Annotated in this window: 105 protein-coding genes and 3 pseudogenes (1 of these 108 running past the window's edge); 60 read left to right on the forward strand and 48 right to left on the reverse strand. The window is 55.3% G+C overall.

Annotated features, from left to right (window positions below):
• The first annotated feature begins 62 nt into the window (after positions 1-62).
• Together EV102420_RS07980 and EV102420_RS20875 are read left to right on the forward strand one after the other, a co-directional pair.
• Positions 63-1031 carry a hypothetical protein gene (locus EV102420_RS07980; protein ID WP_042390740.1) on the forward strand — a complete coding sequence of 323 codons (969 nt, stop codon included), beginning with the start codon at positions 63-65 and terminating at the stop codon, positions 1029-1031.
• 69 nt (positions 1032-1100) lie between these two features.
• Positions 1101-2357: a tail fiber domain-containing protein gene (locus tag EV102420_RS20875; RefSeq protein ID WP_052512336.1), complete on the forward strand. Its 1257-nt coding sequence runs from the start codon at positions 1101-1103 to the stop codon at positions 2355-2357.
• Positions 2358-2547: 190 nt separating this feature from the next.
• Here the strand turns inward: EV102420_RS20875 and wcaA are convergent, their stop codons facing one another.
• Both wcaA and EV102420_RS22710 read right to left on the reverse strand, forming a co-directional pair.
• A complete protein-coding gene (wcaA, locus tag EV102420_RS07990; RefSeq protein ID WP_255211672.1) occupies positions 2548-3438 on the reverse strand; it encodes a colanic acid biosynthesis glycosyltransferase WcaA in 891 nt (296 codons plus the stop codon).
• Positions 3439-3450: 12 nt separating this feature from the next.
• Positions 3451-3753, reverse strand: a pseudogene (locus EV102420_RS22710) (pentapeptide repeat-containing protein); the annotation flags it as partial.
• 193 nt (positions 3754-3946) lie between these two features.
• Between EV102420_RS22710 and EV102420_RS22875 the strand changes: the two are divergent.
• The 3 genes from EV102420_RS22875 (at position 3947) to EV102420_RS08000 (ending at position 6717) form a co-directional block, all read left to right on the forward strand.
• Positions 3947-4018: a DUF4113 domain-containing protein gene (locus EV102420_RS22875; protein ID WP_072015223.1), complete on the forward strand. Its 72-nt coding sequence runs from the start codon at positions 3947-3949 to the stop codon at positions 4016-4018.
• 491 nt (positions 4019-4509) lie between these two features.
• Complete coding sequence (locus EV102420_RS07995) at positions 4510-5703, forward strand: sugar efflux transporter (RefSeq protein ID WP_042390743.1); 1194 nt, start codon at positions 4510-4512, stop codon at positions 5701-5703.
• 639 nt (positions 5704-6342) lie between these two features.
• Complete coding sequence (locus tag EV102420_RS08000) at positions 6343-6717, forward strand: hypothetical protein (protein WP_042390746.1); 375 nt, start codon at positions 6343-6345, stop codon at positions 6715-6717.
• 131 nt (positions 6718-6848) lie between these two features.
• On the opposite strand, the gene EV102420_RS08005 is transcribed toward EV102420_RS08000, so the two are convergent.
• Complete coding sequence (locus EV102420_RS08005; RefSeq protein WP_042390747.1) at positions 6849-7466, reverse strand: LysE family translocator; 618 nt, start codon at positions 7464-7466, stop codon at positions 6849-6851.
• 230 nt (positions 7467-7696) lie between these two features.
• Here EV102420_RS08005 and EV102420_RS08010 point away from each other — a divergent pair.
• A pseudogene (locus tag EV102420_RS08010) lies at positions 7697-8545 on the forward strand (alpha/beta hydrolase family protein); the annotation flags it as partial.
• Here the strand turns inward: EV102420_RS08010 and EV102420_RS22810 are convergent.
• Positions 8546-8824, reverse strand: coding sequence for a hypothetical protein (locus tag EV102420_RS22810; RefSeq protein ID WP_072015209.1), 279 nt, complete (start codon positions 8822-8824; stop codon positions 8546-8548).
• 48 nt (positions 8825-8872) lie between these two features.
• Between EV102420_RS22810 and EV102420_RS08015 the strand changes: the two genes are divergently transcribed.
• Positions 8873-9322 (forward strand): putative T6SS immunity periplasmic lipoprotein, encoded by a 450-nt coding sequence (locus EV102420_RS08015; protein WP_052512337.1) that lies wholly within the window; start codon positions 8873-8875, stop codon positions 9320-9322.
• On the opposite strand, the gene EV102420_RS08020 is transcribed toward EV102420_RS08015, so the two are convergent.
• The gene (locus tag EV102420_RS08020) at positions 9319-10110 is read right to left on the reverse strand and encodes a PhzF family phenazine biosynthesis protein (protein WP_042390749.1); all 792 of its coding nucleotides are present in this window, start codon (positions 10108-10110) and stop codon (positions 9319-9321) included. The genes EV102420_RS08015 and EV102420_RS08020 overlap by 4 nt on opposite strands.
• A gap of 165 nt (positions 10111-10275) precedes the next feature.
• Here EV102420_RS08020 and EV102420_RS08025 point away from each other — a divergent pair, with 165 nt between their 5' ends.
• A complete protein-coding gene (locus EV102420_RS08025) occupies positions 10276-10614 on the forward strand; it encodes a TehB family protein (protein ID WP_042390751.1) in 339 nt (112 codons plus the stop codon).
• A gap of 38 nt (positions 10615-10652) precedes the next feature.
• On the opposite strand, the gene EV102420_RS08030 is transcribed toward EV102420_RS08025, so the two are convergent.
• The 6 genes from EV102420_RS08030 to EV102420_RS08055 form a co-directional block, all read right to left on the reverse strand.
• Positions 10653-11129, reverse strand: coding sequence for a tol-pal system YbgF family protein (locus EV102420_RS08030; RefSeq protein WP_042390753.1), 477 nt, complete (start codon positions 11127-11129; stop codon positions 10653-10655).
• A 131-nt stretch (positions 11130-11260) separates the two neighbouring features.
• Positions 11261-11464 (reverse strand): hypothetical protein, encoded by a 204-nt coding sequence (locus tag EV102420_RS08035; protein ID WP_042390755.1) that lies wholly within the window; start codon positions 11462-11464, stop codon positions 11261-11263.
• Between the two features lie 169 nt (positions 11465-11633).
• Positions 11634-12455, reverse strand: coding sequence for an alpha/beta fold hydrolase (locus tag EV102420_RS08040; RefSeq protein ID WP_042390757.1), 822 nt, complete (start codon positions 12453-12455; stop codon positions 11634-11636).
• 35 nt (positions 12456-12490) lie between these two features.
• A complete protein-coding gene (locus EV102420_RS08045; protein WP_042390759.1) occupies positions 12491-14125 on the reverse strand; it encodes an MFS transporter in 1635 nt (544 codons plus the stop codon).
• The gene (locus EV102420_RS08050) at positions 14109-14534 is read right to left on the reverse strand and encodes a DoxX family protein (protein WP_042391146.1); all 426 of its coding nucleotides are present in this window, start codon (positions 14532-14534) and stop codon (positions 14109-14111) included. The genes EV102420_RS08045 and EV102420_RS08050 overlap by 17 nt, the downstream gene beginning before the upstream one ends.
• Positions 14535-14539: 5 nt before the next feature.
• A complete protein-coding gene (locus EV102420_RS08055) occupies positions 14540-16414 on the reverse strand; it encodes an amidohydrolase (protein ID WP_042390761.1) in 1875 nt (624 codons plus the stop codon).
• 211 nt (positions 16415-16625) lie between these two features.
• Between EV102420_RS08055 and EV102420_RS08060 the strand changes: the two genes are divergently transcribed.
• The 5 genes and pseudogenes from EV102420_RS08060 to EV102420_RS08075 all read left to right on the forward strand — a co-directional run bounded on the left by EV102420_RS08060 (position 16626) and on the right by EV102420_RS08075 (position 23815).
• Entirely contained in the window at positions 16626-17315 is a 690-nt protein-coding gene (locus tag EV102420_RS08060; RefSeq protein WP_042390763.1) for a hydrolase, read from the forward strand.
• A 73-nt stretch (positions 17316-17388) separates the two neighbouring features.
• Positions 17389-17523, forward strand: a pseudogene (locus tag EV102420_RS21230) (DUF1427 family protein); the annotation flags it as partial.
• Between the two features lie 29 nt (positions 17524-17552).
• On the forward strand, positions 17553-17807 hold the full coding sequence (locus EV102420_RS08065) for a XapX domain-containing protein (protein ID WP_077776505.1): 255 nt from the start codon (positions 17553-17555) through the stop codon (positions 17805-17807).
• 45 nt (positions 17808-17852) lie between these two features.
• Positions 17853-18236: a response regulator transcription factor gene (locus tag EV102420_RS08070; RefSeq protein ID WP_042390765.1), complete on the forward strand. Its 384-nt coding sequence runs from the start codon at positions 17853-17855 to the stop codon at positions 18234-18236.
• Positions 18236-23815, forward strand: a complete 5580-nt coding sequence (locus EV102420_RS08075; protein ID WP_042390767.1) for a trifunctional serine/threonine-protein kinase/ATP-binding protein/sensor histidine kinase — start codon at positions 18236-18238, stop codon at positions 23813-23815. Before EV102420_RS08070 ends, EV102420_RS08075 begins: the two co-directional genes overlap by 1 nt.
• A gap of 3 nt (positions 23816-23818) precedes the next feature.
• Here the strand turns inward: EV102420_RS08075 and EV102420_RS08080 are convergent, their stop codons facing one another.
• A complete protein-coding gene (locus EV102420_RS08080) occupies positions 23819-24223 on the reverse strand; it encodes a hypothetical protein (RefSeq protein WP_042390769.1) in 405 nt (134 codons plus the stop codon).
• 49 nt (positions 24224-24272) lie between these two features.
• Positions 24273-24893 (reverse strand): response regulator transcription factor, encoded by a 621-nt coding sequence (locus EV102420_RS08085; protein WP_042390771.1) that lies wholly within the window; start codon positions 24891-24893, stop codon positions 24273-24275.
• Between the two features lie 317 nt (positions 24894-25210).
• Here EV102420_RS08085 and EV102420_RS08090 point away from each other — a divergent pair, with 317 nt between their 5' ends.
• A complete protein-coding gene (locus EV102420_RS08090; protein ID WP_042390773.1) occupies positions 25211-26074 on the forward strand; it encodes a MurR/RpiR family transcriptional regulator in 864 nt (287 codons plus the stop codon).
• Between the two features lie 19 nt (positions 26075-26093).
• Here the strand turns inward: EV102420_RS08090 and EV102420_RS08095 are convergent, their stop codons facing one another.
• The 3 genes from EV102420_RS08095 to EV102420_RS08105 all read right to left on the reverse strand — a co-directional run bounded on the left by EV102420_RS08095 (position 26094) and on the right by EV102420_RS08105 (position 29608).
• Positions 26094-27581 carry a sodium:solute symporter family protein gene (locus EV102420_RS08095; protein WP_042390774.1) on the reverse strand — a complete coding sequence of 496 codons (1488 nt, stop codon included), beginning with the start codon at positions 27579-27581 and terminating at the stop codon, positions 26094-26096.
• Positions 27582-27760: 179 nt separating this feature from the next.
• Positions 27761-28156 carry a RidA family protein gene (locus tag EV102420_RS08100; RefSeq protein WP_042390775.1) on the reverse strand — a complete coding sequence of 132 codons (396 nt, stop codon included), beginning with the start codon at positions 28154-28156 and terminating at the stop codon, positions 27761-27763.
• Between the two features lie 9 nt (positions 28157-28165).
• Complete coding sequence (locus tag EV102420_RS08105) at positions 28166-29608, reverse strand: N-acyl-D-amino-acid deacylase family protein (RefSeq protein ID WP_042390777.1); 1443 nt, start codon at positions 29606-29608, stop codon at positions 28166-28168.
• 201 nt (positions 29609-29809) lie between these two features.
• Between EV102420_RS08105 and EV102420_RS08110 the strand changes: the two genes are divergently transcribed.
• The 5 genes from EV102420_RS08110 (at position 29810) to treR (ending at position 35675) form a co-directional block, all read left to right on the forward strand.
• Complete coding sequence (locus EV102420_RS08110) at positions 29810-31030, forward strand: amino acid deaminase (RefSeq protein WP_042390779.1); 1221 nt, start codon at positions 29810-29812, stop codon at positions 31028-31030.
• A gap of 413 nt (positions 31031-31443) precedes the next feature.
• Positions 31444-32577 carry a glutathione-independent formaldehyde dehydrogenase gene (locus EV102420_RS08115; protein ID WP_042390780.1) on the forward strand — a complete coding sequence of 378 codons (1134 nt, stop codon included), beginning with the start codon at positions 31444-31446 and terminating at the stop codon, positions 32575-32577.
• 384 nt (positions 32578-32961) lie between these two features.
• Entirely contained in the window at positions 32962-33387 is a 426-nt protein-coding gene (locus EV102420_RS08120; RefSeq protein WP_077776506.1) for a translesion error-prone DNA polymerase V autoproteolytic subunit, read from the forward strand.
• Positions 33388-33390: 3 nt separating this feature from the next.
• Positions 33391-34656 (forward strand): translesion error-prone DNA polymerase V subunit UmuC, encoded by a 1266-nt coding sequence (gene umuC / locus EV102420_RS08125; protein WP_042390785.1) that lies wholly within the window; start codon positions 33391-33393, stop codon positions 34654-34656.
• Positions 34657-34724: 68 nt separating this feature from the next.
• The gene (gene treR, locus EV102420_RS08130) at positions 34725-35675 is read left to right on the forward strand and encodes a trehalose operon repressor TreR (RefSeq protein WP_042390788.1); all 951 of its coding nucleotides are present in this window, start codon (positions 34725-34727) and stop codon (positions 35673-35675) included.
• A 65-nt stretch (positions 35676-35740) separates the two neighbouring features.
• Here the strand turns inward: treR and treC are convergent, their stop codons facing one another.
• From treC to EV102420_RS08150, 4 genes are all read right to left on the reverse strand, one after another.
• The gene (gene treC, locus EV102420_RS08135; RefSeq protein WP_042390790.1) at positions 35741-37393 is read right to left on the reverse strand and encodes an alpha,alpha-phosphotrehalase; all 1653 of its coding nucleotides are present in this window, start codon (positions 37391-37393) and stop codon (positions 35741-35743) included.
• Positions 37394-37409: 16 nt separating this feature from the next.
• On the reverse strand, positions 37410-38831 hold the full coding sequence (gene treB, locus EV102420_RS08140; protein ID WP_042390793.1) for a PTS trehalose transporter subunit IIBC: 1422 nt from the start codon (positions 38829-38831) through the stop codon (positions 37410-37412).
• 168 nt (positions 38832-38999) lie between these two features.
• Positions 39000-40679 carry an alpha,alpha-trehalase TreF gene (gene treF / locus EV102420_RS08145; protein WP_255211662.1) on the reverse strand — a complete coding sequence of 560 codons (1680 nt, stop codon included), beginning with the start codon at positions 40677-40679 and terminating at the stop codon, positions 39000-39002.
• Between the two features lie 268 nt (positions 40680-40947).
• Positions 40948-41529 carry a YrbL family protein gene (locus tag EV102420_RS08150; RefSeq protein ID WP_042390795.1) on the reverse strand — a complete coding sequence of 194 codons (582 nt, stop codon included), beginning with the start codon at positions 41527-41529 and terminating at the stop codon, positions 40948-40950.
• A 219-nt stretch (positions 41530-41748) separates the two neighbouring features.
• Between EV102420_RS08150 and EV102420_RS08155 the strand changes: the two genes are divergently transcribed.
• From EV102420_RS08155 to EV102420_RS08165, 3 genes are all read left to right on the forward strand, one after another.
• Positions 41749-42198, forward strand: a complete 450-nt coding sequence (locus EV102420_RS08155) for an NUDIX hydrolase (protein WP_042390797.1) — start codon at positions 41749-41751, stop codon at positions 42196-42198.
• Between the two features lie 213 nt (positions 42199-42411).
• Positions 42412-42762 (forward strand): cupin domain-containing protein, encoded by a 351-nt coding sequence (locus EV102420_RS08160; protein ID WP_042390799.1) that lies wholly within the window; start codon positions 42412-42414, stop codon positions 42760-42762.
• 12 nt (positions 42763-42774) lie between these two features.
• Entirely contained in the window at positions 42775-43194 is a 420-nt protein-coding gene (locus EV102420_RS08165; RefSeq protein ID WP_042390801.1) for an ASCH domain-containing protein, read from the forward strand.
• A gap of 121 nt (positions 43195-43315) precedes the next feature.
• Here EV102420_RS08165 and EV102420_RS08170 read toward each other — a convergent pair whose 3' ends face one another.
• The gene (locus EV102420_RS08170) at positions 43316-44209 is read right to left on the reverse strand and encodes a hypothetical protein (protein ID WP_042390803.1); all 894 of its coding nucleotides are present in this window, start codon (positions 44207-44209) and stop codon (positions 43316-43318) included.
• A gap of 331 nt (positions 44210-44540) precedes the next feature.
• Between EV102420_RS08170 and EV102420_RS08175 the strand changes: the two genes are divergently transcribed.
• On the forward strand, positions 44541-44855 hold the full coding sequence (locus EV102420_RS08175; protein ID WP_042390807.1) for a hypothetical protein: 315 nt from the start codon (positions 44541-44543) through the stop codon (positions 44853-44855).
• A 29-nt stretch (positions 44856-44884) separates the two neighbouring features.
• On the opposite strand, the gene EV102420_RS08180 is transcribed toward EV102420_RS08175, so the two are convergent.
• Complete coding sequence (locus EV102420_RS08180) at positions 44885-45100, reverse strand: KTSC domain-containing protein (RefSeq protein WP_042390808.1); 216 nt, start codon at positions 45098-45100, stop codon at positions 44885-44887.
• Positions 45101-45177: 77 nt separating this feature from the next.
• A complete protein-coding gene (nifJ, locus tag EV102420_RS08185) occupies positions 45178-48702 on the reverse strand; it encodes a pyruvate:ferredoxin (flavodoxin) oxidoreductase (protein WP_042390809.1) in 3525 nt (1174 codons plus the stop codon).
• 452 nt (positions 48703-49154) lie between these two features.
• Here nifJ and ymcF point away from each other — a divergent pair, with 452 nt between their 5' ends.
• Both ymcF and EV102420_RS08190 read left to right on the forward strand, forming a co-directional pair.
• Complete coding sequence (ymcF, locus tag EV102420_RS21235; RefSeq protein ID WP_072015211.1) at positions 49155-49343, forward strand: cold shock small protein YmcF; 189 nt, start codon at positions 49155-49157, stop codon at positions 49341-49343.
• Between the two features lie 142 nt (positions 49344-49485).
• The gene (locus EV102420_RS08190; RefSeq protein ID WP_042390811.1) at positions 49486-49752 is read left to right on the forward strand and encodes a putative hemolysin; all 267 of its coding nucleotides are present in this window, start codon (positions 49486-49488) and stop codon (positions 49750-49752) included.
• Here the strand turns inward: EV102420_RS08190 and hslJ are convergent, their stop codons facing one another.
• Entirely contained in the window at positions 49753-50175 is a 423-nt protein-coding gene (gene hslJ / locus EV102420_RS08195) for a heat shock protein HslJ (protein WP_042390813.1), read from the reverse strand.
• Between the two features lie 118 nt (positions 50176-50293).
• Positions 50294-51283: a 2-hydroxyacid dehydrogenase gene (locus EV102420_RS08200; protein WP_042390815.1), complete on the reverse strand. Its 990-nt coding sequence runs from the start codon at positions 51281-51283 to the stop codon at positions 50294-50296.
• A 123-nt stretch (positions 51284-51406) separates the two neighbouring features.
• On the opposite strand from EV102420_RS08200, the gene zinT reads away from it, so the two are divergent.
• The 3 genes from zinT to EV102420_RS08215 all read left to right on the forward strand — a co-directional run bounded on the left by zinT (position 51407) and on the right by EV102420_RS08215 (position 54962).
• Positions 51407-52057, forward strand: coding sequence for a metal-binding protein ZinT (zinT, locus tag EV102420_RS08205; RefSeq protein ID WP_042390817.1), 651 nt, complete (start codon positions 51407-51409; stop codon positions 52055-52057).
• Positions 52058-52146: 89 nt separating this feature from the next.
• Positions 52147-54780: a YdbH family protein gene (locus EV102420_RS08210; protein ID WP_042390819.1), complete on the forward strand. Its 2634-nt coding sequence runs from the start codon at positions 52147-52149 to the stop codon at positions 54778-54780.
• Entirely contained in the window at positions 54780-54962 is a 183-nt protein-coding gene (locus tag EV102420_RS08215) for a YnbE family lipoprotein (protein WP_042390821.1), read from the forward strand. The genes EV102420_RS08210 and EV102420_RS08215 overlap by 1 nt, the downstream gene beginning before the upstream one ends.
• Positions 54963-54977: 15 nt before the next feature.
• Here EV102420_RS08215 and EV102420_RS08220 read toward each other — a convergent pair whose 3' ends face one another.
• A complete protein-coding gene (locus EV102420_RS08220) occupies positions 54978-55859 on the reverse strand; it encodes a LysR family transcriptional regulator (RefSeq protein ID WP_077776507.1) in 882 nt (293 codons plus the stop codon).
• 116 nt (positions 55860-55975) lie between these two features.
• On the opposite strand from EV102420_RS08220, the gene EV102420_RS08225 reads away from it, so the two are divergent.
• A complete protein-coding gene (locus EV102420_RS08225; RefSeq protein WP_306302599.1) occupies positions 55976-57244 on the forward strand; it encodes an MFS transporter in 1269 nt (422 codons plus the stop codon).
• Here EV102420_RS08225 and EV102420_RS21240 read toward each other — a convergent pair.
• Positions 57210-57362, reverse strand: coding sequence for a Hok/Gef family protein (locus EV102420_RS21240; RefSeq protein ID WP_072015212.1), 153 nt, complete (start codon positions 57360-57362; stop codon positions 57210-57212). The genes EV102420_RS08225 and EV102420_RS21240 overlap by 35 nt on opposite strands.
• 267 nt (positions 57363-57629) lie before the next feature.
• Entirely contained in the window at positions 57630-58235 is a 606-nt protein-coding gene (azoR, locus tag EV102420_RS08230) for an FMN-dependent NADH-azoreductase (RefSeq protein WP_042390825.1), read from the reverse strand.
• Between the two features lie 202 nt (positions 58236-58437).
• On the opposite strand from azoR, the gene hrpA reads away from it, so the two are divergent.
• Positions 58438-62340 carry an ATP-dependent RNA helicase HrpA gene (hrpA, locus tag EV102420_RS08235; RefSeq protein ID WP_042390827.1) on the forward strand — a complete coding sequence of 1301 codons (3903 nt, stop codon included), beginning with the start codon at positions 58438-58440 and terminating at the stop codon, positions 62338-62340.
• Positions 62341-62379: 39 nt separating this feature from the next.
• On the opposite strand, the gene EV102420_RS08240 is transcribed toward hrpA, so the two are convergent.
• Genes EV102420_RS08240 through EV102420_RS08250 form a run of 3 tightly spaced genes read right to left on the reverse strand, consistent with a single transcriptional unit; the run spans position 62380 to position 66548 of the window.
• Positions 62380-63762 (reverse strand): efflux transporter outer membrane subunit, encoded by a 1383-nt coding sequence (locus EV102420_RS08240; protein WP_042390829.1) that lies wholly within the window; start codon positions 63760-63762, stop codon positions 62380-62382.
• On the reverse strand, positions 63759-64838 hold the full coding sequence (locus EV102420_RS08245) for an HlyD family secretion protein (protein ID WP_042390832.1): 1080 nt from the start codon (positions 64836-64838) through the stop codon (positions 63759-63761). Before EV102420_RS08245 ends, EV102420_RS08240 begins: the two co-directional genes overlap by 4 nt.
• A gap of 45 nt (positions 64839-64883) precedes the next feature.
• Positions 64884-66548, reverse strand: a complete 1665-nt coding sequence (locus EV102420_RS08250) for an MFS transporter (protein ID WP_042390834.1) — start codon at positions 66546-66548, stop codon at positions 64884-64886.
• 163 nt (positions 66549-66711) lie between these two features.
• On the opposite strand from EV102420_RS08250, the gene EV102420_RS08255 reads away from it, so the two are divergent.
• The 3 genes from EV102420_RS08255 to cybB all read left to right on the forward strand — a co-directional run bounded on the left by EV102420_RS08255 (position 66712) and on the right by cybB (position 69707).
• A complete protein-coding gene (locus EV102420_RS08255) occupies positions 66712-67515 on the forward strand; it encodes a YdcF family protein (RefSeq protein ID WP_042390836.1) in 804 nt (267 codons plus the stop codon).
• A gap of 136 nt (positions 67516-67651) precedes the next feature.
• Positions 67652-69091 (forward strand): aldehyde dehydrogenase, encoded by a 1440-nt coding sequence (gene aldA / locus EV102420_RS08260; RefSeq protein WP_042390838.1) that lies wholly within the window; start codon positions 67652-67654, stop codon positions 69089-69091.
• Positions 69092-69176: 85 nt separating this feature from the next.
• Complete coding sequence (gene cybB, locus EV102420_RS08265) at positions 69177-69707, forward strand: cytochrome b561 (RefSeq protein WP_042390839.1); 531 nt, start codon at positions 69177-69179, stop codon at positions 69705-69707.
• Positions 69708-69728: 21 nt separating this feature from the next.
• On the opposite strand, the gene EV102420_RS08270 is transcribed toward cybB, so the two are convergent.
• Positions 69729-70400 carry an SOS response-associated peptidase gene (locus EV102420_RS08270; RefSeq protein ID WP_042390840.1) on the reverse strand — a complete coding sequence of 224 codons (672 nt, stop codon included), beginning with the start codon at positions 70398-70400 and terminating at the stop codon, positions 69729-69731.
• A gap of 135 nt (positions 70401-70535) precedes the next feature.
• Between EV102420_RS08270 and EV102420_RS08275 the strand changes: the two genes are divergently transcribed.
• Positions 70536-70772: a DUF1272 domain-containing protein gene (locus EV102420_RS08275; RefSeq protein ID WP_042390843.1), complete on the forward strand. Its 237-nt coding sequence runs from the start codon at positions 70536-70538 to the stop codon at positions 70770-70772.
• A gap of 53 nt (positions 70773-70825) precedes the next feature.
• Here the strand turns inward: EV102420_RS08275 and EV102420_RS08280 are convergent, their stop codons facing one another.
• Positions 70826-71035, reverse strand: coding sequence for a hypothetical protein (locus EV102420_RS08280; RefSeq protein WP_042390845.1), 210 nt, complete (start codon positions 71033-71035; stop codon positions 70826-70828).
• A gap of 530 nt (positions 71036-71565) precedes the next feature.
• Between EV102420_RS08280 and EV102420_RS08285 the strand changes: the two genes are divergently transcribed.
• Complete coding sequence (locus tag EV102420_RS08285) at positions 71566-71979, forward strand: hypothetical protein (protein WP_042390847.1); 414 nt, start codon at positions 71566-71568, stop codon at positions 71977-71979.
• Positions 71980-72054: 75 nt separating this feature from the next.
• Here EV102420_RS08285 and EV102420_RS21245 read toward each other — a convergent pair whose 3' ends face one another.
• Positions 72055-72411, reverse strand: coding sequence for a hypothetical protein (locus EV102420_RS21245; RefSeq protein ID WP_072015213.1), 357 nt, complete (start codon positions 72409-72411; stop codon positions 72055-72057).
• A 457-nt stretch (positions 72412-72868) separates the two neighbouring features.
• Positions 72869-73750: a LysR family transcriptional regulator gene (locus tag EV102420_RS08295; protein ID WP_042390851.1), complete on the reverse strand. Its 882-nt coding sequence runs from the start codon at positions 73748-73750 to the stop codon at positions 72869-72871.
• 160 nt (positions 73751-73910) lie between these two features.
• On the opposite strand from EV102420_RS08295, the gene EV102420_RS08300 reads away from it, so the two are divergent.
• Positions 73911-75008: an oxidoreductase gene (locus tag EV102420_RS08300; protein ID WP_042390853.1), complete on the forward strand. Its 1098-nt coding sequence runs from the start codon at positions 73911-73913 to the stop codon at positions 75006-75008.
• Between the two features lie 325 nt (positions 75009-75333).
• Positions 75334-76542: an aldose 1-epimerase family protein gene (locus EV102420_RS08305; RefSeq protein WP_042390855.1), complete on the forward strand. Its 1209-nt coding sequence runs from the start codon at positions 75334-75336 to the stop codon at positions 76540-76542.
• Between the two features lie 43 nt (positions 76543-76585).
• Here the strand turns inward: EV102420_RS08305 and EV102420_RS08310 are convergent, their stop codons facing one another.
• A complete protein-coding gene (locus EV102420_RS08310) occupies positions 76586-77581 on the reverse strand; it encodes a LacI family DNA-binding transcriptional regulator (RefSeq protein ID WP_042390857.1) in 996 nt (331 codons plus the stop codon).
• 244 nt (positions 77582-77825) lie between these two features.
• Between EV102420_RS08310 and EV102420_RS08315 the strand changes: the two genes are divergently transcribed.
• The 7 genes from EV102420_RS08315 to EV102420_RS08345 all read left to right on the forward strand — a co-directional run bounded on the left by EV102420_RS08315 (position 77826) and on the right by EV102420_RS08345 (position 84310).
• Positions 77826-79067, forward strand: coding sequence for an MFS transporter (locus EV102420_RS08315; RefSeq protein ID WP_042390859.1), 1242 nt, complete (start codon positions 77826-77828; stop codon positions 79065-79067).
• Between the two features lie 18 nt (positions 79068-79085).
• A complete protein-coding gene (locus EV102420_RS08320; protein WP_042390861.1) occupies positions 79086-80519 on the forward strand; it encodes a glycoside hydrolase family 32 protein in 1434 nt (477 codons plus the stop codon).
• A gap of 122 nt (positions 80520-80641) precedes the next feature.
• Positions 80642-81985 carry a carbohydrate porin gene (locus EV102420_RS08325; protein ID WP_042390864.1) on the forward strand — a complete coding sequence of 448 codons (1344 nt, stop codon included), beginning with the start codon at positions 80642-80644 and terminating at the stop codon, positions 81983-81985.
• 24 nt (positions 81986-82009) lie between these two features.
• A complete protein-coding gene (locus EV102420_RS08330) occupies positions 82010-82963 on the forward strand; it encodes a PfkB family carbohydrate kinase (protein WP_042390865.1) in 954 nt (317 codons plus the stop codon).
• Between the two features lie 49 nt (positions 82964-83012).
• Positions 83013-83330, forward strand: coding sequence for a hypothetical protein (locus EV102420_RS08335; RefSeq protein ID WP_042390868.1), 318 nt, complete (start codon positions 83013-83015; stop codon positions 83328-83330).
• 26 nt (positions 83331-83356) lie between these two features.
• Positions 83357-83659, forward strand: coding sequence for a hypothetical protein (locus tag EV102420_RS08340; protein WP_042390869.1), 303 nt, complete (start codon positions 83357-83359; stop codon positions 83657-83659).
• Positions 83660-83866: 207 nt separating this feature from the next.
• Positions 83867-84310 carry an acetyltransferase gene (locus EV102420_RS08345; protein ID WP_042390871.1) on the forward strand — a complete coding sequence of 148 codons (444 nt, stop codon included), beginning with the start codon at positions 83867-83869 and terminating at the stop codon, positions 84308-84310.
• Between the two features lie 19 nt (positions 84311-84329).
• On the opposite strand, the gene EV102420_RS08350 is transcribed toward EV102420_RS08345, so the two are convergent.
• The gene (locus EV102420_RS08350) at positions 84330-84914 is read right to left on the reverse strand and encodes a helix-turn-helix domain-containing protein (protein WP_042390872.1); all 585 of its coding nucleotides are present in this window, start codon (positions 84912-84914) and stop codon (positions 84330-84332) included.
• A 304-nt stretch (positions 84915-85218) separates the two neighbouring features.
• Here EV102420_RS08350 and tehA point away from each other — a divergent pair, with 304 nt between their 5' ends.
• Entirely contained in the window at positions 85219-86190 is a 972-nt protein-coding gene (gene tehA, locus EV102420_RS08355; RefSeq protein ID WP_042390873.1) for a dicarboxylate transporter/tellurite-resistance protein TehA, read from the forward strand.
• A gap of 40 nt (positions 86191-86230) precedes the next feature.
• On the opposite strand, the gene EV102420_RS08360 is transcribed toward tehA, so the two are convergent.
• The 4 genes from EV102420_RS08360 to EV102420_RS08375 all read right to left on the reverse strand — a co-directional run bounded on the left by EV102420_RS08360 (position 86231) and on the right by EV102420_RS08375 (position 88744).
• Positions 86231-86614 (reverse strand): hypothetical protein, encoded by a 384-nt coding sequence (locus EV102420_RS08360; RefSeq protein ID WP_042390874.1) that lies wholly within the window; start codon positions 86612-86614, stop codon positions 86231-86233.
• A gap of 49 nt (positions 86615-86663) precedes the next feature.
• Positions 86664-87179, reverse strand: a complete 516-nt coding sequence (locus tag EV102420_RS08365; RefSeq protein ID WP_042390878.1) for a GNAT family N-acetyltransferase — start codon at positions 87177-87179, stop codon at positions 86664-86666.
• A gap of 59 nt (positions 87180-87238) precedes the next feature.
• Entirely contained in the window at positions 87239-87811 is a 573-nt protein-coding gene (locus EV102420_RS08370; protein ID WP_255211663.1) for an isochorismatase family protein, read from the reverse strand.
• 450 nt (positions 87812-88261) lie between these two features.
• Entirely contained in the window at positions 88262-88744 is a 483-nt protein-coding gene (locus EV102420_RS08375; protein WP_042390882.1) for a glutathione peroxidase, read from the reverse strand.
• A 98-nt stretch (positions 88745-88842) separates the two neighbouring features.
• Between EV102420_RS08375 and EV102420_RS21255 the strand changes: the two genes are divergently transcribed.
• From EV102420_RS21255 to EV102420_RS08400, 6 genes are all read left to right on the forward strand, one after another.
• Positions 88843-89406, forward strand: a complete 564-nt coding sequence (locus tag EV102420_RS21255) for a helix-turn-helix domain-containing protein (RefSeq protein ID WP_072015215.1) — start codon at positions 88843-88845, stop codon at positions 89404-89406.
• Positions 89403-89936, forward strand: a complete 534-nt coding sequence (locus EV102420_RS08380; RefSeq protein WP_042390884.1) for a GNAT family N-acetyltransferase — start codon at positions 89403-89405, stop codon at positions 89934-89936. Before EV102420_RS21255 ends, EV102420_RS08380 begins: the two co-directional genes overlap by 4 nt.
• A 230-nt stretch (positions 89937-90166) precedes the next feature.
• A complete protein-coding gene (locus tag EV102420_RS08385; protein WP_042390887.1) occupies positions 90167-90640 on the forward strand; it encodes a hypothetical protein in 474 nt (157 codons plus the stop codon).
• A gap of 135 nt (positions 90641-90775) precedes the next feature.
• Positions 90776-91051, forward strand: a complete 276-nt coding sequence (locus EV102420_RS21260; RefSeq protein WP_072015216.1) for a metal/formaldehyde-sensitive transcriptional repressor — start codon at positions 90776-90778, stop codon at positions 91049-91051.
• Positions 91052-91082: 31 nt separating this feature from the next.
• Complete coding sequence (locus EV102420_RS08395) at positions 91083-92201, forward strand: S-(hydroxymethyl)glutathione dehydrogenase/class III alcohol dehydrogenase (RefSeq protein WP_042390891.1); 1119 nt, start codon at positions 91083-91085, stop codon at positions 92199-92201.
• A 153-nt stretch (positions 92202-92354) separates the two neighbouring features.
• Positions 92355-94043: a methyl-accepting chemotaxis protein gene (locus EV102420_RS08400; RefSeq protein ID WP_042390892.1), complete on the forward strand. Its 1689-nt coding sequence runs from the start codon at positions 92355-92357 to the stop codon at positions 94041-94043.
• A gap of 44 nt (positions 94044-94087) precedes the next feature.
• On the opposite strand, the gene EV102420_RS08405 is transcribed toward EV102420_RS08400, so the two are convergent.
• From EV102420_RS08405 to EV102420_RS08415, 3 genes are all read right to left on the reverse strand, one after another.
• A complete protein-coding gene (locus tag EV102420_RS08405; RefSeq protein WP_042390897.1) occupies positions 94088-96451 on the reverse strand; it encodes a glucose/quinate/shikimate family membrane-bound PQQ-dependent dehydrogenase in 2364 nt (787 codons plus the stop codon).
• A gap of 248 nt (positions 96452-96699) precedes the next feature.
• Positions 96700-98991: an FdhF/YdeP family oxidoreductase gene (locus EV102420_RS08410; protein WP_042390898.1), complete on the reverse strand. Its 2292-nt coding sequence runs from the start codon at positions 98989-98991 to the stop codon at positions 96700-96702.
• A gap of 150 nt (positions 98992-99141) precedes the next feature.
• Positions 99142-100065 carry a LysR substrate-binding domain-containing protein gene (locus tag EV102420_RS08415; RefSeq protein WP_042390900.1) on the reverse strand — a complete coding sequence of 308 codons (924 nt, stop codon included), beginning with the start codon at positions 100063-100065 and terminating at the stop codon, positions 99142-99144.
• Positions 100066-100316: 251 nt separating this feature from the next.
• Between EV102420_RS08415 and hglS the strand changes: the two genes are divergently transcribed.
• The 3 genes from hglS (at position 100317) to rimL (ending at position 103991) form a co-directional block, all read left to right on the forward strand.
• Positions 100317-101660, forward strand: coding sequence for a 2-oxoadipate dioxygenase/decarboxylase HglS (gene hglS, locus EV102420_RS08420; protein ID WP_042390902.1), 1344 nt, complete (start codon positions 100317-100319; stop codon positions 101658-101660).
• 112 nt (positions 101661-101772) lie between these two features.
• Positions 101773-103428, forward strand: coding sequence for a glucan biosynthesis protein D (locus tag EV102420_RS08425; protein ID WP_042390904.1), 1656 nt, complete (start codon positions 101773-101775; stop codon positions 103426-103428).
• A 14-nt stretch (positions 103429-103442) separates the two neighbouring features.
• A complete protein-coding gene (rimL, locus tag EV102420_RS08430; protein ID WP_042390906.1) occupies positions 103443-103991 on the forward strand; it encodes a 50S ribosomal protein L7/L12-serine acetyltransferase in 549 nt (182 codons plus the stop codon).
• On the opposite strand, the gene ydcK is transcribed toward rimL, so the two are convergent.
• Complete coding sequence (gene ydcK / locus EV102420_RS08435; protein ID WP_042390908.1) at positions 103988-104968, reverse strand: YdcK family protein; 981 nt, start codon at positions 104966-104968, stop codon at positions 103988-103990. The genes rimL and ydcK overlap by 4 nt on opposite strands.
• Before the next feature lie 127 nt (positions 104969-105095).
• Here ydcK and tehB point away from each other — a divergent pair, with 127 nt between their 5' ends.
• Positions 105096-105692, forward strand: coding sequence for a tellurite resistance methyltransferase TehB (gene tehB / locus EV102420_RS08440; protein ID WP_042390911.1), 597 nt, complete (start codon positions 105096-105098; stop codon positions 105690-105692).
• Here tehB and pepT read toward each other — a convergent pair.
• Positions 105689-106918 carry a peptidase T gene (gene pepT / locus EV102420_RS08445; protein ID WP_042390912.1) on the reverse strand — a complete coding sequence of 410 codons (1230 nt, stop codon included), beginning with the start codon at positions 106916-106918 and terminating at the stop codon, positions 105689-105691. The genes tehB and pepT overlap by 4 nt on opposite strands.
• A 126-nt stretch (positions 106919-107044) precedes the next feature.
• On the opposite strand from pepT, the gene EV102420_RS08450 reads away from it, so the two are divergent.
• Both EV102420_RS08450 and EV102420_RS08455 read left to right on the forward strand, forming a co-directional pair.
• On the forward strand, positions 107045-108640 hold the full coding sequence (locus EV102420_RS08450; RefSeq protein ID WP_042390914.1) for an ABC transporter substrate-binding protein: 1596 nt from the start codon (positions 107045-107047) through the stop codon (positions 108638-108640).
• 134 nt (positions 108641-108774) lie between these two features.
• A complete protein-coding gene (locus EV102420_RS08455) occupies positions 108775-109443 on the forward strand; it encodes a DUF3313 domain-containing protein (protein WP_042390916.1) in 669 nt (222 codons plus the stop codon).
• A gap of 43 nt (positions 109444-109486) precedes the next feature.
• On the opposite strand, the gene EV102420_RS08460 is transcribed toward EV102420_RS08455, so the two are convergent.
• The gene (locus EV102420_RS08460; RefSeq protein WP_042390919.1) at positions 109487-110395 is read right to left on the reverse strand and encodes a DMT family transporter; all 909 of its coding nucleotides are present in this window, start codon (positions 110393-110395) and stop codon (positions 109487-109489) included.
• A 183-nt stretch (positions 110396-110578) separates the two neighbouring features.
• Between EV102420_RS08460 and EV102420_RS08465 the strand changes: the two genes are divergently transcribed.
• Complete coding sequence (locus EV102420_RS08465; RefSeq protein ID WP_042390921.1) at positions 110579-111451, forward strand: helix-turn-helix domain-containing protein; 873 nt, start codon at positions 110579-110581, stop codon at positions 111449-111451.
• Here the strand turns inward: EV102420_RS08465 and EV102420_RS08470 are convergent.
• Complete coding sequence (locus EV102420_RS08470) at positions 111425-112597, reverse strand: benzoate/H(+) symporter BenE family transporter (RefSeq protein WP_042390923.1); 1173 nt, start codon at positions 112595-112597, stop codon at positions 111425-111427. The two genes, EV102420_RS08465 and EV102420_RS08470, sit on opposite strands and share 27 nt — an antisense overlap.
• Positions 112598-112687: 90 nt before the next feature.
• Between EV102420_RS08470 and EV102420_RS08475 the strand changes: the two genes are divergently transcribed.
• Both EV102420_RS08475 and EV102420_RS08480 read left to right on the forward strand, forming a co-directional pair.
• A complete protein-coding gene (locus EV102420_RS08475; RefSeq protein WP_042390925.1) occupies positions 112688-113260 on the forward strand; it encodes a helix-turn-helix domain-containing protein in 573 nt (190 codons plus the stop codon).
• Positions 113261-113473: 213 nt separating this feature from the next.
• On the forward strand, positions 113474-113909 hold the 5' portion of the coding sequence (locus EV102420_RS08480; RefSeq protein ID WP_042390926.1) for a peptidase U32 family protein. The gene runs 1529 nt beyond the window's last position; the window shows 436 of its 1965 coding nt (coding positions 1-436); its start codon is at positions 113474-113476; its stop codon lies off the right edge, out of view.

The following is a 113909-nucleotide window of genomic DNA, read 5'->3' on the forward strand; positions in this document are numbered from 1 at the left end:
AACCGGATCGTTTCGTATGACCAGTATGGACGTCCGGCGGCGGTCATGGGGCAGAGGTTGTAATGCAGACATTTATCCAGGGAACCTCGTTTGACGCTATCAACTCGATGGTGTTTAACTACGTGATGGATGTGCTGGACATCTCCGGTTCGGGTAGCAAATCCTACCCGGCCGGATGTACCTACCAGGCATCACTTCTTATCGAGTCGGTTATCCAGGTGATGCCGACAAATAACCCGTATCAGGTAACTGTTTCCGGGAATGTCGTCTCATGGAACGTGGCGACGCCGATCCGGCTGGTAGTGTTCGCCTCGCCTAATACGGGGCGGGAGTCGGATTATTACGGATTCTCTCTCTACTCCTACGACGGCAACGGCAACAGGACAATTAAACTTGCGCCTGACTTCACCCCGTTTTGCCTGGTAAGCGTGATTGATGTTCCGCCGGGTAGCCAGAACATCGCCTCACCAGTCCCGTTGGGTCAGAAAATCGTGACATTTATCCGGGCGCGCGACGGCGATGCAAGGATGCCGACATCCTTTTACCAGCAGTACAATGCGGGGGGCAATTACGGATTCTCGTTCGTGCAGACAGGCGGCATGACGCAAACGGGCTGCCGGATGTACATCTTCTCAAACTATCTTGTCAACATACCGACGCACGGCTTTTTCGTTTACCGGGACGGCGCAATGGTATGGCACAGCAACTGCCTGCCGCTGAACATGCAACTTTTAGCGGGGGATGTAACGTCGGCAGCCCCAATGGCAGTCACTCCCGGCATCACCTCTGGGATTTATATTCCACAGGATCCATCGAACCCCCAATACGGCGGCTACCTGAACATGAACTGTTCCAGCGCGGGTATTTCTAATGGCGTCTGGAAGGCGTCCTCGGCGGTGGTCTATTCGAGCCGGATTATTTCTTCCAGCGAGGCCTCTGCGTTTAAGCCGTGGGCTATCAGCGGCAGGGTGGGTCTTATCGACTGCAGCATCTACGATCAGTATTACCCCTATGCGCTCGGGCTGGTTTAGCCCGTCTCAAAAATTCCTTATTCCACATCAGACCCGCCGCGCGCGGGTTTTTTATTGTCCGGAGACAACATGATTTACACCACTGGCACGATCGCCGGCAACGGCAGTACTCTCACCGGTACCGGCACTAATTTCACCGCAGCGGGCACGCTGATCCGCAACGGCTGTACCGTCATCGTAATGACCAGCCCGGTGCAGGTATTTCAGATCACAGCGGTCAACAGCGCCACGCAGCTGACTGTAACGCCTGCGGTCAATCCGGCGATTCCTGCAGGCACGCGTTATGCAATCCTGCTCAGTGACAGCAAAAGCCTGGACGGTTTCTCGCTCGATCTGGCAGAGACGTTCGGCATGTATCAACGGTATATGTCAGGCTTTGCTGACGTGATGACCGGATCGGGAAATGTCACCATTACCATTGACGGCAAAGCCTATACGGTTCCGGCACAAAAGTCTCTCGCCCAGAAAGATGCATCTGGCGGAGTGCCTGTTAGCCAGGGGGGTACTGGATCGACAACGGCTGCCGGTGCCCGCAGTAACCTGGATATCAGCGACAAACAGCTTAACTCTGTGGACGGAAAAACTGGTGGGACCGTGACTTCCCCGTTCAGTGCTACTGGTGCTGTGAACATCATCACGCAGAACAGTAGCTTCGGCACACTTAATTTCCTGTTCCCGACCACCCTGAAATCCATGGCCTACGCCTTCTGCGAAAATTTTGGCGACATTGTTCTCGTCACTACCGGGGCAACAGTGACCGGGACCGAAAAATATTTTTCCTTCCGTCAGAGCGGCAATTTCTCCGTCCCCGGGACTGTCAACTGTACAAGCCTTAACCAGACGTCTGACGCCGATAAAAAAGACGATATCGTAACGATAGCTGATGCTCGCGATAAAATTAGGCTACTGCGTGGGGTGACATATATCCTCAAAGACACAGGGATGCCATCTGCGGGTGTCATTGCCCAGGAGTTAATGGAGGTCCTTCCTGAGGCTATCGGATCTGTATTTGATGATCATGATCAGTATGAGTCTGTCGAGGAGCCGTACAAGGTTGCGACGTTCGACGAAAATGGAGAGCCGATCACTGTCACCGAAACGCGTGTAGTTACCCGCCTGAAGCGGGCGCGTGATGACACCAGGCGCAGCTACACCGTTGACTACGCTGCGGTCACCGGCCTCGTGCTGCAAACAGCAGTCGAGCTCGATCAGGCTGTAACCGCTCTGGAGAAAAACCAGCGCAATATGGCAGCGTTTCTGCAAATCATGGGGTTTGACCCTGACACTGACTATACAGAGCCTGAGCCAGAATCTGAAAATCAATAGGCCGCACCGTATTAAAATTTCTGAATTATATCGATGACATATCGCGGCCCTGCTTAAGTAGGGTCAACGGCAGCTACGAACGAAAAGCGAAAGCTATTATTTATCGTAAATAACCTGCATCTGAACTTTCTAATTAAACGTGGATTTCTCCAACGACAGTCCACGTAAAGGCTTTCATCATATGTAAACGCTAAAACTTTCTGTTCCGAAAGCTGGAATACATCATCAGATATCTTTTCAGATTGCGAAGCGTCATCAGCTTTATCAGTGTTCGTAAGCTCATATTTTTGTTGCGGATATAGTACAGAGTAAACAGCTGATATTTTTTGCTGGATGCATTTAGTTTGCATTTATGTTTCCGGTAAAAATCAAAATAGCCTGCAAACTTTCGTCCTGAGCAGGTGATACGGGCTTCACCATGATTGACATAGAGCACCTGTGTGATGTCATCCAGTTTGAAAGGATCACCATACGTTTCTGCCAGCCGGTAAAATGCATCATAATCCTGAGCAGCACTCAAATTCTCGTCGAACAGTGTTTGCCTCAGACGGTCGGTTAATGTCAGCATCTGATTACCAATTATATTTCTCTTATCAAACAGGCTCTTTCTGTAAGCAGGTTTCGGATACGTCTGTAATTCACTTATATGGTGATAGCCCCTACTGTCGCAGATGTAATCATTGGCATACAAAAAACCGTGTTGCTCGAGTTTATATTGAAAAGTAAGAAAGGAAGAGAGACGGGTAGGCAACCATTCATCATCATCATCCAGGCCAGTAATTAAATCACCTCGTGCAATTTTTATTGCCTGATTCCGGACAGCACAGGCACCGGAATTAAATTCATTACGAATATACGTAATTCGCGGATCATTAATATCTTTAATAAATGCCTGCAATTGATGAAAGGATGAGGAAAAATCATCAATAATAATGAGTTCCCAATGCGAGTAATCTTGTTTAAGAACCGACTGTATAGCACGAATCGTCAGTGTTTCACGATTCCATGTGGGCATATAAACAGATATGAGAGGCTGGGAGGAAAGTGTAACATTCCTTGTGCGCTCACATTCTGTAGGCACACCAGTAAAAGTGGAGGCGTTGACATCACTTCCGGAAAAGTCAACACCAGTGCAGTCCGCATCATGGAAAATAGTCCCTTCTGTTTTACAGTGACTCATATTTGCTCCCTTAAGCTTGGCATATGAAAAATCAGCACCGCGCAGATCGCTGAACGAAAGATCGCTACCGGTGAAATTTATACTTCGCAAGTTGAGTCTCCGGAGGTCCATGAATCGCAGGTCAGCACCTGACATATCCAAATGATGGCGAGGCTTTTTTTGAGCATTGCTGTGATAGCTCAGCAGTTTTCTTTGAATTGTTTTTTTTCTGTTCATATTTAACTTATTGTAAGTGCATATTACAGACTAGGAGCACAGTTAATCACTCTTATTGCCCTTCAGCAATCATGGGCATTGATTTTCAGAAATATGCTATAGACCTGTCGAAGCACAATTGCATCTCTTCACAAGATCTTTCTAACTGTGTGGCAAGGCAATCATCCATGATGTGAGGGGATCAAGGCCAAAAATGAAGCGCGAAATACTCTCGCCACGCTACACGACGCGGTGGCCAGATCTGTCAATAGTACGGGCTAATTAATCAGAATCTTGGGGCATTTCTGGGGCAATAACAAGAAATGGGACAGGTTTTGGGACAGAAAAAAGGTAGCTAGAAGTAACTCAGTGTAGTAAGTGAAGGGGGGTAAGTAATTGAATAAATAGCATTTTATTTAATTAACAACAGCTTAGAAAGAGCAGTGCGGTTTGTTTAAGTTGTACTGCTCTTTCTTGTTAACGTCTTGATGCTCTTGCATGGTGTGCTGTCTCGGTTGACCGGGTCGTCATTCATTCTATGTCGCGTATGGTACGGATTACGGCGACGAATGCCAGCACGTTTTACACTGGAGGCATCTTGAGCTACGGCAGCTTTGAGCGAGAAGCGGACATTCCGGGTCAGAATACTAATGAGCTGAACACAGGTCTGCTGACGAGCCTCTGGTGGTCAAAAAGCCAATACAGCGTATGTGGAGTGAAATGTTCCTCTGCGGTGAGAAGATTCTATGTTAAAAAATAAGTTTAACTTACATAGAGATGTTGCAGTTTATGGCTTTTTTTTCCGGGATTACCGGGCGGCTGTTCCTGATAAACGTAATGACCGCCATTTCATATGCCTTCATTTTGCCTGTAATGAGTCTGTTTTTGATAAGCGGATTACATGCAAGCCCGATTTTCATTACTTTCTACAGCTTGGGATTCGCCCTGTCGGGATTGTTTTTTAGCCAGTTGATGGGTTCCCTCACAGATAGAGGATATCCGGTAAAGCAACTATTTATCATTTCTGTTCTGGCGCTTTTTCTGGCGGGTTTAGCCTTCAGCTTTTGTCATCGCCCCGTTGAAGCTCTGGTCATTGGTATTTTTCTGATGGGACCCGGTAATGCATCTATCCCGCTCCTCCTGTCGATGATCCGAAAGCATTCACTGACGTCAGGTCTTAATGCTACACGGCTCAATACACAAATGCGTTCGGGCGTGTCGATTGTATGGATTGCGGGACCTGCTCTGGCATTTGTCTTCGCCGACAAATTTGGATTCACCTTTAATTTTCTGGCTTCAGCCCTGCTTTCAGCCATGACCTTACTTGCCAGCCAATTGCTGCTTCCGAAGAGTAAAAAAAAGGTCGATACAGGCACAGCAAAAACAGCTCAAGCCAGTAAAGCCCCTATCACGGGTATGATTTGGGCACTGGGAGCCGTAATGATGCTGGCAAATTTGTCGAATAATATGTACCTGACCATTATGCCGCTGTACCTGGTAAAAGAGCTTAATTTACCAGCCTCTTTTCCGGGCTTCCTACTGGGGGCAACCGCGATAATGGAGATTCCCGTTATGCTTGCCGCTGCACATCTGGCAGGGAGAACAGGGAAAGAACTGCTAATTATGATCGGATTTCTCTTTGCTGCCGTCTATTACAGCCTGCTTCAGCTGGCCACAAACATGACCGAACTGATTGTGCTGCAATTTTTCAACGGATTATTCTTTGGTATCTTTGTCGGTCTGGGCATCTCTATTATTCAGGATGCTTTGCCAGAGCGCAGTGGTTTTGCATCAGCATTCCACTCCAATGCCATGCGCACAGGCATGATGGCTGGTAACGGGATTGCCGGTCTGATGGCACAACTGGCCAGCTTTAAAATGACTTTGCTTGTTCCACTTTTATCAGTGTGTTGCGCTGCTTTATTGATGCTTTTCGTAAACAGAAGCCACTCTGCAAAGAGCGTTCAGTAATGGGCTGACTACTCACATTAATATGTGACCACACCACAATGAACCGGCGCTATTGCGCCGTTTTACATCTGAGGTTGGTAGTCTATGTGCGACAAAAACAGTACTCTGATCTTTCTGGTTAGTCCTTCTAAAAGAGCAAAATTCTCGCGCCGCGTTTTGGCTGGAAAACATTATAGGGGGCCACTTTTGGCACAAAGCAGGCATCCATGCATGCCTCGTGAGCCTGGATATAAACTTCGCTTGCGATGATCGACTCAACCAGCAGGTCAGAAAGTTTTACACTGGGGACCATTTGATCCGCTCTGTTTTAGAAAACTTGACTGAGGCTATATGGCCGCCGTCGCCGGATCGATGTGTAGCTAAGCCTGGTACAATTGATGATGCACAGGCCAGTGTGTGACGCGTCAGGAATAATTAGTGAAAGAGTTTACTTGCAAAGTGAGGCAGAAAACGTATAAATACATATATGCTTCGCGAAGTTGTATCGCAAGCGGTCTTAAAGACCAGAACTAACAAAAACCCGCCATTGAGCGGGTTTTTTTGTGCCCGCAAAATCTCAACTCTCAGGCTCGCTTTGGCGGGCCTTTTTCATTGTCCTCGACTAAGAGGGCGCATCATTGCCTTAATAAGGAGCTTAATATGTTAGAAGTTGGAACTTTCGTAAGTGAAGATGGTAAGCACACTTTAATCATTACCACCGTAAACTTCCAAGAGGGTACCTTTACCGGAACTTTTACTGCCGCTGATACTCCGCTGGGTGCCTTTACCTACCCTGAGAGTGCGTTCACCGGATCCTGGCTTTATACCGCCGATCGCGCAACCATCAACTATGGTATCGCGTGCTCATACCGTAATGACCCACAGGGCTACACCTATGTTATACGTGATTACTGGGTAGGTACGTCTAGTGATACCCCATCGCAAATTACGCTAAGCGGTAGCCGTTCGTATACGACTAAGGTGGGTGGGCAACAACTATTCTCGTTTGAGAGCCTTACTTTTACTCGCCAGTAAAGCCCGACCAGCCAGGAGCAAAGCCGCTATTTAATAGCGGCTTTTTTATTTTGTTATTCATCGGGCTCTCTACACATTGATGACTTTCTGAAATATAGGATTATCCACAGGCTAAATCCTATTCGGCTGGCTTACTTTAACAGCAGACGTAATCCCAGAAAGGCCATAACGCCGCCGCTGAGCTTGTCTATAAACTTACGGTATTTAATATAGGCCAGGCGCGGTCCGTCAGTGGATAATAAACATGCAACGACTGCATACCACAGCACATCAATGACAAATGCCATTAAGGGCAGGATGATGTACATAGCAGGCTGGATATTTTTGCTCAGCGCTGCGGAAAAGATACTGGCAAATACCAGAGCAGTATGAGGATTGCTGATTTGCGTAAATACGCCTGTCAAAAAGGCTTTTGAGGTGCTTACCTCCTCTGTAACGGCAGGATCATTAAACCGGTTCGCAGGACGACGAAACATTTTCAACGCCAGCCATAAAAGATAACAGCCGCCAGCAACCTTCAGGCCTGTGTAGAGTGATGGAACCAACGTCAGTAAAGTGTGAAGACCCGCTAACGCAATGGCAGCAAAGATAAGTGCGCCAAAACCCATACCTGCTGCAACGGATAATGCCGCCCGTCTTGAACTAGACATGGCCGTGCGGGCAACGAGAAGAAAGCTGACGCCCGGGCTCATTGCGCCAAACAGAATCGCGACACCAATAGCAGAAAGCGCAATCAAATCACTTGTCATTCATCTTCCCCATTATTACTACATGTCAGCCAGTCCGCTTACTGCGCGAATCCGCACACCTTATAGATCGCTCTTATTAACAACATAACATGATAATTCGCTCTTGACACAAAGTAGGCATCAATCTGGACCTGGTAAGTTGCGAACTACAAAAAATCGCCAACGTTGTGTGTTGACGCTCCAGTCTATTATGACGATACTGGTATGACCACTTGAGCGGGGCTCTATTGATGAATATAGTAACGATACTTGTAAAAGAAGGCGGTGTTCTGGCTTCCACGTTGTGGGAGAGAAGCGAAGCTAAAGCGCTGGTGATCATTCATCCTGCCACAGCGGTATCACAGGATTTTTATAAGGGTTTCGCTGAGTATCTCTACGAAATGGGATTCAATGTTCTGACCTACGATTATCGAGGTACAGGGCATTCAACATCAGGAACGCTTCGTAATTGTCATATCTCTATGTCCGACTGGATCGAGCAGGATGTCGGTTGCGTCACTGCCTGGGCGAAGTTACGTTTTCCCCATCTTCTGATGATGGCAGTAGGGCATAGCGTTGGCGGGCATGCCATTCTGCTTTCTACTGCCACACACTCCCTGCATGCGGGGATTATTATTGCTTCACACGCTGGTGTAACAAGCACTATAAAACAAACTGGGGAGAAGCTCAGGGTCTGGTTTTTATTACGCGTTCTCGCACCGGTTCTGTGCCGTATCTTCGGCTATATGCCAGCCAGACGGCTTGGGCTGGGAGAAGATTTGCCGGCTCCGGTAATGGATCAATGGGGGCGCTGGAGCGCAATGCCTAACTACTTCTATGACGATCCAAACTGGGATGCACGTCGGAGGGCGGGGGTGATCACGTTACCTCTTCTGGTATTAGGTTTTGATGATGATCCCTGGGCTAACCCTGAAGCTATTACGCGCCTAATGGAGCCGGTGGAAAACGCTCAGGTTGAACGACGCGAGATACGGCACATGGATTTCGGTAACCAGCCTATCGGACATATGGGCTTTTTTCGAAGCCGATATCGGGAAACATTATGGCCTGAGGTCGGTAGTTGGCTGATGAGGCAGTGCCTACTTGAAATACTTGTCGAGGGGATCGTGATGCCTGTATCTCCTGAAGAAAAAAAGCCAGTAGACGAATCCAAGGGCAGCGCCTAGCCCGGCAAACTGCAAGAAAAGAGTTTTACGAAGGTTAAGAAGATCTGCAAATGAGTATGATCCTTTCCACATGTCAATAATGCTTCCGTTGATGACCAAGTCAGTAAACAGAGCAAGAGCGGGTAGTGCAAGGGCATATGCCGCCATGAGATAAATCAGCGCGCCAACCCTATATTTGGTATTGATGTGCATGTTGCTCCTTTTTGCCTATCAAAAAATCCTGGAGGGATCTTCATTTAAATGACCATTTTAAAAAAATCGTTAATTCCCTTAATTGTGCTTCTGAGTGGCTGCACGCTGGGTGAAAACCTGGAGCATCGGTACACTAAAGAGATACCTGTTCCTGCTCTCGTCAGGAACAGCGATGTATGTATTTCCCTGCCAATGCAACCCGGTGAAACTGTTGTTTCAACCATTACTTACGATGTGGGAACCCCTCTGGAGCAAGTGATTTTCCCTTCTGATAAGCAACCAAAATCGGGTCTTTTTTGCATTTTGCCAGAAGAGTTTACCTTCAAACCAGGCCACGAATATTTCACCCAGATTGAAGTGAATAAAAGTGCAGGTGGTGAGGCTAAAAATGCTTCCCGGAAAGCCTATGCTTCAACCTTCCGGGTAACTAATATAGGCGGCAGCTTCAATATTGAGCAAACAGCGCGGAAATCAAACCGGCTTACATCACCCTTCTAACGTAACAGCACTTTACCGACTAAATAGGTCACTGCCTGGCCGCCGATATGGACCCGGTCGCCCACGAGCTGGCAGCGTAAATCCCCGCCGCGCGCTGAGCACTGGTGCGCCAGCATCTCTGTTTTGTTCAGTTTTTCAGCCCAGTAGGGAATGAGCATGCTATGCGTAGATCCTGTGACAGGATCTTCCGGGACGGCTTCGCCGGGGCAGAAGAAACGGCTGACAAAATCGTACTCTCCTTCGCCCGGCGCGGTGATACAGACCATTTTCCCGAGAGGGATCATGGCGTTGATGTCAGGACGTACCGCTTCTACCTGACGCTGATTATCTAGCACTACAAGGTAATCACGCGCCACGCGCACCTCTTTGCACTCCGTGATGCCCAACGTTTCCAGCAGTAAAGGCAGCGGCATGACCGGCTCTGTTTGCCAGGCAGGGAAATCCAGCGTTAGCCAATCATCACTGCGCGTTACCGTCAGGGGGCCCACAAAACGGGTAGCAAAATGAATAGTCGTATCCGGGTAATCAAGATGTTCAAAAATAACGTGTGCCGCCGCAAGCGTGGCATGCCCACACAGATTAATCTCCCCTTGAGTCGTGAACCAGCGCAGTTCAAAGCCATGATCATTGGTGACAAAGAATGCTGTTTCTGACTGATTATGCTGCTTAGACATGTTCAATAATGTCTCATCAGGCAACCACTCTTTGAGCGGGCATACTGCGGCGGCGTTACCACCAAACGTGGTGGTGGCAAAGGCGTCTACCATATAAAAATCAATTTCTTGCATCAAAAAAACTCCTGTCGCTCACGGGGGATCCTTACTCTATCACGATCTCGACGACGTGCCCGCCATCCTCTCACATTTAAACGATAATGATTTGTATTACAAAATGGCTTTACAGCCAAAGTAATAAGATGTATTTTAAATGCATGTTTAGAGCAGGAGGTACTTATGAACCATCATAGAATTCCTAAAAACTGGACTATCAAACGTTCGACACCCTTTTTTACCAAAGACAATGTTCCCGCAGCGCTTCTAAGCCATCACAACACCGCAGCCGGTATTTTTGGGCAACTCTGTGTCATGGAGGGGACGGTAACCTACTATGGTTTTGCGAATGAAGAGGCGACAGAGCCGGAAGTGAAAGTGGTGATTAATGCAGGGTGCTTCGCCACCAGCCCACCACGCTATTGGCACCGGATTGAAATGACCGATGACGCGCAGTTTAATATCAACTTCTGGGCTGAACCCGCTTTCTCTGGCGAAGAGGTCTACCACGCTAAAAAGTAGTATGGCGATAGGGGCGAGATGTTAGCCCCTATAGAGGTTTACATACTCACATTCTGCGCATAAAACGCCAACGCCCTGGCATAACGTTGAATGCCCGGCGTTGGCGGGTGGTTTGACACCAGCTCCAGCATCACCGTCATCGCGCGATCGTGTTCACCGAGGTTATGCAGACAGAGGGCATAGAAAGGGATCGCTTCGCTGGCGTCGGGATAGTCGCGGATAATCTCCTCAAAAGCCTGTTTAGCAGGCGCGTACTTCCCCAGGCAGCGCCAGGTGCAGGCGAGGCCGAGCCTGGCTTCAAACAGGTTTTCGCCTTTGAGCCCTTCGTCTATTGCGGCGAGATAATACTCCGCGGCCGTGTCTTCCAGGCCTTCATTGTCGTATGACCACGCGATATTAAGCAGCGCTTCCGCCTTCAGCGTGGGGAGCGCCGTCAGCGTTCTCAGTAGCTCTCGACTCTGCTCATACTTACCTGTGGCGCGAAGGGCGATAGCATGTTGAATTCTGGGATCCATCGTCGTACACCTTATTGAGCCAACGGTTGATAAATAGCTCAATATACCCCTTTTGAGAGGCAGCGTGCGGCTTTTATGGCGGGGTTAAAAAGATAGCGGTGCCGGGTGGTATTACCCACCCGGCAGGGGGACTACGCTGTCGCTACGTCTTCCTTAATCTGCTCAAGATAACGATCGTAACGTTGCAGGAACAACACCTTACAATCGTCATCCATATTTCCTGTTATTGCCTCCGTACAGAGATGTCGTCCTTGCGAACGCATCTGGGCAAAACTGAAGGCCAGGAAATCAAAATCCCCAGAAGACACTGCATACTTTTGACTCACTACCTGCATGAATTCCTCCTCTATTGTGGGTAAAGCAAAAAGGAAATATGCATATTTAACTTAAGTATGGTGCAAAAATCGCGGCTCGGTGAGATCTGTGAAACGATTGTTGTAAGCTATCAATAAAAAGAGGGAGGCGCAGGCGCGCACTCCCTCTCTCTTCACGCTTGCTTCTTGCTTACAGCGACTGCAGGAACGCCAGCAGGTCGTTGTTCAGCTGATCCTGATGCGTGACGGCAAAGCCATGCGGCGCGTTATCGTACACTTTCAGCTGCGCACCGCGGATGGATTCCGCTGCAACTTTACCGGTGGTTTCGAACGGCACAACCTGATCGTTGCTGCCGTGGATCACCAGCGTCGGCACATCCACTTTCGCCACGTCCGGGCGGAAATCCGTTTCGGCAAAGGCCGTCACGCAGTCAATGGTGCCTTTAAGCGAGGCGAGCAGAGCGATGTTCAGCGTCTGGGTCAGCACGCCCTCAGAAACGTTCTGCCCGGCGTTAGTGCCGTAGAACGGGGTAGAGAAGTCGCTGATAAACTGCGCGCGGTCTTTACGTAACCCGTCGCGAATACCTTCAAATACGCTCTGATCCACACCTTGCGGGTAGTCGGCGGCTTTGCCGAAAATAGGCGTCACCGCGCCCAGCAGCACCAGCGCTTTCACACGCTCGCTACCGTAACGACCGATGTAGCGGGTCACGTCGCCGCCACCCATCGAGAAACCAACCAGGGTCACGTCATGCAGATCGAGGCTGGTGATCAGGTCGTTGATGTCCGAGGCGAAGGTATCGTAGTTGTAGCCTTCCCACGGCTGATCCGAGCGGCCAAAGCCACGGCGATCGAAGGCGATGACGCGATAGCCACGCTCGGCCAGGAAGTTCAGCTGGCTGTCCCACATGTCGGCATCCAGCGGCCAGCCATGGCTGAACAGCACCGGCTTACCTGAACCCCAGTCTTTGTAATAAATCTGCGTGCCATCCTGCGTCTTGATTGTGCTCATATCAGATCCTCAGTAGTGATAACGGGTTGTGTTGTTTAGGTAATGGGCGCTATCAGGTAGCGAGCCCTGGGGAGTTCGCCTCCCCGATGAAAAGCATAGACTTTGCTTTGGATCAGCAGATCGTTAGCCGTATGGCGCTCCTGCTGACGCAGGTGCTCGATCCAGGTGCCAATAACAAAGGTCTCAAGAAAAATCCCTGGCCTCTGAATATCTTCATATACCGACCAGCTTAGTGCGCCGCCGCGCTGACGGACCCGGCGCATCTCCTGAATACTCAGGACAAAGTCATACACGTCGTCGGCGTCAATTTGGTACTCATAAACCACCATGATCGGGCCGCGCTCGTGAGAGACATCCAGCGTCCGGGCAAGGTTGTCGACTTCACGCAGATCCAGATTGAGATCGGGGTTCTCATCCAGCCGCCAGCGGAGAACGGTCAGGCTTGCCAGCACCATGCCCACCGTTGCCACGCAGAGCGAGACGGGGAGGGCAAAATGCGACGCCAGCTGGCCCCAGATGGCGCTGCCCACCGTCATGGAGCCGAAAAATACCGTGAGATAAACCGCCAGCGCCCGCGCCTTAACCCATTTTGCCGCGCTGCGCTGTGCGCCCATATTGAGCGTGGAGAGCACCGCTATCCAGGCGAAGCCGGTGATGAACAGAAACGCGTTTAGCAGCCAGAAGTGGCGGACAAAGGCCAGAGCCAGCATCGCGGCGGCATAGAACAGGCTGGTCAGCACCATCAGGCGATCCGGGTTGAGCCGTTTGCGCAGGCCAGGCAGCAGCACCGCGCCAAAAATCGCTCCGATACCAATACAGGCCAGCATAATGCCGTAGCCGCCGGGACCCAGCCCCAGTTCGCGTCGCGCCACCAGAGGCAGTAGCGCCCAGGCGGCGCTGCCGAAGAGGAAGAACGCCACGGTGCGCACCAGCACGTTGCGCAGCACCGGCGCGGCGTGCACGTAGCGTAAACCTGCCCGCACGGCGGGGAAGAAGTGCTCCGGCGGCAGGCGTTGAATAGAGGGCTCCGCTTTCCAGCGATAGAGCACCCATGCCACGCCCAGCACCGACAGCGCATTCAGCATGAACACCACCCACGGACCGGCAAACGACAGCACCAGCCCGCCCAACGCCGGGCCAATCGCCCGGCTGATGTTGATCCCCAGCGAGTTCAGGGCGATAGCCGGAGCCAGCTCATTTTTCTCTACCAGATCCGGCACGATAGCCTGAAAAGGCGGCGAGCTCATTGCTGCGCCCGTGCTCAGCAGGAAGGCGGCGATAAGCAGCACCGTCGGGGTCACGTAACCGGCCAGCGACAGCAGGGTCAGGCCCGCCGCCGCGATAAAGACCCATACCTGGGAAAACAGCAGGTACTTGCGGCGGTCGACGATATCCGCCATCACCCCGGAGGGCAGGGCGAAGAGAAACATCGGCAGGCTGCTTGCCGCCTGCACCATCGCGACTGAGAGCGGATCCGCGCTCAGCGTCAGCATGGTCCAGTTGACCCCGACATCGTTCATCCATGAACCAATGTTGGACACCACCGTCGCTATCCACAGCATGCGAAAAATGGGATTACGCAGCGGCTGCCAGGACGATACGGCGGCGGGCTGCGCCGTTACAGCCGCTGCCTGCGCCGTTGCCGCGTGGATATCATTTACCTGCGCCATAGCGAAACTCCTGTGCGCGACTCGGGAAGGGGCGCCAGCTGCCCGGCCCGGTGATGGCCAGCGTGGTGAAGACAATCAGCAGCAACCAACCAAACTGGCCTTCCGCTATGCTCCAGCCGGGATGAACCACCAGCATCGCCACCAGCAGCACGCCGATAATCGGCAGGCAGGCCAGCCGTGTACCGACTCCCAGGATGATGAAGAGCGGGCAAACCACCTCGGCGAAGATAGCCGGTAAGAGGCTAGCCCACGGGCCCAGTCCAAACGGATCCTCGATCCGCGTCAGCTCTTCACTAAAGTGCATCACCTTTGGCAAACCGTGCACGTAGAGCAGCAGCAGGCTACCGGTGAGGCGCAGGAAGAACAGCCCCGCATCAATACGGGGCGAAAAAGCCGATGCGCTTTTCATGGGCATCAGAAGGCGAAGCAGCTGCAGCCGAACGCGCCCCAGAAGGCGTTATCGTCTGAAACTGGAACCGAGGAGCGGCGGGCCACGTCGTGCTGGTGGCTGTGTACGCCGCACGGGCCGCTGCAGTGGTGCACGGCAGGCATCAGGCCCACGCGGTTTTGCTGCGGTGGGGCGCTGCGGTAGTGGCCCGGCACGTTGACCACCGGCGACCACTCCGGCAGCACGGGAATCGACGGCGGCGCTTCCGAGGTAAAGGCCCCTGCGGCGTAGACGATGTTGCCATCCACCACGGTCAGCACGGATTCGATACCTTTGATCTCCTCCTCCGGCACGCGGAAGTAGTCTTTGCTCAGCACCGCCAGATCTGCCAGCTGACCTACTTTAATCTGGCCTTTTTTGCCCTGCTCGCTGGAGAACCAGGCGCTGCCCTGGGTCCAGAGCATCAGGGCGGTATCGCGGTCGAGGCGCGCGTTCACGTCATACATCTGCATGCCGCCCACGGTGCGGCCAGAGACCAGCCAGTACAGCGCGGTCCACGGGTTGTAGCTGGCGACGCGGGTGGCATCGGTCCCCAGGCCCACCGGCACGCCGGTTTCCAGCATCTTCGCAACCGGCGGCGTGTGGCGAACCGCCTCCATACCATAGCGCTCGGCGAAGTATTCACCCTGGAAGGCCATCCGGTGCTGCACCGCGATGCCGCCGCCCAGCGCCTTGATGCGGTCGATGTTGTGCTGCGTGACGGTTTCGGCGTGGTCAAAGAACCAGTGCAGACCGTTGAAGGGGATCTCGCGGTTCACTCTCTCGAACACATCCAGCATGCGGCTGATAGATTCGTTATAGGTGGCGTGCAGGCGGAACGGCCAGCGGTGCTCTACCAGATGACGGACGACGCGCTCCAGCTCGTCTTCCATACCCGGCGCGAGATCCGGACGCGGTTCGAGGAAATCTTCGAAGTCGGCGGCGGAGAAGACCAGCATTTCACCCGCGCCGTTGTGGCGGAAGAAGTCGCTGCCTTGGCCCGGCGTCAGCATGTCAGTCCACTTCTCAAAGTCTTCCAGCTCATGGCCGGGACGCTGGGTAAACAGGTTATAGGCGATGCGGATGGTCATCTGCTCTTTGGCATGCAGCTCGGCGATCACCTCATAATCTTCCGGGTAGTTCTGGAAGCCGCCGCCAGCGTCGATGGCGCTGGTCAGGCCAAGACGGTTCAGCTCGCGCATAAACTGGCGGGTGGAGTTGACCTGCTGCTCCAGCGGCAGCTTCGGCCCTTTCGCCAGGGTAGCGTAGAGGATCATGGCGTTCGGGCGCGCAATCAGCATTCCGGTCGGGTTGCCGTTGCTGTCGCGCTGGATCTCGCCGCCCGGCGGGTTCGGGGTATCTTTGGTGTAGCCCACCACCTTCAGCGCGGCGCGGTTGAGCAGGGCGCGGTCGTAGAGGTGCAGAATAAACACCGGCGTATCCGGCGCGGCGGCGTTGATCTCATCCAGGGTAGGCATCCGGCGCTCGGCAAACTGAAACTCCGACCAGCCGCCAACCACGCGCACCCACTGCGGAGAAGGGGTGCGCAGCGCCTGCTCTTTCAGCATCCGCAGCGCGTCCGCCAGCGACGGCACGCCTTCCCAGCGCAGTTCGAGGTTGTAGTTCAGACCGCCGCGGATCAGATGCAGGTGGGAGTCATTCAGGCCTGGGATCGCGGTGCTGCCTTTTAGGTCGATGACGCGGGTGCCTTCCGCCTGGTGCTGCATCACCTCTGCCGCTGTGCCGACTTCCAGAAACTTGCCGTCGCGAATAGCCACCGCATCGGCGACCGGGTTTTCCCTGTCTACCGTATGAAATTTACCGTTGAGTAAGATGAGTTCTGCCTTGCCGAGCGAGACCATTGGGTTCTCCTGCTGAAGCGTCCGAAGCCTGATGCGCCGGACTATAAAGTGATGGGATTATCTTCAGCAGGGGGATCGGGCGTCTAGTTATACGAAGGTATACCTATACGAACGTATAGTTATACACAGAGATAATAGTTATGCCGGTTCAGGGGTTCTACTATCCGTGTCGATAACAATCTGTTCCACTTACACGACAATGGAAACTCACATGACCAACTCTAAGCTTGAAGTACTGACCCCGGAAAATTGCCAGATGATCTTTATCGATCAGCAGCCGCAGATGGCCTTCGGCGTGCAGTCTATCGACCGTCAGGTACTGAAGAACAACGTGGTTGGCCTGGCAAAAGCGGCTAAGGTCTTCAACATTCCTACTACCATCACCACCGTTGAAACCGAAAGCTTCTCGGGTAACACCTTCCCGGAGCTGCTGGACGTCTTCCCTGAGCACGACATTCTCGAGCGTACCTCCATGAACTCCTGGGATGACCAGAAAGTGCGTGATGCGCTGGCGAAAAACGGCAAGAAGAAAGTGGTGGTATCGGGGCTGTGGACCGAAGTGTGCAACAACACCTTCGCTCTCTGCGCCATGCTGGAAGGGGGATATGAAATTTATATGGTGGCTGACGCCTCCGGCGGCACCTCTAAAGAAGCGCATGACTTCGCTATGCAGCGCATGATCCAGGCGGGCGTGATCCCGGTAACCTGGCAGCAGGTTCTGCTGGAGTGGCAGCGCGACTGGGCGCACAAAGAGACCTACAACGCCGTGATGGATATCGTGAAAGAGCACTCCGGCGCGTACGGTATGGGCGTTGATTACGCTTACACCATGGTGCACAAAGCCCCGGCGCGTGCCAAGGGCGCACATCGTACCCTGGCCCCGGTTCCAGCTAACAAATAACGCCAATGCGGGCCGGACGACTGTCCCGGCCCGTTTTTTTATTCAGTGATGATTGAATGATGGGAGAACTGCCATGAGCGCAGAGCTTATTTCCCTTGGCGCAGGGGTGTTGATTGGTCTGGTTTACGCCCTGCTGAAGGTGCGCTCGCCCGCGCCGCCCGCCATCGCGCTGGTCGGTTTGCTGGGGATGCTGGCAGGCGAGCAGCTTGTCAATTTCTTTACCTGGGCAGGCTAAATATGTTGAAATCATACGTTGTTTCGCTGGCGACCGGCCTTTTGGCAGGCGCTATCTATGGCGCATTACAGGTTCATTCGCCTGCACCACCGGTCATCGCCCTGCTGGGGCTGTTCGGTATGCTGGTGGGAGAACAGCTTATTCCGGTATGCCGACGTCTTGTACGCCGTCAGCCGGTCACCCTGGCATGGTTTCGTCATGAATGCGTGCCCAAAATCAGCGGCACTCCACCCCCCGAAGGCAAAAACCTACCGTAGGGAGCGCCACTCACGTTCGCGTGAGCTCAGTCAGAGGATCACGGCATGGCGTTCTCTCCGCGCATTGTCATTGTTGACGATGAACGTTCCGTTCGCAGCGGATTAAGCAATTTACTGCTGTCGGAGGGCTACGATACCTGCACCTTCGAATCCGCAGAAGCGTTTCTCAGTGACGACTCAGCGTTGGCAAGCGCCGATCTGTTGATCCTCGACGTCAAGCTCAAGGGGATGAGCGGCCTGGAACTCTATACCTCCGTCGTATCGCAGCCCAATCCGCCGCCGGTTATTTTTATCTCCGGACACGAAGAGAAAAACAGCCAGTGGACGATCACGGGCGCGGAGGCCGTCTCGCTTTTACGCAAGCCCATCAATATTGATACGCTGCTGGAACATATCCGCCGTGAACTCTCTTTACGCGAGGAGCGCTGATGAGCGAGAAACTTTCTGCCGCTGGCAAGCTGATGAATGGGGACGTATTTACCTTAACCGATGACATTATCTTCACCCCGCTGGCTCAGGACGGCTGCATCGCCTGGACCCTATGTCATCCGCTGCATTCGGGCGAGAGCTTTATTCTGGCCAGCGCCGCCAGCGATGATGCAGAGTTTCAGGCAACCCGGCTGCTCAAAAACGAATTTGCCCTGCGTATGCAGCTCTCCGGTATGTGGGCGGTACGACCCATCAGCTCCACCAGCCATCACGGCCGCTATGCCCTGGTCTATGCGCCGTTTCCCTTCCGCACCCTGGCGCAATCCACCCGCCTGCGGGTAGGCAATATCGCTGACTTCCTGGCGATGGCGCTAGGGCTGTGTACGCCGCTGCGGCAGATGCATGCCCAGGGGCTGGTGCACAGCGATATCAAACCCGGCAACTTTTTTATCGATCCCGGCGGCGCGTACCGGCTGGCCGGATTCGGCTTGACCACCGGCTCGCCGGAGATCGCCAGCCAGGCGAGCCTGTCGGTGCCCGGCGGGACGCTGGCCTATATGTCGCCGGAGCACACCGCGCGCACCCGCGATAGCGTCGACAGCCGCAGCGATCTCTACAGCCTGGGCATCGTGCTGTATGAACTGCTGACCGGCACGCTGCCCTTTGAGCCCAGCGAAGGCGGGCAGGCGGAGTGGGCGCATCACCATATTGCTTCCGTTCCCCGGCCGCTGCACGAGGTGCGGCCCTCGGTGCCCGGCATGCTCTCGGCGATCGTTCTGCGCCTGCTGGAAAAATCCCCGGCTAACCGATACCAGACGGTGGAGGGCCTGATCGCCGACCTGCGTCGCTGTCAGGCGAATCTGGCAGAAAACGGGGATATCACGCCGTTTACGCCAGGCTTGCAGGATCGTCTGCCCGCCCGCTTTTTGCCGGACAATCTCTACCTGGCCCATCCCCAGCAGCAGCAGTTGCTGGCGGCGTTTGACCAGGTCACGGAGAGCGGCGCGCATTCGCTGGTGGTCATTAGCGGCCCGCTCGGCAGCGGCAAGTCGTCGCTCATCGCCTCGGCGCTGAAAACGCTCCAGCATCGGCGGGTGCTGCTGGCGGTCAGCAAAGCCGATCAATATTCGGCCGTCGTGCCCTATACCGTTATCGCCTCGGCCTTTCGCTCGCTAACGCTCTATCTGCTGGGGCTGGGCGCAGAGGACGTTGCGCGCTGGAAGCGGCGGCTGACCCGCGCGCTTGGCAGCTATGCCGTCCTGGCCGTCAAGCTGGTGCCGGAGCTAGGCCTGCTGCTGGACAACCGCTCCCTCACCGTGGGCGATCTCGACTCCACCGATGCCAAAGCACGTTTCAACCAGATGGCATCCCGGCTGGTGGAGGCCTTCGCCACGCCGGACTGTCCGCTGGTGTTATTAATTGACGATATTCACTGGATAGACCAGGCCAGCCTGCAATTGCTGGAATACCTGACCCAGGCCAGCGGCGCGCTGCCGCTGCTTATGGTGGTTGCCCACTCCGATACCGACGCGTTTCCCGACGGTAGCGCACAAACGCTGCTAAAAAACCTGCGCGCCGACGCCCGTCATCTTGTCGATATCCGGCCAGCGCCGCTGAACGTGAAGGCGGTCGCGCGCTGGCTGGCGGACATTTTTCAGGCCCGGGCGTCTGGCTTACACGAGCTGGCGACGCTGATTCATGAAAAAACCGGCGGCAACCCGCTGTTTACCCATGAGTTTTTTCAGCGCATCGTCAAAGACGGGCTGATCACCCATAACAAAAAGCAGGGCAAGTGGTATTACGATCTGCCCGCGATCCGGGCGCGAAACTACACCGAAAACGTGGCAAGCCTGGTGCTGCTGCAGCTGGCGGATATGCCTTTGCCGGCGCGCAGGCTGCTCGGCTGCCTCGCCTGCGTCGGCGGAACAGGCAAGCCCGCGCTGCTGAGCCAGATGCAGGCGATTACTCCCGAGCATCTGCATGAGCAGCTGCAACCGGCGGTTTCCGCCCGGCTGATTAGCCTTGCTGGTGATGAATATACCTTTACGCACGATCGCGTACACAAGGCGGCGCGGGCGCTGCTTAACGCTGACGAGATCGGCCAGCTTAATCTCTCTGCCGCGCGCCTGTTCACCGAGGCAGCGCGCCAGAGCGACGACAGCGATCGGCTGTTTTTGGCGGTTCACCATATCACTTCAGCGCTTAACGACATTCGCTTCTCGCCGGAGCGCGACAGCTACCGTGCGGTCTGTCATCTTGCCGCCCAGCGGGCGAAAAGCACCGGTGATTACGCCTCTGCCGTGCGTTATCTGCGTACCGCAAAGCGGCTACATGAGGATGCGCTGCACGCCGAGCCGGATGAAGCTTTCCAGCTTGATTTCGATGAGGCGGAGTGTGAGTTTCTGCAAGGTAATCTCCCCTCTGCGTTGGCGCTGTGCCAGCGGCTGATGCACGCCCCGCGCCCGCACCAGAAAGCGGTAGCCGCCTGCATGATGGCGGAAATTTATATGCGTCAGTCCAATATGCCGCTGGCGCTGGAGACGGCCCTGTCCGGTCTGGCCGCCTTTGATGTTGACCTTAGCCGCCACCCGAACGCAGGTGACTGCGACGAGGCATGGCGCTCGGTAGAGTCGCGAATTAGCGGCGATCCGGTCGCAGCTTTTCAGACCCTTGCCGTAACGCAAGACCGGGAGGCGGAAACGATCATGAGCCTGATGCTCAGCGCCAGCATGTTCGCCGCCTTTGCCTGTCCGCGTCTGCACTTTTTACTGCTCTGCAAAATCATCCATATGACGCTGGACCGGGGATTATGCGGTGCCTCAACGGCGGCGTTTGCCTGGTATGGCGTGCTGATTGGCCGCCGCTACCACGAATATCCACACGGGTTTATCTGGAGCCAGCTTGCCCATGAGCTGGTGATGCAGCACGGCTTTAACAATTTCAAAGGGCGGACGCTGCTGGCGGTGGATCTTGCCACCTCGTGGGTGAAGCCGATCGGATCGGCCATCGAGAGCGCGAAAACCTGCTTTACGGCCTCGGTTGACCACGGCGATCTCACCGCCGCCTGTTTTATCATTCGCCATCAGACCATGAATTTTCTCACCCGGGGCGATCACCTGGACGGCGTGCTGACCACCATTGAGCGCGGCCTGGGCTTTATTCGCAAACTGCGCTTCCCGGATGTCGAGATCCTGCTCCTGCTGCAGCGGCTGTATGTGAATCACCTGCGTAATGCCTCGGGGAATTTTACCGGCGCGGAGGTGTTCCCGGCGTCGCTGATTGCCGATGAAACCGCGCGCGGCCATCAGCATATCCCTCTGACGCTGTTCTGGTTCTGGCTCTATCGCGGCATGGCGCACTTTATGGCGGGGGAGTACGCCGAGGCATCCCACTGCCTGGAGAACGCTGCGCCAATGGTCGACAGCGTGCCGGGGTATATCCATCTGCTCGATTACCATTTTTACAGCGCGCTTTCGCTAACGCTCTCTCTGAAGCCGGAGAGCGCGACCGCCGCGCAGCGGGACACGGTAAAAGGCCATCACGATCGGATCGCGCTGTGGGCCCGGCATAATCCGGCGACCTTTGCCGATAAAGAGGCGCTGGTTGGCGCTGAGCTGGCGCGCCTGGAGCAGAAAAATGACATTGCCATCGCCCAGTATGAGAGGGCAATTAAGCTCTCGGGCGACGCGGAGTTTCATCACATCCACGGCCTGGCCTGTGAGTTAGCGGGCGGCTTTGCTAAAGCAGCGGGTTTCCAGGTAGCCTCCGAGGCCTATTTCCGCGGGGCGTTTTCTGCGTGGCGGCGGTGGGGGGCAATGGCGAAACTGCGCCAGCTGGAGCGCCACTATCCGCACCTCTCGCCATCGACACAGAGCACCCCCTACGACACCATCGCCTTTGCGCAGAATGAGGTCGTACACGATCTGGAGAGCATGCTCAGAGCGGTGCGGGCCATGACGGAGGAGATCGACCTCGACCGGCTGATGCAGACGCTGATGACCCTGCTGCTTGAGCGGGCAGGTGCCCAGCGCGGTCTGCTGATTCGCATTCTTGATAACAACGTGCTGGAAACCCAGGCCTGCGCGGAGACCTCCTCGGACGGCGTGAAGGTGCGGCGGGTTAAAGAGCGGCCTTCAGCCACCGATATGCCGCTGTCGATTCTCTCGGCGGTGATGCGTACCGGCCAGGAGATCCGCACCGGCAAGCCGGGAAGCTTCAGCCCCTTCAGCCAGGATGCCTATCTGGTGACGTCCGGCGCGGCGGTGATGTGCGTCCCGATGTATAAGCAGGCCAAAATGGTCGGCGTACTCTATCTGGAAAACCGCGTCATGCCGGAGATCTTCACTGCCGAGCATTCACGCATCGTCAGGATGCTGGCGTCGCAGGCGGCGGTATCGCTGGAAACGGCGCGCCTGTACGCCGAGCTGCTGGAGGAGAACGTCCAGCGGCGGCGGGTTGAGAAAGAGCTGCGCGCCAGCCAGACCTCTTTAATGCTCGGGGAGCGCATCAGCAACACCGGCACCTGGCGCTGGGATATCGACCAGGATCTGATGTTTGTCTCCGATGAATACGCCCGCATCCTCGGCCTGCCGGACCGGCAGCGCACGATCTCGATGGCGGATTTCCTGATGCTGGTGCATCCGGAAGATTATCAGCGCATCAGCCGACTGGTGACCGATAGCGTGCGCAACGGCGTCTCGATGCGCGCCGAGTTCCGCGTGTTCCGCCCGGACGGAGATTGCCGCTACATTCTGGGGGTGGGTAATCCGGTGGGAGATGAACCCAGCGTCGCGGAGTATTTCGGCGTTATCACCGATATCACCGCCCGCCGCCAGTCGGAGGACGCCGTACGCGTGGCGCAGGCCGATCTCGCCCGCGTCTCCCGGGCGACCACGGTCGGGCAGCTGACGGCCTCTATCGCCCATGAGATCAACCAGCCGCTGATGTCGATTGTGGCCAATGCGGGTGCCAGCCTGCGCTGGCTCAGCCGGGAGCCGGCCATGCTCAGCCATGCGCGCACCAGCCTGGAAGAGATCATCAGCGAGGGCGAGCGCGCCGGGAATATCATTCGCGGTTTACAGGCGCTGACGCGCAACCAGACGGCAAGCCGCTCGCGGGTAAATCTGCACCATCTGGTCTACCACATTGTGGCGCTCTCACGCAGCGAGCTGGAGCGGCAGCAGATTGCGCTCCACTATCAGCTTAAGGCGCAGGACGCCTTTATCTATGGCGACAGCGTGCAAATCCAGCAGGTGCTGCTGAACCTTATCGTCAACGCGATTGATGCCATGGCAGGCATACATGACCGTCCGCTCACCCTCACCGTTAGCTCGCTGAACCCGGAACCGGGCAGCATTCGTCTGGATATTACCGATACCGGGATTGGCCTCAGCCCCGAGGTGCAGGAGCGGCTGTTTGATTCGTTCTACACTACCAAAGAGCAGGGGATGGGGATGGGGCTGAGCATCAGCCACTCTATCATTGAGCGTCATGCGGGACGGCTGCAGGCTGTCCCGGGCGAGCGCCACGGCAGCCGATTCTGGTTTACCCTGCCGGTGCATGACCAGCAGGGTGAGTAGCGCTTAGGACGCGGGAGCGAGCTGCGTTAAACGGTTACGCAGTTCGCCATGCGCCGTGGCCACCTCGGTGGACGCCTGAAGCGCATCGAGGTATTTCTGGCGAAACTCACCGCTGTTTTCTGCACTCAGCAGGCTGACGAGCGTTTTACGCACGTTCTCTACCGCCGCGCCGTCTACCGGCTGCTCTTTGTCGTCCAGCCGCTCGTCAATGTCTACCAGCACCTCGGAGATCTGCCGCAGCCAGGCAAACTGCGGGTGGCTGGTCAGCAGCTGTAAATGCTCAAACGCGTTGCCGGGATCGCCAAAACGCGTGGTTTCGAGATCGACCAGCGTTTTATGCAGTTTTCTCAGCGTGGATGAAAGGGACTTAAGCTGCGAGCGGGGCTCTGTAGCGGGTTGACTGGTCATCGGTTTCTCCGGGAGGCTTTAAGGTTAACAACAGGCCGCAGCACGATGGCTAGCGGCTTTGCGATTTCACTATATTAAGACGCTCCGCACAGCGGACCAGATCCGCCAGCGAGCGCACTTCCATTTTTTCCATGACCCGCTTCTTATGCACCTTGGCGGTAATTTCACTCACGCCCATGGCGGTGGCAATCTGCTTGTTCAGCAGGCCGCCGATGGCCAGTTGAAACACCTCTTTCTCGCGCGGGGTCAGCGACTCGTAGCGGCTGGTGAGCGTCTGTATCTCCTGCGACGCGCCCATATTTTTTTCCGCCAGCGCCAGCGCGTCCGCCACGGCCTTGAGCAGCAGCCCCGGCACGGCGGGCTTGGTCATAAACTCATAGGCCCCGGCCTTCATCGCCTTAACCGATAGCGGAATGGTGCCGAACCCGGTGAGAAAGATCACCGGAATGAGGTAGCCGAGCTTGGTCAGCGATTCGGCTACGTCAAAACCGTCGGCGTCCGGCATGTTCATATCGAGGATAAGGCAGCCGGGCTCTGGCCTGAACGCATGAGAAAGAAAGGCCTTCGCTGAAGGAAAGTCAGCAACCCGATAATCCTCTGCCATTAACAACCTGACCAGAGATTGCCTTACCGAATTATCATCATCTACTACATAAACAATAGGATCCATGAGTAGTCCTTGCCATCAACGGGTATGCCTGCGTCTGAATCGGTTATTAAGAAAGCATATAACCATTTTGTTGTCTTATATAACAGAGACATACACCACGTGTTTACCAAATAATAACCGGATAGTAACACAATAATTCTCATTATCATCTTGAAAATACGAAGATCGGGTGGCGTCAGGTAAGATATTGACAACTAAAGAGTAATAATTGAGCAGCGGTAAAAAAAGAGGCGTAATGATCAGGTTACAGTAGCTGACAGCGGGCAGGCAAATTATGATACAAAGTACCACTCTTCTTCTGAACCCTGACGCTACGCATGGCTTATACGATTGATATTATCTCCTGCATCACCGATCGCTTTATGGAGCTGACCGCTACCGAAAAGCGCATCGCCCAGTTCATCCTTGATGATGTCGCTACGGCGGCGGACCTGCCGATTGCCGAGCTGGCGCGTTTGACCCACACCAGCCAGGCCTCTGTCACCCGCTTTGCGCGGGCGTTGGGCTGCAAAGACGTGCGAGAATTGAAAATGAAGCTGGCGCAGTCCCTGGCGGTAGGGCAGCGCTTTATCCTCGACGTACCGGATCTCGAAGGCGTGCAGGGGATTTACGAATCGATTATCAGCGTGCTGGAGACCAACCGCCGGGCGCTTAACGGCGAGGCGTTGAACAAAGCGGTTAGCTGGCTCAGTCAGGCGCGGCAAATTCTCGCCATTGGCATGGGCGGGGGATCCACCATCTGCGCCCAGGAGCTGCAGTACCGCTTTTTCCGCCTTGGCCTGCCGGTGGTCAGTCAGAGCGACGGTCTGCTGGTGCGGATGATGTGTTCCGCCGTCGCCCCGCAGGACGTGGTGCTGGTGCTGTCGCTGGGCGGTTATACCCCGGAGATGATTGAGAGTGCGGCGATTGCCAGGCAGTACGGGGCGAAGGTGATCGCCATTACGCCGCTGGAGACGCCGCTGGCGGAGCAGGCCGATCTGGTGCTGCCCCTGCTGGTGCGGGAAAACGACTACATCTTTAAGCCCAGCACCTCCCGCTATGCCATGCTGGCGATGGTGGACGTGCTGGCGACCGAACTGGCGATGGCGAACAAGGCGCAGACCAAAGATCGGCTGCGCCGTATCAAGCTGGCGCTGGACAGCCACCGCGGCGGCGTAGATCGTCAGCCGCTGGGGGATTGATCCACGCCAGCGTGCTCCGCTAGCCCTCCGACGGTTTACGTTTGCCGATCGGCAGCGGCGGGGCGTCCGGCTGGCTTTCGCGTTCACGGGTGATCAGCGCCAGCGCCTCTTCCCGGCTGAGCGCGTTGGCAGGCGTGACCAGCGTCACCACTACCGCGCAACCCAGGCTGGTCAGCACCGAGGGTACGCAGGGGTTGCCCCAGAAGGCCAGCCAGTCGCTGTCCATCAATACGGCGACGGAGGCACCCGCACCGCCCGCCAGCGCGGCCAGCGCTCCCTGCCAGTTAAAGCGGTGCCAGAAGCGACCCAGAATTGAGCAGATAAACATGCCGGACATAATCATCGAGATCATTTTGGTGATATAGCTGATGATGTCGTTAGAGGTCAGGGCGAACAGCAGGGCAAGGGCGATCACCAGCACCAGGAAGATGCGCGACAGGCGAATGGCTTTCTCCGGTGCAGGCATATGGCCGGTCACCAGGGTATAGAGATCGCGCAGGATGATCGATACCCCGGCGATAGCATCCGAGCTGCCAGAGGACATATTGGCGGACATGCCGGCAATCAGCACCGCCATCGCCAGCACCGGCGGCAGAACCTGGGTCGCGAACAGGAAGGCGAAGCCGCTGTTGTCCAGCTGGGCGTTCATTGTCCAGACCGCCATGCCGATAATCGCGGGCAGGAAGGAGAAGAGCAGATACAGCAGGCCGGTGATGGTAAACGACTGGCGCACCGACGACACCGTTTTTGCCGAATAGATGCGCTGACGGTAAGAGGGGGTCGCCAGCACGCCGACGCCAATCACCATCGCCAGCGAGAAGGCGGGCAGGACGCCAAGCTTATCCACCGCAAACAGGCTCTGGGCGGCAGGATCGACGGCATGCTTGATATTCTCCCAGCCGCCGACGTGGTTCACCGCCAGCACGGCCATTAAAATAAAGCCGACAAACAGGATGATCGATTGAACGGTATCGATCCATACCACGGCGGAATAACCCCCAATACCGACATACACCACAAACGCCAGGGCAATAATAATTTTGGCGACGTTAATGTCTATTCCACTGGCCCAGGCAAGGTATAAACCACCACCTAAAATATGCGCCCCCAGCCAGCCAATAGAGGCAATAAATATCAGCACGGCAACGACGTTTTTAACAATTTTACTGCCGCCTGTGTAATAAGAGATCTCTTCGCTCATGGTCATAAAGCGTAATTTACGCACTGGGGCAAATAGCCAGGCGACCAGTAAGATGCCTACCGCGCCGCCGAGGCCATACAGCATCCCGGCCCAGCCGTTAGTATAGCCAAATCCTACTGCGCCGACGCTTGAGCCGGTGCCGACCATGGTGCCGACCGTTGATCCCAGGGTTAATATCATCGGCAACGAGCGGCCGCCCAGCAGAAAGTCATCGCCATTTTTTTGATGCCGCGAAACGTACCAGCCGAGCGTAATCATGGCGCAGGCATAGAGGGTGAACCAGACCAGAAAAGAGATATTATTCATTGCTCACGTCCAGATATCGTTAATCTATTTCGTCTGCGCGAAATGGATGAGTTAACAGGACCGGTCACCTGAAAAAAGGCGCAGGGGATCCGAGAGTACAGGCAAAATAAATTTTGCCAGGGTACCGCGATAGCTTTTTTATAAATATGCGATCTCCCTTGCGCGCAAGGGAGAGGAGATTATTTGATGCGAGCGGCGTTGTAGCAGGTCACATCGACTTCAACTTTGCAATCCACGACCAGGTCCGCGACGCAGCAGATGCGGGCAGGGGGATGGTCGCCAAAAAATTCCCGGAAGACCTTGTTGAACGACTGGAAGTAGCGGGCGTCGGTGAGGATCACCTTCACGTGAACCACATCCGCCAGGGTATAGCCCGCTTCGGTCATGATATCCACGCAGTTCTGGATCGCCAGCCGGGACTGATCGACAATGCCGCCTTCCACCACTTCGCCATTTTTCATGGGGGTCTGGCCGGAGACGTACAGCCAGCCGCCAGCCTCTACCGCCCTGGCAAATGGCAGGTGCTGTCCGCCTGTACCGGTACCGCCCTCGGTGCCATAACGTTTAATGCTCATCGTTGCTCCTTATTCTGTGGTCTGCCGACGCAGGAAACGTCCTGCGCGTCCTGTAATGCGTTTATTGTGGTCGTAACTCATCACCCCGTTCACCATCACGGCGTCAATGCCGTCTGCGGGCCGTTTGGGATCCGAGAAGCTGGCGACGTCGCGCACCGTCTGCGGATCAAAAAGTACCAGGTCCGCATAGTAGCCGGTTTTGATCAGGCCCCGCTGCGGCAGCAGGAAGCGCGCCGCCGACATGCCCGTCATCTTGTGCACGGCCATTGTCAGCGGGAAAAGCTTCTCGTCGCGACAGTAATGGCCCAGCACGCGCGGGAATGCGCCCCACAGGCGTGGGTGCGGCATCGGGTCGTTCGGCAGCCCGTCGGAACCGATCATCGTCACCGGATAGCGCAGCACCCGGCGCACGTCCTGCTCGTCCATGTTGTAGTAAATGGCCCCGGCGGGCATCAGCTGCTCCGCCGCGCTGTGCAGGCTCACCTGCCAGCCGTCCGCTATCTGCTGTAGCGTTTTGCCCGCCTGCTCCGGATGCGGCTCAGACCAGGTAATGACGATGTCAAACTCGTCGGTCACCTGCTTGAGATCCAGCGTCGAAGAGCTGGCGGAGTAGGGGTAGCAATCGCAGGCGATCTCCTGGTGCTGGCGCATCTTGTCGAAAAATGCCAACGTCTCCCGCGTGCGACCCCAATTTTTTGCGCCGGCGCACTTATGGTGTGACACCACCACCGGCACCTTGCCGTGGCGGCCAATCCGGAACGCTTCGTCGAGCGCCTCCAGAATCGGTTCAAACTCAGAGCGCAGGTGCGTGGTATAGATACTTTTTTCCGCCGCCAGCTCTTCCGCCAGGGCCATGACTTCATCGGTGGAGGAGTGAAACGCCGTGGCGTAGGCCAGTCCGGAGCTCATGCCCAACGCCCCCTGCTGTAGTGCCACGCGCAGCTGCTGACGCATGGCGGCAAGCTCCTCTGCGGTTGCCGCCCGGAACAGATCGTCCATATGGTTATTGCGCAGGGTCGTATGGCCAATCAGCGTCCCGACGTTGATGGCGGGCCGCGCGGCTTCCAGCGCATGGGCGTAGGCATCTACCGTCGGGTAGATAAAGTGTTCTTTCTCGCCCAGCAGGTTCATCGGGTCCGGTACGTCGCTGCGGATCGTGGCGGTGGCGGCGCTGATGCCGCAGTTGCCGACAATAACAGTGGTGATCCCCTGGCTGATTTTCGGCAGGTAATCGGGCATACGGATGACGTTGGTATCATCATGGGTATGCACGTCGATAAAGCCGGGCGACAGCACCTTACCCGTGGCGTCGATAACATGCTCGGCCTGAGCGTGGATCGCAGGCGCAATCGCTACGATACGATCGCCGCTGACCGCCACATCGGCACGGTATTCAGATCCGCCGCTGCCGTCGATAACGGTGGCGTTTTTGAAAAGCCAGTCATGCTTCATAACACCTCACTCCCTTTTTGTTCTTAAGCCAAGTTAACCATTTACAAGCTCAAAAAACAGTGGAAAACTACGCAAAAGCCAGATCGTTTTGTGATACTTTTATTCAAAAATAATAACAATATTATATTTATCGCTTTATTTTCATATAGATAAATATGTTATTTTAACGTTAAAACACGATAAACCGTTAAGGATCATGTTATGAAATATCACTCCGATACGTTAGTGACCCATAAGTCTGCGATCATGCGCACCCCGGCAAACGTGCTGGCGGAGGATGTTTGCCTGCCAGCGGCGGTGCTTAAGCAGTCGGCGCTGCGTAATAACATCGACTGGATGCAACGCTATGCCGATGCACGCGGCGTCTCGCTGGCGCCGCACGGCAAAACCACCATGACGCCATGGATCTTTCAGGCGCAGCAGCAGGCGGGCGCGTGGGCGATTGGCGTCGGCAGCGCCTGGCAGGCCGGGGCAGCCATGGCGAGCGGCATCAAGCGCGTGCTGATGGTGAACCAGCTGGTGGGGAAGGCCAACATGCAGCTGATCGCTCAGCTTAAGCAGCATTACCATGAGGTGGATTTTGCCTGCTGCGTGGACAGCGTTGACAATGCCGCTGCGCTTGCAGAGTTTTTCTCCGGGCAAAACCAGACGCTGGATGTGCTGGTAGAGTTGGGCGTGCCCGGCGGGCGCTGCGGCTGTCGCAGCACCGACGCCGCGCTGGCGCTGGCGCAGAAGATCCACGATCTGCCGGGACTGCGGCTGCGCGGGCTGGAGCTGTATGAGGGCGTGCTGCACGGTGACGATCCGCAGCCGCAGGTTGAAGCCCTGCTGCGCGATGCCGCCGAGCTTGCCTGTGGCATGGAGCATCTGGTGGACGGCGAGTTTATTCTCACCGGGGCCGGCACCGTCTGGTATGACGTAGTGTGTAATATCTGGCTCAACGCAAAGAAACCGGCGCAGTGCCGGATCGTGATCCGTCCGGGCTGCTATATCACCCATGACCGGGGGATTTATGCCGACGCGCAGCAGACGCTGATTGAGCGCGACCGCGTCGCCTGCGATCTGGGCGGCGATCTCGCTTCCGCCCTGGAGCTGGTGGCGATGGTACAGTCAGTGCCGGAAGCCGACCGCGCGGTGGTGAACTTCGGCAAGCGCGACTGCGCCTTTGACGCCGGGCTGCCGCAGCCCATTGCCCACTACCGTCACGGCCAGGCGCTGCCGTTCCAGCCGCAGGCCATCGTCAGCGTCGGGGTAATGGATCAGCACTGTATGGTGAAGCTGGCCCCGGAAAGCGACGTCCGCGTCGGTGACATTCTGGTCTTTGGCACGTCACATCCGTGCCTGACCTTCGATAAATACAAAACGCTGCTGGTGATTGATGACGACTATCGCGTCATCGATCAGCTCGACACGCTGTTTTAACATCGGGCAATCTTGTTGGCAGTGATGGTTTATCTACCGCCTGCGGGCAACCCCAGCGTGCGGGCCGGGAGCAGGACGTTATTGAGCAGTCCGCTTTGCCGCCTAACGGCCAGGCGGTAGGTTTTTAGATACGCTGCGCGTATAAAGTAAGCGATTGAATAAAAAACTCAAAAATTCACCTATAAATTTATGAGCTGCCGCGTCATGCATACAAGCGGGCTTCTAGCGAAGCGGCTATATATTTCAATTAGTTACACGACATTAATTTCACCCGGCTGCCCCATGAGCTGTTCTACACTTACATCTTCAACCACGCTTTTTGATTGAAAAAGCAGCACCAACAAGAGGGTCGCGACAGCAAAGCGTCACGCAGTCGCCATCCTCAAACCGATCGTGCGGGAGAGGAGAACACTATGAAAGCAGTTGTCTATAACGGACCTTTTGACGTTTCAGTCAAAGACGTTCCGGACCCCAAAATTGTTCGCCAGACTGATGTGATTGTCCGTATTACCACCACAAATATCTGCGGTTCCGACTTGCATATGTATGAAGGACGAACCAGCTTCGAGCAGGGTCGCATCTTCGGCCATGAAAATCTGGGCCAGGTGATTGAAGTCGGCAGTGCTGTTGAGCGAATTAAAGTCGGTGATTATGTCTGCTTGCCCTTTAATGTCGGCTGCGGATTCTGTGAAAATTGCGAGAAAGGGCTAACCGGCTACTGCCTGACGGCAAACCCGGGTGCGGCCGGTGCCGCCTATGGCTTTGCGGATATGGGCCAGTGGGATGGTGGACAGGCGGAGTTATTGCGCGTTCCCTATGCTGACTTTAACTGTCTGGTACTGCCTCCGGATGCAGTTGAAAAGGAAGAAGATTACGTTTTGCTTTCCGATATCTTCCCGACCGGCTGGCATGCCACTGAGCTGGCAGGATTACGCCCCGGGGAGAGTGTTGCCATCTACGGTGCTGGCCCGGTCGGCTTGATGGCTGCCCATTCGGCCATGATTAAAGGCGCATCACAGGTGTTTGTTGTCGATACCCATCCAGACCGACTGGCGTTGGCCGAACAACTTGGTGCGGTGGCGATCAACGGTGTGGGTGATGATGCGGTAAATAAAATTCTCGAATTAACCGATGGGCGCGGCACGGATTGCGGCTGCGAATGCGTGGGTTATCAATGCTGCAATAAGCATGGCCACGAGGATAACTCCGCTACCTTGAATAGCCTTGTCGCATCAACCAAAGCCACGGGCGGCATTGGTGCGGTAGGCGTTTTTGTTCCTCAGGATCCCGGGGGGGCGACCGATCTGGCTAAAGAAGGTAAAGTGCCTTTCGATTTTGGTACTTTCTGGTTCAAAGGTCAGTCAATTAAGACCGGCCAGTGTAACGTAAAAGCGTACAACCGCCAGCTCGCAAGGCTTATCCATCAGGGTAGAGCTAATCCGGCGCAGATCATCTCACATCGCCTCGCGCTGTCAGACGCCCCCGAGGGGTATAAGCATTTTGACGCTCGTGATAATGGCTGGACAAAAGTCATTCTGAAACCCTGAATTATGAACCAACAGAACATAAGCCACATGTAGGCCATGGTGAGAGGGAGAATAAAAACCGCCTGCTGTGGCTTAATGCTTCACATCACATATTGTCTTTTTTCGGATCTGCCATGAGACGGAGCGCCGTGATGGCTGTGTTATTGCCAGCGACAGCCGTCGCGACGGCCAGGCAGTGGGATTTTAAATACGCTGCGCGTATAAAATAAGCGATTGAATACAAAAGTCAAAAATTTACATATGCGTTAATTTATTGATAAATATTGATTTTTATTATTCATGATGAGATAAGCGGCGCCAGGTATTTACTTAAGCCACTTGATCACGACGTCATATAAATCTACTGTATAAATACACAGTGATTATTATAATAAGGTGACGTCCGTGAGTTTAACATTTTATAAGCCCGCTGAGCTGCGCGAAGTTCTCGCGTTTCCTCTGTTTGGCGATGTCGTGCCGTGCGGTTTTCCCTCCCCGGCGCAGGACTATGTGGAACAGAGTCTCGACCTGAACGAATTAATGATCCACCACCCCAACGCGACCTACTTCGTGAAGGCGGCGGGGGATTCGATGATCGACGGCGGCATCAACGATGGCGACCTGCTGGTCGTCGATAGCGCCCGTACCGCCACCCATGGCGATATTGTTATCGCCGCCGTTGACGGCGAGTTTACCGTTAAAGAGCTTCAGCTTCGTCCCACCGTTCAGCTTAATCCCCGCAATCCCCGCTATACGCCCATCCGCATCGGCAGTGAAGAGGCGCTCGAAATCTTCGGCGTCGTGACTCACATAATCAAATTCACGTGCTGAATCATGTTCGCCCTGGTGGATGTGAACGCATTCTATGCCAGCTGTGAAACGGTCTTCCGGCCCGATCTGCAAGGCAAGCCGGTGGTGGTGCTGAGCAATAATGATGGCTGCGTGATCGCCCTCAGCGCGGAAGCGAAAAGGCTGGGTATTACCATGGGCGCGCCGTTCTTCAAGCAGCGGGATCTGTTTCGCGCCCACCGCGTCACCTGCTTTAGCAGCAACTATGAGCTGTACGCCGACATGAGCCGCCGCGTCATGGGCACGCTGGAGAGGCTCTGCCCGCGCGTGGACGTCTACTCCATTGATGAGGCGTTCTGCGATCTCTCCGGGGTGCGTAACTGCCGGGTGCTGGAGGAGTTTGGCCAGGAGATCCGCAACACGCTGTGGCGTGAGACCCACCTGAGAGTCGGGGTGGGGATTGCGCAGACCAAAACCCTGGCCAAGCTGGCTAACTATGCCGCCAAGCGCTGGCCGCAGCTGGGCGGCGTGGTGGATCTCTCTAACGTTGATCGCCAGCGGCGGCTGATGGAGCGGCTGCCGGTCGAGGAGGTATGGGGCATTGGGCGACGCCTCGCGAAAGCGCTAGATGCGCACGGGATCAAAACCGTACTGCAACTCGCCGATAGCGATATCCGCTTTATCCGCAAGCAGTTCAGCGTGGTGATGGAGCGCACGGTGCGGGAGCTGCGGGGCGAGTCCTGCCTGGCGTTCGATGAGTTTGTCCCTGCCAGGCAGGAGATCCTTTGCAGCCGCAGCTTTGGCGAGCGCACGGCGGACTATGAAGCGGTCAGGCAGGCCGTCTGCACCTACGCGTCGCGGGCGGCGGCCAGGCTGCGCGGCCAGCATCAATACTGCCGCGTCATCTCCGCCTTTGTGAAAACCTCACCCTTCGCCGCAGGGGAGCCTTACTACGGCAACAGCGCGATGGTGAAGCTGCTGACCCCCACGCAGGACAGCCGGGATATTATCCACGCCGCGACACGCTGTCTGGATACCATCTGGCGCGAGGGCCATCGCTATCAGAAGGCGGGCGTCATGCTCGGGGATTTCTACAGCCAGGGCGTGGCGCAGCTCGATCTCTTTGACGCTAACGCGCCGCGTCCGGGCAGCGAGGCGCTGATGGCGGTGCTGGATAAACTCAACGAAAAAAAAGGGCAGGGGACGCTCTATTTTGCCGGGCAGGGGATCCAGCAGACGTGGCAGATGAAGCGCGAGATGCTCTCGCCGCGCTACACCACCCGATGGTCAGATCTGCCGATTTGCATATAGACAAGCGTTAAGGCCAGGTAATGCGTTAAGATTGTCGAAAGAGAGAAAAGCTAAGGTGTGGAGCAGGTATGGAAGGTAAGAAACTCACTCTGAATGATATAGCAAAACTGAGTGGCGTAAGTAAATCCACGGTTTCACTTGTCATCAATAACAGCCCAAAAGTCAAAAAATCCACGCTTGACCACGTCCAGTCCGTTATCCGACAGTATGGTTTTACGCCTTCAAAAGCCGCGCAGTCTCTCCGCGCCCAGCGTGAAAAAATCATCGGTATCATTGTGACACGCCTCGATTCGGCCTCAGAGAACCAGGCCGTGCAGACCATTTTGCCTCACGTTTATCAGCACGGATATGATGCGCTGATTATGGAAACGCTGCTACAACCGGAACGTCTTGAAGAACACCTGAAAGTACTGGAAAACCGTCAGGTTGAAGGCGTCATTATTTTTGGTTTTACCGGGATCGCCAGCACCATGCTCAGACAGTGGAAAGACAGAGTGGTACTTATCGAAAGCGAACTCTCTGGCTTTCCCCGAGTTCGTTATGATGGTGCTGGCGCGGTGCGAATGCTGATGCAGCGTATGGTGCACAACGGTGCTGAAAACGTGAGTTTTATTGGCGTCGCGGAGAAAGATAAAACCACAGGCAGCGAACGTTACCAGGCTTATCTGCAGGGATGTGAACAGTTCGGTTTTATTCCCCGCGCAGCATTGGGAAATTTAACCTATCAGAGCGGCTATCAACTGGCGGCGGAGATCGTGAATGCAGAAACGCGGGCACTGATCTGTGCGACGGATACCATCGCCCTCGGCGCGATCAAATTTATACGTGAAAAGAATTTTAATATTGAGATAGGCAGTATCGGGAGCATTCCGCTGCTGAGCTTTTTATTTCCAGAGGTCATTTCAGTCAGGCTGGGCTATCCGGATGCGGGTCGCGAGGCCATACAGCTCCTGATCGCCCTGTTAAACGGGAATGTCGAAAAGAAAAAAATTGTTATTCCCTGTCAGTTTGTTGCCTAGTGAACGTAATGATTGCCGACGCGTATCATCAAATAGACGTCGGCATCACGCTTTGCGAGAGTCGGTTATTTCATCCACCACATGCATTCATAAGGACGCAGCGAATGTACACTATTCTGCGCGTCGTCATAATTACCGTACAGTAGACGCCAGCGTTCTTCCTCACCAAAGTAATCGTCAATAGAGACTGTATCCGGTGTAAGATTCGCCAACACTAGCAGGCTATTATCACCATCTTCTCGTTTGTAGCACCAGATGCTCTCACTCAGCGGATCCATATCGGTATAGTCGCCAAGGGTCAAGACGGGCAGGCTTTTTCGCAGCTCAATGAGACGGCGATAGGTGTTCAGGACTGAATGCGCATTCAGCCGTTCCTGCTCAACGTTAATGACATCATAGTTATCGGCTACGTCAATCCAGCTTTTGCCGCTGGTGAAGCCTGCGTTAATGCTATTGTCCCATTGCACAGGCGTTCTACTGTTATCACGCGATTTTTTCTCCAGGATCGCCAGAACGTGTTCCTGAGAGATGCCCGCTGTAATCAGCGATTGATAAATATTCAGGCTCTCTACATCGCGATATTGATCGATATGCTTAAAATGCGGATCGGTCATCCCGATCTCTTCACCCTGAAAAATATAAGGCGTGCCCTGCATGCCGTGTAATACCATCGCCAGCATTTTTGCAGAAACCTCACGCAGGGGGCCATCGTCACCCAGGCGGGAGACGATGCGTGGCTGATCGTGATTACACCAGAAGAGTGCATTCCATGCCAGACCATGCATGCCGCACTGCCATTCTGAGAATATCTTTTTCAGATGAACGCGATCCGGTGTACCGCGGTTCCACTTTTTGCCCTCATCATAATCTATTTTGAGATGGTGAAAATTAAAGGTCATCGAGAGCTCTTTGCCATCCAGCCGTGCATAACGCTGGCAGTGAGCCAGCTGAGTGGATGACATTTCGCCGACCGTCATTAACCCGCGGGGTTGAAAAACATCCCGGCTCATCTCTTCCAGAAAATCATGAATGGCGGGACCGTCGGTATAGTAGCGACGCCCATCCCCGTCGTGATCGTCCGGGAGATCGGGATGCTTCGACACCAGGTTAATGACATCCAGCCGCAGCCCGTCGATCCCTTTATCCGCCCAGAAGTGACACACCGCTTTTAGCGCGTTACGCACGTCCGGATTCTCCCAGTTGAGATCGGCCTGTTCAGGGGAAAAAGAGTGCAGATAGTATTGCTGGCTCTCTTCATGCCACTGCCACGCGCTGCCGCCAAACTTTGAATGCCAGTTATTAGGCGGCAGGGCGCCTTTACCATCGCGCCAGATATAAAAATTGCGCCATGGGCTTAAACGATTGCTGGCAGCCGATTTGAACCAGGCATGCTGCGTTGAGGTATGGTTAAACACCATATCCATGATCACTTTTATCTGACGCTCATGGGCGGCCGCAATCAGATTTTCGAAATCTTCCATGGTGCCGAACAGAGGATCGATATCGTAATAGTCCGCAACGTCATAGCCATTGTCTACCTGGGGCGATGAGTAGATGGGCGTCAGCCAGATGGCGCTGACGCCCAGCCACTGCAGATAATCCAGTCGACGGGTGATACCATTGATATCACCCATGCCGTTTCCTGTACTGTCCTGAAAACTGCGTGGGTAGATCTGGTAGATAACGCCGTTCTGCCACCAGTGGATATTATTTTTCACGAGTTTTTCCCTCTCTCTAAACAACCAGCAGCTTGCCTGAAGCCTGTTTTCTTTTGTAAATCGCGATGGTCAGCACCAGTGGGATGACAATGGCAACCATCATTGCCGCGCCGAAGACAGACCAGTAACGCGTTTGTATTGAGAGGATCGCCGGTAAACCACCGACGCCGATGCCACTGGCGGTCACGCTGAAGAGACCACAAACCAGACCGGCGCAGCCGGATCCCACCATGCCGCACAGCATCGGGAAGCGATATTTCATGTTAATACCATACATCGCGGGCTCGGTGACGCCGAGGTAGGCGGAGATGGCGGCAGGAACGGAAATTTCACGCTCGTTTGTTTTTTTACTGATTAATATGATGCCAAGTACGGCAGAGGCCTGCGCCATATTCGAGAGGGCAATGATCGGCCAGACCGGTGTACCACCCATGTTCTGGATAAGCTGTAGGTCGATTGCCAGCGTAGTCTGATGTACGCCGGTGATCACGAGCGGAGCATAAAGGAAACCAAACAGCGCTGAACCGACAGGTGCGAAAGGACCTGTCATCAAATGGCTGACGCCCCATGCGATACCATCGCCGATAATTCGGCCAAAGGGTCCGATAAGGGTATGGGCCAGGAAAACAGCAACAATCAGCGACACTACCGGCACAATCACAAGTGAAAGATAGTCGGGCACAATGCGCTTAAGATTGATTTCCAGCCACGCCAGCGCCATGGCTGCCAGTACAGAGGGGATCACCTGTGACTGATAGCCTACTTTTTCAATGGTAAACAGGCCAAAATTCCATATATCAGGCACCTGCTGTCCCAGCATGTAAGCATTCATCAACTGCGGCGAGACCAGGGTGATGCCGAGTACGATACCGAGTATCGGCGTACCCCCCATTTTTCTCATCACTGACCAGCAAATACCTACCGGGATGTAAAAGAATATCGCCTCGCCAATCAACCACAGGAAATCGTAGATATTTTTCCACACCGCTGATGCATTAATGAGGGGTTCATTGTTATGTAATGGCAGATCGCCGATGACGTTACGAAAGCCTAAAATCAAACCACCGCTGACCAGGGCTGGCAGCAGAGGAAAGAATATTTCGGCCAGGTGAGAGATCAGACTTTCGTGCCATTTCATATTTTGACGGGCAACGCGTTTAGCGCTTTCTTTATCCATGCCGCTCATTTGCGTTTGTTTCAGCAGCACCTGATACCAGTCACCGACGTCGGTGCCGATTACCACCTGAAACTGCCCGGCATTCGTGAAGCAGCCCTTAACCATGGGCAGCGCTTCAATCTCTTTCGGCTGCGCTTTTGATGCATCGTTCAGAACGAAGCGCAGCCGGGTGATGCAGTGGGTTACCGCTGCAATATTTTCAACGCCGCCAACAAGAAATATGAGTTTATCAACATCTTGGGTGTTTGCTTTCTTAGCCATAGTTAATGTCCAACACATTAGTAAGATGGTTTTAAGTGGTGCTCATCTTAGTGAGGAGTCATTTTTTGCGTAAGTAGGAACGTTCCAATTATCGAGCGAGATCACACTATATTTCTTGTTTCTTAACGTAAACCTGGTTAAAAGCGGCAGGCTAACGCGCTGTGCTATTTAATTGCTGTATCTCATTAAGAGCTGATAGGTAACGCCATTAGTCCAGGCGAAACCATCCTGTAAAGGATATTCACCCCCTCCGCCAGGAAGGCTTTCTTTATTCGTTATGTCATATTTTTCAACCAGTTTGTGGTGTTTTTGATAAAACTGGTCAACCGTGTGTATCCAGTTAGTCGCTATTTCGCGGGCCAGATCTTTCTCGCCATAATTTTCAAAGCCAATCACTGCCATCCACTGTAGAGGGGCCCAGGCATTGGGTTTATCCCATTGCTCTCCGGTATCTAAAGTGGTACTAAGAACTCCTCCCGGGGTGAGCAGAAGGTCTCTTACAGCCTGCGCTGAGGAGTATGCTTTTTTTTCTGAACTCATTTTAACGTAAAAGGGCGTCAGAGAAGCCGCTGAGAATGCGCCAAAACATTTATTCTCCCAGTCATAATCACGATATACCCCGGAGGCGTTATCCCACAGATGCTTGTTGATGGCTTTTTTACGTCTGAGATAGAGCGATCTAAACTCTTTTGACTGATTGGTTTTCCCCGTTCTCAATAAAATGTCAGAAATTTTTCTTTCGAGATTGAACAGAAACGCATTTAAATCTATGGGGATAAATGCGGTGGTTCGTATGCTACTGAGTTTGTTACTTTCATCCAGCCAGCGCGATGAAAAATCCCAGCCTGAAGCTGCACCAGATCGTAGATCACGATAAACCTGTCTGTGTTCACGCCCGCTGAGGTTAGCCGTTTCAATATCTTCGGCCCATGACTCATCCCGTGGGCTGTCCCTCTCATCCCAATAGCGATTAAGTATCGAACCATCATCCAGAGCGACAACATGCCGCAGAGCCTGGCCGGGCACTATTTTGTTACTGCCTTCCATCCAAAAACTGTACTCTCTTAGCAGCTGCTCAATGTAGTCATCAGCATTGGCGAGCCCCTTTTCCTCTATCAGCTCCAGCATCAGCGAAAAAACAGGCGGGTGAGAGCGGCTAAGAAAATACGTTCTGTTCCCATTGGGAATATGTCCGTACTGATCTATTAGCCATGCAAAGTTATCGGTCATATCTTTCAATAAGTCAGGGCGACCGCTATCAACGAATCCAAGCATAGCGAAGTACGAATCCCAGTAGAAAGTCTCACCAAAACGACCCCCTGGCACGATGTACGGGTAGGGGAGGTCCAGCAGTGAGGAGTACTCATTTTTTACCGAAACCTTGGTGAGTATGGGCCAGAGATCTTCAATATGTTTTTGTAAGGACTTCGGGCTCTCTGAAACATAGTTGCTTTCGTTCACATAGGGAATGTAAAAGTTTTCATGAACGAACAATGCCAGGTTAAAATCAGGAAGGGATGATTTCTCCCGATATTGCTCTAAAATAAGCTGGGGTGCTATTTTTGCCGTGCAGTCAGCAAATGTTTTACCATCTGGGAACACTCTACCCAGTTGTACTGCGTGAAATAACTCCTGATACAGATCGGCCGGGGTCATGACGGGGTTTAGATAGTCCAGGGCAGAGAAGTGATAATATAAAGTCAACCAGTTCTCTCTGTGGTTATCATTTAAAAACTGCTGTATGGTTTTGCTGTATCTTACTTTTGTATCCGTGTTTACAGTAATCATATAAGCCTTTTTCCAACATATATCATGTAATAAGACGATAGAATAAAAACCTGTCATCATTTTGTCTAAACTCTAGCATTTAAAAGGCAAAATTGGAACGTTCTTATTGAGGTCGCAAGGGAGGAGGTAAGCCCTGGATTTTTTATAATTAAATTAATAATTTCAATAGGTTAAAATGACGGTGCACTCTGTTTTGGCAGGGGTGTTCTGGATAAGCTGAAAAAAAACGTGAGCAAGGGTTATGGCAGGCATTGCAGATAGAGTGTGAGGGCTCTCGTCACGCCACCGGTCACTGACCGATGGCGTGCAGGACTCCTGATGCGGAGCATTAGGCCTGTTGCAGCCTGTTCAAATCTCTGAGCATTCGCTTAAGGCATTTAAGCTTATTTTTATCGCGAATAACCCCTGACAGCTTGCTGAGTTGAAAAAGCGTTTTGTCACCGAAACCATCAATGACCTTGAAACGATACTCCTGCCGTGCGCTGTCCCAGGCGTAAACGATGTTTTTACAATGCAGGGAGTTAATGATGACGCTGGTCGTGACAAACCAGTCAAAAAAAACGTTCAGCTTTTGAAGTTTATTGGCGTCAAGCTCTTTGTTTAGCGCAAGCTGATAAAGCGTTGACGCGATAGCGCTATGCTCATCGCACTCTTTCACAATGACTTGCCCTACGCCTCTGTTGGTCTCCACAAGGCCTTCAATCTTTTGAATATAGAGCGAGTCCGTTGAGGTTTTCGGCTTGCACTCTTTGACATCCCGATAGATTTCACGCAGTTTACTTTTGTATTTTGCAATACCGGGAATAACCACTTTAATCAGCAGCTGACTATCGTGTGGATGCTGGAAGACGTAGCGATCGTTACCTTTTGCCAGTAAATCTTCATCGGTCAATACAAGGCCATGCTTCATGATAGTTTTTGACTCTTACCCTTGGGGAAATGGAAATGCCTAACGATCATGTGTCGACAATTTCTATACGTTTACAAAACAATACATTCCCTAATATCAACAATTGATATACGAACTTCACATTTGCTCAATAAGCAATCACTTCGGTGAGATTTGAACGAAGGTATGTTTAAATAGCGAGACGGAAATCAGTTTTAAGCTGTATCAGAAGGAAACGTTATGCGTACTCGCCCAGCATCCCGGTTAATCATTCTTTCACCTGAAAATGATGTGTTACTGTTTAATTTTTCTCATAAAAATGACGCCTTAAGCGGCATGTCATACTGGGCGACGCCCGGCGGTGGGCTTGAATTGAACGAATCCTTTGAACAGGCCGCACTACGGGAGTTGCAGGAAGAGACCGGGTTAAAAAGAGATTCGGCTGGAGCGACGGCGGCATCCCGAACCTTCCCCATGCAGCTGCCTGATGGGGAGACAGTTCTTGCCGAAGAGCGTTTCTTTATAATCCATACGGAAAAAACAGATATCGACTGCTCGGGATGGAGTGATAATGAAAAGAGCGTCATTCAAAATTATCACTGGTGGACATTAGAAGAGCTTAGAGATACTAATCAAACTATTTTTCCCCACGATTTAATTATCGACATACTCTGCAGAGCTCTGGACTAACCTTTTGAATAAACTATAAGACGCCTGATGCCGGATAGGTAAAACCGCTAGTACATTACTATCCGCTTCTGCTTGCCTCGTTCCTCTCCTGACAAGGCCTCTCAACCCGTGCAGTCAACTCTAAATATGGTGGTAGTGCTCCCAGGCTATATCGCGTTAGTTTACCTGTATCTAAAGGACCACAAATAAGAAGCTCTTACGCAGGAAAAAACGATGATTTCAAAAGACAATGCTGAACATTATCTCTGGGGTGATGATTGCGACGGGTGGTATCTGGTAAACCGGCAGGACATGCTGATTATTCATGAAAAAATGCCGCCAGGCACACACGAAAAGCGGCACTTTCACTCCGTTTCCCGACAGTTTTTTTATGTTCTTGAGGGCACGCTGACGATGGAACTGGAGGGCGTTAAACATGGAATCACGGCTCAGCAGGGGCTTGAAATCCCGCCGGAGGCAAAGCATCAGGCCAGAAACGACAGCCAGCAACCCGTAGAATTTATCGTTATCTCTCATCCGACAACGCGAGGCGATCGGTCCGATCTTGCCTCCAGCTCAAATTAACAGAGGCTGACAATGACAAAGGTCGAAGCGTTAAGAAGCACTTACCCTGGTGCGCTTGCATGGCATTTTGGCGATAGCTCGGAACTTGCTGATGAACTCGTTCAACTGGTTCTGAGTGGGATTAAAACAGCAACATGCTGTTCGAGAGCCTCTTTTCAACGTGAGTATGAACGAGGCGAAGCGCCCTGCGTTGGAAGTTACAACATCATTCTTGACGGTGCCGGACAGCCGATGTGTGTGATCCAAACTGTCAGGATGCAGCTCATCCGCTTTTGCGACGTGACGAGCGAGCTTGCCAGCAAAGAAGGAGAAGGGGATTTAAGTCTGGCGTACTGGAAGGAGGGCCATAAACGTTATTTTGAGCGTGAAGGCACGTATTCTGAGGAGATGGAACTTATCTTTGAAGAGTTTGCGCTTATCGAGGTTGTGTAAACGACCGCTTCTGGCACAAAGCAGACATGCGTAAGGGACAAGGTCCGCTATGAGCGAAGAGCGGACCTAACATTATTATGTTTTTAATAATAAAAGACGGTCAGTTGGCTGTAAGTCTGGCTTAGTTATCCAAAACAGCTTTTCTTTGTATTATTGTTCTAATAAATGCTGCTGATATATGCAACACGAATTCAGCATCGTATTCCAAGACGGAAGAAACCTTGTTGCTACCATGTCTTACTGCTGGCTCTGCATTTGTATAAGCGTAAAATTTTTCTATTACAGTTAATAGCATAGGTGAGATAATGTTTTCTTTTCTCATCAGTTTCAATACCTCGCCCAAGGTTGAGGCTGACGGATAATAAGTCCGACACATGCTTTCTATTGCACTTATTGATTCTTTTATGGAATTTTCTGGATCCTTATGCGCACCTAATGCAAAAGCACGGGCTTTCACATAATGCCTCCTTGCAGGTTCAAACTGGTCTTGCAATATGTTGTTAGTTTCATCGACTTTTTGTTCTAGTTCATTTGGTAGTGGTGTTTCTAACCTACCAGCAGAATTCATTTTCCAGTCAATATTTCGAGATGCGAATAACTCGTTCAATTTCTGACGATATGATGGAAAAGTAATGTCTTCTGATACCTTCTTACCCCAAGTATGGCCTCTCTCAACATCTCTTTTTCTTAATAGATCTCCGATGATCTCAACAGCATCGTAAAATTGAAACCAACGCATATGTTGCAAACGCACTTTCAAAGCATCATGGCAGTACCATGAATCGAAATCCTCATGATCTGTTTCTTGACCATTCTCTGCGCAAAGTCGCTCGATCAAAGCCTTAATACCCAGCGGCTTGTTTTCATCATTCGCAATGCGGCTATCACCATCAATGTACAAAAAATTATCAAGGACAGTTACAAAAAATAAAGAGCGAAGCCACTCTGGAGCATCTTCCCGTATCGGCTTTTTATTATACTCAGGATCAAAACCATGTCTGTACGAGAACTTCATCCCACATCTCCCATTCAACTGTATGAATATTAGGTAATTATACAACCAACATAAATTCCTTTGCGAATACAAAAAAATTACAATGAATTTAAGAACTAATCGCTTATTTCTCCTATGGATGTCTGCTTCTGGCACAAAGCAGACATCCAGCGACTGAATTTACTCGCCTTAACGTAAGTATCTCAATCATTTTAACGCTCACGCGCCGCGCTTGCCTGGTTCCGCTGAAACAGCTTTTTTAACGCCGGACTGACTCTTAACTGCTCAGTCTAAGACGCCCATAAGCCTATCCTGTCGGTGATTTTTTAACCGAGTAACCAAGGAGAATATTATGGCACTTCCCGATCTGATCCTACCCCAGGCAACGGATAACGTGATTCAATCTGCAGATATTGCGCTGGTGGGTGGCGTAGCGGTCTCTATTCCTGCCTATGTGAATGCTCGGCAGAGCGATCTTATCTGCTTGGTGTGGGGAGGTATGCGCCAGGCGGCAAACGTTGTTACTAATGTTAATGAGGATTTTCCTATGATGTTCCTCATTCCAGATGAGCTGGCAGCAATCGGTCAGCACACGGTATCGTACTACATGGTTGATAACGCCGACAACGCGGCATCAAGCAATGTCGTTACGATAACTATTGAGTAATAGTGACCAAGCCAGAACATCGGCCAGGCTTATCGAAACACCTTTCTTTCCGGATATTTTCCCTTTACGACGCCATCATAAAAGCGGCCTTTCGATACCACGGTCAAAAACACGGTGAATATACGTAGCGGTACGCCGTGGTACTGATAGCAGCTTCGGTCGTGGAATAAAATCTCCAGCGTGCAGGAGGCTTCATCATAGCCTACGGAGGCGATGCGGGATGAGGCGACGGGTTGATGGCGCATGGCAGAACTCCTGGGCAGGCTGGTACAGGAGAGAGTATTACACGTTTTGCCCGGCAATGCCGGGCAAAAACAGGGTGTTACTCCGCTGCGTTCTTCTCTGCTTTACCTGCCAGCTGGGCCAGGAAGTCGTAGCGTTTTTGCAGATCGGCGGTGGCATCCTTCCATAGCTGCTCTGCCACCTCCGGCTGCTGGGCATTGAGGCGACGGAAGCGCTGCTCTTTAAGCAGCGTATCGGCCAGTGCATCTGAAGGCGGGCGGGAGTCCAGCGCCAGCGGCAGCTTGCCCTCGTCGGCACGACGCGGATCGAAACGGTAGAGCGGCCAGAAGCCGGTTGCCGTCAGCTGGCGCATCTGATCGTGGCTGAGGGCCAGATCGTAGCCATGCTCTTCGCAGGGGCTGTAGGCAATAATCAACGACGGCCCCGGATAGGCTTCCGCCTCCTGAATCGCTTTCACCGTCTGGTTAAGCTGCGCGCCAAGCGAGATCTGCGCCACGTAGACATGACCGTACATCATCATGCTGACGCCCAGATCCTTACGCGCCTTACGCTTGCCGTGCTCGCCAAACTTGGTTACTGCCCCCAGCGGCGTTGCCTTCGAGGCCTGACCGCCGGTGTTGGAGTAGCACTGGGTATCCAGCACCAGAATGTTGACGTTCTCCGTCAGGCTCAGGACGTGATCCAGTCCGCCAAAACCAATGTCATAGGCCCAGCCGTCGCCGCCGATCAGCCAGATGGATTTCTCCACCAGCGCGTCGGCATCCGTTAGCAGCTCTTCGGCTTCCGCCACGCCGCTCAGGTGCTGGCGCAGAGCGGCAACCTGTTCCCGACGCACCTCCGGCGTCGCCTCCGCGTGCAGCGCCGCGTTAAGCTCGGCCGGGATCGCCTCGGAGAAGGTCTCCAGCAGGCGCATCACGCGCTGACGGTGCTGATCAACGGTAAGGCGGAAGCCCAGCCCAAACTCGGCGTTGTCCTCAAACAGCGAGTTAGCCCATGCTGGACCGCGACCGTTAGCATCGGTGGTGTAGGGGGTAGAGGGCAGGTTACCACCGTAGATCGAGGAGCAGCCGGTGGCGTTGGCGATCAGCATCCGGTCACCGTAGAGCTGAGTCAGCAGCTTAATGTACGGCGTTTCGCCGCAGCCGGAGCAGGCCCCGGAGTACTCAAACAGCGGGGTAAGCAACTGCGAGGTGCGAATGTCGATACGCTCCAGCGTGCTGCGGTCAATCTCAGGCAGGTCGAGGAAGGCGTCGTAGTTAACTTTTTCCTCCTCCACATGCTCAAGGCGCGACATCATATTGATGGCCTTGATCTCCGGGTTCTGGCGATCTTTGGCCGGGCACACCTCGACGCAGAGGTTACAGCCGGTGCAGTCCTCCGGCGCAACCTGAAGAACGTATTTTTGGCCGCGCATGTCGCGGGATTTAACGTCCAGCGACTGTAAGGAGGCCGGGGCGTTTTCCAGCGCCTCTGGGGCGACCACTTTGGCGCGGATCGCCGAGTGCGGGCAGGCGGCTACGCAGTGGTTGCACTGGGTGCAGATCTCCGGCTTCCAGATAGGGATCGCTTCGGCAATATTGCGTTTTTCCCAGCGGGTGGTGCCCAGCGGCCAGGTGCCGTCCGGCGGCAGGGCGGAGACCGGTAGCGCATCGCCCAGCCCGGCCAACATCGCGGCGGTGACGGTTTTCACAAAGTCCGGCGCGGCGTCGCTGACCACCGGCGGGCGGTACGGGCTGGCGGCGTTAACCTGCTCCAGCGGAACCTCAAACAGGGATTCACGGGCCAGGGCCAGCGCCTGCCAGTTGCGCTCGACCAGCTCCTGGCCTTTGCTGCTGTAGCTTTTGGCTATTGCACCCTGCAATGCGGTCAGCGCGGTGTCGCCGGGTAAAATCTGCGTCAGATGGAAGAACGCCATCTGCATGACGGTGTTGATGCGTGCCGCCAGACCGCATTCGCGGGCAATCTTCGCCGCGTTGATAATATAGAAGCGGGCCTGCTTCTGGTTGAGTACCGCCTGCACCTCCTGCGGCAGCCGCGCCCACACCTCGTCGACGCTGTAGGGGGTGTTGAGCAGGAAAATCCCGCCAGGCTTCAGGCGCTCGGCCATCTGGTACTTATCAATAAACTGCAGCTGGTGGCAGCCAACAAAATCCGCCTGCGAGATCAGATAGGCAGAGCGGATCGGCTGCTCGCTGACGCGCAGATGAGATACCGTCAGGCCGCCTGCTTTTTTCGAATCGTAGACGAAGTAGCCCTGAGCATACCAGGGCGTGGCGTTGCCGATAATTTTGATGTTGTTCTTAGTCGCCGAGACGCTGCCGTCGCTGCCCAGACCATAGAAGAGCGCCTCCAGCTTCGCGGCTGAGGGCTGGGTGTTCTCCGGCATTGGCAGGGAGAGGTTGGTCACGTCGTCATAGATGCCGACGGTAAAGCGCGGCTTGGGCTTCTCTGCCCGCAGCTCGTTGAAGATAGCCAGCACGCACTCCGGGCCAAACTCTTTCGAGGAGAGGCCGTAGCGTCCGCCGATGACGCGCGGCAGGGTATCGCGCTCGCCTTGGTTAAAGGCCTCCGCCAGCGCGGTCATGATATCGAGATAGAGCGGCTCCGCCTGCGCGCCTGGCTCTTTGGTACGATCCAGCACGGCAATGCGCTGCGCGCTCTGGGGCAGCACTGCCAGCAGATGCTGGGCCGAGAAGGGACGATAGAGGCGCACTTTCAGCACACCAATTTTCTCATGGCGGGTGAGGAGCTCATCAACCACCTCTTCGCAGGTGCCGATCGCGGAACCCATAATCACAATGACCCGTTCCGCCTGCGGATGGCCGTAGTACTCAAACGGCTGATAGCGGCGGCCAGTGGCCTCTGCAAAGTCATCCATGGCCTGTTCAACGTGCTCATAGACCGCGTTGTACCACGGGTTGGTCGCCTCGCGAGACTGGAAGTAGGTATCCGGGTTAGCTGAGGTACCGCGGATCACCGGGTGGTCCGGGTTTAAGGCACGAGCGCGATGGGCGGCGATCTCCTCCCCAGGCAGCAGGCTACGGATCGTCTCGTCAGCCAGCGGGACGATTTTGTTGATCTCATGGGAGGTGCGGAAACCGTCAAAGAAATGAATAAAGGGCACCCGACTTTTCAGGGTGGCAACGTGGGAGATCAGGGCAAAATCCTGCGCCTCCTGGACGCTGCCTGCGCAGAGCATGGCGCAGCCGGTCTGGCGCACGGCCATGACATCGGAGTGGTCGCCAAAGATAGAGAGCGCGTGGGTGGCCACGGTGCGGGCCGCCACGTGCAGGACAAACGGCGTCAGCTGACCCGCCAGCTTGTAGAGGGTCGGGATCATCAGCAGCAGGCCCTGCGACGAGGTGAAGGAGGTCGAGAGCGCCCCCGTCTGTAACGCACCGTGCACGGCGGCAATCGCCCCGGCCTCGGACTGCATCTCGACAACCCGAGGCGTATCGCCCCACACGTTTTTCAGCCCGTTGCCAGCCCAGGCATCTGCCTGCTCGGCCATCGTTGAGCTGGGGGTAATCGGGTATATGGCGATAACTTCGCTGGTTCGGAACGCCACCGAGGCGACCGCGCCATTACCATCAACTGTGATCATAGGTTTGCTCTCATTGCGTAAATGTTCACTTCTCACTCCAGTATAGACAGCCAGTCCGGAGCGGTTTTTGATCTAAAAGTGAAGATATCGCAAAATGGCGCGCTGCATTTTCCCGTATGTAGCACTGACAGAAGGTCACCCTGAGAAACTATTTTACTTTACCCCTTGCATCGTGCGGTTAATCATGCGTTAATGGCTATAACGATGTAGCACTGAAACTATCTTTGTACTCCACGAAACCTTCTCACTGTTTGTATCTTCTGATATTTCCCTGTAGATGTTTTCCCCGCTGATAAAAATTTTATTCAGCCAGTCACTGTCTCTACATCTTTCTCTGTAACTATTTCTGCAAATACCACAACGACCGCTATACTTCTAATGGGAACAGCGGGTTAAGGCAGGCCTGAACGGCGGCCCTCGTTGAAAATAATTATTTAAAAAAGGATATTATTATTACTAATCACATTCATTTCCGATGCCCACACTGTCATGGGTCACAGTACAGAACTTCACATTTTGACGTGAGCGAAGCCAATCCCTTCGGCGCAAAATGCATTTTTTGTAAGTCTTCCATGATTATGCTGAATAACGTTTCAGCCCCGCTCTCCGCTGCCCACGTAGCGCTGGATTTACGCTCCTAGCGTAACTAAGGCCGCCAGGCCTGTGGCATAGCGCAGAGTACAAAAAACGCTATGCCGGACAGAAAACCCGCATCCTCCTCTCGACGTCAGGCGCAACGCTGCCTATTATGCATAGGTTTTGCTAACTCAGAGGGGAGAAAAAATGCGTACAGCGTTATGGGTAGGGTGTGCTGTCTGGTTACTTTCGGCATGTAGCAGCGAGCCTGTACAGCAGGCCACGGCGGCGCACGTCGCGCCGGGTCTGAAGGCCGCGATGTCCAGTACGGGTGCAGCTAACTGCGCGATGATTGGCGGTTCGCTCTCCATTGCCCGTCAGCTGGATGGCTCCGCCACGGGCATGTGTGCACTGCCTAACGGTAAACGCTGTAGCGAACAATCTCTTGCCACAGGTACCTGCGGCAGCTACTGATTACTGTCCTGCGTCAGCCAGCTTATAGATCAGCGTCTTGTCCGCTGTGGTCAGCGTCAGCTGGCTGTCGGTAAGATCGACCTGCGCGCCGTCTTTAAGAACGGTGCCAATCACGCTATCGAGTTCGTTACGCTGCGGATCGATACAGGCCATGCGGGTCATCACCAGCTCTTTCGCCGTCAGCTCGCCGCTGGAGAGTTTCCCTTGACCAGAGAAGCGGTTGCACATGCTGCCGGAGATCGCCATTTTCTCACCGAAGCGCAGCTCGGGCGGATTCTCTCCAGGCGTAATCGCTTTGCCGTTAACGTTTTCCAGCACAAAGCGATGGCCGATCAGCTGCTCGCTGGTCACGGAAACCTTTCCATCCCGCGCGCAGCCTGCCAGCAAAACACACAGCCCAGTTAATGCAATCACTCTTTTCATAACGACTCCCTGAAGATCCTCCGTGGTAAGTTCTATTTTATCAGTACGGTAAGGGAAGTCTTGCGGGATAGTCTGAAACTCCCTCCGCTGAAGGGAGGGAGGCATGTTTTATTAACGCTTAAACCAGCTCGTTAGGGCAAGGATCGCCGCTTTCCAGCTGACGCAGGTTTTCCAGGGTGGTTTGCGAGATGCTGATTAGCGCTTCGGCGGTCAAAAACGCCTGGTGGCCGGTGAACAGCACGTTATGGCAGGCAGAGAGGCGGCGGAAGACATCATCCTGGATCACGTCGTTCGACTTATCTTCAAAGAAGAGATCGCGCTCGTTCTCATACACGTCCATGCCCAGCGCACCAATCTTCTGCGTCTTCAGCGCTTCAATAGCTGCCTGAGAGTCAACCAGGCCGCCGCGGCTGGTGTTGATGATCATCACTCCATCCTTCATCTGCGCGAAAGAGTCGTGGTTGAGAAGATGGTAGTTTTCCGGCGTCAGCGGACAGTGCAGGGTGATAACGTCAGCGTTGGCAAACAGCGTCGGCAGATCGACATACTCGACGCCCAGCTCCAGCGCGGCCGCGCTCGGGTAGGGATCGGACGCCAGCAGGCGCATACCAAAGCCTTTGAGAATACGCAGGGCGGCAATGCCGATTTTCCCCGTGCCGATCACCCCGGCGGTTTTACCGTACATGGTGAAGCCGGTCAGCCCCTCCAGCGAGAAGTTGGCGTCGCGGGTACGCTGATAGGCACGATGGATGCGGCGGTTAAGGGTCATCATCATGCCGACGGCGTGTTCAGCGACCGCTTCAGGAGAGTAGGCCGGAACGCGAACCACGCGCAGCCCCAGCTCTTTTGCCGCATCGAGATCGACGTTATTAAAGCCCGCGCAGCGCAGGGCGATAAATTTGACCCCGTGCTTCTTTAACTCCTCCAGCACCGGACGGCTGCCGTCATCGTTAACAAAGATGCATACTCCGTCGCAGTCGTGGGCGGTTTTCGCCGTTTTTTCCGTTAACAGAAAGTCAAAAAATTCAAGATCGTATTGATAGCTCTCGTTAACCTGCTGCAGATACTTTTTATCGTACTGCTTGGTGCTGTATACCGCGAGTTTCATAAGCTTTTCTCCAGTGATTTAGGAGTAATTATAGCCAGTTACGTGAGGTCTTAACATAAGAATTGATGTTGATTATGTAATAATATAACATCACTTCTCTTAACATGGACTGAGGGTGACATTTTGGCTAACCGTTTTGGAAAATTTGCAGTAGCTCTGGGAACGTTGTTGATAGGGGGACAGGCGCTGGCGCATGGCCACCATGCGCACGGCAAGCCGCTGACGGCGCTGGAGCAAAAAGCCGCCGAAGGCGAGTTCAATGACAAAGATGTCAAAGCGCGCGACCTTAGCGACTGGGACGGTATGTGGCAATCCATCTATCCCTATCTGCTCAGCGGCGATCTCGATCCGGTTTTCAAAAAGAAGGCTGAGAAAGAGCAGGGTAAAACTGCTGAGGAGATCAAAGCGTACTATCGCAAAGGGTATATCACCGATGTCGATACGCTGGGCATTGAGAACGGCGTAATGGAGTTTCATACCGGCGACAAGGTGAGCAGCTGTAAGTATGAATCGGCGGGCTACAAGATCCTCACCTACGCCTCGGGTAAAAAAGGCGTGCGCTATCTTTTTGAGTGTAAGGATGCCAGCAGCAGCGCGCCGAAGTTCGTGCAGTTCAGCGATCACACTATTGCCCCGCGCAAGTCAGCGCACTTCCATATCTTTATGGGCAACACCTCTCAGGAGGCGCTGCTGAAGGAGATGGATAACTGGCCGACCTACTATCCGTATCAGCTCAGCAAAGAGCAGGTGGTTGACGAGATGCTCCACCACTAAAACTAAGAGGCGGCAGTAGTATGTAATCAACAGGTTAACGTGGCACAATGGCGTCAGTATGGATGACTTTCCGGGACGCTGACTTGCCCATGAAGGGTAAATACAAAGCCGCTATTGCGCTTCTTCTGCTGTTGATACTGCTGCCGCTGACGCTGCTGCTTACGCTCGCCCAGTGGCTGCCGGGGCTGGCGGGTATCTGGCTGCCAGCCGGCACCCGTATTATGCTGGAGGCCAGCCCGCGCCTGACCCGCCATGCGCTGCAAATCCCTGACCTGCGTTATCTGGTGGGCGATTGCCCGCTGGCCTGGATCCAGAACGCAGAGATCACCCATCCCAGCCGCTGGCAGCTGAAGATTGATGCAGTTGATCTCAATCAGACCTGCCTCGAAAAACTTCCCGAAACCGAACCGTCGACCGCCGCGCCGCGTACCCTGGCCGAGTGGCAAGCCATGCTGCCTTACGCATGGGTAAACATTGATAGAGTGACAGTGTCACCTTTTCAGGCATGGGAGGGGACGCTATCACTCTCGTTAACGCCACAGGTTCAACAGGTGCGCTATCACGGTGACCGGCTTACGCTTGATGCCATCCTGCGCGGGCAGGCGTTGACCGTCAACGAGCTGGCGCTCTCCTTGCTTGATAATCAGCCGCCCATCGCGCTCTCGGGCGAGTTTACTTTGCCTCGAATGCCTGCCGGTGCGCCGGTTGACGGGCGCGCTACCGCGACGCTTAACTTGCCGCAGGTGCCGTCAGGTGTCGATGCCGAGCTGGAGTGGCGGGACAACGCCGGACAGCTGATCGTCATGGCGCGGGACAACCCCGATCCGCTTCTCGATCTGCCGTGGCAGCTGACCCGGCAGCAGCTAACGATCAGCGATGGCCGCTGGCAGTGGCCTTATCAGGACGGCATCCCGCTGAGCGGTCGCGTTGCCCTGAAAGTCAAAGACTGGCAGCAGGGACTAGAGAAAGCAGAGATCAGCGGTCGGCTGAACGTGTTAACCCAGGGGCAGGCCGGCAAGGGCAACGCGGTGCTGAGCTTCGGGCCAGGGCGATTGAGCACTACAGAGAGCGCCATGCCGCTCCAGCTCACCGGCGAGGCGAAGCAGGGCGATCTCATTTTCTACGCGGTGCTGCCTGCCCAGCTAACCGGCTCGCTGGCCGAGCCACAGCTGCGTTTCTCCCCTGGCGCGCTGCTGCGCTCCCGTGGGCGAGTTATTGACTCCCTGAATATCGATGAAATTCGCTGGCCGCTGGCGGGCGTCACGCTGACCCGTCAGGGCGTGGACGGCCGACTCCAGGCAATTCTGCGGGCGCATGAGGCGCAGCTGGGGGATTTTGTCCTGCATCTCGACGGCCGGGCGCAGAATTTTCTGCCGGACAACGGGCTATGGCAGTGGGCCTACTGGGGAGACGGCAACTTTATTCCGATGCAGGCGCGCTGGGACGTCAGGGGCCGGGGCGAGTGGCACGACAGCGAGATTATCCTGACGGATCTCTCTACCGGTTTTGACAAACTGGCGTATGGCAGCGTGCAGATACGCCAGCCCAGAGTGGTGCTCGACGCACCGATCCGCTGGTCACGGGATCCGCAGCATCCGCACTTTAGCGGCGCGCTGACGCTGGACGCGCAGGAGACCTCTCTCAACGGCGGCGGGGCGTTGCCTCCCTCCACACTTAGGTTCAGCGTCGAGGGGAGCGATCCGACCCGCTTCCAGTTCAAAGGCGATCTCCATGCGGCAGCGATTGGTCCGGTGCGGCTTAACGGACGCTGGGACGGCGAGCGCCTGCGCGGCCTGGCCTGGTGGCCGCGCCAGCCGTTGCGCGTTTTTCAACCGTTACTGCCGCCTGACTGGAAGATGGATCTGCGCGAGGGCGAGCTCTATGCCCAGATTGCCTTCTCGGCGGCGGCGGGCCAGGGGTTTGAAGCCGGTGGTCACGGCGCGATCCGTCAGGGCAGCGCCTGGCTCCCCGATAATAAATTCAACGGCGTCGATTTTATTTTACCCTTCCGCTTTAGCGAAGCGGGCTGGCAGTTTGGCACCCGCGGGCCGGTGTCGCTGCGCATCGCTGAGATCGTCAATCAGGTTACCGCCCGTAACTTCACCGCCGATCTGCAGGGCGCCTATCCCTGGCGCGAGGATAATCCGCTCTTACTCAGCGACGTCAGCGTCGATCTGCTGGGGGGTAAAGTGACCATGCAGCAGCTGCGCATGCCCCAGCATGATGCGGCCCTGCTGCGCCTGCAACATATCTCTTCAAGCGAGCTGATCACCGCCCTGCATCCGAAGCAGATTGCGCTCTCGGGGCCGATCAACGGCGCGCTGCCGCTGTGGCTGGAGCATGAGAAGTGGCTCATTAAGGACGGCTGGCTTAATAGCCCCGCCGCGCTAACGCTGCGCCTTGATAACGACACCGCCGACGCGCTGGCGAAGAAGAATATCGCGGCGGGGGCGGCTATTAACTGGCTGCGCTATATGGAGATCTCGCGTTCCTGGACTACGCTCAACCTCGACAATCAGGGGGCGCTGACGCTTCAGGCTACGCTGCACGGCACTAGCTACGTCGAGGGGAAGCGCAACACCGTGGATCTCAACTACCATCATGAAGAAAACGTATTCACCCTGTGGCGCAGCCTGCGCTACGGCGACAACGTAGAGACATGGCTTGAACAGCATGCGGTACTGCCGGGCTGCTCATCGGATCGGGGATGTAAGGAAAAATAATGAGAACCCTCAATGCCTCTGTAGGTCTGCTGTTTCTGTTGATGCTGAACGGCTGCACGCCGCGCATCGAGGTAGCGGCGCCAAAAGAGCCGATCACCATCAATATGAACGTGAAGATCGAGCATGACATCAACATCAAGGCGGATAAAGAGGTAGAGGCCCTGCTGAAAGAGCAGAAGTAGCGGGCCCAAACGTCTCTATTTTCCTGTATAGCGCACGGCGTTCACGAAGGCCGCAAAAGCGGGCGACGTGTCGCTACGGTTAGGGTAGTAGAGGTGAAATCCGGAAAAGTAGGGGCACCAGTCGACCAAAACCTCCTGAAGCTGCCCGCTTTCAATATAGGGCTTCGCCATAAAGTCGGGCAGGCAGGCCAGGCCTATGCCATCCAGCGCACCGTTAAGAATATGAATATTGCTGTTAACCGTTAGCTGGCCGTTAACCTTAACGCTCATGCTGCGGCCCGCTTTCTCAAACTCCCAGGCGTACACGCTCCCGCCGATGGAGTGGCGGATATTGATACACTGATGCTGGGTCAGCTCTTGCGGATGAACGGGCACGGGACGCTCGGCAAAATAGGCCGGGGCGGCAACCACCGAGAGACGCCAGTCGGGGCCGAGCCGGACGGCGATCATATCCTGACTGATGGACTCACCCAGCCGGATCCCGGCATCGAAGCGCTGCTCAACAATATTGGTAAACCCGTAATCGATGGCAATTTCGACGTTAACCTCGGGATACGCTTTGAAAAACGCGGGCAATGCTGGGCGGAGAAGTTGTTCTGCGGCGTCATCGGAGCAGGTGATCCTGATCGTCCCGGCAGGTTTGTCCCGCAGTTCGCCAATCTTATCAATTTCGGCGTTGATCTGCTCAAACAGCGGGCCTACCGACTGCATCAGACGCTCTCCCGCCTCGGTGGGAGCAACGTTACGGGTGGTTCGCGTCAGCAGCCTTACACCCAGACGCGCTTCAAGATTTTTTAAGGTGTGGCTTAGGGCCGACGGGCTGACGCGAAGGCGTGCCGCCGCCCGGGTAAAGCTCTTCTCTTTCGCCACCGCCAGGAAGGCCTGAATGTCATTCATCCTATTATCCATCGTTATTGCTGAGCACAATTCACAAGTACATAAAAATTACCCTATCTAATTAAAAGACACTAGCTGATTTAGGATCGCTATCTCATTCAACGCAGGAAATGAATATGGTCCATCAGCAGCAAAATCATGCTCACACGCCGCCCGCGTGGGGCGCTATCTTCTCTATGGCTCTGGGCGTGGTCGTCCTGATTGCTTCCGAGTTTATGCCGGTAAGCCTGCTTACCCCCATTGCCCAGGATCTCACCCTGAGCCAGGGCCAGGCGGGGCAGGCGATTTCGGTCTCGGGACTGTTTGCCGTAATAACCAGCCTGCTTAATACGCCGCTCACCGGCCACCTTGACCGCAAAAAAGTCCTGCTGGCGTTTACGCTGCTGCTAACGCTTTCAGGTCTGATGGTCACGTATGCCGTAAACGGCATGATGTTTATGGCCGGTCGGGCGCTGCTGGGCGTCGCGATCGGTGGATTCTGGTCTATGTCGACCGCCACCGTAATGCGGCTGGTTCCGTCCCACGCAATTGCCAAGGGGCTGGCGTTAATTAACGGCGGCAACGCGCTGGCGGCGACGGTGGCTGCTCCGCTGGGAAGTTTCCTCGGACAGTATATCGGCTGGCGCGGCTCTTTTTTTGTCGTGGTGCCGCTGGCGGTGATGGCGTTTATCTGGCAGTGGCGAAGCATCCCCGCGATGCCGGGCACTCAAAAACAGGCTGGCTCCGGGAATCCTTTTGCGCTGCTGCGTGTTCCGCAGGTTGCGCTCGGCATGACCGGGATCGTGTTTCTGTTTATGGGTCAGTTTGCGATCTTTACCTATCTCCGCCCTTTCCTGGAGGAGGTCACTCGGGTCTCGGTGACGCAACTGTCGCTGACGCTGCTGGCGCTAGGACTGTTCGGGCTGGTGGGAACCTGGGCTATTGGGCATCTGCTGCAGACCCGCCTGTACGCCTGGCTGATATCGATCCCGCTGATGATGGCGCTGCTGGCTGGATTGCTGATTGTGTTGGGAAGCGCGTTTCCGGCAGCGGTGACGCTGCTTGCGCTCTGGGGGCTGATTGCCACGCCGGCACCGGTAGCATGGGGATTATGGCTGAGCCGCGCCGTGCCGGAGAACGCAGAGGCGGGCGGGGGCCTAATGGTGGCGGTGATCCAGCTGGCGATTACCCTGGGAGCGGGCATTGGCGGCGTACTGTTTGACGCCGTTGGCTGGTGGAGCCCGTTTGCCTTCGGCCTGCTGCTGCTGATCTGCTCGGCCATCGCTGCATGGCTGGCATATCGGGAAAAAAAAGGGTGCGTTGAGGTCAAACCCGATCTGGCAGTTGCGGGGATTGCTCCCCGCATGAAAGCTACTTCTTCGATTCGTAAGCGAGAACAGCTTTAAACTCCATACTACGCTGCTTAAAGCTCAGCTCACAAAGCGAGCCGCGCACCATCAGCGTAAATCCCAGTGCCGTACCGCATAGCACTATGATTGCCACAAGGGCATATTTCGTCGGCATGTTATTGCCTCCATGCAAAGAAGGGGCTAACATCCAAATTGTTGGGTTTGGTCGTTAGCCTCAGGTTGATAGAAATATCTCCTGGGGCTTTCAACTTTCTGGACTCCCGACATGCCTGAAGCCACAAAAAGCCTCAAGCACCCAACGGCATTCTAACGGCGGGTGGCACAGTGGGTATAACAGCGTAAGGGATTTGCGGCGCGGCTCGGAATAAACAGGGCGGGAAGGGGTAATACCCCCCTCTGCCGCAGCAGAAGGGGAACATGCTTAGGCGGTAACGATGCTGTCGATAGCCGCTTTCGCGTCGGCCTGGGCTTTGGTCGCCACTTCCGGGCCGTAGGCAATGCCTTCGGCGAACACGAAGTTCACGTCGGTGATGCCGATGAAGCCCAGGAACAGCTTCAGGTACGGAGCGATCAGGTCGGACGGGGTATCTTTATGGATACCGCCACGGCTGGAGAGCACAACCGCACGTTTGCCCGTCACCAGGCCTTCCGGACCGTTTTCGGTGTAGCGGAAGGTCACGCCTGCACGGGCCACCAGGTCAAAGTAGTTCTTCAGCTGGGTCGGGATGTTGAAGTTATACATCGGGGCCGCCAGCACAATCACGTCATGCGCTTTCAGCTCGGCAATCAGCTCATCGGAGAGGGCCAGCGCTTCCTGCTGACGCGGGGTCAGCGGCGCATCGCTTGGGCGCAGTGCGCCAACCAGCTCACCGTCCAGTACCGGGATGGGGTTAGCCGCCAGGTCACGCACGGTGATCTCATCCGCGCCGTTTTTCTCACGCCACTGATCGACCAGATAGTCAGCCAGCTGACCAGACTGTGAGTACCCTGCCAGAATACTGGATTTAAGAACTAATACTTTGCTCATGGGTGTTTCCTTTGTTGTATTTGATGAGGTTCGCCCCCAAATAATTGCTTGTCACTTTATTCACAAATCAGCAGCTTGAATAGCGCAATATATCGAAGCCCACATTCGAATTTTTTGAATAAGTCAAAGCGAGAACGGATGTGGTACTCTACAGTTAACGTAAAAGCGAGATTCTTCCGGCAGCCTATTGCCCGATAACACTATGACAGAACAACAGAAATTGTCCTTCGCCGACCTCCATAATCACCTCGATAACCTCATGCTCCGCGATCGGCAGCGCTTCGCCCGGCGTCTGCATGGGGTGAAGAAGGTTAAAAATCCTGACGCTCAGCAGGCCATCCTGCAAGAGATGGCGCAGGCGATCGCTCAGGCCGCGACCGTCGTTGAGCGGCGTGCGGCGTCGCGTCCGGAGATTAGCTATCCGGAGAGTCTGCCGGTCAGCCAGAAGAAGCAGGACATTCTGGAGGCAATTCGCGATAACCAGGTGACGATCGTTGCCGGGGAGACCGGCTCGGGTAAAACCACCCAGCTGCCAAAAATCTGTATGGAGCTGGGGCGGGGCGTGAAAGGCCTGATCGGCCATACCCAGCCGCGACGTCTGGCGGCGCGAACCGTGGCGAACCGTATTGCCGAGGAGCTGAAAAGCGAGCCGGGCGGCGCGATTGGCTATAAGGTGCGCTTTAGCGATCACGTTAGCGAGAACACCATGGTCAAGCTGATGACCGACGGTATTCTGCTGGCGGAGATCCAGCAGGATCGCCTGCTGATGCAGTACGACACCATCATCATCGATGAGGCACACGAGCGCAGCCTGAACATCGATTTTCTGCTGGGCTACTTTAAAGAGCTGCTGCCAAAGCGCCCGGATCTGAAGATCATCATCACCTCGGCGACCATCGATCCAGAGCGTTTCTCACGTCACTTTAACAACGCGCCGATTATCGAAGTTTCGGGCCGTACGTTCCCGGTGGAGGTGCGCTATCGCCCCATCGTCGAAGAGGCGGATGATACCGAGCGCGATCAGCTCCAGGCAATTTTCGATGCGGTAGACGAGCTGGGACGCGAAAGTCCCGGCGATATCCTGATCTTTATGAGCGGCGAGCGCGAAATTCGCGATACCGCCGACGCGTTGAACAAGCTTAATCTGCGCCATACCGAGGTGCTGCCGCTCTATGCGCGCCTGTCGAACAGTGAGCAGAACCGCGTCTTCCAGCCTCACGGTGGGCGACGCATTGTGCTGGCCACCAACGTGGCGGAAACCTCGCTTACCGTACCGGGCATTAAGTATGTGATCGATCCGGGCACGGCGCGTATTAGCCGCTATAGCTACCGCACCAAGGTGCAGCGTCTGCCGATTGAGCCGGTTTCTCAGGCATCGGCCAACCAGCGTAAGGGCCGCTGCGGTCGCGTATCCGAAGGGATCTGTATTCGCCTCTACTCCGAGGACGACTTCCTCTCGCGGCCGGAGTTTACCGACCCGGAGATCCTGCGCACCAACCTCGCGTCGGTGATTTTGCAGATGACCTCGCTCGGACTGGGCGACATTGCGGCGTTCCCGTTTGTGGAAGCGCCGGACCGACGCAACATTCAGGATGGCGTGCGTCTGCTGGAGGAGCTGGGCGCCATCACTACCGATGAGAGCCAGACCGCCTACAAGCTCACCGCTCAGGGGCGTCAGCTGTCGCAGCTGCCGGTGGATCCGCGTCTCGCCCGGATGGTGCTGGAGGCGCAGAAGCTGGGCTGTGTGCGTGAGGCGATGATCATCACCTCCGCGCTCTCCATTCAGGATCCGCGCGAGCGGCCGATGGACAAGCAGCAGGCGTCCGATGAAAAACATCGCCGCTTCCATGACAAAGAGTCTGACTTCCTCGCCTTTGTGAACCTGTGGAACTACCTTGGCGAGCAGCAGAAAGCGCTGTCGTCGAATCAGTTCCGTCGTCTGTGCCGTACCGACTACCTCAACTACCTGCGGGTACGCGAGTGGCAGGATATCTATACCCAGCTGCGCCAGGTGGTGAAAGAGCTGGGCATTGCAGTTAATAGCGAGCCGGCAGAGTACCGCGAGATCCATATCGCGCTGCTCACCGGCCTGCTGTCGCATATCGGCATGAAGGATGCCGACAAACAGGAATTTACCGGCGCGCGTAACGCCCGGTTCTCCATCTTCCCCGGCTCTGGGCTGTTTAAAAAGCCGCCAAAGTGGACGATGGTTGCCGAGTTGGTCGAGACCAGCCGCCTGTGGGGGCGCATCGCCGCACGTATCGATCCCGAGTGGGTCGAGCCGGTGGCCCAGCATCTGCTTAAGCGCTCGTACAGCGAGCCGCACTGGGAGCGGGCCCAGGGCGCGGTGATGGCAACGGAGAAGGTCACCGTCTACGGCCTGCCGGTGGTGGCCGCGCGCAAGGTCAACTACAGCCAGATCGATCCGGCGCTCAGCCGCGAGCTGTTTATCCGTCATGCGCTGGTGGAGGGCGACTGGCAGACCCGGCACGCTTTCTTCCGTGAGAACCTGAAGCTGCGCACCGAGATCGAAGAGCTGGAGCATAAGTCGCGCCGCCGTGACATTCTGGTGGATGACGACACGCTGTTTGAGTTTTACGATCAGCGCATTAGCGTCGATGCCGTTTCTGCCCGCCACTTTGACAGCTGGTGGAAAAAGGCCAGCCGCGAGACGCCGGATCTGCTCAACTTTGAAAAGAGCATGCTGATAAAAGAGGGCGCGGAGCAGGTCAGCAAGCTGGACTATCCCAACTTCTGGCATCAGGGCAACCTGAAGCTGCGTCTGAGCTACCAGTTTGAACCGGGTGCGGACGCCGACGGCGTGACGGTGCATATTCCGCTGCCGCTGCTCAACCAGGTAGAGGAGAGCGGCTTTGAGTGGCAGATCCCCGGCCTGCGTCGGGAGCTAATTATCGCCCTGATCAAGTCGCTGCCGAAACCGATCCGACGTAACTTTGTGCCCGCGCCTAACTACGCCGAGGCGTTTCTGGGCCGCGTCACGCCGCTTGAGCTGCCGCTGCTGGATGCCCTGGAGCGCGAGCTGCGTCGCATGACCGGCGTCACCGTCGATCGCGACGCGTGGCAGTGGGAGCAGGTGCCTGACCATCTGAAGATCAGCTTCCGCGTGGTAGATGATAAAAACCGCAAGCTGCAAGAGGGGCGTGACCTGACGGCGCTGAAGGAGAGCCTGAAGGGCAAAGTGCAGGAGACGCTGTCGGCGGTAGCCGATGACGGCATCGAGCAGAGCGGGCTGCATATCTGGAGCTTCGGCACCCTCGCCCAGAGCTATGAGCAGAAGCGTGGCAACTATAAGGTGAAGGCCTGGCCAGCGCTGGTGGACGAGCGCGACAGCGTGGCGATCAAGCTGTTTGATAACCCGCTGGAGCAGGAGCAGGCCATGTGGCGCGGCCTGCGTCGATTGCTTTTGCTGAATATTCCGTCACCGATTAAGTATCTGCACGAGAAGCTGCCCAACAAAGCCAAGCTGGGGCTCTACTTTAACCCCTACGGCAAAGTGCTGGACCTGATCGACGACTGTATCGCCTGCGGGGTGGATAAGCTGATCCACGAGGCCGGAGGCCCGGTGTGGACGGAAGAGGGCTTCGCGGCGCTGCATGAGAAGGTGCGCGCCGAGCTGAACGAGACGGTGGTGGAGATCGCTAAACAGGTAGAGCAGATCCTGACTGCGGTGTTCAATATCAACAAGCGTCTGAAAGGGCGCGTGGATATGACCATGGCGCTGGGGCTGTCGGACGTAAAAGCGCAGATGTCGGGGCTGGTCTATCGCGGCTTTGTTACCGGCAACGGTTTTACCCGCCTGGGCGATACCCTGCGCTATCTGCAGGCCATCGAAAAACGGCTGGAGAAGCTGGCGGTGGATCCTCACCGCGATCGCGCTCAGATGCTGAAGGTGGAGCAGGTACAGCAGGCGTGGCAACAGTGGTTGAACAAGCTGCCGCCTGCCCGCCGCAACGATGATGACGTGCAGGCGATCCGCTGGATGATCGAGGAGCTGCGGGTGAGCTTCTTTGCTCAGCAGTTAGGTACCCCGTACCCCATTTCAGACAAGCGTATCTTACAGGCCATGGAGCAGATTTCCGGCTAACAGCGTGCCCGGTAGCGCTTTGCTTACCGGGCCTATGATTTAGGGTTGACCTGCCCAGCCCCCGCCTAAAGCCCGATAAAGGTCGATCTGCGCCAGCAGCACGTTGTTCTTCACCTGCACCACGTTGAGCTGCGCCGAGAAGAGGGTGCGCTGGGCGTCCAGCACGTCCAGATAGGAAGAGTAGCCATTCTGGTAACGATTCTGCGCGATGCGCAGCGTTTCGTCTGCCACCTCCACCTGGGCCTGTAGCTCGACCAGCTGCTCCTGCAAGCGGGCAATGGCGTCGAGACTGTCGTTGACCTCTTTAAAGGCGTTGCGCACCGTACGCTCATAGCCATAGAGCGCCTGATTGCGCTGGGACTGGGAGACATCCACCTGCGCATTCAGCGCCTGGCGGTTGAGCAGCGGGGCAAGAATGCTGCCGCCGACGCTCCACAGCCGCAGCGGATTATCGAGTAGCCCCGCCAGAGTATCATCCTGCACCGATCCCCCCGCCGTCAGGTTCAGAGACGGCAATAGCTGTGCCTGCGAAACGGCGAGGCTGGCATCGGCAGCGATCAGCTCCCGCTGCGCCTGGACGATATCCGGCCGACGGTTGAGCAGCGAGGAGGGAAGCTGGCCGGGAATGCGTAGCGGGGTCAGTTTATCAAACTCGTCGCTGCGGCGGATGCCGCCGGGGTTATCGCCAATCAGTACGCTCAGGGCGTTCTCCTGCTCGGTAATCTGATGCTGGATCTGCGGGATCTGCGCCCGGGTAGCACGTAGCTCGGAGTCCGACTGCATCAGTTCCAGCCGCGAGCTATAGCCCGCCTCGTACTGCCGCTGGGCGAGGGTGAACGCCTCTTCACGCGCTTTCAACGTTGACTGGGTGACGCGCAGCTGTTCATCAAGCGAAAGCAGCGTCACGTAGCCCGTTGCCACCGACGACGCCACGGTCAGGTTCGCCGCGGCGGCGGCGGCCTGCTGGGCTTCCAGTGAGGCCTGGGCGGCTCTGGCGGTGCTGCGGTTGGCTCCCCACAGATCCACATCGTAGCTGGCAGAGAGATTGCCCCGATAAAGCGTACTGTAGGCTGGCAGACCTGTCGCCGCAGACTGCGTTCGCGCTCGCGTGCCGCTGAGGCCCGCATCCAGCGTCGGGAACAGGCTACCCTCGGCGGCGTACACCCGCGCCTGATACTCATTGACCCGCTCGCGGGCGATCAGGATATCGCTGTTATAGCGCAGGGCCTGGTCTACGTACTGGTTGAGCTGGCTGTCGTGGAAATTCCGCCACCAGACCGCCTCGGCCTGGCTGGTCGGCCCGACGGTGCTGCGCCACTGGGCGGGGATCTTCAGGCTGGGCTTGGCGGGCTGGACGTCAACTGACTGACAGGCCGCAAGGGCAACGCAAAGCGCCAGCAGCGCGGGGCGAAACGGTCTCATTTCGCCTCCCGGGTATCAATATGCACCTGCACCGACATGCCAGGACGCAGACGCGCGATCTGCTCTGCATTTCCCTCTACCGCAATACGGACCGGAATACGCTGGGCAATCTTCACAAAGTTACCAGTAGCGTTATCCGGCGAAATAGCGCTGAACTCAACCCCGGTTGCCGGGGAGATAGATTCTACACGACCGGAGAAGGCCTGATTGTTCAGCGCATCCACGGTAAAGCGCACGGGCAGGCCGATGTGAACATTGGCAAGCTGCGTCTCTTTCAGGTTAGCGATAATCCAGCGCTGGGAAGGCACCAGCGAGGTCAGGTGCGTGCCCGCCGTGACGTAGGCACCAAGACGCACCGCCATCTGTCCCAGTTGTCCGTCACGCGGAGCAACGATACGGGTGTTTTGTAGATCGATCTGCGCCAGCTCCAGCGCCGCCTTGGCATTCTCCACGTCGGCCTGCAGTGCCGCACGGTTGACTATCACCGTTTGCAGATCCTGGCGTGACGTCTCAAGGGTAGCCCGGGCCTGCGCAATATCGGCGCTGCCCTGAGCCGCGCTGGCTAACGCCGCGTCGCGCTCACGAATCGATAGCGAACCATCTGCCGTAAGATTTTTCACCCGGCGTAAATCCGCCTGCGACTTCTGGTTCTGCGCCTGGGCATTTTGCAGCGCCGCTTCGTTACGCTTGATCACCGCCTCGGCGCTTTTGCGCTGTTGCAGGTTGTTATTGAGCGCGGCTACCTTCATCGCCAGCTGGGCCTCGGCCTGATGCACCCGCTGCTTGTAGATGCGATCGTCAATCTGCACCAGCAGATCGCCGCGCTTTACCACGGCAAAATCCTGCACCTTCACCTCGGTGATATAGCCATTAACCTGCGGACTGATAAAGGTGGTCTGGCCGCGCACGTAGGCGTTATCGGTAAACTGGGTATGGCGGGTAAACGGCGGTAACTGCCAGGCGTAGAGGATCACCAGTACGCCCACAATGCCAATGGCGGCGGCGGCAAAAATCGAAACCACCCGCAGGTTGCTGCGAGTATGTGCCTGCTCTTTAGCGGCATCCTGCTGACTCATAACCACTCCTGTTGTAACACTGCTCTCATTAATGCGCTTCCAATTCTATTTCGGGGTGTTCACTGCTTTTTTTAGCGCCAGGCGGGCGGTAATACGCAGCCGCAGCAGTCGCCATAGGATCCACAGCAGGGTGGCGGCGGCAACGGTCGCGGTCAGCATATAAGTATCGTTATAAGCGAGAATATTTGCTTCGATAGAGCTGACGCTTTGTAGCTGGGCGATAGCCTGAGCGTTGAGTAGCGTGCTGTCGCCAATCAGATTTTGGTACAGCCGGGTATAGAGCTGAATGCGCTCGGTCACCAGCGGATCGAGGGAGGTAAGCTGATCCGCCAGCAGGCTGGAGTGATACTTCTCCCGCCACACCTGGAAGGTGCCCAGCACCGCCGAGCCCAGCAGGCCGCCGAGGTTTTGGCTCATACCAAACAGCACCGAGAAGCTCACCAGGTTACGCGGCTCGGTGACCACGCTGCCGATGCCCGCCAGCATCGCCGGGGCAAGGAAAAAGGCGCTGCCGAAGCCTAGCAGGAACTGGCTCACCATAAACTGGTTGGCTCGAGTCAGGCTCGTTGACTGGCTATCGAGCAGGGAAGCCACGATCATCACCGCCAGCGAGGTCACAATGGGCCAGGCCAGACGCTGGGGCTTAATGGTCAGGCAGCTGGCGACGATGCCGCAGACGATGCCGGCAAAAATCGCCCAGGCCAGGTTGGTCATCTGCTCGTTTTGCAGGCCGATATACTGCAGCCAGCCGATGGCACCGCTGTTCTGCTCTGCCAGCACGATGCGGATCAGGATCATAATCAGCCCCAGCCGCACGATGCTGCCGCTGGAGAGCCAGCGGGTATTGAGCAGTGGGTTGCTGCGGTTGTGCTCAAAGACGATGGCGCTAACGATCAACACCAGCGCCCCCGCCAGCGCCCAGCCGAGCCACGGCGTTTCGAACCACCACTCTAGCCGCCCCAGCGACAGTACCGCACAGAGCAGGGCCATGCCGGGGGCAAACAGCATGAAGGTAATAAAGTCCTTCTTCTCAAACACTTTTTTGCGATCGCCCGGCGGCAGCTTAAGCATGATGACGCAGGCAAGGGAGACCAGCGCCAGCCCCAGCTCAAACAGGTACAGCCCGCGCCACTCGTCGGTTTGCAGCAGCTCGGTTGAGAAGAGCCTTGCCATGGGGATCGCCAGCGACGAGCCGGTGATACCAATAGTTAACGCCTTGAGACGGTGGCGGGCAGGCCAGGCCTGAATCTGATAGTAGATCCCCAGCGAGCTCAGGGCCGCCGCCACCATGCCATGCGCGGCCCGCACCATTATCGCCGAACTGAGATCGTTGACGAAAAGGTGAAAAAAGGTCACCAGCACGTAGAGCACCAGGAAACCTTCAGTAAAGGCGCGTAGCCCATACTGCTGGCGGAACTTGACCAGCAGCAGGTTGATCGAGACGTTGGTCATGACGTAGACCGCCGGTAGCCAGGCGATCTCCGTAGACCAGGCAGCAAAGGTTCCCTGCAAATTTTGCAGGTTGGCGGACACCATGGCATTGCCCAGCGCGCCAGTCAGGCAAACCAGCAGGCCCACGATGCCATAGGCAATACGTTTTGGAACGGGGTGAAGCGGCGTTGAGGGGGACCCCAGCAGCATCGGTTTTTCATGCGGAGCCCATTCACGTGGTGCATAGGGATCGCGTTTTGTTAGCTGTTGGTCATCCATAGATTGTTAACATCAAGCGTTCTGCATTAGGTAGTAAGTATACTTGTCATATTGAATATTTAGCAGATTAATCAATAAAGGGAAATCAGCGATTAGGAGAGATCGCCTTTTCTTTACCTCGGGCTTTGTTACCCTGTAACGATATATCCTACAGGAGGTGACGATGTTTATTCCCCGCTTTCCGACTCTGCCAGAAAAGACGCTGGCAGCAGTGAATGCCCTGGGGCGCTGGCTGGCGCAGAATGAGTTCGAGGGTAAGCCGCTCCCTGCGCAGGCCGACTGCATCATTCTGGCCGGTAATGCCGTGATCCCCACCATTGACGCTGCCTGCGAGCTGGCTGCTGTCCATAAGCTACCGCTGGTCATCAGCGGCGGCATCGGCCACTCCACGCCTTTCCTCTACTCGGCCATTGCCCGCCACCCGCGCTATAACAAAGTGCGCACCACCGGGCGTACCGAGGCGGCAATCATTGGTGATATTGCCCGTCAGTTCTGGAAAATTCCACCAGAGAAACTGATCCTCGAGGAGCGGTCAACCAACTGCGGCGAAAACGCACGCTTCTCCCTGGCGCTGCTTCGCGAGCGTGGCGTACCGCTAAAAACGCTGGTTGTTGTGCAGGATCCCACCATGCAGCGTCGAACGATGGCCACCTTTTCCCGCGCGCTGGCGGACAATCACAAAGATGCATTCTGTGTCAGCTACCCTGGCTTTACGCCGATACTCGAAAACGGCAGTCACGGTTTGAGCTTCCAGCCGAAGAGAGAGGGGCTCTGGCCAGTTGAGCGCTATCTGTCGCTGATCCCCGGCGAGCTGGCGCGGTTGCGCGATGACAGCCAGGGTTATGGCCCGAACGGACGCGATTTTATTGTTCACGTTGATATGCCTGATGAGATCGCCCGCGCGGGAGAGATTATTTTTGCGGATGAGACGTTAATCCCCACTCTGCAAGCCCGTTCACTAATATAAAGGGTTGATGTACGGTGCTGTTTATTATGAGTTCACTCACAAATTCGGCCTGTTGCTCTGGGAATTATCCGGTACGCCTGTAGATTTTTAACAACATATTTACTTGTTAAAAACAATACCATTACAGGAGCAGCGCATGACAGCACCCGTACAGCACCCGATGTATATTGATGGTCAGTTTGTCACCTGGCAGGGCGAGGCCTGGATTGACGTCGTCAACCCGGCGACCGAAGCGCTCATCTCGCGCATCCCTGACGGTACGGCAGACGATGCGCGTAAAGCCATCGATGCCGCCGCCCGCGCCCAGCCTGCCTGGGAGGCGCTGCCCGCCATCGAGCGTGCCGGGTGGCTGCGGAAAATCGCAGCGGGCATTCGCGAGCAGGCCAGTGAGATCAGCGCTCTAATTGTTGAAGAGGGCGGTAAGATCCAGCAGCTGGCCGAGGTCGAGGTTGCCTTTACCGCTGATTATATTGAGTACATGGCCGAATGGGCGCGCCGCTACGAGGGTGAGATCCTGCAGAGCGATCGCCCCGGAGAGAACATCCTGGTCTTCAAGCGCGCCTTAGGCGTCACCACCGGCATCCTGCCGTGGAACTTCCCGTTCTTCCTGATTGCCCGCAAGCTGGCTCCGGCCCTGATCACGGGCAATACCATCGTCATTAAGCCGAGCGAGTTTACGCCTAACAACGCCATTGCCTTTGCCAAAATTGTCGACAGCATTGGCCTGCCGCGTGGGGTGTTTAACCTGGTGCTTGGCCGTGGAGAGACCGTCGGTCAGGAGCTGGCGGGTAACCCGAAAGTAGCGATGGTCAGCATGACCGGTAGCGTAGGCGCAGGCGAGAAGATTATGGCGGCGGCGGCGAAAAACATCACCAAGGTGTGCCTGGAGTTGGGGGGCAAAGCGCCTGCCATTGTGATGGACGATGCCGATCTGGAGCTGGCGGTGAAGGCCATCGTCGACTCTCGGGTGATCAATACCGGGCAGGTCTGTAACTGCGCCGAGCGCGTCTATGTCCAGAAGGGCATCTACGATCGCTTCGTTAACCGTTTAGGTGAGGCGATGAACGCCGTTGAGTATGGCGATCCTGCCGCCCGCAACGACATTGCCATGGGGCCGCTGATCAACGCCGCCGCGCTGGCTCGCGTTGAGCAGAAGGTGGCCGGTGCCGTAGAGCAGGGGGCGAAAATCGCGCTCGGTGGGAAAGCGGTAGAGGGCAGTGGCTATTTCTATCCGCCGACGCTGCTGCTGGACGTGCGTCAGGATATGACCATCATGCATGAGGAGACCTTTGGCCCGGTGCTACCGGTAGTGGTCTTTGATACGCTGGAAGAGGCGCTGGAGATGGCTAACGACAGCGACTACGGTCTGACCTCCTCGATCTATACGCAAAACCTTAATACCGCCATGAAAGCGATCAAGGGGCTGAAGTTTGGCGAAACCTACGTCAACCGCGAGAACTTTGAGGCCATGCAGGGGTTCCATGCTGGCTGGCGTAAATCCGGTATTGGCGGCGCTGACGGACGTCATGGCCTGAACGAGTATCTGCAAACGCAGGTGGTCTATCTGCAATCCTGAATGATTCAGCCTGAGAATAATTAATGCAGATTTAATCAAAGCCCGGTATGTTTGCTTTTTTATTGTTTTAGATATGGAAAATCTGATGCTCAGCAAATATTCCGGGTTACAAATAACCATTCACTGGCTGGTATTTTTGCTGGTGGTGGTCGCCTACTGCGCGATGGAGTTTCGCGGGTTTTTCCCCCGTAGCGACCGTCCGCTGATCAATATGGTGCACGTCTCCTGTGGGATCGCCATTCTGGTGCTGATGGTGGCACGTCTGCTGGTACGCCTGAAATATCCCGCTCCGCTGATTACCCCCAAACCAAAAGCGATGATGACCGGGCTGGCGCATCTCGGCCATCTGGTTATCACTCTGCTGTTTATTGCCCTGCCGATCGTTGGCCTGCTGATGATGTGGAATCGCGGTAACAACTGGTTTGCCTTCGGCATCATGATGCCCCACGCCAGCGAAGCAAATTTCGATCTGGTGGATACCCTGAAAAGCTGGCACGTCACCCTGGCAACGCTGGGTTACTACGTGATTGGCCTGCACGCCGCCGCCGCGCTGGCGCATCACTACGTCTGGAAAGACGATACGCTGCGGCGCATGATGCCAGGCAAACGGCGATAAGCGTTATATTCGGGGCAGAAATTATTCTACAGGCTCGATCATTTCCGGCCCCTGATTTTTGATATTACCTACCGCGCGCGTGACCGGGTGCCAGGTGAACATCTCCGCCGGCACCGCGCCATCTTTGGCGATATCCTCCGCCTCCTTGCCGCTAACGTCCTGCCGCATCCACTCCCGGGCGGCCTCCGGCGTCAGCACTAGAGGCCGCCGATCGTGGATATCAACCAGACCTTTATCCGCCGCGGCCGTAACAATCAGGAAGCCTTCATTTTCGTCGCCGCGTTCAAACGGCGCGCTGCCGATGGCCGCCATCAAGATCGGCTGCCCGTCGCGGCGGTGGATAAAGTAGGGCTGTTTTTTATCGCCCTCCTTTTTCCACTCAAACCAGCCGTCGGCAAAGCAGACCGCGCGACCGTGTAGCCATAGCGGCTTGAACATTCTGCTGGTGGCGGCGGTCTCGACGCGGGCGTTGATCAGGGCCGGTTTGTCCCACCAGCCCGGAGCATACCCCCAGTGAACCGCATCCAGCGCCAGCCTGTCGTCGCGTTCGCTCAACAAAAGCACCTTTGTTCCGGGCGCAACGTTGTAACGCCCGATGGGCTCGGGATCGAAAGGGATATCGCGCTCGGCTTCATCAGCAAAGAGCGTCAGGTACTCTTCGCGCGCCTGCGCCTGAGCAAATCGTCCACACATATACGCCTCCAGTTTCGTTACTAAAAGTATAGAGAGGGATGCGGAAGAGGATCGGCTGGTATATAAATAGTCATTATGCCGGACGGCGACTTACCCGACCGTCAATATTAACCCAAGGCCATTGAGGATTGCCCTATGCTGGAGCTAAGACCTAACTGCGAGTGCTGCAATAGCGATCTGCTGCCGGACGCTACCGAGGCGCTGATTTGCTCTTTTGAGTGTACGTTTTGCGCCAGCTGTGCAGAAAAGATGGCGATGCGCTGCCCGAACTGCGGCGGCGAGCTGGTGAAAAGACCGCGCAGGGCGGCAGAGAAGCTCATTAACAACCCCGCCTCAACGACACGGATTTTTAAACCTGAAGGCTGTGCGTAACGTAGGGGGTTAAGAACAGCAGGCCATTACTGCGCCTGCTGATGGATACCTGTTTAATTCAAAGAGGGGATAGATAAAGATTCTAACTTGATAACAAAGTGATTATTAGATCGCTTTATCTCTGCACCCTTACTCCCATACTCGTCGGCAATCTGGAAAAAAGCATCGGTATCAATGTCGAAATCCAGCTCGACCTCCCGGTGTTTACCGGAGTTGAGTAGCTCGTATGCCTGATCAAGATCGTACGCTTTAGCTGTGGCCATCAGACGTCTCCTCTCATAGGTTGCATAACGACCTTAAGTGTACCGGAGTTGCCTATTTTTGCAGCGGAAACCAGAAAATTCTAACGCTCTGTTAAGCTGGATCGCTTCAAAGGCTCATGCCAATCACAGCGTTAACCACTGACGAGCACATAAAAACACTACCAACAATGAGCCAGACGGATTGCTTCAGCCTTGCCGCGAGAAGAAGGAACACTATGGAAGAGATAAAAAAAGGAATGGCAATGATAGTAAATGTGTTCATATCAGCTTCCGTTTGATTTGTCAGCGATTTTAGCAGTAAGAAAACACCAGCTTACCTTTGCTTTTCATCCTTTAATACGCCTGGATAAGGTAGGTTAAGGCATAGCAGACCTATCCACTATTGCCTCACCAAATAGGCGATGATCGGGATCGGAACTCGCATGAAAGCATGATAGCCGCCTTGAGGCGGTTTTTTTATTATCAATGCCGAAGTTTGTCGTAGCACATCACGATGAGGTTATTTCTTGTAAACATGGGACTGCTAACAGATGAAAACAATACTTATCGCGGTAGTGGTTGTTGGACTGATTGGCTGTACGTCTACATCTGAGTCTACTCAACAGGCGAAGATAGCGCCGCAGAAACAAATTCTTGCTCCACAGCTTCTGGTGAAAAAAAGGGACAGTGGCGCGGTGGTGATCAAGCGCGATGGGAGCTTTACAGGTAATTCGTGCTTAAGCCGCGTCTATATTAATGGCAAACCGGTAGCAGATTTAGATACCTCTCAAGAAGTGATCGTCTATCCGACGCCGGGGGAGTATGTCATTAGTACCTTGCCGAAAGACTTCTGTGCGGGGAGCATGAGCGCCCAGTCCGCAGAGGTCGACGCAGGCAGTACACTGACGTTTCGTATCGGATACGCGACAGACGGTGACTTTGGGATCTATCCAGCGACCCATTAATACATTAATTAAAGAAGATTAATCAACCCACATCCCGGTGGGTTGATTATATCAATGCTATATATACTTAAATAACTATTTAATTACGATGGAAGATGTTTTTTTGATGCCATATGGACATTCTTTAAATTGGCATGAGGACGTATTTAAGCATGGGCCTTTAAAATCGGGCGAATTTCCAGGGCAGCAGGTCGTTTTGATAAAATTGGTCCACAGTTCAGAGTTAAAAGGGAAGGCATGAATGATATTGATTTTTCTGAGCCGGCCATTGATTGCAAAACCGATATTACTTGTTGAAATGCAGTGTCCAGAGCGTAAGAAGAAATCACTCCTGTACCACAATATCAATTTTAAGTTCCGGGGTGAGGATACTGCGGCAAAGAAGGTCCCAGTCCCCGGACTGGCCAGCGAGTCGATGATTTTCCATTCCATGTTTTCTCCTTTTGACAACACTGAATCGCAATAATAAAAACGCTTACAGCTGCAAAAACAATAGTCACTGCATGTGACTAAAAATGTAGCAGTTTGAGTTAGGGTGTCAATGGTTTTTGTTATACCTTAAATTTCTTTGAAAAAATATCTTTAATTTATAGTACTTTACAAAGTGATATGGTTTCTTTTGATATAGAACAATTTAGGGTGGGAATATAAGGCGGAGCGAACTTTGATGTGTGCTGCACTTCTATCCCCACGCATCATCTCAGGCTGAACGACAGGTCTGATCGCGCTGCGGAAAATGTTTTTGAACAGATAAGAAATGGATTAAAAAGTGCGCAATTTTGGCAGGTGTTTACGTAGGTAACTAATATCGTTTACATGATCCGCGTAACAGTCACATCGGGCGATAATGTCTCAAGGGAATTATCCTGTTGGCGTGGGTGCCAGGCTTTTAATTTGTTGAGGTGAGGGATGATTTTAATTTCTCAATAAAAGCGCTCACCCTAAGGGGAAGATACCGGGTTGAGGGCAACACTGCCCAAATTGACAACGCCTGAGGCTCTGCGTCAGCTAATGCAATCTCAACCAGCGCACCCTCCTGAATCTCTTTCCTGACATCCCAGCGGGTGAGCTGGGCAATGCCCAGTCCCTGAACACACAGTTCTCTTACCCCTTCAACGTTGTCTGAGGTGAAACGTCCCTCAACGCTGACTCTGATAATTTCACCGTCACGTTCAAAAATCCATTGCGGTACGCTGCTGAGCCTCAGGCAATGATGCGTTGTTAAATCCTCAACGAACCGAGGCGTATCCTTGCTGTTGAGATAGGCAGGGGAAGCACAGATAACGCGAGGGTTATCGGTAATTTTACGGGCGATAAGAGTAGAGTCCTTTAACGGTGCGATACGGATAGCCACGTCGATCCCTCTCCCGACGATATCCACCACATCTTCGCTTAGCTGAAGGTCAATATTGAGCTTTGGATTATCTGCTAGCAGCTCAGGCACCAGAGGCAAAATATTACGACGCCCAAATCCTGAAGGAGCCGTTATTCTCAATAAACCTGCTGCGCCCTGCGTGGAAGGCGAGAACAGTGACTTGGCCCCGGTCTCTGCATCGATTAAAGCCCGGGCATAAGGCAGGAACTCCATGCCTTCCTGAGTAAGCGATACCGAGCGCGTGGTTCTTTGCACAAGACGTACGCCAAGCTCATGCTCCAGCGAGGCCAGGCGTCTTGAAACGGCCATCGCCGAAATATTCTGACGTTTCGCTGCCTGAGTCAGGCTGCGCGTTTCGGTTATGACCAAAAAGAGGGATACGTTTTGCAGATTCATAGCGACTCCGGTAGCTGAATTATTACGTCAGTCAGCTATTATCAAAAAAGGGATCAATTATAACGGTATTCGTTATACAGCCTTATCACTATGGGCTGTTTATAGCGAAAACGACAATGATTATATTGTGTTCACGATTCAAACTTAGCAGGAAGAACACATGAATACATTACCGCTTTTCACCCCCGCTCATATTGGCAAGGTCGCGTTGAAAAACCGTCTGGTGGTAGCGCCAATGACCCGCGTCACTGCCTCTGAAGAGGGCATAGCCAGCGATCGCATGAAAGCCTACTACGCAGATTTTGCCCGGGGTGGTTTTGGTCTGGTGATATCGGAAGGTATCTATATCGACCGCGCATGGTCACAAACCTATGCTTTTCAGGCCGGCTTAACCAGTGCGGAGCAGGTTGCAGGGTGGCGGAAAATCACTGATGCAGTACATCAGCACAATGGCCATATTTTTGCGCAAATCCAGCATTCAGGGGCGCTCTCCCAGGGTAACCACTTTTTGGCGGGAACCGTTGCACCCAGTGCCGTTCGTCCTGTCGGTAAGCAGATGACATTTTATCGTGGGGAAGGGCAATATCCTATTCCACGCGAACTCAGCGAAAGCGAAATTCAGGACATTATCAGCAGCTTTGGCGATGCCGCGTCGTATGCTGTTTTCGACGCGGGCTTTGACGGTGTGGAGATCCATGGTGCAAATGGCTATCTTCTCGATCAGTTCTTTACGGATTATACCAATCTGAGAACCGACCACTGGGGTGGCGATATCGCCAGCCGTCTTCAACTGAGCCTTAACGTCATTCGGGCCGTTAGGCAACGTGTAGGTCAGGCTATCCCGGTGGGTATTCGTATCTCTCAGGGCAAGGTGAATGACTTCTTCCATAAATGGGCGAACGGTGAAGAAGATGCGCGGATTGTATTTACGCTGCTTGCAGGATCCGGTATCGATTATCTGCACCTGACTGAATTTGAGGCCTGGCAGCCAGCTTTCCCTGATAACCCGCTGTCACTGGTTGAGCTGGCACGTAAGTACGCACCCCAGCTTACCATTATGGCCAACGGTAGCCTGCATAATGAATCACGGGCACAACAGGTGATGCAGATGGGGGCCGATTTTATTGCGCTTGGCCGTGGCGCGCTGGCGAATCACGACTGGCCTGAACGCGTGGCCGCTGGCAAAGAGATCCGTGAGTTTGACAGCACCCTTCTTGGGCCCATCGCCAATATTAAAGATGCCGAGCTTCCTGCCTGACTGTTGGTGAAAACCAAAACAGACCGTAAAAATTAACTAAAAATGAACGCAGGTAAGCCTGGATAAACGCCTCAATGCATTCAGGGCCACACCTGAACCAGCATGGTCTGTTGAATGGCTGAAACGATAAAGCTAAACCCCTCCAACCCCGCATTTTGTACGCAACTGTGCGGGGTGTTTTCATGTTTTATGCGATCTCATCCACAGCGTTCCCCTTTAAAGTGCGACCTTTCCCGTCAGGTGAACCTCGTCACATTTCTTTAACCTGCAAATCAGTAGATTTTCCGACGACACGTAATAATCGATTCAGCAAAAAGGAAGAGTGATGAAAATTAAACTGACGTTAACGGTACTTGCCCTGCTGATTTCTGGACAGGCAGCGGCTAAAACCTGGGTGCTGACCAGTGCTGAACAGAGCATGGATAAAGGAAACTGGAAAATTTCCAGCAGCGAGCTGAACATTAAAGACACGGCGTTCAGCATTGAGCAAAAAGTACTGCACGGTGGTAAGCAGGAGGGAAGTAAGATCCTTGTGATCACCAGTCAGGACGGGCTTACCATTACCCTGAGCCCGACGCGCGGCATGAACCTGCTGCATATTGAGGGCTTCGGCGCAAAAATGGGCTGGGATTCGCCAGTGAAAGAGGTGGTCAACCCGGCATTTATCAATCTGGAAAGCCGCAACGGATTGGGCTGGCTGGAAGGTTTCAATGAAATGATGGTGCGCTGCGGCTATGAGTGGACCGGGCACCCGGTCACTGCGGATGGACAGATCTACACCCTGCATGGAAAAGCAGGCAATACCCCCGCCTCGCAGGTCGAAGTTGAGGTAGCTGACGCCGCGCCGCATGAGATCCGCATTCGTGGCCTGGTCAAAGAGAGCACCTTCAAGAAGGCCGATTTGCAGACCATGACCGAGCTGCGCTATGTACCCGGCAGCAATAGCTTTAGCCTGCATGATGTGCTGACTAACCACGCGGACTATCCGCATGATTACCAGATCATCTACCACAGTAACTTCGGGATGCCGATCCTCGAAGAGGGTGCGCGGTTCCTTGCGCCGATCTCCAGCATCAGTCCGTTTAACGACTATGCCAAAGAGGGCCTGAAGACATGGCAGACCTATGCCGGCCCGACCAAAGGCTTCGATGAGATGGTGTTTAACATCCAGCCGCTCTCCGGGGAGGATCACCAGACTCTGGCGGCAGTGGTGAATAAGGCGGGCAACAAGGGAGCCGCTATCCAGTTCGATACCCGCCAGCTGCCGGTGCTGACGTTATGGAAAAATACCGATACCGTTAATCAGGGCTACGTCACCGGCATTGAGCCAGGGACTAACTATGCCTACCCGGTTACCATTGAACGTGAGCAGAAGCGCGTGAAGCAGTTAGAGCCGGGCGCCAGCACGCAGTTTGATTTGACCTATACCTTGCTGCACAGCAGCGAGCAGGTAGCGGACGTCGAGAAGAAAATTGCCGCTATTCAGGGCGAGACGAAAATCGAAGAGAACGCCACGCCGATAGCGAAAGAGTAACCTGTCTGTAGCGCTCCCGGACGGTTGCTCCGGGAGTGGACTGCTACAGCGATTCGCGCAGCAGCAGCGGGCTTTCGACGCGGATGGTATCGCTGTGCGTTTCCTGATTGATGATATGCAGCGCGCTCAGGCGGCCAATATCATAGTGCGGTAGCTGTACCGTCGACAGCGGCGGGAAGAAGAGATCGCCAATGCCCACCATATTGTCATAGCCCATTACTGCGACGTCCTGCGGGATACGTAATCCCTGGGCGAGCAGCGTCTGGTACACCATAAACGCAATGCGATCGTTACCGCAGATCACGGAGTCAAACAGCGGCTTGCCGTGACGAATATGCGCCAGCAGCTGGGCGGGCATATCGCGGTAGTGCTCATCGCCGAACTGCATATAAACGTGGTCGAGCGTATCGGGATCGACGTTGGCTTCGCGGCAGGCGCGCTCCAGTCCCTGACGGCGGCGAATAGTCGCCAGGTGCTTTTCAGGTAGGTGGAGGCAGAGCGGACGACGATAGCCCGCGGCCAGCAGCGCCTTCACCGCGGTGTACTGACCCTGCTCATCATCCGGAATGTAGCTCGCCACCGGCTCGTGCAGGCTTTCACAGTTTGCCAACACGCAGGGCAGGGTCAGCAGCTTGGTGGGCAGCGGAACCTGCCGTAGACCCATGGTGGTAAAGATAATGCCGTCCGGACGGTGGGAGAGCAGCAGATCCACCATGGTCTCCGGGCTATCGTCGGAAAACATGTTGACCACAAAACTGTTCCAGCCGTGGGCGCGGGCGGTCTCTTCGATAGAGAGGGTGATCTCTACTGAAAACGGGGTCGTCACGGTATCCAGCGCCAATACGCCAATGGTACTTGGCGAGGCATGGGCTCCCCGGATCTTCTTGGCTGATAAATCCGGCACGTAGTTGGTCTGCTCAATGGCCAGCTGCACCCGAGCCAGGGTTTCAGGTTTCAGCCGCTCCGGGCTATTCAGCGCACGGGATACGGTCATCAGCGATACGTTTGCCAGTTTTGCCACATCTTTCAGGGACGCCATGTGTCTTACTCCATCATTGCCGTGTTGCTTCAGGCAGTATAACTAAGTTGCTGATGTAAAAGGATCATACGCTATTCTTCCTGCTACGTGTTGCAGGCGGTAAAACAGAAATGTTGATCGCGATCTCATCCTCGCTATGTTAACGTTAACTTTTGTGATTAACATCATGAATCTCAGCAAAATGGCGTGAGCGCTGTCTTTTGTTAACGTTACCATTAAGGCATTACTCCAACATGAGATCGCCATGATGAAAGCCCATCATTCTCACAGTTACCCGTTACTCAGTGCCTTGCTGTTCTTCTTTTTTGTTACCTGGTCTTCCTCAGGCTCATTACTTTCTATTTGGCTGCATCAGGAAGTTGGGCTGAAAGCAGGGGATACGGGGATTATTTTCGCGGTGCTGTCGGTCTCCGCGCTGTTTGCCCAGATCTGTTACGGCTTTATTCAGGACAAGCTCGGCCTGCGCAAGCATCTGCTGTGGTATCTCACCACGATGCTGATCCTCTCGGGTCCGGCGTATCTGCTGTTCGGGCACCTGTTGAAGATTAACATCCTGCTTGGCAGCGTATTTGGCGGCATCTTTATCGGCCTGACCTTTAACGGCGGGATCGGCGTGCTGGAGTCCTATACCGAACGCGTGGCGCGTCAGAGCCAGTTTGAATTCGGCAAAGCGCGGATGTGGGGCTCGCTGGGTTGGGCTGTGGCGACGTTTTTCGCCGGGCTGCTGTTTAACATCGATCCAAAGCTGAACTTTGCGGTTGCCAGCTGCTCCGGGCTGGTATTTCTGTTGCTGCTGGCCCGGCTGCGGGTCTCCTCTGCACCCCATGCCATGCAGGAGGCGGTGGCGGGGGGCAAAGTGACGCTTCAGGACGCCCTGCGTCTGCTGACCCTGCCGCGCTTCTGGGCGCTGGTGTTCTTCGTCGTTGGCACCTGTATTTACGGCGTTTATGACCAGCAGTTTCCGGTCTATTTCTCATCACAGTTTGCCACGCCGCAGGAAGGCAATGCGATGTATGGCTATCTCAATTCGTTTCAGGTGTTCCTCGAAGCTGCGGGAATGTTTTGTGCCCCGTGGCTGGTGAATCGCGTCGGGGCTAAAAATGGCCTGATATTCGCTGGCATGGTAATGGCGATGCGCATGATCGCCTCCGGGCTGGTGGAGGGGCCACTGCTGATCTCCATTACCAAACTGCTGCATGCCGTCGAGCTGCCGGTGCTGCTGGTGGCGATCTTCAAATACAACAGCCTGAATTTCGATAAGCGCCTCTCATCAACGCTCTATCTGGTGGGTTTCGCCTGCACCAGCTCGGTGATCGCCTCGGTGCTGTCGCCGCTGGCAGGCTACAGCTATGAAAAATATGGCTTCGCCGAATCCTATCTCTTTATGGGACTGCTGGTGTTCGGCATCACCTTTATCTCCATGTTTTTACTGCGATCCGGCAACGCTTCGGCGGATCCGCAGGTCCCGCAACTTTCCGCTATCTGACTGACAAGAGTGAAGACTATGACCTACTCAATTGCTGACGCTGAACAGGAACTCAAGGTGAAGCACGATGCGCTTAACCTGCGCTGGTACCCACGCTACCATCTGGCCGCCAGGGCGGGCTGGATTAACGATCCCAACGGGCTGGTGTGGTTTGACGGCTGGTATCACGCGTTCTACCAGCACCATCCGTACTCTACCCAGTGGGGACCGATGCACTGGGGGCATGCGCGCAGTCAGGATCTGGTTCACTGGGAGCATCTGCCGGTGGCGATCGCCCCGGAAGGTCCGGAGGACAAAGATGGCTGCTTTTCCGGCTCGGCGGTAGTGGACGGCGACACGCTGGCGCTGATCTATACCGGGCACAAGTTCCACGGTGATGCCGATAACGAAGAGAATCTCTATCAGGTGCAGTGCCTGGCCACCAGCCGCGACGGCATCCACTTTGAACGGCAGGGCATTGTGGTCGATACGCCGCCGGGCGTGCACCACTTCCGCGATCCGAAGGTTTGGCGCGAGGGAGAGAGCTGGTACATGATCGTCGGTGCCCGCGCGGGCGAGACCGGGCAGGTGCGGCTGTATCGTTCAGCGGATCTGCGTCAGTGGCAGGAAGAGGGCGTTCTTGATGAAGCCGAGGCTGGAATGGGCTTTATGTGGGAATGTCCGGACTTCTTCACGCTTGGCGACAAGCGCGTGCTGATGTTCTCCCCGCAGGGCATGGCCGCGCACGGCTTTAAAAACCGCAACCTGTTTCAGAGCGGCTATCTGCTGGGGGACTGGCAGCCGGGGCAGCAGTTTGTCCGCGCCGGTGAGTTTATCGAATTGGATCACGGCCACGACTTTTACGCTCCACAGAGTTTCCTGACCCCGGACGGGCGACGCATTGTGATTGGCTGGCTGGATATGTGGGAGTCGCCGCTGCCGGAGCAGCAGGACGGCTGGGCCGGGATGCTGTCACTGCCGCGCGAGCTGAGCCTCAGCGCAGACAACCGGGTAGAGATGCGCCCGGCAAAAGAGGTGGAAAGCTTACGCCAGGGCTGGTATCCGTGGCCGGTCAGCACGCTGAACAATCAGCAGATTGGCGTGGCGGAAAATGCCGAGGCTATGGAGGTGGTGCTGAACTGGAAAGGCGCGGAGAGCACTGCCGAACAGTACGGCCTGAGCCTGGGTGACGGTCTGCGGATCTACGTCGATGCGCAGATGCAGCGCCTGGTGCTGGAGCGTCATTATCCGCAGCACGGTTTATGCGGGACCCGCAGCGTGCCGTTAACTCTCGACCACGATCTCCACCTGCGCGTATTTATCGACAGCTCGTCCGTTGAACTCTTTGTCAATGATGGCGAGGCGTGCCTCAGCAGCCGTATATATCCTGATGCCGGACAACGGGATCTACGTTTATTTGCCTGGAGCGGTAGCGCGTCACTGTCCGATGGCGGAGCCTGGCAGCTTGAATAAATAAACCCGTCGTCTGGAATAACCCGTCCCTGGCGATGGGCGGGTTAGCGTTGTCTTTATCGCCAAACGGTACCTCTACGTAATAAATAACTGGTTAACTCAATAATAAAAAAGGTCTCCCGATGAAAATAATCTGGGTCGGTTGTATGTTGACGTCTCTATTTAGCGGCGTGGTGTGTGCGCAGGATAGCCTTTCTCTGGAAGCGCGGCTGGCGCAAATGGAAAATCGACTGAAAGCTACCGAGGCGCGCGCCGCCAGCGCGGAAGCCGAGATCCGCGCTTTAAAGCAACAGGAGGCACCCCAAACGGTTGCCCGCACCACACCGGCAAAACCCACGCTACAGGTTAATGATACCGGCGATTTAAAATTCTATGGCGACGTTGAATTTAATATGGATGGAGCCAGCCGCACCGGCGGGCTAACATCGCTCAGAACCAGCGCCAATAAAAACTGGACGCCGGGTGAGAAAGAGCGCTGGGATATTAACGGGCGTATTCTTCTCGGTTTTGATGGCCTGCGTAAAGGGGCTGACGGCAAATATGCCGGTTTCAGCGTCCAGCCGCTGGCGGACATGAACGGTAAAATGAATCTCGACGATGCGGCTTTTTTCTTCGGTCAGCAAGATGACTGGAAAATTAAAATTGGCCGCTTCGAAGCCTGGGATATGTTCCCGCTGAATCAGGATACCTTTATTCAATACTCCGGGAATACCGCTAACGATCTTTACAGCGACGGTTACGGCTATATCTATATGATGAAAGAGGGACGCGGACGCAGCAACAGCGGCGGCAATTTCCTGCTTAGCAAAAACCTCGATAACTGGTATTTCGAGGTCAATACGCTGGTCGAGGATGGCAGTTCCCTGTTTGTCGATCAGAACTACCACGGTAACGCGCTGGATAACCGTAAAAATGTCGTGTATGTGCGCCCGGTGGCCGCATGGCAGTCTGGCCCGTGGTCAGTGGCCGCCGCGCTAGAGAGCAACCTGGTGAATAACGCCTACGGTTATCAGCAGGAGAATGGTCGCTTCCGGGATCAGTCCAGCCGCACCGGTTACGGCATGACCATGAGCTGGAATACGCTTAAGACCGACGCGGAAAACGGCGCGGTGGTGAATCTGAGCACCGCCTACCTTGATGCGGCTGACGAGAAAGACTTTAGCGCCGGTATCAATGCGCTATGGCACCGCGTCGAGCTGGGCTACATCTATGCCCACAACAAAATTGACCAGTTCAATATGACAGGCGTCAGCGCGGACTGCGACAGCGACTGCGCGATCTTAGCTCCCGGCCGCTACGACATTCACACCATCCATACCTCATGGCAGCTGCCGAACATTATGGATATGCCAAATTTCAACATCTACCTTGGGGCTTACGCCTCCTGGCTGGAGTCTTCAGCTGCGCAAACCGGCAACGATGACCAACGCTACGGCGCACGGGTTCGCTTTAAATATCTGTTCTGATGACAATTTAGGTAAGGGGAGTTTATGAAAGTCTGGGCATTAGGCGATGCAGTTATTGATCTGCTGCCGCAGGGAGAAATGCAGTACACCGCCTGTGCAGGCGGCGCGCCGGTCAACGTTGTCGTTGGGGCCGCGCGTCTGGGGTGCGAAAGCGGCTTTATCGGCAGAGTGGGCGACGATCCGTTTGGCCATTTTCTACGTAACACGCTGGCAGAGGAGGGTGTTGATACTCAGCCTATGCAGTTTGATGCGCAGCACCGTACCAGCACGGTGCTGGTCTCGCTCGGGGATGAGGGCGATCGCAGCTTTATCTTTCTGGTCGATCCTTCTGCCGACCAGTTTTTGACCGCAGACACGCTTCCATCGTTTGGTAACGACATTCTGCATTTTTGTTCCCTGGCGCTGGTGGCAACGTCCTGTCGTGACACGCTGGTACGGGCTATCAGCTACATCAAGCAGCGTGATGGCCTGTTAAGCTTTGATATTAATCTGCGTGCGCAGATGTGGCCCGATGCACAGGAGATGTTAGACACCGTGCGTCATTTTGCCCAGCAGGCCGACATCCTCAAGCTTTCGCAGGAGGAGCTGTATTGGTTGGCTGGCACCACGCAGCATGAAAAGGCACTGGAGATCCTACGCAGCTATCCGTCGCGTTTGAAGGTGGTGACCTGCGGTTCTGCCGGGGCGATTGTCTTATGGCAGGACCAGCTGGTTCAGGCAAGCGCGTTCCAGGTTGAAAGTTTAGATACCACCGGCGCTGGCGATGCGTTTATCGCGGGTTTACTGGCGAGCGTGGCACAGGGCAATACGTTAGTGGATCTGGCCCAGCTTAAGCAGGCGATAACGCAGGCCAGTGCCTGTGGCGCGCTGGCCACCACGGCGAAAGGGGCGTTAGCCGCGCTGCCTGATGCGCAGGGTATGGTGGCGTTCAGGCAGGCAGCCCAGCCGCTGCAGTTTGACATAGGGAAGATCTGCTAGCCTTTCGGGTGTTATAGTTTATCAAAATTGGCATTTAAAGATGAACATAATGGAAAAGAACTTCACACCCGAACAAATCGAGGTCCTGAATCGCGTTGTCTTCGAGCACATCGAGACAATGAAAGAGAAAGTCGCTGAAATTATTACGGAAACAGAAAAATCCGCTCACCAGCAACTCATGGATATCGGGTTCGATATGACGGATTTCTATCCGGCTAATAAAGATTTTTTGATGATGACACTCGTGCAGGCGCTTATAGACCGGGTGCACGGCGGTAATATGGCGCTTGCACAAAAGATGATAGCCCTGGAAGCAAGACGGCTTAACGTCAGTGTTCACGTTGAGAGTGAAAACCGAGATAAGTAGCGGTACTAAGTAGATTGAGGGGAGATATGAAAAAAAGTGTTCTATGGGGCGTTATAGCTTTAATCGTGGGAGGCGTTATCGGCTATGCCATAAACAGTATGACCATAGCGAAATACAATACGATTAATGCTACCTGCACGGTGCTTAATGTTGCAGTAGACAACGGTATGTTGAAGCCGGAGCAGGTTGTGACGCTTGGCAAGCTGACAAAAGAGAAGCTTGGCGATGCGCAGTCTGCAAAAGCCTTCCGCCTCGATAATAAGCAGATAAAGGCGGCTTCGGGATCGTCGAATTGTTCTCAGTTTATGGTCGGCATGAGCCAGCCTTAATCTGAGGTCGTCGCTACCGTAGATACTTCGCACCAGACCAAGCGTAGATGATGAAGAGTTCAGGCTAACCAGAGTAATATCACTTCTGATAAGTAATCATGAGACATGAAACTAAATCACTATTGTGAACTTAATTTCACTATAGTAAATTAGGGTGGATTCATTTTGTATAACGATACAAAGCAAAAACCACTTTAAGGTAGAGAAATCTTGAAAATCAGAATGTCACGGCTGGCTGAAGCGCCAGAAATTATCCAAATTTGGAAGAGTTCAGTAGACGCAACACACGATTTTCTGACAGCTCATGACCGACAAGAGATCGAAAAAGAAGTTGTCGGTTTTTTTTCAGAAACCCCTGTATGGGTTGCAACAAATCAGGATGACCAACCGCTAGGTTTTATGTTTTTACATGATGGTCATCTGGAAGCACTTTTTGTCGATGCTTCTGCTCGCGGACTTGGCGTCGGCAAGCGGTTGATCTCACATGCTTTAGCCCTGCATCCTGATCTCAGCGTCGATGTAAACGAACAAAACCAGCAAGCTGTAGGGTTTTATCAGCATATGGGCTTTCAGGTTTCTGGGCGTTCTGAGCTGGATAATCAGGGGAGGCCATATCCCCTGTTGCACCTAAGCAAAGCGAATGGGATGTAGCCACCGTGGTAGCAAAATATCATTGATTTCTTTGGCTAAAAGCGACGACGTAACAACAGCCCTGCTCACTATCAGGATTACTTATTTGGCACTCGCTTGCGAAGGTAAGGGCGAGACAGTCACCGGCTCGTAAATGATGGGTCTGATGATTGACTCGAAAATCAAGGCAGCCACTCAACATCCAAAGTGTTTGCCCGGAAAGATGCTCATTCGCAGAGGCGGGGATCGTCAGCTCACCCTTAGGAGGGATCTCAACTCTTATAAGTTCCGGGCATGCCCCCGCTGGGGAAAGAGACCAGCGGGTAATGCCTGATTGTTGATCCGTCCAATGCTGCTGCTCATGAGCAAAGAGAACAAGTGAGTTCTGGTGTAGCTCAAGCTCTGCAAAAAGTTTTGATAGCGTAATATTCATCGCGTTAGCTAAACGACTCAGTATCGTTGCGCTGGGGCTGGAGGTGCCTCGTTCAACCTTGCTAATCATGGCCTGACTAACGCCCGATCGTTGAGCAAGCTCAGTTATAGTCAAGTTGCGAGCTTTTCTGTGTTTAAGCAATAAACGTGCAATGTCGCTATCTAGTATCTGATTTTTAGATGTTTTATCCATTTTTACCCCCCCTTTGCCAGCCTGATTATGCCATTACATAAATTAGGCTGGAATAAATGATTGTATAAGTTCGAAAAAATTAGGCTTCCAGGAGGAAACTATCGCCTTTAAGAGTCCACATTATTATGAGAGCGTAAGTTTGTAACGGTTACTTCCGCTTTTGGCATCATCTCACTCTTCTTTATGCCGATAAGAAAGCACAAGCAAAGCCTCATCAAACGCATAGAAAACAAATTTGTTTTAAAGTTTCAAATAAATTTGATGTTACTATAGCCTCTGGGAACAAACGTGAGGTATGACGACAATGGCTCAAACCAGCGCTTCTGGGTTCATTAATCTGCCATCCGGCTATTTTGGGATGGTATTAGGCATTATCGGAACCGGCCTTGCCTGGCGCTATGCCGCTTCTGTCTATCCAGTTTCACCGGTGCCAGGCCTGGCGTTAATTAGTCTGGCTATCGGTATTTGGACTGTTCTGGCCGTTCTTTTTATCGCTCGTTTGATTCGCCATCCCGGCACCGTTATGGATGAGATACGCCACCCAATAAAAAGCAGTTTTGTCAGCCTGTTTCCGGCGACGACAATGCTTGTCTCAATTGGCGTTACACCGTGGGCGTATTATCTTGCACTGGTGCTGTTCGTCTTAGGAGCCGCGGCACAGCTGTTCTACGCATCCTGGCAAGGTGCAGGGTTATGGCGCGGCAATCATCCCGCAACGGCGACAACACCGGGGCTGTATCTGCCAACAGTGGCAAATAATTTTATCAGCGCAATGGCCTGTGGAGCGCTGGGGTTTCATGACGTTGGCTTGCTGTTCCTGGGGGCCGGCGTTATTTCCTGGATCACATTAGAACCGTCAATCGTGCACCGGTTACGCACGGCCGGAGAAATGCCCTTAGAAGTGCGTGCGTCGCTGGGGATCCAGATGGCCCCGGCGTTCGTGGCGTGCAGTGCCTGGCTGTCCCTTAACGGCGGCCAGGCAGACGTTTTTGCAAAAATGCTTTTCGGTTACGGATTGCTGCAAATGCTGTTTATGATCCGCCTGCTGCCGTGGTACTCAAAACAGCCATTTAACCCGGCATTCTGGGCGTTCTCATTCGGTGTCGCATCGCTGGCTAACACCTCTTTGCATTTGGGGCATAGCGCACCCGGTGGGGCGCTTTACGCTATATCAATTCCGCTGTTTATCGGCGCAAATCTGGTGATCGCGTTTCTTATGCTGCGTACGTTCATGCTGTTGATTAGGGGCAAGTTACTCATCCGTTCAACTGGGTAAGGAGCTAGCGGTGCTGTTACCAACTCGTTCCACGATCGCCTCAACTGTGATGTGCTGATGACATGACTTGTTTTACGTAATGTTCAATAACGATGTTATTTTCACGGCTCACTTGCGAAATAAACGTTTGCAGAGTATCCGACGGGGAGTGAAGCGTATTCGCAACAAGGGTATCGAAATCGCTCTGGGTGAAGCGGTCGCTACCTTTTGTTGTCGACCGCTGAAGCAATGTGTGGGCAATAACGTAAAGAACGGCTCGCCTGTAATCATTCGCAAGCAGAACCTCGAGATCGGCCTGGAAAATGTCAAACGTAAAGCTAAAGCTCACAATACCTGAGTCGACAGGTAGGGAGTAGGTCAGCCTGTCACCTAACCGATCGACATGAGGTTCATATCCGTCACCCATAAGCCGTATTGGCTGCATAGCAATGCTTCTCCTTCATCAAATCGCGTTTGCACAAAGTAACCGACCGTTATTCAGGCCTGCCAATGTTAAGCTCGTACACGACACAGGGCACATCGTAGTGCTGTTCTACTGCCTTGTACGTCATGCCTAGCCGTTGCATCACACGCTGCGAGGGAATATTTTCCGGATCGGCCACGGCAACCAAATAGGTTGCGCCTACCTGTTCCGCTGCGAAATCAACGATCGCTTTCGCGGCCTCTGTTGCGTAACCTTTACCATTGTGTTCCGGGACGAGACGCCAGCCAATCTCTAATGGCGCGCCCTCTACGTTTGCCAGGTACTGGAGGCATGCTGCACCAACGATAGCCCAGGAAGCCTTCTCGATGATAGCCCACCATGAGAACCCGTATTTGTCCCAGCGGGCTTGTACACGTCGGATACCTTCCCATGTCTCTTCAGGCGTTTTAACAATACCGTTATTGATATAACGCATCACGCTGGGGTCGCTATCCATTACCCGTAGGCCTTCGTAATGTGAGTCATGATAGGGCTCAAGCCGTAAACGGGCTGTTTCTACATTCATGGGCTACTCCGTGTTGCGTGAAGCCGTATTCCGAAGACCGAGTATGGGTAACAAACAAGTTAAACCATCTCTTGTGTGGTAGCTATTTTTGCAAAGCCAGCCGCAAGGAGACCAAGCGTCACATCGAAAATGGTTTTGGCTTCAAGGTTAGGCTCTTCAAGCGCAAAGCTGATTACTGCATCCTTTACCACCGTCATTTTTAAACCTAAATCCGCGCCAGCCCTGACGGTAGAGTTCACACAAAAACCGGCTACGGCACCAATAACAATGCACTCGTCAATAGGGTTGCTTTTCAGGTGAGAAAAGAGATCGGTTGAGCTGAATGCCGATGAAGTGTGTTTTATGAATACAGATTCACCTTGCTCCTCCTCAAATCCTTCCATGACTTGAGCGAGGGGGGAGGTGGGGTGCAATAACGATCCCTCTTCACGCGTGTGATGGCGAATATGAATAACAGGGGCACCCGCGCAGCGGAATTTTTTTAATATGCTCTCCATGTTATGAATGGCATTATCAGGATACATTTCAACGCCATTATTGACTCTGTCTACAATAAATTTTTGCATATCGATGATAATCAGGGCCGCAGTCATCACTTTTCCTTTTAATCTACTTGGACGGCGAAAAGACATAAGCCATCCTATCTGAACACATTAATTGAGTCAGCCACTAAAATTTGTTGCAGGGTTGACATACGTCGTCCAAAAGCCGTATTAACTGCATGCCATTCTGCACGTACATTGAGCCGTTATGACAATGCTTTGATGATCTTCTCTATCTTCCAGGTCATTACACAGCCTAAACAAACCATGACGAACCACGGGATTGACGAGCCGCAAAAATAGTTGTCGCTGATAATTTGCCCTAAAGCGAGACTCGTGTAGATCGATGCAAAAAGACACCAATACTTTATCAATCGCGTCATGCTGAACATTCGGATAGACCTTTAATCTGAAGAAGATCCTCAAACTGTCTACCTGGCTTTATGAAAAGGCAATAACCCCTACTAAACTTGGTGTCTTTTGGGGTTGAGGATAGAATCAAAAGGCTTAAAAAATAGACTGCTTGTATTGAAGAAAAGCTTAATTTTCCAATGCAGCAACGATGACGGGTTCCAGTTTCTCCGGCGTGGTGAACGGCGCAAAACGCTTGAGCGGTTTGCCATCGCGTCCGACCAGGAACTTAGTAAAATTCCACTTGATCCGCCCACCCAGCATGCCGGGCAATTCGTCTTTTAGGTAACGAAACACCGGATGCGCGTTAGCACCGTTGACCTCAACTTTTTCGAACATGAGAAAGCTCACCCCATAGTTGATCTGGCAGGTCTGAGCGATCTCATCGATGCCACCGGGTTCCTGTTTTCCAAATTGATTACACGGGAAACCCAGCACGACCAAACCGTGGGCGGCATACGTCTTATAAAGCCTTTCCAGACCAGCGTACTGTGGCGTGAAGCCACAATGGCTGGCGGTATTCACCACCAGAACCAGCTTGCCTGCGTAGTCGGCCATCGAGATAGGCTGCCCATGCAAGCTGGTGGCGGTGAGTTGATAGAACGTGGTCATCAAGAGATCCTTAAAGCCGAACCAGGTGGCTTGACAGAAACTATACAGCCTTGTATATCTCATAAGAGAGAATTAATTCTCTTTTTTGAGACGATGGTATGGATAATCAAGATTACAGACAAAGATTAGCGGCGCGTCTGGCTGCACTCCGCTTGCAGCACAACCGAACTCTTGAAGAGCTTTCATCTGTATCGGGTATTAGCAGAGCCACCTTATCACGGATTGAACGTGGTGAGGTCAGCCCTACAGCTGAAGTTCTAAATCAACTCTGTATCGTGTACGGAATGACGATGTCCCGGCTTCTGGCTGAGGTTGAACAAACAGCAGATAATCTTTTCAGGGTGGAAGAACAACCCGTGTGGCGAGATGAGCGCAATGGATTTGAACGGCGAATGCTGTTACCGCCCTCTAATCAATTTAGATGCGAACTTATTGAGGGAAAATTGCGTCCAGGCGCTTACATCGAATATCTACACCCGCCGGTGCAGGGGCTTGAACAATATATATGGTTATATGCAGGCGGTTTAACTATCAAGTTAGATACGGAAACATGGTCGTTAAAAAAAGGCGACAGTTTACGCTTTCATCTGTCAGGAACCTCATCATTCAGCGCTCATGAGACACTGGGTGCACATTATCTTTTAGTGGTATGTAAATCATGATCAAATATGAATTTATGAGTGCTGCCGAGGCACATGAAAAATTAAGAGAATTAGGGGACGTACTGCAGGCTTGTGTACAAGACGGTGCGAGCGTGGGTTTTACCCATCCAGACGATCGTCAGGCTATCGACCGCTTCTGGAAGGATAAAGTCAACGGCCTGGCCAACCAGGAGTGTGAATTGCTCATTGCCCGCGATGACAATAGTCTCGTTGGCACAGTGATGATTAACTATTGTGGTATGCCAAACGGCAGTCATCGTGCTGAAATTTCCAAATTACTCGTCCACCCGCACGCGCGCCGTCAGGGTATTGCCAGACAATTAATGAATCAGGCAGAGCAAAGAGCGTGGGAAAAAGGATTATCTCTACTCGTACTGGATACACGCAGCGGCGATGTCGCCAGCACATTATATCTTTCATTAGGCTGGCAGATAGCCGGCTCCATTCCCTGTTATGCAGAGTCTATTGAGCACACCCTGGATGCGACCACCTACATGTATAAAATGGATCATACCCTAAGCAACTCTTAACCGCTGTGCAGGGATCTCTCCGAACCTGATATTTTGTAAGGAGTGCACCTGTTGCAGTGATGCTAACAGCAACGAAGACAGGTAACTTCCGTTACGTCTGCTATCTCAAGCTCTTAATCTATACTCACTCCTGCGGAGGCATTTGCAAAAGCGGTCACGCCAGGTAAATGCGCTCAGAGCTTAAAAGGCTTAAACAACTAAAATATTTTAATTTGGTCTGGAGATAACTAATGAAATTAACCGATTATGTCTATTCCGCGTTGATTGGTTTTGTCGCCAGCTGTCGTTCTATGACGCCGATGGCAGCTATCGCAGCGGCACGGGTTTCCGGGCGCGATACCCCGGGCCGTCTCTTGCTGCTGGATCGCCCGCTATTTAAGTTCGGCGCGCTGGCAATGGGTGTCGGTGAACTTTTTGGTGACAAGATGAAATCAGCGCCAGATCGCACCGTGTTTTTGGGTTTATCTGCACGCGTAGCCAGCGCGGGGATTGCGGGTGCTGCGTTAGCCCCTGATGGCAAAGAAAAAGCTGGGGCAGCCATCGCTATCTCTGCCGCTGTGCCTCTTGCGTACGCGACGCTTGCGGCACGAAAAAGGGCCATGACCGAAATAGGACAGACCAGAAGTGGTCTGATTGAAGATTCGCTTATTGTTGCTCTCGGAGCCGCAGTGGTTTTCCTCGCAACGCGCTCACATCGGACTTAGAGGCATTCGGCACCTAAAAGAGGAATTCCGACAAGCAGTCTTCAAGGGGTGAACGACTGCTTCTGACACGGAATATAAATTTTACACCCCGACAGTGATTTTGTTACTATACCCCCCTACAGTATAGGAGGGCGTATGCCACACTCACCCGAAGATAAAAAGCGCATCCTTACCCGTGTTCGCCGCATTCGTGGCCAGGTCGACGCCCTCGAGCGGGCGCTGGAGTCGGGCGAACCCTGCATCGCAATACTGCAACAGATCGCCGCCGTGCGCGGGGCTGCTAACGGCTTGATGGGCGAGATGGTCGAAATTCACCTCAAAGATGAACTGGTCAGCGGCGAGACGACGCCAGACCAGCGCGCGGTAAGAATGGCAGAAGTCGGCCATCTTCTTCGCTCTTATCTAAAATAATTATTACTGTTCACATAAGGGAAGAGACTCTATGAAATCACGTGCGGCTGTTGCTTTTGGGCCAGGTCAACCACTGAAAATTGTTGAAATCGACGTAGCACCACCGAAGAAAGGTGAGGTGCTGGTCAAGATCACCCACACCGGCGTCTGCCACACCGATGCGTTCACCCTCTCCGGGGACGATCCGGAAGGCGTCTTCCCGGCGGTGCTCGGCCATGAAGGCGGCGGCGTTGTGGTGGAAGTGGGTGAGGGCGTGACCAGCCTGCAACCCGGCGACCACGTTATTCCTCTTTATACTGCCGAGTGCGGCGAGTGTAAGTTCTGTAAATCCGGTAAGACCAACCTCTGCCAGGCCGTGCGCGCCACCCAGGGCAAAGGCCTGATGCCGGACGGCACCACCCGTTTCTCCTACAACGGCGAGCCGATCTATCACTACATGGGTACCAGCACCTTCAGCGAATACACCGTTTGCGCGGAGATCTCACTGGCGAAGGTCAACCCGCAGGCACCGCTGGATAAAGTCTGTCTGCTGGGCTGCGGCGTTACCACCGGTATCGGCGCAGTGCACAACACGGCGAAGGTGAAAGAGGGCGATAACGTAGCGGTCTTCGGCCTCGGCGGCATTGGTCTGGCGGTGATCCAGGGTGCGGTGCAGGCGAAAGCCGGACGCATTATTGCCGTCGATACCAACCCGGAGAAGTTCAAGCTGGCAGGCGAGATGGGCGCAACCGACTTTATCAACCCGAACGACTACGATAAGCCGGTGCAGGATGTCATTGTCGAGCTGACCGACGGCGGCGTGGAGTTCAGCTTCGAGTGTATCGGCAACGTTAACGTTATGCGCGCGGCGCTGGAGTGCTGCCACAAAGGCTGGGGCGAGAGCGTGATCATCGGCGTCGCTGGCGCAGGTCAGGAGATCCGTACCCGTCCGTTCCAACTGGTCACCGGTCGCGTCTGGCGCGGCTCCGCCTTTGGCGGCGTGAAAGGCCGTACCCAGCTGCCGGGCATGGTTGAAGATGCGATGGTTGGTAAAATCGACCTCGATCCGTTCATTACCCACCGTCTGCCGCTGGATCAGATCAACGAAGCGTTTGACCTGATGCACGAAGGCAAATCCATCCGTACCGTTATCCATTTCGGCGATAACTGATCCCACTGCCGGCGGTTTAGCCGTCGGCAGCTTTTTTAATGTGCGAATCTGTGACCGAGTTGGCGCTTTTAGACATAAGATAAATCTTATGGCTGCCGATGACTATCTGACAGGCGTGTAATTACGCATCTTACAATAAGAGAGTCGATAGCCATGGATAAAACAGCAGCGATGCACAAACCGCAGACAGTTGGCTTTTTACATCATATCCGCTTAGTACCCCTTTTCTCCGCCATCCTCGGCGGTATCCTTCTGCTTTTTGCTCTGAGTTCAGGGCTGGCAGGCTACTTCCTGATGCAGGCCGATAGCGACCAGCAGGACGTTACCGCCGAAATTCAGATCCGTATGGGGCTGTCGAATAGCTCTAACCATCTGCGTACTGCGCGAATTAACATGATCCATGCCGGGGCGGCCAGCCGTATCGCGGAGATGGATGACATGAAACTCAACATTGCCGAGGCAGAGAAGCGTATTGGCCAGTCGCAGGAGGGCTTCAATGCCTATATGAACCGCAGCGTGAAAACGCCAGCCGATGAGGCGCTGGATGGCGATCTCAAGGCGCGGTTTGATGCCTATATCGCCGGGCTACAGCCGATGCTGAAGTATGCCAAAAACGGCATGTTCGAGGCGATTATCAACCATGAAAACGAGCAGGCCCGAGGGCTGGATAGCGCCTACAACGATGTGCTGCTGAAAGCCATTCAGATCCGCACCGAGCGGGCGAATAAACTCAGTGAGCTGGCGCACCAGCGTGCGCAGCTGGGGCTGATGTTTATGGCAGGCGCGTTTGTGCTGGCGCTGATTTTGACCCTTATTACTTTTGTCGTACTGCGTCGTATCGTAATCAATCCTCTCCAGCGCGCGGCACATCGCATCGAGCTGATTGCCTCCGGCGATCTGACCCATGCCGATGAGGCTACCGGACGCAGTGAAATTGGTATCCTGAGCCGCGACCTGCAAAAAATGCAGCGCTCGCTGGTGAAAACTGTGGGCACGGTGCGCCAGGGCGCAGAGGAGATCTATCGTGGGACCAGCGAAATCTCGGCGGGCAATACCGATCTCTCATCGCGTACCGAACAGCAGGCGGCGGCTATCGAAGAGACCGCGGCCAGCATGGAGCAGTTAACCGCCACCGTGAAGCAGAACGCCGATAACGCCCATCACGCCAGCAAGCTGGCCGGGGACGCGTCCGGTAAGGCCACTAAAGGTGGGCAGATTGTCTCCGGCGTTGTGCAGACCATGGGCAACATCTCTGCCAGCTCGAAGAAGATCTCGGAGATTACCGCCGTGATTAACAGCATTGCTTTCCAGACCAATATTCTTGCGCTGAACGCGGCGGTAGAAGCGGCGCGCGCGGGCGAGCAGGGCCGTGGCTTTGCGGTAGTCGCCAGCGAGGTTCGTACCCTGGCTAGCCGCAGCGCCCAGGCTGCGAAAGAGATTGAGGGGCTGATCAGCGAGTCGGTGACCCTAATTGAGCGTGGTTCCGGCGAGGTGGTTGCCGCAGGGGATACGATGGGCGACATCGTTGCGGCGGTAAAACGCGTTACCGATATCATGCAGGAAATTGCCGCAGCGTCCGACGAGCAGAGTCGCGGCATTGAACAGGTTAGCCAGGCCATCACCGAGATGGATAACGTTACCCAGCAGAACGCCTCGCTGGTGGAGGAGGCGTCAGCCGCAGCGGCGTCGCTGGAAGAGCAGGCGGCACGTCTGACCGAGGCGGTAGGCACCTTCCGACTCAAGCAGGGCAGCCAGGCGCTGGAAGAGAAACCCGCAGCGACAAAACCCTTTACGCCATCGCGTCCGGCGCTGGCCAGCGGCGATAACTGGGAAACGTTCTAATTTCACCAACCTTTGGGGGCCGCAAGGCCCCCTTTTTTTATCGCTTATTTACTGTCAGGCAGCGCATAGGCAATGATGTAATCCCCGCGATCCGGAGACTGACGTGCGCCCCCCGCGTTAATCACAATGTACTGCTTGCCGGTTTTCGGTGACTTATAGGTCATCGGGCCGGACTGGCTGCCTACCGGCAGACGCGCTTTCCAGATCTCGCTTCCCGTCGCGGTATCAAACGCGCGCAGATAGAAATCCTGGGTACCGGCAAAGAAGAGCAGGCCGGACTGGGTAGAGAGGGACGCGCCCAGGGTCGGCATACCGATCGGGATTGGCATATGCATGCGGATCCCCAGCGGGCCGGTATCCTGCACCGTACCTACCGGAACCTGCCATACCAGCTTGCCGGACTTCAGATCGACAGCGGACATGGTGCCAAACGGTGGCTTCTGGCACGGAATGCCCAGCGGAGAGAGGAAGCGTTCGCGCATCGCACCGTACGGCGTCCCCTCCATCGGCACAATCCCCATCTCGATACCGCTGGCGTTTTTCGCTACCTTCGCGCGCGGCACCATGTAGTTTGCCAGTCCCAGACGCATGTCGTTAACAAACATCAGGCCGTTGTTGGGATCGACCGAAACGCTGCCCCAGTTCATGCCGCCAAGCGACCCTGGGAACTGCAGGGAGCGGTCGAGGCCCGGCGGGGTGAAGACGCCTTCGTGACGCATCGCTTTAAATTCGATACGGCAGATCAGCAGATCGATAGGGGTGGCACCCCACATGTCTGATTCAGTCAGCGTCTGGTTGCCGATCATCGGCATTCCGACGGAGAAGGGCTGGGTCGGAGAGTAACGCTCGCCTTCGACGTTGCCTGCCGGAACCGGACGCTCCTCTACTTTCGCCACCGGCTCGCCGGTTTCACGGTTGAGCATGAAGATCATGCCCTGCTTGCTAGTCTGCACCAGCACCGGCGTCGTGCCGCCTTTGCCGTCAGGCAGATCGTAGAGCAGCGGCTGGGCAGGCAGGTCAAAGTCCCACAGATCGTGATGGGTGGTCTGGTAGTGCCAGCGCACCTGACCGGTGGTGGCATCGACGGCGACGATCGATGAGCTGTACTTGTCATCCAGCGCGGTGCGCTCCCCGGCGAAGAAGTCTGGGGTAGCGTTGCCGGTCGGGAGGTAGACCAGGTTCAGCTTGGCGTCGTAGGACATGGCCGACCAGACGTTAGGTGTCCCACGGGTGTAGGTCTGACCTTCCGGCGGCAGGCCGGTGATCGCCGGATTACCCGGATCCCACGCCCACGCCAACTTGCCGGTGTGCACGTCATAAGCACGTACCACGCCAGGCGGCTCGCCCGTGGAGTAGTTATCCGCCACGCGGCCGCCAACGACCACCACGTTACCCGCCACCAGCGGGGTGGAGGTTTGCTGATAGTAGCCTGGCTTCACGTCACCCATGCCGACGCTGAGATCGACCACGCCGTTGCTGCCAAAGTCTGCGCACGGCTGGCCGTTATCGGCATTGATGGCAATCAGGCGAGCATCGGTGGTCGGCAGGAACAGACGACGGGCACAGGCTGCGGGCTGCGCAGCGGGAACGGGCACGGCCTGCGCATCTTCGTAATAGCCGAGGCCACGGCAGCGCTGCCAGTTTGGCGCAGTGGCTTTGCTGTCATAGCGCCACTTCTCTTTCCCGGAGTCGACGTCCAGCGCCAGCACCTTGCTGTACGGCGTACAGACGAACAGCGTGTCACCAATTTGCAGCGGCGTGTTCTGATCTTCCGCGCCGGAGCCGTTGCTCTGCGGGATATCGCCGGTGTGGGCTACCCACGCCACTTCCAGCTGGTTCACGTTCTGCTTGTTGATCTGATCCAGCGCGGCAAAGCGGTCGCCGTGGGTGGTGTTACCCCAGTGTTTCCAGTCCGTCTGCTGGCTACCTTCCGCCACCGGCTTCACCGGCACGGCTTCGTTGGCCGTTACCAGCGTCTGCGGTTTGAACATCCAGCCTGCGCTCACCAGCAGCACCAGGGCAATCACGCTCGCAAGGCCGAAGGCCGGCTTTTTATTGGCGGAGGCGGTTAGGAACGGCCAGAGCAGAGCGGCAAGGAAGGCGAGTACGCCAAAGGTAAAGAGCCGTGAGAACAGCGGCCAGAAGTCCCAGCCCGCGTCGCTGACGGCCCAGATCGCCGAGGCGATAAAGGCCAGCGCATAGAGCATGATGCCGCTGGTGCGGTTTTTAATGATTAATAGTGCAGAGATCAGCATCGCGACGCCCATGATCAGGAAGTAGGCGCTACCTCCTAACGAGACGAGTTTGATACCGGGAATACCAATAGCCAGGCCGATAATTATCAGAAGCCCGGCCAGAAGCCACTTCAGGATACGACCGATCCCGTGCGGCGTGCTGCCAGTTGCCATGTCACTCTCCTAAAACCGATCTGGTTCACGCGAATGAACCAAAAGGGTAATTTAAACAGGGTTTGCCTTGTAAGGTAGGGTTTTAAATCCGCCGTATCGTTATTTTATGAACCATATGGTGAATTCCGCAACATGATAGATCTGTTAAATTGTTTTACGCAATTGTTAAAAAATAATTTGGCACGTTTTGTGAGCGGCAAACAAAACGCCCGTCACATAAACGGGCGTTAGGAGAGGGAGATGAAGGGTTAAGCGATGCGCAGAGTAGGCTGGGTTTGGGCCCTGGTCACGCGGACCGGAATTGATTTTGAAGTCGGCGTGCCGGTACCGTCCCCGGTGCGGGAGAGAGGAACCAACGGGTTCGTCTCAGGATAGTAGGCCGCCAGGTTACCGCGCGGGATGGCGTAGGCTACCAGCTTGAAATCCGTAACCTGACGCACAATACCGTCATCCGCCTCGGTGGTGATATCGACCCGATCGCCATCCTGTAAGCCCAGCGCCGCAATATCGTCTGCATGCATAAACAGCACCTCGCGCTGACCGTAAACGCCACGGTAGCGATCATCCAGCCCGTAGATGGTGGTGTTGTACTGATCGTGGGAGCGCAGGGTTTGCAGAATAAACGGCGCATCCTCCCGCACGGAAACCGGCAGCGCCGCGGCGCTGAATTCGGCCTTGCCCGACGGCGTGTTAAACGTCAGCTCGGCGGCGGCGTTGCCGAGCCAAAACCCACCTGGCAGATCGCAGCGGGCGTTAAAGTCGGCAAAGCCGGGGAGGGTAGCGGCAATGTGATCGCGGATCAGACTGTAATCATCCGCCAGCGCCAGCCAGTTCACGGCGGTATCGCCAAGCGTGGCGTGGGCGATGTTAGCGATAATAGCCGTCTCCGAGCGCTGGGTTTTCGCCAGCGGTTTGCCGATCCCTTCGGAAGCGTGAACCATGCTGAAGGAGTCTTCTACGGTGATAAACTGTCGGCCGCTGGCCTGGATATCTTCCTCCGTGCGCCCCAGCGTCGGCAGGATCAGCGAGGCTTTACCGGGCATCAGGTGGCTACGGTTGAGCTTGGTGCTGATGTAGACCGTCAGCCCGCAGCGGCGCAGCGCTTCGCAGGTGCGCGGCGTATCCGGCGCGGCGGCAGCGAGGTTGCCACCGAGGGCGATCAGGACCTTAACCTCATCCCGCAGCATGGCGTTGATGGCATCGACGGTGTGATGGCCCGGCCTGCGCGGCGGCTCGAAGTTGAAGTGCCGGGCGAGGCTATCCAGCAACACGGCAGGAGGCTTTTCATCAATGCCCACCGTACGGTTGCCCTGCACGTTACTGTGGCCGCGAACCGGGCAAAGGCCCGCTCCGGGTTTACCGAGATGGCCGCCGAGCAGCTGCAGGTTGGTGATCTCCCTTACGGTGTCGAGAGAGTGTTTGTGCTGGGTAATGCCCATCGCCCAGGTGCAGATCACTTTTTCGGCACGCTGCCAGATACCTGCCGCCTCGCGAAGCTGCTGCTCCGTCAGTCCAGACTGCTCAACCAGCGTTGCCCAGGGGGTGGCATCGATTTGCGCAAACCATGCCTCAATGCCCTGGGTGTAACGGGTGATGAACGCCTCGTCAAAGATCCCGGGCTGGCCGTCGGCCTGCCGCTGACGGTGGGTCTCCAGCAGCGCCTTCGCCATGCCGCGCACCGCCGCCATATCGCCGCCAAGGTTTGGCTGATAGTAGGAGGAGCTGATGGTGCCCGCTTTCGGCGTGATCACCTCCAGCGGCTTCTGCGGATCGGCGAATCGCTCCAGCCCGCGCTCGCGCAGGGTGTTGAAGGTGACGATGCTAGCCCCGCGATCGGCGGCGTGGCGCAGGCTATGCAGCATACGCGGATGGTTAGTGCCAGGGTTTTGACCAAAGACGAAGATTGCATCGGCCCGATCAAAATCCTTCAGGTGTACCGTGCCTTTACCAACGCCGATGCTGCGCTTCAGTCCGGCACCGCTCGCCTCATGGCACATGTTGGAGCAGTCGGGGAAATTATTGGTTCCGACCATGCGGCCAAACAGCTGATAAATATAGGCCGCTTCGTTGCTGGCACGCCCGGAGGTATACAGCTCCATCCGATCCGGGTTATCCATCGCCTGGATATGTTGCGCAATCAGCGCCCAGACCGCGTCCCAGCTAATAGGCTCATAGCGGTCGGTAGTAGGGTTATAGCTCAGCGGCTCGGTGAGGCGCCCTTGATACTCAAGGAAGTAGTCCGACTGCTGGTTAAGGGCACTAACGGTGTGGCGGGCGAAGAAGTCGGCGTCAACCTGGCGACGGGTGGCCTCCCAGGTCACGGCCTTAGCCCCGTTTTCACAGAAGCTGAAGGTGCTTTTATTATCATCGCCCCAGGCGCAGCCGGGGCAGTCAAAGCCACGGGCCTTGTTCATGCGCAACAGATTGCGCATATTCTTCAGGGCGTTTTTGCTGTCGATGACGAAGCGGGTCGTCGCTTCCAGAGAGCCAAGCCCGCCGGCAGCGGCGTGGTATGGCTTGATGGCGGATTTAAATTTCATGCGTTCTTCCAGACGGCGGGTTGTTGCGGGCAAGGTTATACCTCTTCACAACAACCCATAATCAACAACGCGTTTTTATCACACAATTAACGTTATGTTTACCCTTTGCGCAACAACGGCGGCGGGAAGAGCGCTAAAGCGCACGTGGCGTTAAACCGGCATCGATTTCCGGATGGCGCTAAGCAGCGTTTGCGCCGCCGCCGAAAGTGGGGCGTCGATGCGGGTGATAATGCCAATCGGCTCGCCCGCGCCCTGGGCCGGGATCGGCAGCGCCGTTAGCGCACCCTGCTTGAGATCGTCCTTTACGGCGCCGGAAGGCACAAACCAGACGTAGTTATACTCGACGGTAAGCTGGCGGGAGAGCGAGGCAGACAGCGTTTCGATGCAGCCAGAAGGCAGGGAGCACCCCTGGGCCGCAAGCAGCGCCTCGGTGTGCTGGCGCGGGGCGGTGCCCTGTGGGGCGACCACTACTGGCCACTCCATCACGCGACTCAGCGTCACCGTATCTTTTAATAACGGGTGACGGGGATGGACCACCAGCTTCAGGGATTCTAAAAACAGCAGTTCGTAGTTCAGGCCGCTCATCATCTCTGGATCTGACATGCGGCCGATGCCGATATCCAGCTCGCCGGTTTTCAGACCGGCCAGCAGCATCGGGTTATTCATCGTGGCGACCTGAAGCGTGATGTGCGGCAGGTGGCGATGAAATTCGCCAATCGCCGGAGGCATAATGCCCAGCGCGGCGGTAGGCAGCGCGCCAACGCGCACCACGTCACTGTTCACGCCCTCTTTGTGGGACAGCGCCTGCCCGGCGGTATTCAGCGCGTCCAGCACCCGTACCGCATGGGTCAGGAACTGTTCGCCGACCACGGTGAGGTGCGCGCCCATCCGGCCACGATCGAATAGCCGCGTGCCGGTCAGCTGCTCTAGTTCGTTAAGGGTTTTCGACAGCGCGGGCTGGCTTAGGTTGAGCGTTTCTGCCGCGCGCCCCAGCGTTCCCTGTTGAGCGACGGCGACGAAGGTATGTAAGTGGCGCAAGCGGATGCGCTGACTGAAGAGACCATTTTTTTCCATAACCAATGTTAAAAACAGAGCGCAACCGCTGACAAGAAAAGTTATCTAAATTTGATAACCTGCTAGCAAAATATTATTAACATTTAACCGCTTTGCCCCACCGTCCGGGCGTTGCCCCCGCGCCTTGATATAATTTTTTGTTATGTAACTTATGCTTACACTCTTTGCCCCGATCACATTTTGTAATTATTTTCCGCGCCGGATAAGGACCTTCTCTACACTCCAGGTAGATGAAGGGGAGAAATGAGATTATGGCGTATACGATCACGGCTGATGAGATCCGGGAAGCATTTTCACAGGCTATGTCGGCCATGTACCAGCAGGAAGTTCCCCAGTACGGCACGCTGCTGGAGCTGGTAGCCGATGTCAATCTGGCGGTACTTGAGAACAACCCTAAGCTGCACGAGCAGCTTGCCAACGCCGATGAGCTGGCGCGCCTCAACGTCGAGCGCCACGGGGCGATTCGCGTCGGTACACCGCTGGAGCTTTCCACGCTGCGACGACTCTTTGCGGTAATGGGCATGCAGCCGGTAGGCTACTACGATCTCTCCGAGGCGGGGGTGCCGGTACACTCCACCGCGTTTCGCCCGGTTGATGACGAGGCGCTGTGCCGTAATCCGTTTCGCGTCTTTACCTCGCTCCTGCGACCCGAGCTGATTGAGAGCGAGTCGCTGCGCCAGCGCGCGAAGGCGATTCTGGCTAAACGTTCGATTTTCACCCCGCGCTGTCTGGAACTGCTGGACTGCTTCGAGCAGCAGGGGGGATTCACGGCGGCCCAGGCCAGCGAGTTTGTTCAGCAGGCGCTGGAGACCTTTCGCTGGCATCAGCATGCCACCGTTGACTACGACACCTATCACGCGCTGCACAGCGAACACCGGCTGATTGCCGACGTCGTCTGCTTTCCCGGCTGCCACATTAACCACCTGACCCCGCGTACGCTGGATATCGACCGGGTCCAGGCCCTGATGCCGGAGTACGGTATCGAACCGAAAGTGCTCATTGAAGGACCGCCCCGGCGGGAGGTGCCGCTCCTGCTGCGGCAAACCAGCTTCAAGGCGCTGGAGGAGCCGGTGCTGTTTGCCGGAGAGCACCGGGGAACCCACAGCGCGCGCTTCGGTGAGATCGAGCAGCGCGGCGTAGCCCTGACGCCAAAAGGGCGGGCGCTCTACGACAGGCTGCTGGCGGAGGCGGGCACCGGGAAAGATAACCTGATCCACCAGCATCACCTGCAGGAGAAGTTCAAAGCCTTTCCCGACAGCGAGCTGCTGCTGCGTCGCCAGGGGCTGGCCTACTTCCGCTACCGCCTGACGCCGACCGGAGAGGGCCATCGTCACGCCTTTGGCCCGGGAGACGATCCGCAGCCGCTGATCGAGCGCGGCTGGGTGGTAGCGCAACCCATCACCTACGAAGATTTTCTGCCGGTCAGCGCGGCGGGGATCTTCCAGTCCAATCTCGGCAATGAGACTCAGCAGCGTCAGCACGGCAACGCCAGCCGTGAGGCGTTTGAGCAGGCGCTGGGCTGTTCGGTACTTGACGAGTTTGCGCTTTACCAGGCGGCGGAGGTGCGTAGCCTGCGGCGCTGCGGACTGGTGTAAAACTCTCATTGGATTCTGCGACAAAGTTGTCTAGAGTGGGCGTGCTTTTATTGCCGCTGTTTCGCTTGCGGGCGGAGCGCTTACACACGACCAAAAGGACGTTTTCTCAGGCATGAACCGCAGACGTTTTTTAAAATCTTCTATGATACTGGCCGCTGCGAGCGGGACCTCAGGACTCGCCTCGCTCTTTTCCCGCGCTGCCTTTGCAGCAGAACCCGGCATTGCCGATGGTCAAAGCCATCGTTTTGATTTCTCTAGCCTGCAGGCGACGGCGCACGATCTGGCCCAAACCCCGTGGGGAGGCGCGCCGCGTGCGCTGCCCGAGACGCTCGCCACCCTGACACCGCAGGCTTACAACAGCATTCAGTACGATGCAAAGCAGTCGCTGTGGAACAACGTAGAGGGGCGACAGCTTGACGTGCAGTTCTTCCACGTGGGAATGGGCTTCCGCCGCCGGGTGCGCATGTTCTCGTTGGATCCGACCAGCCATCAGGCACGTGAGATCCACTTCCGTCCGGAGCTGTTTAACTACCACGATGCAGGCGTCGATACCAAACAGCTGGAGGGGCAGAGCGATCTCGGCTTCGCCGGCTTCCGCGTGTTTAAGGCTCCTGAGCTGGCTCGTCGGGATATCGTCTCCTTCCTCGGGGCAAGCTACTTCCGTGCGGTGGACAGTACCTATCAGTACGGCCTCTCTGCACGCGGCGTGGCGATCGACACCTTTACCGACACCCCCGAAGAGTTCCCGGACTTCACCTCGTTCTGGTTTGAAACGGCGAAACCGTCGGACACCACCTTTACCGTCTATGCCCTGTTGGACAGCCCGAGCCTGACCGGCGCATATAAATTCGTGATCCACTGCGAGCAGAACCAGGTGATCATGGAAGTGGATAACCGCCTCTACGCCCGCAAGGACATCAAGCAGCTGGGGATCTCGCCGATGACCAGCATGTTTAGCTGCGGCAACAACGAGCGGCGCATGTGCGACACCATCCACCCGCAGATCCACGACTCAGACCGTCTGGCGATGTGGCGGGGTAACGGGGAGTGGATCTGCCGCCCGCTCAATAACCCGCAGAAATTACAGTTTAACGCCTTTGACGATAACAACCCGAAAGGCTTCGGCCTGCTGCAGTTGGATCGCGACTTCTCCCACTATCAGGACGTGATGGGCTGGTACAACAAGCGCCCAAGCCTGTGGGTTGAGCCGCGCAACAGCTGGGGCAAGGGGAGCGTTAACCTGATGGAGATCCCTACCACCGGTGAGACGCTGGATAACATCGTCTGCTTCTGGCAGCCGGAAAAACCGGTCAAAGCCGGGGACAGTCTCGCCTTCCAGTACCGTCTCTACTGGAGCGCGCAGCCGCCGGTGCATACGCCGCTGGCCCGCGTGCTGGCGACCCGTACCGGTATGGGCGGCTTCCCGGAAGGATGGGCCCCAGGTGAGCACTATCCGCAGGTGTGGGCCCGCCGTTTCGCCATCGACTTTGCCGGGGGCAACATTAAAGATGCCGCCCCGAGGGGCATTGAACCGGTGATCACCCTCTCCAACGGTGAGGCGAAGCAGGTTGAGATCCTCTACGTCGAGCCGTTTGACGGCTACCGCATTCAGTTTGACTGGTATCCCACCAACGACTCCACCGATCCGGTGGAGATGCGCATGTTCCTGCGCTGCCAGGGCGAGGCGGTGAGCGAAACCTGGCTCTATCAGTACTTCCCGCCGGCACCGGACAAGCGCACCTACGTTGATGACCGCGTGATGCGCTAAGGTAAGGAGAGGAAATGGAAACCAGCACGGATGAAATCATCCCCGTTAGCGACACCCTGAAACTTTGCGCCATCGACGAGCGTTTCGTCAGCGAGCTGCATCAGCTGGTGGTGAAGAATCGGGCGTGGCTCCAGCAGTCGCTGAACTGGCCCCAGTATGTCGCCAGCGAAGAGGACTCGCTGAAGAACGCCCAGAGCAACATTATGCTGCACCAGCGCGGCTACGCCAAAATGTTCCTGATTATGCAGCAGGAAATCATCGTCGGCGTGCTGTCGTTTAACGCCATCGAGCCGCTGAACAAAACCGCCTATATTGGCTACTGGCTGGATGAAGGGCATCAGGGGCAGGGCATTCTCTCCCAGTCGCTGGAGGCGTTTATTCGGCACTATGCCCAGAGCGGCGAAATCCGGCGCTTCGTGATCAAGTGCCGGGTGGATAACATCGCCAGCAATCGGGTGGCCCAGCGCGCGGGTTTCGTGCTGGAGGGCTGCCTGAAAGAGGCCGAGTTCCTCAACGGCCGCTATGACGATCAAAACCTCTACGCGCGGATCATCGACGCCTAGATCGCCCCCAGCAGCGGCGTGCGGGTAATACGCTCCGCGCCGCTCATCACCCTCGGACCGCGCAGGTGAATCGACTCTTCTTCCAGGGCGATCACCGCCGCGTCGCCGCCAATCTCAACATGCCCCTCGATCAGCAGGTTGCCGCTGAGCTGCGCCCGGCCTTGAACGAGCACAAAGTCATCCAGCATCAGCGGCCCACCGCTAAGCCGCGCGTCACCCCCGACGCGCACGTGGTGCTTCAGCACGCAGTTGCCCTCCACCACCGCATTCTCCGCCACCTGAGCGCTGTAGCGTAGGGTGGGAATGGCATCCTCACCGTGTCCAGCGACAAGGCGCGCGCGGTCGTACACCTTGGCGCAGTCGCAGACCCAGACGTCGTTCTCCTCGTTGCCCTCCAGCAGGGCGAAGTCGAAGACCTCTGCCCGATGCTCTACGAAGGCGTAGTTAACGATGGCGTCGCCGTAAATCTGCGCCTGGTGCAAGACGCGGGAGTGGTTCACCGTGGCTCGGTCGTAGATGCGCAGGGTGGCATCGCGATCGAGGGTGAGCCCGCGGGCGGCAATAATTTCGCTGCCGTTGAGGATCCGGGCGTCACCGCCGAGCAGACACTCGCCGCTAACCCGCGACCGCTGCACCAGCACATTGCCGCTCAGACGCGCCCCCCGACAGATTTCCGACCCATCAACCCAGGCATGGCCGCCGATCTCCACCCCGTCGTAAATCGTGCAGGGCTGGCTGATGCGGGCGCTGTCGCGTATCCGGCTGCCACCGAACACCATGCTGTTCTCATCATAGATCCAGCAGCTACCCTGCTGGCTCAGCACCTGCTCATCCTCCACCCAGCCGCCCAGCGTACCGGCCTGGACGTCATGAAAATCCCGCAGGGCGACGATCTGGCGCAGGGTAACGTGCCGCTTTTCACCGTTATCCTGATAGCTAAATGAGCGGCTGGCATCGCTCAGGCGATACTTGTTCATTATGTGTTTTCCACTGATGGCCTTAGATAAACGTAGCAAACTTTGCCGCTCTGGCTATTGCGAAGGAATTTCAATAAAATGTATTTAAAATATCATTTTAAATTTCCCGCCTAAATAAGGATGGATCATGACCCAGGTTGATGAGAATTACTTCACTGAAAAATATGGTTTAACCCGCACCCATTCCGAGGTGCTGGCCGCCGCGGCGCTGGTTCCGCCGGGCAAAACGCTCGATCTCGGCTGCGGCAATGGCCGTAACAGCCTCTTCCTTGCGGCGAACGGTTACAGTGTCACGGCATGGGACAAGAACCCCATGAGCATCGCCAATATTGAGCGTATTAAGGCGGCCGAGGGGCTGGATAATCTTGAGATTGCCACCGTCGATCTAAACGCGCTGAGCTTTGAGGGACAGTATGACTTTATTCTCTCCACCGTGGTGATGATGTTTCTTGAGCCGCAAACCATCCCTGGCCTGATTGCCAATATGCAGCGCACCACCGTGCCGGGGGGCTATAACCTGATTGTCGCCGCGATGGACACGGACGATTTTCCCTGCACGGTCGGCTTCCCGTTTGCCTTTAAGGCCGGAGAGCTGGCGGAGTACTACAGCGGCTGGGAAGTGGTGAAATACAATGAAGACGTCGGTGAGCTACACCGCACCGACGCCAATGGCAACCGCATCAAGCTGCGCTTTGCCACGCTGCTGGCCCGTAAACCCGCTTAGCGAGCCGCCAGCAGACAGAGCTTAAGCGCGACGTTATAGGACGCCTCGAAGGATTTCAGCGGCAGGAACTCAAAGCGTGAGTGGAAGTTGTGCGCCCCGGTGAAGAAGTTCGGGGTCAGCAGACCCTTCGCCGAGAGCGCCGCGCCGTCGGTACCGCCGCGCATCGGGGTTGGCTTCGGCGTGATGCCCAGGCTCTCCATGGCCTCAAACATCAGGTCGATGGCGCGGCGATCTTCGCCTACGGCGTTGCTGATGTTGCTGTAGACGTCCTCGATCTCATACTCCACCTTCGCGGTGGGGTGCTGCGCGGCAATACGCTGCGCCACTTCGCCAATCTGCTGCTTGCGCTCCTCGAAGCGTTGTTTATCAAAATCGCGAATGCTGGCACTGAGCACGGCGTGGCCCTGTACCGCCTCCATACCGTTGAACCAGGTGTAGCCCTCGCGGCCTGCGGTATGCTCCGGGGTCTGCTGGCGATCGAAATGGCTGATGTAGTCCGTGGCCATCAGCAGGGGGTTTACCAGCACGCCCTTGGCTGACATCGGGTGCGCCGTTACGCCGGTAAAGCGGATCTTGGCCTGGGCAGCGTTAAAGTTCTCGTAAACAATCTCCCCCAGTTCACAGCAGTCGATGGTCCAGGCAAACTCGACGTCAAAGCGCTTGATATCCAGCGCCTTCGCCCCGCGCAGGCCCACTTCTTCATCCGGCACAAAAGCCACCACGATATCGCCATGCTGGTGCTCTGCGGTCAGGTTCTCCAGCAGGGTCATCACCACCGTTACCGCCGCCTTGTTATCCGCGCCCAGCACGCTGGTGCCGTCGCTGAAGATAATCTCTTCCCCTGGGTAGGCTAAAATTTCCGGATGCTCGGCAGTGCGCAGCCAAATATCCTGCTCGGTGTTAAGACAGAGATCTGTGCCGGTAAACTGCAGGATTTGTGGATGAATATCCGGCGACAGTCCGACGTCTACGGTATCGATATGGGTAATAAAACCGATGCGCGGCGCACCTGTCACGTTGCCCTTTTTAACCGCCGTCACGGTGGCGTACTCGTCGATCACAATCTCTTCTAATCCCAGCGTTTTTAGCTCGTCGGCCAGCACGCGGGCCATCTCATATTGGCCCGCTGTGGTAGGCAGGGTGGTGGCTGATGCATCGCTCTGGCTAGTGATGGCAAGGTAGTTAAAAAAGCGTTGGGTTAATTGTCTGGCGAGTGGCGATGACATAGTGGATCCTTCTTTATTTGTTTTATCAGGTGCTTACGGTGTGACTTTAATGTTATGTATTAACGGGCAAACAACAAGCACTTATTGATAGCACGCTAAGATAGCCGGATAAACGACAGGATAAAGATGATAAGCAAACCCACAACACTTGCACTGGCGTTGACCGCGCTCACGGTCAGTTCTACCGTGGCAGCGAAGACGCTGGTTTACTGTTCGGAAGGATCGCCTGAAAACTTTAACCCTCAACTTTACACCTCGGGAACCAGCGTTGATGCCAGCGCCGTTCCGGTCTACAACCGGCTGGTAGAGTTCAAGGTCGGCACCACGGCGTTAGAGCCCAGCCTGGCCGAACGTTGGGACGTCAGCGAAGATGGCAAAACCTACACCTTCCATCTGCGCAAGGGCGTGAAGTTTCAGAGCAATAAATACTTCACCCCAACGCGGGACTTCAACGCCGACGACGTAATTTTCTCGTTTATGCGGCAGAAGGATCCCAATCATCCCTATCACAACGTCTCTAACGGTAACTACTCGAACTTTGAGAGCCTGGAATTTGGCAAGCTGATCACCAGTATCGATAAGGTTGACGACCATACCGTGCGCTTTACGCTTGCCCACCCGGAAGCACCGTTTGTAGCCGACCTGGCGTGGTATTTTGCCTCGATCCTCTCGGCAGAGTATGCCGACGCCATGCTGAAGGCAGGCACGCCGACGCGCGTGGATATGGACCCCATCGGCACCGGTCCGTTCAGGCTGGCGCAGTATCAGAAGGACTCCCGCATCCTGTTTACCGCCTTCCCGGAATACTGGCAGGGCAAGGCCAAGCTGGACCGACTGGTGTTCAGCATCACCCCGGACGCTTCAGTGCGCTACGCCAAGCTGGAGAAGAACGAGTGTCAGGTCATGGCCTTCCCCAACCCGGCGGATCTGCCCCGGATGCGCGAAAATCCCAATATCAACCTGATGAGCAAGGCTGGGCTGAATACCGGTTTCCTCGCCCTCAACACGCAGAAAGCGCCGACGGATAACGTCAAGGTGCGCCAGGCGCTGGCGATGGCGATCAACAAGCCGGCGATTATCGACGCGGTGTTCCAGGGCACCGGTACGGCGGCGAAAAACCTGCTGCCGCCGGGGGTCTGGAGCGCTGATAGCGACCTGAAGGATTACGACTACAACCCGGAGCAGGCCAAAGCGCTGCTCGCCGAGGCGGGCTTTGCCAAGGGCTTGAGTATTGACCTGTGGGCGATGCCGGTTCAGCGTCCCTACAACCCGAACGCGAAGCGCATGGCGGAGATGATCCAGGCCGACTGGGCGAAGATTGGCGTACAGGCCAAGGTTGTCACTTATGAGTGGGGCGAGTACCTCAAGCGCGTGAAGGGGGGCGAGCACCAGGCGGCGCTGATGGGCTGGACCACGGCCACCGGCGACCCGGATAACTTCTTCGGCCCGCTGTTTACCTGCCAGTCGGCGGACGGCGGCTCCAACTCGGCGAAGTGGTGCTATCAGCCGTTTGATAAGCTGATTGCCGAAGCGAAAGGCATCACCGATCAATCCCAGCGTACTGCCCTCTACAAGCAGGCGCAGCAGATGATGCATGACCAGATGCCTGCCGTGATGATTGCCCACTCAACGATTTTTGAGCCGGTGCGCAAAGAGGTGCAGGGGTATGAGATCGATCCCTTTGGCAAACACATTTTTTATCAGGTCGATTTGAAAAAATAATCACTCCAGGCCTGTGCGGCTGCGCAGGCCTGTTTTTTGGTAAAAGGGTGAGCCAGCACTCTTTTAGTCACAACAACCGTCACTAAGTTTTGCTATAACTCCGTATGCATCGTTATAATTTCAGGAATAAATACATGCGTACTCACTCATTAATTCAGGTAGCTGTACTGTCAGGGCTGCTGGCGCTGACAGGGTGCTCGTCGAAAGTCACACAGCCAGACAAGTATTCAGGTTTCTTAAAAGATTATTCAAATTTGCAGCAGGCGACCTCTGCGTCGGGGAAACCGGTGCTGCGCTGGGTTGATCCGTCGTTTGATGACAGCAAGTACGATAGCATCGTCTACAATCCCATCACCTACTATCCGCAGCCTAAACCTACCACTCAGATTGGTCAGGAGACCCTCAACGGCCTGCTGAACTATACCAATACCAAGCTGAAAGCCGCCGCCGCCCAGCGTAAGCCGCTGGTGGCGACGCCCGGTCCGCGCAGCCTGATCTTCCGTGGCGCGATCACCGGCGTTGACTCCAGCAAAGAGGGATTGCAGTTCTATGAGGTGATCCCAATTGCAATGGTGGTAGCAGGCACTCAGGCCGCCACTGGCCACCGTACCATGGATACTGCGCTCTATTTTGAGGGTGAGTTGATTGACGCCGCCACTAACAAACCGGTGATCAAAGTGGTGCGTAAGGGAGAGGGTAAAGATCTCAATAACCAGAATACGCCGCTCACCGTCGACACCCTCAAGCAGGTGGTGGACGATTTGGCCAGCGACGTGGCGCTGTTCCAGGTTAAAAAACAGTAATCAGCGAAGCGCCATCCTCGCGATGGCGCTTCTCTTTTTCTCTTCACGCTGAGCGCGGTCGTCCGTGCCAGACTCGCAGCAGGCTTTCTGGACGGGTAAACATCACCAGGTTTCCCACCAGGATCAACGCCAGACCCACCACGGCATTGCTCTCCCAGCGGTATCCTTCGAACAGGGTCGAGAGCGTTAACGCCACCAGCGGAAAGAGCAGCGTGCTGTAGGCAGCATTGCTCGCCCCGATGCGGCCCACCAGCGTAAAATAGACCCCAAAACCAACGACCGAGCCGAACAGCGCCAGATACACCAGCGCGCCAAGGTAGCTCACCGTCCACTCCGGCGTGAAGCTGTCGCCACGCACCAGAGCGATGAAGCCCATAATCAGCGTGCCGTAGAACATTGCCCAGCCGTTGGTGGTCATTGTCTCCAGCCCGTTACGCTGGTGGCGCAGGCTGATCATATTGCCCAGCGAGAAGCCGAGGGTGCCCAGCGCCGACAGGCCGATACCCAGCAGCAGGTTGACGTTGAGATCGCTGGCGAGCAGATCCTGCCAGAAGAGGGCAGCGATGCCGGTCAGGCCCAACGCGGCGGCCAGAAAGAAGCGAGCGGGCGGGCGCTGACCAAAGAAGATAAAGCTGTTTATCGCGTTGAACAGCACCGCCATGGAGAAGATGACCGACTCCAGCCCGGTATTGATCCACGCCGCAGCGGTGTAAAAGCACCAGAAGTTAAAGCCGAACACGCAGCCGCCCTGAACCATACACATCAGGTGATCCTTGATCGTCAGGGCGCGCAGCCGCTTAAGCACCAGCAGCGTTAGCATCATGATGGCCGAGGCCAGCGCGAAGCGCCAGAAAATGGAGACCGGCGCAGCGACCGGCCCCTGCTGCAAATGGATAGCGATCCACGTCGTTCCCCAAATCACCACCACCAGGCCATACATTAGTGCGTTCATCGTGCGCTGCTCTCCGTCATTAAAAACCCTATTGTTGAGCGCGACGGGCGGTGATGCTTGCAGGGGCTTGCGGGAGACTTGCAAATTCTTGCGGTTTTTTGGCGCTCAGAGGGCGGCAACGCTTTCATCCACGCCGCACTCTTCATACACTAAGGATCTGGTTAATCACTTGTTAATGTGGCGATGGCAGAAACCTACGGTGCTTTTGAAAACCTGCGCAGGCATAGCGCGGTGCTGAAAAATTCAGTCGCGCTGAATAACGGCATGCAGCTGGCCGCATGGTCCAATAAGCGCGATCGCATTACCCAGTATTGCGATCACCACACGTTGAGCCTCTATGTTGCCGACGGCTATGAGAGCTACCATAAGACCCGCAGCGGCTGGCAAAACGGCGGCGGACCGGATCGGTTTTGTCTTCTGCCGAAAGAGAGCGAGTCGACCTGGGATATTCGCGACGATCTCTCTTTCGTGCACCTTTACTGCACCGATGCGCATCTGCGCAGCGTAGGGGAGCAGATCTGGGATCGCAGCCCGGCCGCGCTGACGCTGGATGAGAAGACCTTTGGCCAGGATGCACAGATCACCGCCCTCTACCGCCAGTTTTTGCTCGACTGCGACTGGCAGCAGCAGGCTAACCAGCTTACGCTGAGCACGGCCTCGACGCTGCTGCTGACCCATATCATTCAGCGCTACAGCAGCGTGCAGTGGCGCATGCCGAGCGTTACCGGCGGGCTGGCCCCGTCGGTGCTGCGTAACGTGCTGGAGTACATCGATGCCCATCTTGCCGAGCCGCTCACCCTGGCCGATCTCGCCGCCCAGGCGTCCTTGAGCGAATACCATTTTGCCCGCATGTTTCGCCACTCGTCCGGGCTCGCGCCGCACCAGTACGTGATGCAGCGGCGGATGCATCAGGCTCGGGACAGAGTATGCCACACCGCGCTGCCCCTGACCGAGATTGCGCTCGGGTGCGGATTCAGCTCCGCCAGCCACTTCAGCAACCGTTTCAAAAGCGTGTTCGGTATTACGCCGTCACAGATGCGCGCGGCGCATGCCTGACAGCACGGCATAGCAGATCCCACCCACCAGCAGTCCCCAAAATGCCGACCCGATGCCCAGCAGCGTTACCCCGCTGGCGGTAACGAGAAAAGTCACCGCCGCGGCATCGCGCTCGCGCTCGTTCACCAGGGCCTGATGCAGGCTGCCGCCAATGGTGCCCAGCAGCGCCAGGCCTGCCAGGGTCTGGATCCAGCTCAGCGGCAGGGCGGCCATCAGGCCACTTATCGAGCCGCCAAACACGCCCGCCAGCAGATAGAAAACGCCTGCGGCGGCGGCAGCCTGCCAGCGCTTATCCGCATCCGGATGGGCATCCGGGCTTTGACAGATAGCGGCGGTAATAGCGGCGATACAGACGGAGTAGACCCCAAACACGCTGCCCAGCAGCGCCAGCCCGCCGGTAAAGACCATCAGCGGCGAGGCGGGGACGTGATAGCCCGCGGCCTGCATGGTGGCGAAGCCGGGCGCGTTTTGTGAGGCCATCGTCGCCAGGAAAAAGGGCACTCCCACGCTGATTAAGGTGGTCAGGGTAAAGCGAGGGGCGATCATTTCAGGCATCACTACCGAGACATGCAGCGCAGATGTGACAACGTCACCGCTTAGCCAGGCCACGAGCGCGCCTGTGATAAGCGCAGCAATAATGGCATAGCGCGGTGCCAGCGCTTTGCAGAGCAGCCATGCCAGCAACATGCTGACGCATAAACTGAAATCGCTCTGTAAATTAGTAAAGGTCTGCAATCCAAAACGCAGTAAGATACCGGCCAGCATCGCCGCCGCCAGCGAGTGTGGAACAATCTTCATTAGGCGGGCAAACAGGCCGGTGAGACCGCAGAGCAGGATCAGGGCATTGGCAAAGATAAATACCCCTACGGCCTCGTTGAGGGTGGCCCCCTCCAGGCTGGTGGCGAGCAGCGCCGCACCGGGGGTTGACCACGCGGTGAGCACCGGAACGCGGTAGCGCAGGGTCAGCACAAGGGTGCTGATACCCATTGCCAGCCCCAGCGCCGTCATCCAGCCGGCGATTTGCGCCGGGCTGGCACCGGCAACGCTGGCGGCCTGCCAGATAATGGCCGCCGAGCTGGCATAGCCCACCAGCACCGCCACAAAGCCTGCCAGCAGGGTGGAAAAGGGAAAGGGACGCAGGGGCATAAGAACTCCATGTACGCTATCACGGTCGATAAAAATAGCATTGTGCGTTATAACGCACAAGAAGCCATTCACGCACGAGGAAGGGAAAGTATGGATCTGCCACAGTATCTGTCTGCAACACTGAAAACGCTGCGCCAGACGCGGGGATGGAGCCTTTCGCGCCTCGCCACTGAAACCGGCGTCTCGAAAGCGATGCTCGGCCAGATCGAGCGCAATGAATCCAGCCCCACGGTGGCGACGCTCTGGAAAATCGCGACCGGGCTAAACGTACCGCTCTCGACCTTTATCACCGCAGCGGACGCTGGCGCACCGCAGGCCTACGATCCTGACCAGCAGGCAATGACCATTACGCCGATTTTCCCGTGGGATAACGAACTGCGCTTTGACCACTTTTCGGTCACCCTCGCCCCCGGCGCGTTCAGCGAGTCCACCCCGCACGAGCGCGGCGTGATTGAACACGTGGTGGTGATTTCCGGCACGCTGGAGATGCAGATTGACGGGGAGTGGCAGACGCTACAGGTGGGAAGCGGGGTCAGGTTTGCCGGGGATAAAACCCACGCCTACCGCAACAGCAGTGGGCAGACAACCCAGTTTCACTCGCTGATCCACTATCCAAAAGAAAAAGCCGCAGGCGAGCCTGCGGCAAAATACGACGACGAATAACGACGAATTAACAGTAACGCACACATGACGAGGAATGTCCGGAATACGCAGCCACTGTACCCCCTTCAGCGCGCCTGGCGAAATGCGCATTATTTCAATGCATTGCTAATTAATGTATTAAGGGCGTCGCAGGCATAGCGAAAATGTTTTCGTCCGGGCCATCTTCTCACTACAATAGCGGCCATTTTGTTGATCACGGATAATAACGACCCTATGCGCCTGCCCACTCATCATCTTGAACTGTTAAGCCCGGCCCGCGATACCGCCATCGCCCGCGAAGCTATCCTGCACGGAGCCGATGCGGTCTATATCGGCGGTCCTGGCTTTGGTGCACGCCATAATGCCAGCAACAGCCTGCGCGATATCGCCGAGCTGGTGCCGTTTGCCCATCGCTACGGGGCAAAAATCTTTATTACCCTGAATACCATTTTGCATGATGATGAGCTGGAGCCGGCCCGGCGCTTGATCACCGATCTCTACGAGACCGGCGTTGATGCGCTGATCGTGCAGGATATGGGCGTGCTGGAGCTGGATATTCCGCCCATCGAGCTGCACGCCAGCACCCAGTGCGATATCCGCAGCGTGGAGAAGGCGAAGTTTCTCTCCGATGTCGGCTTCTCGCAGATCGTACTGGCCCGTGAGCTTAATT

It is taken from the genome of Pseudescherichia vulneris NBRC 102420, assembly GCF_000759795.1.
Classification (GTDB): Bacteria; Pseudomonadota; Gammaproteobacteria; order Enterobacterales; family Enterobacteriaceae; genus Pseudescherichia; species Pseudescherichia vulneris.

Excerpts from the sequence above, each read along its gene's own strand:
- tehB (WP_042390911.1), top strand. The coding sequence starts at position 105,096 with ATGACCCAGGTTGATGAGAATTACTTCACTGAAAAATATGGTTTAACC.
- hrpA (WP_042390827.1), top strand. The coding sequence starts at position 58,438 with ATGACAGAACAACAGAAATTGTCCTTCGCCGACCTCCATAATCACCTC.
- EV102420_RS08475 (WP_042390925.1), top strand. The coding sequence starts at position 112,688 with ATGGATCTGCCACAGTATCTGTCTGCAACACTGAAAACGCTGCGCCAG.
- EV102420_RS08090 (WP_042390773.1), top strand. The coding sequence starts at position 25,211 with ATGGCTTATACGATTGATATTATCTCCTGCATCACCGATCGCTTTATG.
- EV102420_RS08380 (WP_042390884.1), top strand. The coding sequence starts at position 89,403 with ATGATCAAATATGAATTTATGAGTGCTGCCGAGGCACATGAAAAATTA.
- EV102420_RS08040 (WP_042390757.1), bottom strand. The coding sequence starts at position 12,455 with ATGAGCACAATCAAGACGCAGGATGGCACGCAGATTTATTACAAAGAC.
- EV102420_RS08275 (WP_042390843.1), top strand. The coding sequence starts at position 70,536 with ATGCTGGAGCTAAGACCTAACTGCGAGTGCTGCAATAGCGATCTGCTG.
- EV102420_RS08375 (WP_042390882.1), bottom strand. The coding sequence starts at position 88,744 with ATGACCACGTTCTATCAACTCACCGCCACCAGCTTGCATGGGCAGCCT.
- EV102420_RS08100 (WP_042390775.1), bottom strand. The coding sequence starts at position 28,156 with ATGAGCATTAAACGTTATGGCACCGAGGGCGGTACCGGTACAGGCGGA.
- EV102420_RS08425 (WP_042390904.1), top strand. The coding sequence starts at position 101,773 with ATGAACCGCAGACGTTTTTTAAAATCTTCTATGATACTGGCCGCTGCG.
- EV102420_RS08285 (WP_042390847.1), top strand. The coding sequence starts at position 71,566 with ATGAAAACAATACTTATCGCGGTAGTGGTTGTTGGACTGATTGGCTGT.
- EV102420_RS08165 (WP_042390801.1), top strand. The coding sequence starts at position 42,775 with ATGACAAAGGTCGAAGCGTTAAGAAGCACTTACCCTGGTGCGCTTGCA.
- hslJ (WP_042390813.1), bottom strand. The coding sequence starts at position 50,175 with ATGAAAAGAGTGATTGCATTAACTGGGCTGTGTGTTTTGCTGGCAGGC.
- EV102420_RS08410 (WP_042390898.1), bottom strand. The coding sequence starts at position 98,991 with ATGAAATTTAAATCCGCCATCAAGCCATACCACGCCGCTGCCGGCGGG.
- EV102420_RS08245 (WP_042390832.1), bottom strand. The coding sequence starts at position 64,838 with ATGAGTCAGCAGGATGCCGCTAAAGAGCAGGCACATACTCGCAGCAAC.
- EV102420_RS08365 (WP_042390878.1), bottom strand. The coding sequence starts at position 87,179 with ATGAATGTAGAAACAGCCCGTTTACGGCTTGAGCCCTATCATGACTCA.
- cybB (WP_042390839.1), top strand. The coding sequence starts at position 69,177 with ATGCTCAGCAAATATTCCGGGTTACAAATAACCATTCACTGGCTGGTA.
- EV102420_RS08050 (WP_042391146.1), bottom strand. The coding sequence starts at position 14,534 with ATGAAAAGCGCATCGGCTTTTTCGCCCCGTATTGATGCGGGGCTGTTC.
- EV102420_RS08305 (WP_042390855.1), top strand. The coding sequence starts at position 75,334 with ATGAAAATTAAACTGACGTTAACGGTACTTGCCCTGCTGATTTCTGGA.
- EV102420_RS08220 (WP_077776507.1), bottom strand. The coding sequence starts at position 55,859 with ATGAATGACATTCAGGCCTTCCTGGCGGTGGCGAAAGAGAAGAGCTTT.
- EV102420_RS08415 (WP_042390900.1), bottom strand. The coding sequence starts at position 100,065 with ATGGAAAAAAATGGTCTCTTCAGTCAGCGCATCCGCTTGCGCCACTTA.
- pepT (WP_042390912.1), bottom strand. The coding sequence starts at position 106,918 with ATGTCATCGCCACTCGCCAGACAATTAACCCAACGCTTTTTTAACTAC.
- EV102420_RS08300 (WP_042390853.1), top strand. The coding sequence starts at position 73,911 with ATGAATACATTACCGCTTTTCACCCCCGCTCATATTGGCAAGGTCGCG.
- EV102420_RS21240 (WP_072015212.1), bottom strand. The coding sequence starts at position 57,362 with ATGCCGACGAAATATGCCCTTGTGGCAATCATAGTGCTATGCGGTACG.
- EV102420_RS08200 (WP_042390815.1), bottom strand. The coding sequence starts at position 51,283 with ATGAAACTCGCGGTATACAGCACCAAGCAGTACGATAAAAAGTATCTG.
- EV102420_RS08035 (WP_042390755.1), bottom strand. The coding sequence starts at position 11,464 with ATGCAGGTAGTGAGTCAAAAGTATGCAGTGTCTTCTGGGGATTTTGAT.
- EV102420_RS08270 (WP_042390840.1), bottom strand. The coding sequence starts at position 70,400 with ATGTGTGGACGATTTGCTCAGGCGCAGGCGCGCGAAGAGTACCTGACG.
- EV102420_RS08385 (WP_042390887.1), top strand. The coding sequence starts at position 90,167 with ATGAAATTAACCGATTATGTCTATTCCGCGTTGATTGGTTTTGTCGCC.
- EV102420_RS08085 (WP_042390771.1), bottom strand. The coding sequence starts at position 24,893 with ATGGATCCTATTGTTTATGTAGTAGATGATGATAATTCGGTAAGGCAA.
- EV102420_RS22810 (WP_072015209.1), bottom strand. The coding sequence starts at position 8,824 with ATGCACATCAATACCAAATATAGGGTTGGCGCGCTGATTTATCTCATG.
- hglS (WP_042390902.1), top strand. The coding sequence starts at position 100,317 with ATGGCGTATACGATCACGGCTGATGAGATCCGGGAAGCATTTTCACAG.
- treR (WP_042390788.1), top strand. The coding sequence starts at position 34,725 with ATGGAAGGTAAGAAACTCACTCTGAATGATATAGCAAAACTGAGTGGC.
- EV102420_RS08060 (WP_042390763.1), top strand. The coding sequence starts at position 16,626 with ATGACCAACTCTAAGCTTGAAGTACTGACCCCGGAAAATTGCCAGATG.
- nifJ (WP_042390809.1), bottom strand. The coding sequence starts at position 48,702 with ATGATCACAGTTGATGGTAATGGCGCGGTCGCCTCGGTGGCGTTCCGA.
- EV102420_RS08000 (WP_042390746.1), top strand. The coding sequence starts at position 6,343 with ATGTTAGAAGTTGGAACTTTCGTAAGTGAAGATGGTAAGCACACTTTA.
- EV102420_RS08340 (WP_042390869.1), top strand. The coding sequence starts at position 83,357 with ATGAAAAAAAGTGTTCTATGGGGCGTTATAGCTTTAATCGTGGGAGGC.
- EV102420_RS08280 (WP_042390845.1), bottom strand. The coding sequence starts at position 71,035 with ATGGCCACAGCTAAAGCGTACGATCTTGATCAGGCATACGAGCTACTC.
- EV102420_RS08155 (WP_042390797.1), top strand. The coding sequence starts at position 41,749 with ATGCGTACTCGCCCAGCATCCCGGTTAATCATTCTTTCACCTGAAAAT.
- EV102420_RS08225 (WP_306302599.1), top strand. The coding sequence starts at position 55,976 with ATGGTCCATCAGCAGCAAAATCATGCTCACACGCCGCCCGCGTGGGGC.
- EV102420_RS08350 (WP_042390872.1), bottom strand. The coding sequence starts at position 84,914 with ATGGATAAAACATCTAAAAATCAGATACTAGATAGCGACATTGCACGT.
- EV102420_RS08450 (WP_042390914.1), top strand. The coding sequence starts at position 107,045 with ATGATAAGCAAACCCACAACACTTGCACTGGCGTTGACCGCGCTCACG.
- EV102420_RS08210 (WP_042390819.1), top strand. The coding sequence starts at position 52,147 with ATGAAGGGTAAATACAAAGCCGCTATTGCGCTTCTTCTGCTGTTGATA.
- treB (WP_042390793.1), bottom strand. The coding sequence starts at position 38,831 with ATGGCTAAGAAAGCAAACACCCAAGATGTTGATAAACTCATATTTCTT.
- EV102420_RS08240 (WP_042390829.1), bottom strand. The coding sequence starts at position 63,762 with ATGAGACCGTTTCGCCCCGCGCTGCTGGCGCTTTGCGTTGCCCTTGCG.
- aldA (WP_042390838.1), top strand. The coding sequence starts at position 67,652 with ATGACAGCACCCGTACAGCACCCGATGTATATTGATGGTCAGTTTGTC.
- EV102420_RS08320 (WP_042390861.1), top strand. The coding sequence starts at position 79,086 with ATGACCTACTCAATTGCTGACGCTGAACAGGAACTCAAGGTGAAGCAC.
- EV102420_RS08315 (WP_042390859.1), top strand. The coding sequence starts at position 77,826 with ATGATGAAAGCCCATCATTCTCACAGTTACCCGTTACTCAGTGCCTTG.
- EV102420_RS08055 (WP_042390761.1), bottom strand. The coding sequence starts at position 16,414 with ATGGTCTCGCTCGGCAAGGCAGAACTCATCTTACTCAACGGTAAATTT.
- EV102420_RS08255 (WP_042390836.1), top strand. The coding sequence starts at position 66,712 with ATGTTTATTCCCCGCTTTCCGACTCTGCCAGAAAAGACGCTGGCAGCA.
- EV102420_RS08470 (WP_042390923.1), bottom strand. The coding sequence starts at position 112,597 with ATGCCCCTGCGTCCCTTTCCCTTTTCCACCCTGCTGGCAGGCTTTGTG.
- EV102420_RS08190 (WP_042390811.1), top strand. The coding sequence starts at position 49,486 with ATGCGTACAGCGTTATGGGTAGGGTGTGCTGTCTGGTTACTTTCGGCA.
- EV102420_RS08405 (WP_042390897.1), bottom strand. The coding sequence starts at position 96,451 with ATGGCAACTGGCAGCACGCCGCACGGGATCGGTCGTATCCTGAAGTGG.
- EV102420_RS08080 (WP_042390769.1), bottom strand. The coding sequence starts at position 24,223 with ATGACCAGTCAACCCGCTACAGAGCCCCGCTCGCAGCTTAAGTCCCTT.
- EV102420_RS21245 (WP_072015213.1), bottom strand. The coding sequence starts at position 72,411 with ATGGAATGGAAAATCATCGACTCGCTGGCCAGTCCGGGGACTGGGACC.
- EV102420_RS08075 (WP_042390767.1), top strand. The coding sequence starts at position 18,236 with ATGAGCGAGAAACTTTCTGCCGCTGGCAAGCTGATGAATGGGGACGTA.
- EV102420_RS08360 (WP_042390874.1), bottom strand. The coding sequence starts at position 86,614 with ATGCAGCCAATACGGCTTATGGGTGACGGATATGAACCTCATGTCGAT.
- EV102420_RS08150 (WP_042390795.1), bottom strand. The coding sequence starts at position 41,529 with ATGAAGCATGGCCTTGTATTGACCGATGAAGATTTACTGGCAAAAGGT.
- azoR (WP_042390825.1), bottom strand. The coding sequence starts at position 58,235 with ATGAGCAAAGTATTAGTTCTTAAATCCAGTATTCTGGCAGGGTACTCA.
- rimL (WP_042390906.1), top strand. The coding sequence starts at position 103,443 with ATGGAAACCAGCACGGATGAAATCATCCCCGTTAGCGACACCCTGAAA.
- EV102420_RS08465 (WP_042390921.1), top strand. The coding sequence starts at position 110,579 with ATGGCAGAAACCTACGGTGCTTTTGAAAACCTGCGCAGGCATAGCGCG.
- EV102420_RS08005 (WP_042390747.1), bottom strand. The coding sequence starts at position 7,466 with ATGACAAGTGATTTGATTGCGCTTTCTGCTATTGGTGTCGCGATTCTG.
- EV102420_RS08095 (WP_042390774.1), bottom strand. The coding sequence starts at position 27,581 with ATGAATAATATCTCTTTTCTGGTCTGGTTCACCCTCTATGCCTGCGCC.
- EV102420_RS08070 (WP_042390765.1), top strand. The coding sequence starts at position 17,853 with ATGGCGTTCTCTCCGCGCATTGTCATTGTTGACGATGAACGTTCCGTT.
- EV102420_RS08460 (WP_042390919.1), bottom strand. The coding sequence starts at position 110,395 with ATGAACGCACTAATGTATGGCCTGGTGGTGGTGATTTGGGGAACGACG.
- EV102420_RS08115 (WP_042390780.1), top strand. The coding sequence starts at position 31,444 with ATGAAAGCAGTTGTCTATAACGGACCTTTTGACGTTTCAGTCAAAGAC.
- EV102420_RS08030 (WP_042390753.1), bottom strand. The coding sequence starts at position 11,129 with ATGGATCCCAGAATTCAACATGCTATCGCCCTTCGCGCCACAGGTAAG.
- EV102420_RS08400 (WP_042390892.1), top strand. The coding sequence starts at position 92,355 with ATGGATAAAACAGCAGCGATGCACAAACCGCAGACAGTTGGCTTTTTA.
- EV102420_RS21260 (WP_072015216.1), top strand. The coding sequence starts at position 90,776 with ATGCCACACTCACCCGAAGATAAAAAGCGCATCCTTACCCGTGTTCGC.
- EV102420_RS08045 (WP_042390759.1), bottom strand. The coding sequence starts at position 14,125 with ATGGCGCAGGTAAATGATATCCACGCGGCAACGGCGCAGGCAGCGGCT.
- EV102420_RS08105 (WP_042390777.1), bottom strand. The coding sequence starts at position 29,608 with ATGAAGCATGACTGGCTTTTCAAAAACGCCACCGTTATCGACGGCAGC.
- umuC (WP_042390785.1), top strand. The coding sequence starts at position 33,391 with ATGTTCGCCCTGGTGGATGTGAACGCATTCTATGCCAGCTGTGAAACG.
- EV102420_RS08110 (WP_042390779.1), top strand. The coding sequence starts at position 29,810 with ATGAAATATCACTCCGATACGTTAGTGACCCATAAGTCTGCGATCATG.
- EV102420_RS08020 (WP_042390749.1), bottom strand. The coding sequence starts at position 10,110 with ATGCAAGAAATTGATTTTTATATGGTAGACGCCTTTGCCACCACCACG.
- tehA (WP_042390873.1), top strand. The coding sequence starts at position 85,219 with ATGGCTCAAACCAGCGCTTCTGGGTTCATTAATCTGCCATCCGGCTAT.
- EV102420_RS08065 (WP_077776505.1), top strand. The coding sequence starts at position 17,553 with ATGTTGAAATCATACGTTGTTTCGCTGGCGACCGGCCTTTTGGCAGGC.
- EV102420_RS08160 (WP_042390799.1), top strand. The coding sequence starts at position 42,412 with ATGATTTCAAAAGACAATGCTGAACATTATCTCTGGGGTGATGATTGC.
- EV102420_RS08295 (WP_042390851.1), bottom strand. The coding sequence starts at position 73,750 with ATGAATCTGCAAAACGTATCCCTCTTTTTGGTCATAACCGAAACGCGC.
- EV102420_RS08250 (WP_042390834.1), bottom strand. The coding sequence starts at position 66,548 with ATGGATGACCAACAGCTAACAAAACGCGATCCCTATGCACCACGTGAA.
- EV102420_RS08015 (WP_052512337.1), top strand. The coding sequence starts at position 8,873 with ATGACCATTTTAAAAAAATCGTTAATTCCCTTAATTGTGCTTCTGAGT.
- treF (WP_255211662.1), bottom strand. The coding sequence starts at position 40,679 with ATGATGACAGGTTTTTATTCTATCGTCTTATTACATGATATATGTTGG.
- EV102420_RS08170 (WP_042390803.1), bottom strand. The coding sequence starts at position 44,209 with ATGAAGTTCTCGTACAGACATGGTTTTGATCCTGAGTATAATAAAAAG.
- EV102420_RS08370 (WP_255211663.1), bottom strand. The coding sequence starts at position 87,811 with ATGTCTTTTCGCCGTCCAAGTAGATTAAAAGGAAAAGTGATGACTGCG.
- EV102420_RS08215 (WP_042390821.1), top strand. The coding sequence starts at position 54,780 with ATGAGAACCCTCAATGCCTCTGTAGGTCTGCTGTTTCTGTTGATGCTG.
- EV102420_RS07995 (WP_042390743.1), top strand. The coding sequence starts at position 4,510 with ATGTTGCAGTTTATGGCTTTTTTTTCCGGGATTACCGGGCGGCTGTTC.
- EV102420_RS08310 (WP_042390857.1), bottom strand. The coding sequence starts at position 77,581 with ATGGCGTCCCTGAAAGATGTGGCAAAACTGGCAAACGTATCGCTGATG.
- EV102420_RS08025 (WP_042390751.1), top strand. The coding sequence starts at position 10,276 with ATGAACCATCATAGAATTCCTAAAAACTGGACTATCAAACGTTCGACA.
- EV102420_RS08335 (WP_042390868.1), top strand. The coding sequence starts at position 83,013 with ATGGAAAAGAACTTCACACCCGAACAAATCGAGGTCCTGAATCGCGTT.
- ydcK (WP_042390908.1), bottom strand. The coding sequence starts at position 104,968 with ATGAACAAGTATCGCCTGAGCGATGCCAGCCGCTCATTTAGCTATCAG.
- EV102420_RS08455 (WP_042390916.1), top strand. The coding sequence starts at position 108,775 with ATGCGTACTCACTCATTAATTCAGGTAGCTGTACTGTCAGGGCTGCTG.
- EV102420_RS07980 (WP_042390740.1), top strand. The coding sequence starts at position 63 with ATGCAGACATTTATCCAGGGAACCTCGTTTGACGCTATCAACTCGATG.
- EV102420_RS08175 (WP_042390807.1), top strand. The coding sequence starts at position 44,541 with ATGGCACTTCCCGATCTGATCCTACCCCAGGCAACGGATAACGTGATT.
- EV102420_RS20875 (WP_052512336.1), top strand. The coding sequence starts at position 1,101 with ATGATTTACACCACTGGCACGATCGCCGGCAACGGCAGTACTCTCACC.
- EV102420_RS08395 (WP_042390891.1), top strand. The coding sequence starts at position 91,083 with ATGAAATCACGTGCGGCTGTTGCTTTTGGGCCAGGTCAACCACTGAAA.
- EV102420_RS08180 (WP_042390808.1), bottom strand. The coding sequence starts at position 45,100 with ATGCGCCATCAACCCGTCGCCTCATCCCGCATCGCCTCCGTAGGCTAT.
- EV102420_RS21255 (WP_072015215.1), top strand. The coding sequence starts at position 88,843 with ATGGATAATCAAGATTACAGACAAAGATTAGCGGCGCGTCTGGCTGCA.
- EV102420_RS08330 (WP_042390865.1), top strand. The coding sequence starts at position 82,010 with ATGAAAGTCTGGGCATTAGGCGATGCAGTTATTGATCTGCTGCCGCAG.
- EV102420_RS08325 (WP_042390864.1), top strand. The coding sequence starts at position 80,642 with ATGAAAATAATCTGGGTCGGTTGTATGTTGACGTCTCTATTTAGCGGC.